The sequence below is a fragment of the Vreelandella venusta genome (genome assembly GCF_044809155.1).
Classification (GTDB): Bacteria; Pseudomonadota; Gammaproteobacteria; order Pseudomonadales; family Halomonadaceae; genus Vreelandella; species Vreelandella venusta_B.
Genome location: NZ_CP085241.1, coordinates 691,248 through 806,590, shown reverse-complemented (window position 1 = coordinate 806,590; position 115,343 = coordinate 691,248). Strand labels below are relative to the sequence as shown.

Here is a 115,343-nt window from a genome sequence, read left to right as displayed (position 1 = left end):
ACCGATTTTGAGCATAAAGAAGGGCGGCTGGAATTTGAAGGTATTCATCATGTTGGCATTGTCGAAAACACCGCCACGATCGGTTTCACGACCCGTCGTGAAGGCTATGACACCAACAGAGTGCAAGCGAGTCAGAGAAACGCTATTGACCCCGAACAACCTGTGTTTACACCCGTGCCAGACCTGGGGCATTACAACAGCCGTATCGAATGGACAATCGAAGAGCGCGGAACGTATTTTCAAAACACCGCAAAAGTGGGCAATAAACTTAGCCTCTTTGGCGGTTTAAGGCATACCGATGTAGAGACAGAGTTCAATGACGGAGGCGGTAAGGACAATGCGCTGAATTACTCCCTGGGCGCTATTTTTAATCAGAATGCCTGGTTTAATCCGTTCCTTAGTTATTCCACCTCATTGACTCCGCAGGTGGGAACGCTGATATCCGGCGAGCCGGTGCCCTTTTCGGAAGGTAATCAGATCGAAGCGGGGATTAAGAGCGAATGGTGGGATGACAGCCTCGCAACCACCTTATCGTTGTTCCGCGTTGAGCAATCTAACCAAGTGGAATCAGACTCGAACGACCGCTCGCTTTCGATCGTGACAGGCGACCAAAGAGTCCGTGGGGTCGAATTAGAAGCCGTTGGTCAGTTAACCGAACGCCTGACGGCAACTGGCGGCTACAGTTACCTAGACGCCGAGTACACGACCTCGTTGCTGTATGAAGGTAACACCCCCACGAATGTTCCTGAGCATAAGGTGTCAGGCCTGCTAAATTACCACGTTCCTTCGGCATTCGGTCTCTGGGATATCGGCCTTGGCGTGGTTCACGCAGCAGGCCGTGCTGGCGATGCTGAGAACACATTTAACCTACCTGATTACACCCGCGTGGATGCAAGCCTTGGCTGGCAGCAAGATGGCTTAGCCCTCCAATTAGCCGTAGAGAACCTAGCAGACGAGGAGTACGTGTCTGGGTCCAGCGGTGTCTTCGTCAATCAAGGCTTGCCTAGGTCGGTTTATCTACGTGCAAATCTCTCTTTTTAACCCACGAGCGGACGCTCCCTTTGTACTCTCCTCAACAGCAATATAGGTGTATTTAAACGATGAAAAGCACGCCCCTCAACCATATTTTTGTTCAAAATGTTTACACAAGCTTCCATCAGCGCTTTCATAAAAAGGCGGTGCTATTAATGGCAGCTTTACTGTTTTCACTTCCGGCAATGTCGGCCCAGCCTGGCCCCGATGGCAATCAAGGCCACCTTAACCGCTTGCTGCACAACCCTGTCGTTGTTCAGCATCTAGGGTTATCCGGTGACGAGGCTGACGCCGCTCAGGCAGTGTCTAACGAGGTGGTCGAAGCGCATCGCGAAGACTTTGAACAGGCACTGGCACCGGCAACAAAATCAGACAGAGTGCCTCTCGTGGCCCAGGTGTTTGTATCAGTGAACGAGGATACCTTTGCAGCACTTGAAAGTATTCTTAGCGACGAGCAGCGCCAGCGATTAAAACAGATCGAAATTCAAACCTTCGGCGTTAGAGCATTGACGCGTCCTGCCATTGCTCAGCAGTTAAATCTCGAACCATCGCAAATAACAGGGCTAAGAGACATCAGCAGCGATGCAGGAAGCCAGCTATCAACTTTAAAACAATCCATGGACTTAACATCTTCGGAAAAAAATGTTCAAGCACAAACAATACGGTTAGCTGCAATGCGTGAAGCACGTCATCTTCTTACCGAAGAGCAGTGGGTATCGTGGGAGTTGCTAACGGGTGCAGATTTCGCAATTTAACCAGGTGAGATAGGGCGTAAGTACGCCTGAGGCACACTAAAATAAGAATAAACAAACGCCAAGGCTATTCAGATGCCTTGGCGTTTTGATTTATTGCTTAGCGTAATTTTTATCCCAACTGGAACGGATACACCGGCCCAATCTGCAGGAGCTGAGTCAGCTCGTCCAGCGCGGTGAGCACTTCGGTGGCGAGTTGGGGGTCGGCGAGGTCTTCACTGGCGAGGCGGTCGCGGTAGTGGCGGTTCACCCAGGTGGTGAGGTCGCTATAAAGTGCCTCGTTGAGCAGTACGCGGCCGGTAAGCGCAGCGCGCTCGGCTTCCGACAGCACCACCCGCAGGCGCAGGCAGGCGGGGCCGCCGCCGTTGCGCATGCTTTGCTTCACGTCTTTGACGATTACTTCGCCAATGGGGTTATTGCCCGCCAGGATGAAATTCTGAATCGTGTTCCAAACGGCTTCGCGCTCTTGGCACTCGCTGGGCACCACCAGAGTCATGGTGCCATCCGGGTTGGAGAGTAGCTGGGAGTTGAACAGGTACGACGCCACCGCGTCTTCCATGCTCACCGCTTCTACCGGCACCCGCACGGGAATCAGCGGCGTGCTCATTTTGGCGCGCAGCTCGTTCAGCGTGCGCTCTTCATCGAGAAACGCCATTTCGTGGTAGAGCAGCACCGGGCCGTTACCCACGGCAATCACGTCGTTGTGGAACACCCCGGCGTCGATGGCCTCCGGGTGCTGTTGGGCGAAGACGGTTTGCGCCTCACTCAGCCCGTGCTGGCGGGCCACCGCTTGGCTGGCTTCCAAAGTTTGGCGGGCGGGATAGCGCTTGGGTTCGCGCCCACTGCTATTCGCGTCGCCAAACGCTTGACGGCCGTAAACGAAGAGATGAACGCCTGGCTCACCGTATTCGCCGCACAGACGGGTGTGGTTGGCCGCCCCTTCATCGGAAAATGCGGGCGTGGCGGGCAGCACCGGGTGATGGGCAAAGCGCTGCTCATCGCGGAAAATCGCTTGCAGCACCCGGCCTGTGGTTTTCGGTTCCAGATAGCGGTGAAAGCTGGATTGCAGGTTGGCGGGGGTAAAGTGCACTCGACCATCCGGTGCATCGACGCTAGGCGTAATGGTGCCTGCGTTAGCCGTCCACATGCTGGAGGCTGAACATACCGCCCGCAGCAGCTGCGGCGCTTGCTTCGCGGCTTGGGCGAGGATCTCGCTGTTGCTGCCGCTAAAGCCTAACGCTCGCAGCGCGCCCAAATCCGGGCGCTGCTGGGGAGGCAAAACGCCCTGGGCATAGCCTGCGTCCATCAGCGACTTCATCTTCGCCAGCCCCTGTAGCGCCCCCTCTTTGGGGTTGGAGACCAAACCGCCGTGACTCATGGAGGCCACGTTGCCGTGGGCAAGCCCAGAATAGTTGTGGGTGAGTCCTACCAAGCCATCGAAGTTGACTTCGCGAATGCTGTTGACGCTCATAAATTGACTCCCGGCGGCAGGGTTTCGGGCATTTCTAGGCTATCGGCTTCCATGGAAGCGACCGGGTAGGCGCAGTAATCCGCCGCGTAGTAGGCGCTGGGGCGGTGGTTGCCGCTGTCGCCTACGCCGCCGAAGGGCGCATCGCCAGAGGCTCCGGTGGTCTGGCGGTTCCAGTTCACAATGCCTGCGCGAATACGCAGCAGGAAGTCGTCCCAGTCCGCCTGCTCGCCACCGATCAACCCGGCAGAAAGGCCATAGCGGGTGTCGTTGGCAAGGGCCAGCGCCTCATCCCAATCTGCGTAGCGGTGGATTTTCAGCAGCGGGCCGAAGTGCTCCTCGTCGGGCACGTCCAGGCCCGTCACGTCGATCAGCGCGGGGCTGAGCAGGCTGGTGTTCTCTTTGAGGCGCTGCATACGATTAATCACCGTGCCGCCCATGGCTTCCAGTTCGTCCTGGGCGTTGAGCAGGCCATCAGCGGCAGCAACGCTCACTAGGCCGCCATAAAACGGCGCGGGTTCTTCATCGAACTGCCCTGCCACGTGCAGCTTGGTAATCGCATCGGAAAGCGCATCGATCAGTCGGTCGCCCGCTTCACCTTTAGGCACCATTAAGCGGCGTGCACAGGTGCAGCGCTGCCCGCCAGAGAGAAACGCCGACTGCAGAATCGTCAGCACCGCTGCGCGCTCATCATCCACATCCTTCACCACCAGCGGGTTATTGCCGCCTAGCTCCAGCGCGAGGATTTTATCTAACTGACCGGCAAACTGCTGCTGTAACAGCCCGCCCACCTTGGCGCTGCCGGTAAACAGCAGGCCATCGATACCAGGATGAGCGGAGAGCGCCTGACCGACCGCGACACCGCCCTGCACCAGGTTGATCACCCCAGCAGGTAAGCCCGCCTCTACCCAGCACTGCAGGGTTAAATCGGCGGTCAGTGGGGTTTGGTCGCTGGGTTTGAACACCACGGTGTTACCCGCCAGCAGCGCAGGCACCATATGACCGTTGGGCAGGTGGCCGGGGAAGTTGTAGGGGCCGAATACCGCCATCACGCCGTGGGGGCGGTGGCGCAGTACCGCTTTAGCACTGCCGACCTCTTTTTCGCGCTCCCCGGTGCGCTCGTGGTAGGCCTTAATAGAGAGCGCCACCTTACCTACCATCGCGCCAGCTTCGGTGCGTGCTTCCCATAGCGGCTTGCCGGTTTCAGAGGCAATGGCAATGGCTAGATCTTCCTGACGCGCCTTGAGCACGTCCACAAACCGTTCTACCAGCGCTTGGCGTTCAGCAAAGGAGTTGCGCGCCCAGCGGGGAAATGCCGCACGCGCTGCGTCAACCGCCGCGCCTACCTGGCGGCTAGAGGCCGCTGCGCCTTGCCATAGCAGCGCTCCCGCCACGGGGTCGTGCTTGGTCAAGGCGTCGGCGTCGCCGACGACCCAGGCACCGTTGATCAGTTGCTGCTGCTGGGCGTGCATGTTCTGGGTGTGCATCGTGCTCTCCTTCACTGAGCCTGCGTGTCTGTTCTGTCGAGTCGTTTTGTTAGCGAGCCGGGCGTTAGGTTTCCAGTAGGCGAACGGTATCGCCGCTAGATACCCCTAGCCGTTCGGCTTCTTCGGGGGTGAGCACTATCGTGCTGGCATCGGCGGGCGCGCGACCTATCCAGCTAGCAGTAAAGCTGAGCATATGGGTAGATGCCGCCAGCCAGCGGCTAACGCTCTCTTGCGTTGCGTTGGGTGAGACTTCCACCTGATAAAGCTGCGAGTTGCGAATCGCCCGCACGTCATCGATGTAGGCTTCCACCGTGGGGCCACCATCGAAGATGTCGATGTAGCCTTCCCAGCGCAGCCCCTCTTTTTTGAGCATTTCAAGCGCCGGGCGGGTGTGTCGGTGCACCTGGCCAATACACGCCCGCGCCTCTTCCGACATAAACGTGGTGTAGATCGGGAACTTGGGCATCAGCTCGCCGATAAAGCTCTTCTGGCCCAGGCCGGTTAAGCGGTCGGCTTCATTGAAGTCCATGGGAAAGAAGTGCTTACCCAGGCTTTCCCAGAAGGGGCTGATGTTGTTTTCATCAAACACGCCGCGCATTTCGGCCAGAACTTTCTGCGGAAAGCGGTCGCGAAACTGAGCAATAAACAGCCAGCGCGCCTTGGAGAGCAGCGCCCCGTTGCGCAGGTGTTTGTTGGCCTCGCCGCGATATTCTGGGCGCAAAAACAGCGAACACACCTCGGCGTCGCCGGTATGATCGGAGCTTAAAAACAGCGTATCGATGGTGCGATGTAGATCAAGCTGTACCGAGGAGTGCGCCAGCGTGCCGAGCCGGTAGTTATAGAACGGCACTTCGCGCCCTACTTGGCCCTCAATGGCGCAGCAGCCTGCTAGCTCCCCGTTGGTTTCATCTTCAAGAACGAAGAAATAAAGACGATCGTCTACAGGGGTGCGTTCTTCGAACGCGCGAGCGGCGGATTCAATTTTACCGGCCAGGAACTCACGATTATCCGGCAGCGAGGTAAACCCCACGCCTGCCTGCTGCGCAAGCGCCTGGAGCCCATCCAGATCATCACGGGCAATGGGTCGAATGCGCATTACATCTCTCCTTCATCGAGCGCATCGTCCGCGCTTGGCAGGGTTAGCGGCGCGGCCAGCACTGCGCGGCCCTCTTCCACCCCCAAACGCGCTGCATGCTGCGGGGTGAGCATCAGCTGCCCCGTGGGCGAAAGCGCATAGCGCGCCACAATACAGCGGAAATCGCCCAGCGTTTGATTGGCAATCATCGCCGGTTCAGCATCTGGAAGCGCGTGCTCAGGGCGCACGCGCACCGGGTGCCAAGCGGCATTGCGGAACGTTTCCAGGCGCTCGCGCTCAGCTTTGACAATGGGGCCTGCATCGAAAATATCCACGTGCCGCGAACGTACGAAGCCTTCGGCCAGCATTTCGGCCAGCGCTTCTTCATGGGCCGGATGCTCACGACCAATAGCGGCGCGGGCCTGGGGTGTTAACAGCGGTAAGTAGAGCGGGAACTGCGGCATCACTTCGGCAATAAAGCTCTTTGAACGCACCCCCGCAATGTGATTCATCTCCTGGAAGCTGCGGGCAAAAAAGTGGCGCCCCACGCTCTCCCAAAAAGGGGATTCATTATGGCTATCCAAATAGCCGGGAAAGGCGACCGCCAAAATCCGCGAGAAGCGCTCCGGGTACTGGGCGATAAACATCAGCCGCGCCCGGCGCAGCAGGCTCTCCGCGCTGGTGCCTTTATAGCGCGGGTTGAGCGACAGCGCGCAGAGCAGCGTGGCATCCGAAGCTTCATGAGAGAGCGCCAGCGTTTGCACCTCGCGGCGCACATTGAGCTGCTGGGAGGCGTGAATCAGCGTCTCTTGGCGGTAGGTGTAGTAGGCTTCGGCAGCCCCCGCCTGGGCGCGAATCGTGGCCGTGCCCAGCACCTCGTTGCGGCTATCATCTGCCAGCACGAACATATAATGCTCGTTGCCAGGGAATTCGATATCGCTTGAGAACGCTTCCCGGGAGCGCATAATGCGCTCCTCAAGGCGTTCGCGATTGGCTGGCAGGTTGGTAAGTCGTGGCACCGCGTGCTCTGCCAGTTGCTCTAAGGCGGGAAGGTCAGCCAGCGTGACCGGACGGATTACCAACATGTTTAACGCTCCCTCTTTTTTATCTTGCTGCCTGCTCATGCGCTGGCAACAAGTCGCTCGATGGCACGTTCAAGGCGCGCCATGCCTTCGGCGATATCTTCCTCGGGAATCACCAGCGAGGGCGCCATGCGCAGCACGTTGGGGCCAGCAATCAGCGCCATTACGCCCTCTTCAATGGCCAGCGGCAGAATATCCTTGGCGCGGCCTTCGAAAGCATCTGACATCTGCGCGCCCATCAACATGCCCATGCCACGGATCTCTTTGAAGACGCCGTACTTGCGGTTGATGGTTTCCAGGTGCTCGCGGAACAAGTCGTGACGATGCTTCACACCCTGTAGCACCTCAGGCGTATCGATGAACTCAACCGCCGCCAGCGCTACCGCGGATGCCAGCGCATTGCCGCCATAGGTAGAACCGTGGGTGCCGATGGCCAGGGATTTGGCAATAGCATCGGTGGTTAGCGTGGCACCAATCGGGAAGCCGCCGCCCAGGGATTTAGCGCTGGTGAGAATATCCGGGGTGATGCCGAAGTTTTTATAGGCGTACAGCTCGCCGCTGCGGCCAACGCCGGTTTGCACTTCATCGAAAATCAGCAGCGCGTTGTGCTCGTCACACAGATCGCGCAGGCCCTGCAGGAATTCCTGGGTGGCGGGGACGATGCCGCCCTCGCCCTGCATCGGCTCAACCATAATGGCGCAGGTGTCGTCGCCCACTAGCTTGCGTACGCTCTCCAGGTCGTTGAAATTGGCATGCAGAATGCCGCCCGGCACCGGGCCAAAGCCTTGGGAGTACTTGGGCTGGCCGCCTACGCTCACGGTAAAGAAGGTGCGGCCATGGAACGACTGGTAGAACGAGATGATTTTATCTTTATACTCGCCGTGGTGGTCGACCGCCCAGCGGCGGGCCAGCTTCAGCGCGGCTTCGTTAGCTTCGCCGCCGGAGGAGCATAAAAAGACTTTATCGGCGAAGGTGCGCTCGGTAAGGGTTTTGGCCAGTTTGAGCGCCGGCTCGTTGGTAAACACGTTAGAGAGATGCCAAAGCTTTTCGCCCTGCTCTTTTAACGCATTGACCAGCACCGGATGGCAGTGACCCAGGGAGTTCACCGCGATGCCGCCAGCGAAATCGATGTACTCACGGCCCTCTTGGTCCCATAAGCGGCTGCCCTCGCCTCGCACCGGAATAATCTGCTGCGGCGCGTAGTTGGGCGCCATGTAATGGTCGAAATCTTGACGGTTCGGGGTGTGGCTCATGGGACAGTACCTCCAGTGGAGTAAGCGATGAATTCAGTATACGGGGCGCGGTGGGCGCCCTGCTTTCAGTATTGGGACGGTAAATTATGAAAAGCTGCGCTTAACCCAACCGCTCTTCTCGCGGCGTAATGCCAAAGTGGTTGCGGTAAGCGGTGGAAAAGTGCGCGCCAGAGGAGAACCCGGTCATCAGTGCAATATCCCCCACCGGCCGGTCGCTCTCTCTTAGCTGCTTGCGGGCATCCTGCAGGCGCAAATCCAGGTAGTAGCGGCTGGGCACCGCCTGAAGATATTTCTTGAACAAGCGCTCTAGCTGACGGCGTGAAATACCTAGATGTTCGGCGAGTTCAAGCGTCGAGAGCGGCTCTTCGATATTGCTTTCCATTAGCGTGACCGCATCCACCAAGCTTTGGGGCGCGTGGCCCAAGCGGTTGCGCAGCGGCACGTGCTGACGCTCGTCGGCTAGGCGAATACGGTCACAGACAAACTGCTCGGAGACCTGCTCAGCCAAACGCGGGCCGTGATGCTTGCCAATCAGCGTGAGCATCATATCCATCGCGGCAGTGCCGCCCGCACAGGTTAGGCGGTCGCGATCGATCTCGAAGAGCTGCTGAGAGAGCGTGACTTGGGGGTAGGCTTGGGCAAAGGCGTCAAAACGTTGCCAAGGCAAGGTGGCGCGGTAGCCCTCCAGTAAGCCGCAGCGGGCGAGCACCTCAGTGCCCCCAGCCAAGCCGCCAAAGGCCACACCTCGCCCCTGATGGCTACGCAGCCACTCATTAAGCTTCGCGGGCAGTGCGTAGGGCAGCGGCGTGGGCGCGCATACCAGCAGTAGATCCAGCGGGCCAAGGGGCGCCCCCAGCGCGTGCTGCGCGATGAGTGGAAGCTGCGCACCGCTGCGCACCGGCTCGTCATCCAGGCTGAGAGTCACCGTTTGGTACAGCATTTGGCCACTTAGCTGGTTGGCCATTTGCAGCGGCTCCATAGCGCTCGCGTGCGCCAATAGCGAAAACCCTGGCAGCAGCACAAAGGCCACCCGCCTGCGGTGGCTTGGAGGTGGCGTTAACGTACTGGAATGCATGTGAATTCGCTGTGCTGCCTGTTGCGCTGCATGAAAACCGTCCGCTGGCTAACTGGGTCGACTGTAATGGTTACATCTTACCCAATTGTGCCCTTTAAGGCAGCGCTACGGTGTTTTAAACAAAAACAGGGCGCATAAATGCAAATTGCCGGGCAAAAGCCCGGCAAGCGATTTTGTACAGCAAAAGAGAGATCGTTCGTTAGCCGCCGCTATTCCCTGCACCAAGAATCAGAAACCCGGCAACCACTACCCCTAGCACGATAATAATTAAGGGCAGGAGCTTATGAAGGCCTTTAGGCGGCTTCTTGGCCTCCGGCTGGCGCTGAGGTTCGGCACTCTCAAAGTCTTCAGGTATACGCTGATTTATGACGTGCTCTTTCTCCTCTTCTTGGGTCTTGCTTTCCCTAGTATCCATAAACGCCTCCTGTTACTGCGGCAGAAAAGGTGAGTACGAGTTCTTGTTGCTAGCGCTACTGTCTCACCACTTATAAGCTAATGACATCGAACGCAACGTCTGGGTTCACATCCGCATCATAGTCCACGTCATTACGCTCAAAGCCAAATAGCTTTAAAAACTCGTGCTTGTAACCAGCATAGTCGGTAATTTCAAACAGGTTCTCTGTTGTGACGGTTGGCCACAGGTCTTGGCAGGCTTGCTGGACATCGTCACGCAACTCCCAATCGTCCAGGCGTAGGCGGCCTTGGTCGTCGGTCGCCATCTCGCCGGGCTGGCCAGAGTAGAGACACTCGCCGAACAGGCGGTTCAACTGATCAATCGTGCCTTCGTGCAAGCCCTGCTCTTTCATGATGCGGTAAACCATGGCGATATAAAGCGGCATCACCGGAATCGCCGCGCTGGCCTGGGTCACTACGGATTTCAGCACCGCTACGTTGGCACCACCACCGCTCGCTTTCAGCTTGGCATCGATGGCTGCCGCCGCGCGATCCAAGTCCTCTTTGGCTTTACCCAGCGCGCCGTGCCAGTAAATCGGCCAGGTAATCTCGGTGCCGATGTAGCTAAACGCCACGCTGCGTGCGCCTTTCGCCAGCACGCCCGCGTCAGCCAGCGCACTCATCCAAAGCTCCCAATCTTCGCCGCCCATCACAGTGATGGTGTCGTCGATCTCTTGCTGAGTCGCCGGTTCCACTTCGGCTTCGATGATGGCGTCTTTGTTGGTATCAATGGCCGTGGCGCGGTAGGTCTCACCAATCGGCTTTAGGCTAGAGCGTTTGACTTCACCGGTATCGGGCAGCTTACGCACGGGGGATGCCAGTGAGTAAACCACGAGATCAATCTCACCCATGTCCTGCTTAATCAGCTCAATGGCTTTTTCCCGCGCTTCATGGGAGAACGCATCGCCATTGATGGACTTACTGTACAGGCCTTCTTGCTTGGCAAATTTGTCGAAGGCAGCGCTGTTATACCAACCTGCCGTGCCGGTTTTTGTCTCACTGCTGGGCTTTTCAAAGAAGACGCCCAAGGTGTCGGCACCGTAACCAAAGGCAGCGGTAATGCGGGCCGCTAAACCGTAGCCGCTAGATGCGCCAATCACTAAGACCTTCTTGGGGCCCTGGCTTTTGTCCAGCCCGCGAGCACGCGTTGCTTCGATCTGTTCAAGAACGTTTTTTTCGCAGCCTACAGGGTGGGTGGTGGTGCAGATAAAGCCACGCACTTTCGGTTTAATGATCACATTGGACCCCTTTTCAGATGATTATTGCATTCGGCACGGCAGTGCCGAGTTACCAATGGAGGTATTCTAGCGGTCTCGGCGCGCCCTGTCCGCTCTTGAGCTTCTTCGCCATTCGCGGCAGGATAGCGTCCTGCCTACCACTTGCCGACGAGACCTTTGATGAATGCACAGCAGCTAGTCGATGAGCGAGGCGATCTGTGGCTTGCACTCGCCCCCCTCTGGCTTGACCGCGAGCCGAGCGAGCGCGATTACGCCCACATGATTGATGTGATACAGCAACATGATATGTCACTGGAAGAGCTTGAGTGGATGTTCCGCTTAGAAATGGCCCCGGTCATGTCTCGGCATCAGCTATCGGTTGCCAGTGAGTGGCGTAAGTTTGATGACTACAAGCTGATGAAGCAGTTGGTAAATCACAACATGAAGTTGAAAGGGTGGAGACGCAAAAGCTGGGCACTCTTTTCAGGCCTGACGACCATGATGGTTCGACATCGCTGGACCGAGCTAATGCAGCGCCTTATGGTCGCGCGCGGAAACGTATAGCCGATAACGGCATTACTCTTTATCTAGCGCAGCCTCCAAGGCTAACCGTAGCGGCAGGCCATGGTCTTTAGGCCCAAATCGGGCTATCACTTGGCCGTCTCGCCCTACTAAAAATTTTGTGAAGTTCCATTTGACTAGTTTAGTGCCCATCACGCCTGGCGCCTGCTGCTTCAAAAGCACAAATAACGGGTGGGCATCGCGGCCATTAACGTCCACTTTCTCCATTAATGGAAAACTCACGCCATACTCTTGCTCGCCGAAGGCACAAAATGCTTCAGCACTTTCGGGGGCCTGCCTACCAAACTGGTTACAAGGAAACCCCAGCACCGTAAAGCCACGATCGCGATACCGGCTATAAAGCCCCTCCAACTCTTTTAACTGCGGCGTAAAGCCACATTTGCTAGCAACATTGACCACCAGCAATACCTGTCCACGCAGGGCGCGCAAGTTGAACGGCTCGCCTTGGTGGGTATAGCAATCTTGATCATAAATCGTCATCGCAAGGCCCCTACTTGCCTTCGCTAGCATTGTGTCACCATGCCACGACAGATGCGGTTACACCAGCGCTGGTTAACTGATTGGCCCCAAAACAACGCGAAGCGCCAGCGCGATTAACAGCACCCCTGTGGCTCGGTTAACCCAGTGCGCATGACGCTGCAGCCACGGCAATACGCTGGAATGGGAAAGACCCAGCGCCACCAGCACGTACCAGCCGCCATCAATGACCATAGCGGTAACGACAATAATCGTTTTTGCCAGGATGCTCATCTCGGGCGTCACAAATTGGCTCAACAGCGCCACAAAGAAAATAATCAGTTTAGGATTACCGAGCGCTACCAACACTGCCTCTTTGGCTGCCTGACGCGTTGTGGTTTTAACAGCGCTTGGTGATAACGCACCCGCCCTGCCTGCTCTTAGTGCTTTAACCCCCAGCCAAGCCAAATACGCTGCGCCAAGCCAAGTAACCACCTGAAATAGCTGCGGATGGCGAACAATCAGCGCACCTAGCCCCCACACCGTAAGCAGCGCATAAAAACCGACCCCTAACGCATGAAAGATACCCGCGGTCATCCCAGGCAAACGCCCGCCCCCTAGGGTGTGGCGCAATACCAACGCCAGGCTCGGCCCCGGCGACATAGCCCCCATAGCGCAAATCGCAGCCAGCGATAGCCAGAGTGACAGTGGCATGTTATCTCTCCGTACAATCAGTCATTAAGAAAACGTTAGTATACGCTAGCCCAATCAGCCGCTAGTGAATAAATGCAGACACTTAAATAACGCTGTTAGCATGGTACGCTGTTGGGTAAAATTTCTCCTTTTTTGAATCAAGGTGACGCCTGCACACAGGCGATTCATGGCTAATAAAGGACTTCAACATGGGTAGGGCGTTTCAAAACCGTAAGGAATCCATGGCCAAAACGGCCGCTGCGAAAACCAAGGTTTACAGCAAGTACGGACGTGAGATTTACGTTTGTGCCAAAGCGGGCGGTACCGACCCTAACGGCAACCTCGCACTACGCGGTTTGATGGAGCGCGCCAAGAAAGACCAAGTGCCGTCTCACGTGATTGATAAAGCGCTGGATAAAGCCAGCGGCGCAGGCGGCGAAGACTTCTCTCCGGCGCGTTATGAGGGGTTTGGCCCCGGCAACGCCATGGTGATTGTTGACTGCTTAACCGACAACCCTAACCGCACCTTTGGCGATGTGCGCGGCTGCTTTACCAAAACGAAAAGCAAAATTGGTACGCCGGGCAGCGTGAGCCACATGTTCGACCACTGCGCAATTTTCTCCTTTAGCGGCAGCGATGAAGAAGCCGTTTTAGAAGCGCTGATGGAAGCTGATGTGGATGTCACCGACATTGAGCAGGAAGAAGGCCGCATCACGGTGTTTGCGCCGCACACTGATTACGCCAAAGCGAAGCAAGCGTTGTTAGATGCCTTTGGTGAGATCGACTTTGAGGTCGACGAAATTCAGTTCCTGCCGCAAACCACCACGCCGATTGAAGGCGATGATGTGGCGATGTTTGAAAAGTTTCTGGGCATGCTGGAAGAGCTCGACGATGTGCAGAACGTCTTCCACAGCGCGGAGTTCCCCGAAGAGAGCGCCTAAACGGCTAGTCGCTTAGCGCATCCTTCGGCACAAAAATCCACCCTTCCGCCGCTGGCATCTCTGCTGGCGGCCAGGCGATATGCTCAGGCGCATGCTCAAGGCTCCAGGCCAGCAGCGCACAAAAGCAGGCGTCCTGGCTATCCTGCTGTTTCGACGTTGGCTGTTGCAGCATGGAGACGTACGCCTCAGGCAGGCGCACTTTCCCTTGCAGCGTAGCAATCGCCGCCGAGCGTTTGGCGGGCGACGGGTAGCCCTCGACGGCTAACAGTTCTCCCTGCGCACTCGCCCACTGGCCGCAGCGTACGCTATGAGGCGCAAAGCGCGCCAAAAGGTGCATGCCTTTGGTGGCTTGGCTGCCAATCATGTCTTTGATCGGAGAGAGAGGCGTGACGCCTCGGGCAAATAGCCAGCGCTCCGTTTGACGATAGAGGTAAGGGTTCTCTTGCGAGCGACCCAGGGCATCGACGGGTTCACCACGAGCAAGCGCCAACAGCGCTTGGGGGAGCGCTAACGGCGTATCGATTGCCATCACTACCCGTTCGTAGCCACTGGCCGTGTAGTCGCAAAGCGCCAGCAGGCGATTCAACAGATTGCGGCTGGAGCTTGCCTCATTCAGCGTCAGGCGCAGGTTGCCGCGCCACGGCGCGCCCACCATAGTCAGCGATTCATCCAACACCACCAGCGCATCGCGGCTGGTAGGGTTGCTATCACAATTCCAGCCGCCTACATCCCAGCCGACATAAAGCGTTGGTCCTAACGTCATCGGTTGGCTTCGCTCTGTGAATCTAATACCGCATCAGGGGGCAGTAGCGCTGGCTTAATGCCCATATCGCTCAGTACCTGTTTACCTCGCACGGTAAGGTCGGTAATGAATAAAAACTGTTGCCGTGGGTCTACCGGGTAGGCGCGAATGCGATAGTGAGTGCCCCACGGTTTCTCTTCTGCTACGACAATAATGGGTCGGTCAAACTTGAGATAGGCGCTGGTAAGTGCCACATCACGTAGCGTTTTGCGTACGCGCTCCGCCTCATGCTCTGGATGTAAGTAAAAGTGCGTAACGCACTGCAAGCTGGTGCCGCCGTTATTCGCATTGTGAATCGCTGAGTCCCACAGCTTGAGGTGGGGCACCGCGACCATATCATCATCAGGCGTTTGGATATCCACGGTGCGCATTCCAACGTGCTTTACCTCGCCATACGTCCCCTCAATACTTACCCAGTCCCCCGGCCGATAAGGCAGTTCCACTGCTGAGACCACCCCAGCGATCAGGCTACTCACGTAGTCTTTTAGGGCAAAACCGATCGCCAAACCAAGCGCCCCCAACAGCGTCACCATATTGCGCATTGATGGCTCGATAACAACAGGCACGGCAATGACGAGTGCGGTAATTAAAATAAGCAGCCGTGTGAGCGGCACAAGCGCAAACACGCGAAACCGCAGCTGACCATGCAGCCGATTAGCTAGCCAGTTCAGGCCATGCTGGCTCGCAATAATCAACAGCACCATACTGGCCAGCGTGACGCCGAGAATGATGAGCGCTTGGCTATCGATATCGTTAAACAGTCTGGTGTACTGCTCGTTATCGTCCATTTGCCCTCCTAAAGCGCATCCACTAGGTAGTTGCGGGATTCCAACAGCTGTCGCACGCTGGCGTAGCTTAATGGCGCCACTTGCCAGCGCCCTTGATGACACACGAGCAGCCCCTTACGCGCCAGCGATAGCCGCGCATTCAACACTTCATGATGGGAAAAAGGGAGTACATCCCCCAGCGCCTGATCTTCCAGCCCGCCATGAATCAAGAGCGCGTGCAGCAGCAGCGTCGCTAGATCTCCAGTCTCCGCCGGCAGCTCCGCTTCCGCCAAGGCGTCCATTAGCCACAGCTCTTCAGACGGCGCAACATTTGGCGACTGGTTTTGAGACTGCATTGAATCGCTGCTTTCAGCAGGCTCACGCAGCCGCTCCCGCCAGTAGTGCCACGCGATGCCTAAATGACCACGGCAGTGGGCCGCTAGGCGCTGCAGCTCTTTATGCACCGTTTTACGCCCGTTTTCGGCGTTATCGTCAGCGTCATTTTCAAGAATAGGGTTACCGGTACGCGTGCTGTACACCGTGGGGTAGCCACCGCCATCCGCCAAGTGCGCAAAGTAATAAGCGAGCTGTTGGCCCTCTACTGCCTGAAGCGTTAAAGCAGGCGCGCCATCCAGGCCTATCGCCTGCTGCAAATAGGCGTATGTCCAACTGTCACAGCCAATGACCCCACGTCCCATGCGCCCGCTTAACGCACGCTCCAGTAGCGCACGCACCCCTTGCAAGCCTTGGGTATGGCGCAAAAAACAGCGCTCCAAGGCCGGCAGCGCCCAGCGGTGCTGGTTTTCACAACGCGCTAACCATTCAAGGGTGCCTTCTGAAAGCTCCTGGTAGGTAGGGGACGCCAAGCAGCTCACCCCCTGCTGCTCAGCCCAATCCTTCACAACGGCGCTATGCCCGCCATACGGTGGAGTAATAAAAAACACCACCGGCTCTTCGTTAAGGCCCTGCTGGAGAAGCACCTGCGCCAATGCCCTCGCCCCAGGCGTCCAGTCTACGTCGGGCACGAGATGAGCCAGCCTTACTTCTGGCAGGGCGCGCAGTTCGCTCTCTTGTTTCGCTTTATGCTCGGCGGCCTCTCGGCCCACTAGCCAACGGGTTGCCGCTAGCCAGCTGCGCCGCCACTGGCTAGCCTGGGTGTGCTCGGGCGTCACAAACCCCGTTAGCTCAACCACCTCCCATAATACGGGAGCCTCTTTGCTGGAGCGCTGCACCATAAGGCTACCTTCGGCTAAATAAGAAAATAAAGATTAGCACGCCAACCGGTGTACGGCCGCGTAATAAGAACGTGATGCCTAAAATGAAGTGGCTAGAAATATCTACTAAGCTGGTAACTACTTAATGTGAATATGATGCGCAGGAGACATAGATGAGCGTAGTAAACGTGACCACGGAAGAGTTACACGAGAAGCTTTCAAAGTGCATTGCTGGCGAGCGGGTATTAATCGACCACGACGGTAACCGGCTAAGCGCGCGCATTCAGCATGTGGGGTTCACCGGCGTCAAAGTCATCCCTGAAACGGATATCAAAAATAGCACTCGCGAACCCGGCGATGTCGAGGGTACCACGGTTCCTTATGAAGACATCTGGGAGTTGGAGGTAAAAGGAGTGGTATACAGCCGGCTACACGAACAGGCCTAGTGGGCTTAAACGCTTCTTAACAGTAACTGCAGATAACCAACAAAGGACAGAGTGCGTATAGACCATAGAGAATACCGGGCTAGCGGCTCTGCGCCATCGCCACACGCTCAAGGACCAGGGTTTCGCGGTGAATGGAGAGGCCCATGGAGGATGGTCGGCGTGCAATAACGCTGCGATTGTGACGTAGCGCTTCTTCAACGGATACCCACTTCGCCGCCATGCCATTGGCCGTTTCGTAATCTTCCATTTTCGCTTCCCCCAGCGCAGTGCCAATTTGGCAGGTAAACCAGTGGGACGTTTGAAACATCACGTCCCACTGCTTTTTCCAAGTAGGGGTGTATTCCGTTACGTAGCCAAAATGTGAGGTGACGTTAATCTCCTTGGCGCCGGTCTCTTCAGACAGCTCACGGCGCAGGCCCACTTCAGGGCTTTCGCCTGCGTCAATACCGCCGCCTGGAAAGCTAAAGTCGTCGTAGCGTTCGGTATAAAGCAGCAAAATCTGACCATCACGCATGACGATCGCGCGGGCGGCTTCGCGTGTTAATACGCGCATTTGCTCTAACACAAGCGGCGCGGGCAGTGCCTCATGAACAAGATGGGCAATGTGCTGCATGAACTTTCCTGGCAAATAAAAGCGGCCATTCTACGCAAATGGCCGCTTTAGTTCACGCGCTCGATTACTGGCGTTAAGCGCTAATTCAAGTGCCTAAAACGTGAGGCAGATTTTGCCAAAGTGCTTGCCAGATTCTTGGTGGCGGAAAGCGTCAGCAATGTCATGGAGCGCAAACTCACGGTCAATAATCGGCCGCAGGTTGGATGCTTCGATGGCGCGAATCATCTCGACTTGATGACGGCGACTGCCCACGATTAGCCCCTGCAGCTTAGCTTGTTTAGCCATCAGCTTGGCAGTAGGAATCTCGCCTTCACGACCGGTGAGCACACCAATCAGCGAAATATGCCCACCAATTTTTATCGCATCAATGGACTGCGGCAGCGTGCCAGGGCCGCCTACTTCAACCACATGATCCACGCCTTCACCGTTGGTGAGCGCTTTCACCGCCTTACCCCAGTCCGGCGTCTCTTTATAGTTGATCGTGTGCTCGGCACCCAACTCACGCAGCCGCTCAAGCTTTTCATTAGACGAGGACGTTGCAATCACCCGAGCCCCCATCATCTTGGCAAACTGCAGCGCAAAGATGGAGACACCGCCAGTGCCTAATACCAACACCGTATCACCTGCTTTTATACCGCCATCTACGACCAGCGCACGCCATGCGGTTAGCCCTGCGGTGGTGAGCGTTGCAGACTCCGCATGGCTGTAGCCTTCTGGTTGATGGGTAAAGGACGTCGCGGGCGCCACTACCTGCTCACGGGCGTAGCCGTCAACGCCATCCCCTGGTGTGGTCGTGAAATCGCCGACTCGCGCAGGGCCTTCCAGCCAGTCGGGAAAGAAAGTAGACACCACCGCATCGCCAACGGCGAACTCGCTCACACCTGCACCGATAGCTTCCACGATGCCTGCCCCATCCGACATAGGGATGCGGCCATCGTCGGTGGGAATCATGCCCGCGACCACCGCGTAATCGTGGAAGTTCAGCGAACTCGCATGCAGGCGTACTTTAATTTCGCCGGGGCCAGGTTCGCCTGGTGCGGCGAGATCAACCACGTTTAATTTATCTAAACCGCCGGGGTGTTGAAGCTGAATGGCTTGCATTGCTTTGCCTCCTGTAAAACGCGCTCGGTTACGTCGAGCTGTAAACGACCAGTCTACTATTAAGTGAGGGTAGTGCAATCACGTTCAAGCCCCTTTAAAACAGACTAGTCTAGGTCGTGCCCTAAAAAACCACCGGACTGGCGCTGCCAGAGGCTCGCATAAATGCCATTTTGCGCGAGTAGCTCCTGGTGGGTGCCGCTCTCCACCATGCGCCCTTCATCCACCACAATCAAACGGTCCAGCATGGCAATCGTCGAAAGCCGGTGGGCAATCGCAATCACCGTTTTGCCTTCCATCAACGCATCCAGCTGCTCTTGAATGGCGGCTTCCACTTCGGAATCCAGCGCGGACGTGGCTTCATCCAGCACCAAAATGGGCGCGTTTTTAAGCAGCACCCGGGCAATTGCAATGCGTTGACGTTGCCCACCGGAGAGCTTGACGCCGCGCTCACCCACATGGGCATCCAGTCCGCGACGGCCTTTGGGGTCGACTAAATCATTGATGAACGTATCCGCGTGGGCACGGCGTACCGCCTGCCATACGTCATCATCGCTGGCATGGGGGCTGCCGTAGCGGATGTTATCCCGCAGCGAGCGGTGCAGTAGCGAGGTATCTTGAGTGACCATGCCAATTTGGTGGCGTAGCGAGGTTTGGGTGACATCGGCAATATTCTGCCCGTCGATTAAAATTCGCCCGCCCTGCAGGTCGTAAAAGCGCAGCAGCAGATTTGCCAGAGTGGACTTGCCTGCCCCTGAACGGCCAATCAGGCCGATTTTCTCGCCGGGCTTGATGGTTAAGCTCAGCCCGTCAAAGACGTTTTTGCTCTCCCCTTTCGCCTGGGCATACTGAAAGCGCAGCGCATCAAACACAATCTCGCCGCTGGGCACGGCAAGCGCTTTGGCACCATGGGCATCTTTGATAGTTGGCTCTTGGGCGATGGTGTTCATGCCATCCTGCACCGTGCCAATATTTTCAAACAGCCCGGCGACTTCCCATAAAATCCAGTCGGACATAAAGCGAATGCGCATTACCAGCGCAATGGCGATGGCCAGCACACCTAGCGAAATGGCGTCCAGGTACCAGGCGCTGATTGCCATGCCAGCGGTGCCCACTAGCAGCAGCGTATTCAGCAGCGTTAAACAGACGCTCATCACCGTCACCAAACGCATCTGACGGTGCACGGTGACCATAAAGCCCTCCATGGCGTCTTTCGCGTAGCGTTGTTCGCGCTCGGTATCGGCAAAGAGTTTGATGGTTTGGATATTGCTATAGCTATCCACTACGCGACCTGTCATCTGGGCACGGGCATCGGCTTGGGCCATGGAAACATCCCGCAGGCGCGGGACGAAAAAACGCATAATGCCTAAATAGCCCATAAGCCATAGGCCAAGGGGCAGCAGCAGCCACGGGTCGGCACGGCCCAATAAAATCGCTGCGCCGGTAAAATAGACAACGGCATAGACCATCAGGTCCATTACTTTGGTGACGGTTTCCCGGATCGCCAGCGCCGTTTGCATGACTTTTTGCGACACCCGCCCGGCAAACTCATCCTGATAAAACGCAAGGCTTTGGCTGAGCATGTGACGGTGGGAAAGCCAGCGACCAATCATGGGGTAGTTGCCAAAAATCGTCTGGTGGGTGACCAGCGACTGCATTAACACCAGCAGCGGCAAGCCCACTATCACCAATAAGCCGACTCCCGACAGCCAAAGGCCGTGGCTTTGCCAAAAGCTTTCCCGCTCCACGTTGCCCAACCAGTCGACCAACTCCCCCATATAGCTGAAGAAAACCACCTCTGCAGCAGAAACCAGCGCCGTCAACAACGATACCGCCAGCAGCCAAGGCCATACCGGGCGTGAGAAGTGCCAAATAAACGGCAATAACCCTTTCGGCGGTGTGGTGACCTCATCTTCCGGGTAGGGGTTTACTCGCCCCTCAAAGTAACGGAACAATGGCGTAAGCATACGAGACAGCATGAGAGGTCCTTGCGTGAGGTGCGATGACTCGCATGCTGCCACCGGTGGCAGCACGCGTAATTCGCCTATGCGCGGTATTGATGGGGAGGCTTAATAAGGCTGGGGCGGTTCGTCATCATCGCCATCGTCACGCATGCGCGCCTGGCGTTCAGCCTCTTCCTCTTTAGCGTCGTCGATCACTTCCATCAGCTCATCGACGTTGGCAATGTGAGTATCAGCATCGAAGTGGCCGGTGAGCTTACTATCCGGGTGCAGCTCACCGGTTTCATATAGCGCCCACATCTCTCGGCCATATTCGGTCGTGAGCAGCTCGGGTGCATACTGGCCGAAGTAATTGCGCATGTTATCCACATCGCGATACAGCATAGCGGCGGCGCTGTTGTTGCCTGCGGCGTCGACGGCCTGGGGCAGATCAATAATCACCGGGCCAGAGGCATCGACCAGCACGTTGAATTCTGACAAGTCGCCGTGGATCAAACCCGCGCACAGCATCTTAACCACGTCTTGAATCACTTTGGCGTAGTAAGTTTCGGCCTGCTCAGGTGTAAGTGTCACTTCATCTAAGCGCGGCGCGACGTTACCTTCGGCGTCGCTGATCATCTCCATCAGCAGTACGCCGTCCACAAAGCCATGAGGCTCGGGGACGCGAACGCCTGCGGAGGCAAGCCGATAGAGCGCGTCCACTTCGGCATTTAGCCACGCCTGCTCCTGCTCTTTTTGGCCATAGCGGGTTTTTTTAGCCATGGCCCGGGCACGGCGGCTGTTACGCTCTTTACGCCCCTCTTGATACTGCACCGCTTGTTTAAAGCTGCGCTGTTTGGCCTCTTTGAACACTTTGGCACAGCGGATATCCTCGCCACAGCGCACCACGTAAACCTGTGCTTCTTTACCACTCATTAACTGAACCAACACCTCATCGATCATGCCATCATCGACCAAGGGTTGTAATCGCTTAGGGATTTTCATGGTTAGCTGCGTCGGCTCCTCTTTGGTACGCGTTCAATAACGGATACGGCGAACACGGAAAGCACGCCCTTTTAATTTGTCACGTTCAAGCTTCGCTTGGGCTTTTTGAACAACGCTATGCTCTACCGCAACATAGGCGCTGCGAGCCAGCACTTTAATTTTACCGACCTGATCACCACGCAGCCCGCCTTCACTGGTCAGCGCTCCCAGGATATCCCCCGGGCGCAGCTTGTCTTTTTTACCGCCTGCAAGTTGCAGCGTGGCCATGGGTGGCTCAAACGGCACAGCATTCGACGGTTTAGGCAGTGGTTCTGTGGCAATCGGCTGCTCTAGCAAGCCTTCCAGCCGCTCTAGCCGATAATGCTCTTTAGGGGTTACCAAGGTACAGGCAACGCCGCTAGCGCCCGCGCGCCCGGTGCGCCCTACCCGGTGCACGTGAACATCCAGCTCACGGGCAATTTGATAGTTGAACACAGCGTCTAGCTGGGCAATGTCCAAACCGCGAGCAGCAACATCGGTGGCCACCAGAATCGATGCGCTCTGGTTGGCAAACAGAATCAAACGGCGGTCACGATCTTTTTGCTCTAGATCGCCGTTAAGCGCCACGGCGCTAAATCCCGCATCGGTGAGCTGCTCTGCCACCGCCTGGGTTTCCCGCTTGGTGTTGCAAAACACCACGCTGGTCGCCGGCCGATAGACCAGCAGCAGCTGCTGAAGCGCGGCAAAACGCGCCTCTTCGTTAGCGACGTCGTAAAAGTGCTGATCAATGGTAGTGGCATCGTGAAGCTCGGCCACTTTGACAGTGACCGGATCGCGCATTACGCCGCGGGTCATGGTGGCAAGGCCGCCCGATGACTGCTCATCTGGGAAGGTCGCGCTAAACAGCAGCGTTTGGCGGTCTGCGGGCGTGTCGGCAATGATATCGTCTATGGTCGCCTGGAAGCCCATATCCAGCATACGGTCAGCTTCATCCAGCACCAAAGTGGTTAGAGAGCCAAGCGTTAGCGAGCCTTTGCGTAGATGCTCGTCGATGCGCCCGGGGGTGCCCACCACGATATGCGCGCCGTGCTCAAGCGAAGCCAGCTGCGGCCCAAATGGCGCCCCCCCGCAAAGGGTAAGCACCTTAACGTTGGGCAACCCTCTCGCCAATCGGCGCAGTTCTTCAGCCACTTGGTCGGCTAGCTCCCGGGTGGGGCACAGCACCAAGCCTTGAACGGCAAATGCTTCTACACGAAGCGTGGCCAGCAGCGCCAGGCCAAACGCGGCAGTCTTCCCAGAGCCGGTTTTGGCTTGGGCCAGTACGTCGCGCCCTGCCAGCATCGGCGGCAGGCTTTGGGCCTGAACCGGCGTCATTTCATGGTAGCCAAGGGAGTCTAGATTCGATAACAGCGCAGATGAGAGCGCAAGCGATGCAAAAGAGGTGTCGGACACAAAAAATTCCTGAAGGGGCTATTCAGCCCAGCAAACCGATAATGTAAAGCACCATACCAGAAAGCGCTTTCCACTGCCTTGCTGTATGGGGTGAGGGTAAGAGCAATCGCTACCGCCAACGCTCAGATCGCCAGCACCGCAAAACGCCCATGGCTCAGTGACGCCAAGTCGCTGGGAGAAAGCTCAATCTCTAGCCCCCGCCGTCCAGCGCTAACGTAGAGCGTGGAAAACTGTTGCGCTGAAGCGTCAATATAGGTCGGCAGGCGCTTTTTCTGCCCCAAGGGGCTAACACCGCCCAGCACATAGCCAGTGGTGCGTTCAACCTCTGCGGGATCAGCCATGGCTGCCTTCTTCGCCCCGGCGGCTTTCGCAATCTGCTTAAGCCCTAGCTGACCCTTCACCGGCACAATGCCTACCGCCAGCTGTTTACCATCCAACTTCACCACAAGCGTTTTAAAGACCTGCTCAACTGCGACACCCAGCTTTTCAGCCGCTTCTAGCCCATACGACGCGGCAGCGGCGTCGTGCGGGTACTCATGAAGGTGGAACACAATACCTGCGTGCTTTGCGCTATTAATCGCCGGAGTCATGAAGTTCTCGTCAGTTAACGTTACTGGCTATGGTGGAAAGGCCCGCCTGCGAAAAAAGATATGATAAAACATAAACGACCGCGCCCGCATGTTAAGCGGGCGCGGTCGTTGCGTACGTAGCAGCTAGATCATTACGGACAACGTTCTTAAGGGCACGGTTCTTAAGGACAGGGTACTACGCGGCGTAGCGTGTCTTTGGCCCATAGCGTTTGGCCATCCGGCGTGCGGCCATGCTCGTTCCAACGCTCGGTGGTTTCGAGGCAGAAAGAGCCGGCATCATCGGTACGCGGATTAGCACTGATAGGGCGTTCGCCACCAATACGCATCACATCCGGATTTTCAGTGGTGTAGCGCGGGGCAACGGTAGAACTTGCGCAGCCAGCAACCAAAGCGGTTACCAGCAGCACGGGCAAACAGCGGCGCAGAGGCATGTTTTGAAACCCTCAACATAGCGATAGTGGGCCGACACAATTTGTCGGTAGCGCTGAATATCACTGCCTCTGAGCCTACGTCAATATTTATTCGAACAAGCACATTATGTCACTAGCGTAATACTGGTCACCGGGCGTAAATTGCGCAGCCTGCAGTGCTGCTCAACGCTTTCAACAATCTCTTCGGCATCGTCGATTTGCTGCTTATCCAGCTGAATATCGACCATTAAGAAACTGCCTACCTGGGCTAAACGCACATCATCATCGGCGATATCGAAGTCGGCTACTTGTTGCACCATCTCTTGGCGTACGCTGCCCACCGGCTCACCAAACATTAGCTCGCGCAGCGCACCGCGCACCATGCGGATAGGCATCGGTAAAAAGTAGCCTGCAATGATCAACACCATGACGGGGTCGGCAAAGCGCGCATAGCCTGCCCACGGGGTTAATGTTAGCCCCCAGGTAAGCGCAAACCCAAGCATCACTGCAGCACTTAGCCAGGTGTCCATTTGCCACTGACGCAGCTCAGCGGCTAATAACGACGAACGGGCAATGCGCGCGTAGCGGTTTAACCACCACCACGTAAGCAAACAGCCGGTCACGTTCACCACTCCAAACATCAGCGCCAAATCCAGGGTAACCAATCGCCCACCTTGGGCAAGGCTCCATAGGGCCGACACCAGCGAAAACACGCACACCAGCGCAATCACCACGCCTTTGAGCAGCACGGCTAATGGCTCTACTGTTAGCCGCCCAAAGGGGTAGTGATCATCCGCGGGTTTACGTGCCTGCTGTAGCGCAAACAGCGAAAGCGACGCCAGCACTAAACTTAATAGCGAATAGCCGCTATCAAATAAAATTGTGATCGATCCGCTAGCAAGGCCAAGTGCCAGCCCTGTAAAAGCAAACAGACTGGCCGATATGGCGGAAAATCTGAGCGCACGGCGCTCGGCGACAAAGGGGGACACGCTTTTACTCCTGATGGTTAAGGTAAACTTGCGCCATCATAATCATTACACTACTCGCTATCTAATCGCTCAGTGCTAAAAATACTGGCGCTCAACGGGAGCTTTCGTAATGCGTGCAGAACAGGTCGAAGCCTTTATAGAAGTGACGGAGCACGGCTCTTTTGCAGCGGCAGCAAGGCACACGGGCATAAAGCGCAGCACGCTCAGCGCCGCCGTAAATGCGCTGGAAGATAGCCTGGGGGTCGTGCTGTTTGAGCGCACGGGCAACAGCCTACAGCTCTCGGCGGTGGGCGAAAGCGTACTGCCCGACTGTTACCGACTGCTAACCAGCGCCAGCCGGATCAAAAAGCACTGCCAGCAGCACATGCAGGGGGTGGAAAGCCAGCTGTGTATCGCCAGGGATGACGCCTTGCCGGAAGCGTTTTGGCGCCAGGTAATGCATGAACTAAAGCAGCGCTATCCGCTTACGGCTATCTCGGTCTATCTATTACCCCCCCAGGAGCACCCACAGTTTGTGCTGCGGCAAACGGTGGATATTGCTTTTGGCCTGTATACCGCTGAAGGCGCCGCCATTAATGCCGCCAATCTGGCGCCGGTGAGTATGTGTTTAGTGGCCGCACCCACTCACCCGTTAAGCCGTCTATTAAGCGTTAACCGCGATGACCTCGCCCAATATACCCAGGTATGCCTAACTTACGACCAGGGGGATAAGCTGGTCAGCGAAGCCTTGTTTTCCACCAACTACCTGGGGCTCACCATGTTTGAGGTAATACGCGATGCAGCCATTAACGGTACGGGCTGGGCGCTACTGCCCTACCCCCTGGTGAAAGAAGCGCTCGAAGAGCAGCGGCTTTGCGCGCTAAACCACGACCTCGCCCTGGAGAGCCATTACTACCGCTACGTGGAGGGTGAAAACCTGGGCGTGGTGGCCACAGCGCTCCTCAATAGCGTGACGCGCTTTTTAGGTACTACCCGATGATAGAGGTTTCACAACTGCCACGCTGAAGCGTTGAAATTTACCAGTGGCGAAAATCACCAATGCCTTCCACTCTGTGAAAAAGCGCTAAATAAGGAGTATCAGGACACGCTAGAGAACTAACACTTGGGCAGTGTCATCTAAGCGTAAAGTAGCTCTGCCAGTGTCGATGTTGCCGTCAACTAAGGAGTAGTTTCCACGATGGTAAGACTCGATAAAAAAGCCACTAGGCTCTATGTCCTAGACACGAACGTCCTTATCCACGACCCCGCAGCGCTTTATCATTTTGATGAGCACGACGTGGTGATTCCCATGACGGTGCTTGAGGAGCTAGACAAGCACAAAAACGGGGCGCGTGAGATCGCCCGCACGGCGCGGCAAATCAGTCGCACGCTTTCTGACCTTACCAGCCAAGTCACCTTTGATGAGATACAAAAAGGCATACCCATCCCGCGTATCAGCGGTGAATCTGGCCGCCTGCGCTTTTTGTGTTACAACGACTTAAAGCCTTTTGATGCGTTAGACGACAGTCCAGATAACCGAATTTTGGCGGAAACTTGCCGGCTGCGGGATGAGCGCCCCGATGCCTCCGTCATACTAATCACCAAAGATATTAATCTACGCGTTAAAGCCGCCGCGCTTAAAGTGCCGGTGGAAGACTATCTAAACGACCGCGCTTTTTCCGATAGCGATGCCATGATTGAAGGCGCCCAGGTATACGCATCGGCAGGCCAGGATGGTGCGACGCTGTGGGAAGCGCTAAATGTGGATGTGACCGTCGAGCGGGTCGACCACCACACGTTCTACCTACTTAATGGCAATATGCCCCGCCACTGGCATGTGGGAATGCTGGTATCAGATAGTGAAAACGGCGCTGAGTTCGAAGCCATTGTGCGCGAACTCTCCCCCGTATCGGCACGCTTGCAGCTGCTGACTAACTACCGCCACCATGCTGGAGTTTGGGGCGTTCACGCCCATGATAGCCGCCAAAATTTCACACTTAACCTATTGATGGACCCAGACATCGACCTTGTTACCATTGCCGGTAATGCAGGTACCGGTAAAACCTTCATGACACTGGCTGCGGCTTTCCAGCAAACCCTAGACGCCAAGCAGTTTGAGCGCATCGTGTTTACCCGTGCGCCTATCCCCATGGGCGAAGACATCGGCTTTTTACCGGGCACTGAAGAGGAGAAAATGTCACCGTGGATGGGGGCTTTCCACGACAACATGGATAACTTACTGCGCAATGAAGAGGGCGAATCCAGTTGGGATAATGGCGCCACACGGCAGTTGATCGGCTCACGGGTGCAAATCCGCTCGCCCAGCTTTATGCGTGGACGCACTCTCAACGACACCTTTTTGATTATCGACGAAGCACAGAACTTCACTCCTAAACAGCTAAAATCGCTGGTCACACGGGCGGGCCGCAATACGAAAATTGTTTGCCTGGGTAACGTTGGCCAAATCGACACCCCTTACCTAACCGCCAATACCTGCGGCATGGCTGCCGTGGTCGAGCGTTTTAGGGATTGGCCCCATGCAGGGCATATCACCTTGAAAAGCGTTGAGCGCTCACGGCTGGCACTCGCAGCGGAAGAGCTGTTATAGCGCCAACCCCCAAGAGCCTTCACTAACCTAACTGGTTAACTACAGTTTCAGATCGGCCCACTGTGCAATGTGCTTCAGCACAGTGGGCTGTTTCTTGGCTGCATATTTAGCGATCAACGGTATCCGATGGGTCGCCTTTCCAAGGGTTTTCAACGCCTACGGTATCAGCGGCAAAGGCATTACGCTCACCTAACGGCCTCGGCTTTCCTACCGTGGTGTCGTTGTAGGTTTGGCGCTCCATCTCACAATTTAGCTCCGCACCAAATAGCACTATAAATGCCGATAGCCAAAACCAGAGCATTAACGCCACAACGGCCCCGATAGAGCCGTACAACTCGCTAAAGGTAGAAAAGTAGCGCACGTAAAGAGATAACCCACCAGAGCCTAATAACCACATGACAGTGGCAAACAGCGTACCGTAGCTTAACCAGCGCCACTGCGCAGCGCGTCGGTAAGGCGCGTAACGATAAAGTAAGGCAATAAGCACGCTCATCAGCAACAGAAGCGCAGGCCAACGCAACCACTTCAAAACACTGTCTACCGGTGGTTCAATCATCAGCGTATCGACGACAATCGGCACAATAGCAATAAAGCCCAATGACACTAGCGTCATGGTGAGCAAACCCAACGTCAGTGACAGCAGCACCACACCGCGCAACAGCAGCGGACGCTTTTCGTTTTCCCCATACACGACGTTTAAGCCAACCACCAGCACGGAAACACTTTTAGAAGCAATAAACAGTGCTATTAAAAGCACGACTAGCGCTGTCATCAGATTGCCAGCTTCCGTGCTTTCCACGACGTCTTGAGCCTGCTGATCAATCAAGTTCGCCGCATCTGGGGGCATAAAGCGGCTAATTTCGTAAAGCTGCCGTCCTGCCTCAGCAGGATCAAACAGCAGCCCCCCTAGGGAAATAATCGCTGCAATCGTAGGAAAAAGCGCCAACAGCGCATAAAAGGCGATACCAGCCGCGTACATCGTAATGCGATCGCGCCGCGCTGCCCGTAGAACGCGCCAAACAATATCGTACCAACCCATACGCGGAATATCGTCAGGCACTGTCGCTTTTCGGCCACGCCAGTGAGTGTTCACTCTCTCTTTATCGCTCATCGCAGCCCCTCCCACAGTAGCAGAAGTGCCAGCACCACAGCGAACGCCATCATCAAACCGCTGCCATGGTGCCGCATCCACGCCTCGCTAGATAAAAGCCGTGTTAGCCGCCCCATAGCGAACTGCTCGAAGGCCAACGCCGCATTAACGCTTGCTCCTTTTATCTTTTGGCATTTGTGTGCCACGGCGCTTGCCACCTCCACAGCGTTTATGGCCACTACGCTATAAAGCCACCATAAATCGCCTGCAGGCGGTCTCTTGGCACTCAGGTGCCGCAGCCAATACATGCTGATTACCACCAGCAGCACACCCACTGGAAATGGCCATACAATTCCCAACCACTCACCTACCGGCGGCAGCACAACACTGCCCTCAGGCAGCGGAAGCCATAGCGGGGTCGTAAGCCCGGCAATGACCGCGACAAGCCATGCTCCCGGCTGGAAGGCATCGCTGCCCCCCAAGTGGCGCTGCTGCCATTGGCGCCATACACAGACACTCACTAGCGCGGCTGTGCCTATCGCCGCCCAGGTTAGCAGCATAATTAAGAGCGTATGCTCCATCTCGTAAAGGGCGTGTTTAACCCCCCACTTGCTGATCATCCCCGCTGCTAGCGCACCGGTTAACGACACCCCAGGCAGCGCGATGAGCGCAAACAGCAGAGGCAGCGGCCAACGGGGCATGTGCTCGCTAATACTGGTTCCCATAAATAGCGCCCCCTTTACCAGCGCATGATGAGCCGCGAACAGCACCAAGCCAGGAAGCAACAGCGGCCACACCCCGGGCGCAACAAGCCCCATCGCTACCATGGCGGTTAACATGCCCATCTGGCTAATACTGGAGTAGGCTAACACGGCCTTAGGATGGTGCTGCCACACGCCATAAAACGCCGCACCAAACGCCGCGGCCAAGCCTGCTACCAGTATCCAGCGACCCAGTTGAATCAACTCAGGGGAAAGTCCATCAAAACCTAACGGCAGTACGTTTAACCAGCCTAATAGGCCCGCTTTTATCATGGCGCCGCTCAGCACCGCACTTGCTGGGGCTGGAGCAACCGGGTGGGCTAACGGCAGCCACACATGCAGGCCAATAACCCCCGCCTTTACGCCAAACCCAAGCCATAGCAGCAGCGCCATAAGGGCGCCCTGGTCGGCTTCGGCAATACCTTCCCGAACCCCTTGAAGTGACAGGGTTTCCGCAGTGCCTGCCGCCCACAGAAAACCGCCAAGGATTAACCCTTCGCCAACCACGGCCAAGATTAAATACGCCTTGGCCCCCAACCGCGCTTCCTGGCTGCCGCTGTGCACCACAAGAGCGTAAGCGGCAAATGTCATTAACGCGAAGCCAAGGTAAAAGCTGGCAATGTCCTGGGCAATAATCAGAAGAACGTTGCCCAAAAACGTCAGCGGCCAAAGCAGCGCCAGGCGCATCAAACGGCGCTCGGCAGCATGGTCTCCCGCATGAGCCTTCGCCTGTTCGGCGGCGAAATACCCTCGCCCATGCACCGCGGCCAAGCTCCAAAGTAGCGTCGTAAACGCAAGCCACGGACGACTGAGCGCATTCAATTCCCAATCACCACCCAGCATCCAGGCCTCAACTATCCATTGCACCTCACCCGCATAGGCCAGCAGGAACGCAGGCCAGGAAGCCGTAATCCACACCCATGTGAAATAGCGCCGCGCGGCCACTGGGGTGCGATAGCCCTGCCACACCACATTACCTGCAACACAAAGCGGCCACAGCAGTGCCGCCAGTAAGAGCAGTGTCATCATGGCAGATACTCCCCGACCGCAACCCGCGTTGCCCAGTCCAGCGGGCTAAACGGCAATCCTGCCAGCAGCCCTGCCCCCATGCTTACCACGGCGGTAAACACCGCAGGCCATAGCAACCAGCCATGGGTTTCCAGGCGACCAAGGCGCTGCTCCTTTGGCCACTCCCCGCAACCATGGGCAGGTCCCTCGCGGAACCACAAACGGTGCAAAATCGGCAGGAAATAAATCGCATTCAAGGTACTGCTCACTACTAGCACTGCCACCACCCAGTTCATCTGCGCTTGTATCGCACCTACCCCCAGGTACCACTTGGTGATAAACCCGGCCACCGGAGGCAGCCCGATCATCCCCAGCGCCCCCACAGAAAACGCGAGGCTGGTAAGCGGCATACGTTTGCCAGCGCCGTCCATTTCATCTATGCGGTGAATACCTAGCTCCTCGGCGTAAATCCCTGCACAGAAGAACAGCGTTACTTTCATCAGCCCCTGATGAAGGAGGTGGGCAAGCGCACCAATGGTGCCAAACGGGCCGAATAGGCTAACCCCCAGCACGACATAGGAGACTTGGCTAATAGTTGAAAACGCCAAACGGGGTTTAAGCTCTTGCTGCGCAATCGCCAGTAGCGAGCCATAAATAATGGTGATCGACGCAGCTACTGCCAGCACCGTGGTCACGCCTAGCTCGACGCTCAGCTCGATTCCGTAAAGGTCGTAGATAATCCGCATGATGCCAAAAGCACCGGCTTTCACGACCGCCACCGCGTGCAACAAGGCACTGACTGGCGCAGGCGCTACCATTGCCCTGGGCAGCCAACCATGGAGTGGCACCATCGCTGCCTTTACAGCTAGCCCGCCCACCAGCAGCGCAAATATCAGCGTTAGCTGCCCACGGTGATCGTTAAGATAGGGTGATAGGCCGCGCTCTGAGGCAAACGAGTGGTCGCCTGTTAAGCTGTAAAGTATTACGACGCCCAACAGCAGCACTACCCCGCCGGTTAGCGTGTAGCGCAAATAAACCCGCCCCGCCGCTAACGCTTTAGCAGTGCCCGCATGAACCACCAGCGGATACGTAGACAGCGTCAGCGTTTCGTAGAAAATTAAAAAGGTGAACAGGTTGCCCGCTAGGGCGATCCCCAACGTACTGGCCACACACAGGCTGAAGAAACCAAAAAAACGCTTGAGATTCGCCCCACCTTCCAAGTAGCCAATGGCGTAAATGGTGGTACATAACCACAAAAGCGACGACAGGCCAGCAAACATAACGCCCAAGGCATCGGCGCGAAGCACAAAATCAATACCGCCGATAATCTGAAAACTAAAGGTGTCCTGGTAGCCCTGGGAAACGCGTCCAACCATTAACGCCACAAGGACAAGTTTACTAACGGCAGCCACTAGATTGAGGCTGATGCGCAGCCGCCGCGCTTCCTCGGGCAAAAGAAAGATCACCACCGCTGCAATAATGGAGGTCGCCAACGTCGTCAGAGGAAGCCATGCCGCGTTCATAGGCCACCTTCATGTAACAGCGACAGCGGTAGATGGGCCAGCAACCCCAACGCAAAGGCTGCCAACGCTAGCGCCAGCGCTACGATCTCCATACTCGGCGCCAACGGATGGTAACGGTGCCTTGGGGCCGTTTCATCAAAAGAGTAGCGGAAAACACGAAAGATGTAGGCCGCTGATAACAGTGTACCGACCAAGAGCGCGGCAACAGCAACCCACTGCTGGGTGATTACCATCGCCTGTAGTAGCAGCCACTTAGCCGTAAAGCCTGCACTGGGCGGCAAGCCCATCAGCGTCACTGACGCAATGCCGAATACCAATAACGACAGCGGTAAACGGCGGCTAGTACCCGCCAGCCCCTTCAGCGAGCTTTCACCCGTGGCGAGAACTAAATTACCTGCGGCCATAAACATTGCGGCTTTCGCCAGCGCGTGGCCCATCAGCTGTAACCAAAATCCATCCCAGGCCAACGACTTGGGCAACGGTGAAATATCGGGTCCGATCAGCAGAGGAAAAGCCACCATTAAATAACCCAGCTGTGCCACCGTTGAAGAGGCTACCAGGGTTTTAAGCGACGCCGCCCGCCATGCCACAAGGCCACCCCACACAATGGCCAGCATGCCTAACCAAGCGATAAAGCGCGGGGCAAATACCGCATCGGGAAGCAGAATACTCCACAGCATAATTAAGATAAATAGCGAGGCTTTTACCACCAATGCCGCATGCACTGCGCTGACCGGCGTCCACGCGTTTTCATGCACCGGCGTTAACCAACCATGCAGGGGAAACAGCGCTGCCTTTAGCGCAAGGCCCGCGCCTATAAGCGCAGCGGCTATCCAAGCAACCGGGCCTGGCTCTACCACGTCTGCTAGTACCCGTAGATCAAGCTCTCCCCAATACCCCAGCACCAGGGCAACGCCCAGCAGATACGCCAATGACCCAACCAGTGCCAGCAACAGATAGCGCATGCCCGCCAGTAGCGCTGCAGGTTTACCCGATAAAAGCAGCATGCCTACCGCAGCTAATCCCATTAGTTCGAGAGCGGCGTAAAGCGTTAGGAGATCCGCCGCCAGCCATATGAGTGAAAGCGCACTGATTAAAACGCCCATCAACGGCCACAGCCAACGCACCTGCGTGCCGGGATTGGTTAAACGCACGTGCCCCGGGGTATATAGCGCTGCCGCCGCTCCCACCCACTGGGTCACCAACAGCATTAAAACGCTGACACCGCCCAGGCGGAGAGACACTGTGACGCCCGCCACCTGCCACTGCCAACGCAACAGCCCTGACTGCTGGTAATCCACCGTTAACAGGGCGCCCGCCAAGAGTATTGGCACGCAGGCAAGGCCAATAGGTAACGCTCGACGGGGGGAGACCAGTGCGCCCAGCAGGCCAAAAAGAATGGGCAGCGCCAGCGCGGCGGCCAGCGCCCAGTGCGTCAGTAGAAGGGGTTCGAACGTCGCTTCTGTCAGGCCAAATCGCCACTTCATTGGGCTTTCTCCTTGGCCTTACTGTCGTGACCCAAAGCACTCTCGCCTCCAAGCAGAAAGAGATGACGAATCAACAGCGCCCCCAGCAATGAGCCTAGCCAAGCAATCATCAAGCCAACGCTCACTAATGCCTGCGCACCTTCCACAGTGCCAGCCATACCGGCGAGCAGAAGAAACACTCCGGAGCCAAGAATATTAAAGGCGAGCAAGCGGCGCAGCAGATGGCGATGCAGAGCAAACGCACCCATCGCCGTTGCCGCGATAAATATCGCGGCTAGCACAAGGGGATGTTCGGTTGGGGAGTAGGCCATTACCGGCATTACATAGCGGATTGCGCCGCCCATCATTAAGCACCATGCCAGCGCTAACAGCGCCCGCGCTGCGCCATGCTGCCAAATGCCCTGTAAGTTGTCGTAATAGGAGACACGCCTACCGTGGGCGGAAGGGTCGCCATCAGAAGGGAATACCCTTAACGCATAAAAAAAGCTGGCGCCTGTTAGCAGCGCCCCCAATAGCAGCTCAGCTAACGCCAGCCAAGGGGCGCCCAACCACCACCACGCCAAGGTCATGAGCAGCGCAAAGAGAACAAACAGGCTGCTAGCCCGTAACAGATGGCGATCAAACAGGCAGGCCAGTGCGACTACACATAAGCAGAGCGCTAACCCTCCTTCTAATAACGTAGAGGAAGCTATCATGCGCCTTCGCTAATCCCTTGCTTCGGCTTTTGAGATAATTACTTTGCCTGCCTTTTAGGCACTTGTCGACGCAGCCCTAGGCTAAACGCTCGCTCAGCCAGCGGCCAATATCCCCAACCTGCTGGGGGCAAAGCGCATGCGCCATTGGATACTGACGATAATTAACCTCATAGCCCAGGGTCTTTAAACGCTCGACACCGCTGCGGCCCAAGGTTTCAGGCACGATGGGGTCGAAGTTGCCGTGATGTACCTCAATCGGCACCTGACGGTTCGCATCGGCAGGCTCGATGCTATCGGCGGTGGCAAAGTAGGTCGACATCGCTAGCAAGCCGCCTAATGGCTGCGGGAAAGAGAGCGCGGCCTGGTAAGCAACAGCCCCACCCTGTGAGAAACCCGCCACAATAATGCGCTGGCTATCAATGCCTTGGTCGATCTGCTCTTGAATCAGTGCCTGAATCCGCTCAGCAGATTTCATCAGCTGGCCTTCGTCTACGCGGCGCCCTAAATCCATGGCCAGAATGTCATACCAAGCGGGCATCACCATACCGCCATTAATGGTCACTGGCAGGCGCGGCGCATGGGGCATAATAAAGCGCACATGCGCATCGTCAGGTAGCGTAAGCGCGGGAACCAGCGGCTCAAAATCGTGCCCATCGGCACCTAAGCCATGAATGATAAACACACACGCATCGGCGGGTTGACCATTTTTCGGTTCAATAATCAGTTCGCCTGGGGCTGTCATGGGGTTAATTCCTTGCTGAATTTAAAAGCGCCACCCTAGCGCAAAGTAGCGTTAACAGCGAGACATTGTCCGCTTAAAACGGCCAAACCAGCGGAATAAGCGTCAACGCAATGGCACCAGTAAGGACGTTTAAACCACCGCCTACACGTAAAAAATCGCTTATTCGATAACCACCAGGGCCATGCACCATTAAGTTAGTTTGATAGCCAATCGGGGTTAGAAAGCTCGCCGAAGCCGCAAACATAACCGCCACCACATAGGGCATTGGGTTAACCCCCAGGCTTTCGGCGGCGGCCATCACCACCGGGAAAATAATCACTGCGGCGGCATTATTGGTGACTAACTCCGTGAGCAGCGCCACCACGCAGTAAGTACCAATAAGCAAAAGCAGCGGGCTACCCGCGACCAGCGAAAGAGCGCCTCCCGCAATTTCATCGGCGGCACCGGAGCTTTGTAGCGCGGCCCCCACGCCAAAAGAGGCGGCAATGGTCAGCAGCACCTGAGTATCCAATCCCCGCTTAGCAGCCCCCACGGTGCAGCAGCCGGTTAACAGCGCCAGCGCAGCCCCAAGCATCGCGGCATTGAGCATACTCAACACCCCAAAGGCAGCCAGCAGCACAGCGCCTAGCAAAATGGCCCAGGCCAGCGGGGCTTTTTCATGAACCGGGCGCGCTGCGCCGTTCAGCTCGCTGATCAGCAGGAAGTCTTTCGACTGACGGTGGCGCTCAATAAACGGCGGGCGCGCTTCCAGCAGCAGCACATCAGCAGGCTGCAAGCGCACCTGCCCTAGATTCCCCGTCACCCGTTCACCGCTGCGGCAAACGGCCAGCACAGCAGCGCCGTATAGCGTTCTAAAACGTCCATCGCGAATGCGCTGGCCGATAAATTGGCACTGATTGGAAACCACCGCCTCTACCAGCCGGCGCTCCTTAAACTCTTTCTCCAAGCTGGAAGCGCCATCGTGAGAAGGAATTAAACCGCGTATCTGCTGTAGCTCAACGGCGGCATCGGAGGTGCCTACAAACACTAACCGATCCCCTCCCTTCAGCTGTTCCCCTGGACCCACTACGCTGACCACGTTACCGGCACGCTCTATCTCGACCAGAAACAGCTCCTGCAGATGACGCAGCCCCGCCTCCTCCACAGTGCGGTCAACCAAGACACCGGCAGGGTCAACCTCCATCTCAATGGTGAACTCGCGGGGATTAGCAAAGGCTTTTGCCATGCCTTCTCGGGAAGGCAGAAGACGCGGCCCCAGCAGAATCAGGTAAGTAAGCCCAACCACCGCCACAGGAATGCCAACCCAAGCCAAATCAAACAGCCCCATGGCGAAATCAGGATAGCGCTCGACCAGTAGCCCATGCACCACCAGGTTCGTACTGGTGCCAAACAGGGTGATGGTGCCGCCCAGAATAGACGCGAAGCTCAGCGGCATCAAAAGCCGCTGTGGAGAGAGCCGTAGCCGACGACTCCAGCTCATCACCGCAGGAATATAGGTAGCGACGACGGGGGTGTTATTAAGAAAACCGCTCAGTGATGCCACCGGCAGCAGCAGCCTTACCAGCGCACCCCGCTCGCCTTTAGGGCGGCCCAGCACATAGCGAATAATAAGATCGATGCCGCCGGTTTCACGAATACTGGCGACCAGTACGTACATAAACGCCACGGTAAACAGGCCGCTGTTTGAAAAACCACCCAGTGCCTGCTGGGGGTCAATCACCCCCAGCGTCATTAACACCACCACCGCCCCCATTAAAATAATATCGGGGCCAAGACGTGTTAGCGCCATCAAAGGGAAGATAGTCAGCACTATCCCAATAGCAATCCAAGCATCCAGCGACATAACCCCACGTCCTTAAAAGAAAACTTTATAAAAAGGCTTAACAAAAAAGCATGGGAGCATTGTGACGCTAATCATATATTCTAAAAAGTTATTTTTAGAAACAGGGTAAGATCAAAAAAGAATATGGCGTGTGAGGTGTGAGGTGTGAGGTGTGAAACAGAATAGACGGGCATAGAAACAAAAAACCCCGCTCGAAAGCGGGGTTTTTGGGCAAGCTAACCTTAAGGGCTAGTTGCAAACATCATAGGATCTAATTATAGAACTTTGATGTTAGAAGCCTGAAGGCCTTTCTTACCCTGGGTGACGTCGAAGGAAACCTTCTGGCCGTCTTGCAGAGTTTTGAAGCCGTCAGCTTGAATTTCGGAGAAGTGCGCGAACAGGTCGTCGCCATTGTCGTCCGGAGAAATGAAGCCGAAGCCTTTAGTGTCGTTAAACCACTTAACGGTACCAGTTGCCATGATCGAAATCCTCGATAAAGCGAATTATAAAGCCGGGGTAATACCCGAGTTGCAGTGGGTAGAACAAGAAACTTTCACCAGACTCACGCTTGGGCGTTCGATACTGCTGACAACGTTCGACTTGCTAACCAACTGCATTCAGCATGCGCTTAACTTAGCCGCACGTCAACACTATGATGGAAAAAAATGACATTGCAATTATTTTTCTTCCAAAATCCATCCGGCCGCCTTTTCTGCAATCATTAACGTCGGCGAATTGGTATTCCCGCTGGTGATCGTCGGCATGATACTGGCATCTACCACGCGTAACCCATTGACGCCCCTGACCCGAAGTTTTGAGTCAACAACCGCCATCGGATCATCGTCACGGCCCATCTTCGCGGTGCCTACCGGATGGAAAATCGTCGTACCAATATCGCCCGCCAACGTCGCCAACGCTTCGTCGCTCTGATACTCAAGCCCTGGCTTAAACTCTTCTGGCTGATACTTAGCAAATGCCTGCTGCTCGGCAATACGCCGCGTGACCCGCAGTGAGTCCGCCGCGACCTTACGATCCTCTTCCGTGCTCAGGTAGTTAGGCTCGATGGCCGGTGCCGTTTGTGGATTACGGCTTTTAATCTGCACGCGGCCGCGGCTGGTGGGGTTGAGATTACAAACACTGGCGGTAATCGCAGGGAAGTTATGCAACGGTTGACCAAACGCATCCAGGCTTAACGGCTGAACGTGATACTCAATATTCGCGTGCTGATACGCCTCAGAGCTGCGCGTAAAGATACACAGCTGTGACGGCGCCATGCTCATCGGCCCCGTACGCTTAAGCACATACTCCACGCCAATCTTTGCTTTACCTAGCAGCGTGCTGGCCATGGTATTGAGCGTTTTCGCCCCTTTCACCTTATACACAGAGCGAATCTGCAGGTGATCCTGCAGGTTTTCGCCCACGCCGGGCAGCGCTTCTACTACCTCTATACCGTGGCGTTTCAGCAGCTCGGGCGCGCCAATCCCGGAAAGCTGCAATATCTGCGGCGAGCCGATGGCCCCCGCACTCAGCACCACCTCTTTATTGACCGACACCTTGAGCGTTTTTCCCTCGCGTAGAAGCTCTGCAGCCACGCAGTGCGGCATGCCCTCTTGGTGCTCAAACAGCAGGCGATTGACGTGGGTAGAGTGCCAAACCGTCAGGTTAGTGCGCTGCTTAATCGGCCGTAAAAATGCCTTGGAAGTATTCCAACGCCAGCCGCTTCGCTGGTTAACCTCGAAGTAGTTAACGCCTTCATTGTCGCCGCGGTTGAAATCGTCAGTGCGCGGAATACCGGCTTGAACCGCCGCTTCGGCGAAGTCATCCAGTACCTCCCAACTCAAACGCTGCTTTTCGATTCGCCACTCGCCACCATGACCGTGGTAACGACGGTGCTCAGCATCGCCGTCACCACCATCATCCAGCCGGTGATGGTCTTCGTGCTTCATGAAGTCTGGCAAGCAGTTATCCCAGCGCCAGGCGTCATCGCCGGTCAGTTCAGCCCAGTGGTCGTAATCCCTCGCCTGGCCGCGCAGGTAAAGCATACCGTTAATACTGGAACAGCCGCCCAAGGTTTTGCCGCGGGGATAGATCAGTGAGCGGCCGTTAAGCCCCTTGTCAGGCTCAGTGCGAAACAGCCAGTCAGTCCGCGGGTTATTGATACAGTAGAGATACCCCACCGGAATATGAATCCAGTGGTAGTTGTCCGGCCTGCCCGCTTCAACCAGCAGCACCCTGTTATTCGGATTGGCGCTTAGTCGATTGGCCAGCAGGCACCCTGCGGTGCCTGCGCCGATCACGATGTAATCAAAATTGTTATTAGCAGCATCTGACATGTGCTGGCTCCCGTAACGTGGTGGCGTTACTTCGCCGTGGGCATCACGAATTCAGCACCCGCGTCGATGGAGTCTGACCAGCGCTGCATGATGGATTTCTGTTTGGTATAGAAGCGCACGCCCTCTTCTCCGTAAGCGTGGGTATCGCCGAACAGTGACCGCTTCCAGCCGCCAAAGCCGTGCCACGCCATCGGTACGGGAATCGGCACGTTGATGCCTACCATGCCCACCTGAATACGGCGGCCAAATTCACGGGCAACGCTGCCACTTTCAGTAAAGCAGCTGACCCCGTTGCCAAACTCATGGTCGTTGATCAGTTGGATGGCAGTGGCAACATCCGGCACTCGCACACATGCCAAGACAGGGCCGAAGATCTCCTCTTTATAGATCGTCATCTCCGGCGTCACGTTGTCAAACAGCGTGCCGCCCATCCAGAAACCTTCCCCACAGCCGTCGCCGGTCTGTCCAGCATCAAACGCGCGGCCATCGACAACTAGCTCGGCGCCTTCGGCCACGCCTTTTTCGATATAGCCGGTAATCCGCTGATGCGCCTGCTGAGTCACAATCGGACCCATTTCCGCATCCAGCTGCATGCCGTCTTTTACTTTCAGCGCTTTCGCCCGTTCGGTGAGCATTGGTATGATTTTATCGGCTACATCGCCCACCAGCACGGCCACGCTGATCGCCATACAGCGTTCGCCCGCACTGCCGTAGGCGGCGCCAATGAGCGCATCCACCGCTTTATCCAGGTTGGCATCGGGCATCACCACCATGTGGTTTTTAGCCCCACCCAGCGCCTGTACGCGCTTGCCGTGCTTCGCACCGCGTTCGTAAATCAGGTTAGCAATCGGCGTGGAACCCACAAACGACAGCGCTTTAACATCCGGATGGTCAATCAGCGCTTCTACGCTATCTTTATCGCCCTGCACCACGTTAAACACACCATCGGGCAGGCCCGCTTGTTTAAGCAAATCGGCCATCATTAATGACGCGCTAGGGTCGAGGGGGCTGGGTTTTAAGATAAACGTATTACCCGCCGCAATGGCGATGGGGAACATCCACATCGGCACCATGACAGGGAAATTGAACGGCGTAATGCCCGCAACCACGCCCAGCGGCTGGCGCAGCGTCCAGTTGTCGATGCCGGTGCTGACCTGCTCGGTGTAGTCGCCTTTCAGCAGCTGAGGAATACCGCAGGCGAATTCAACAATATCGATTCCCCTGGCAACCTCACCCTGGGCATCGGTGAACACCTTGCCGTGCTCTTTGGTAATTGCCTCGGCCAGCTCATCTTTATGAGCGTTTAATAGCTCCAAAAACTTAAACAGCACCCGGGCGCGACGTATGGGCGGGGTATCCGCCCAAGCGGGAAAAGCAGCCTGCGCAGACTGCACAGCGGAGTCCACATCCGCCTGGGAGGCCAGCGCTACCTGCCCCGTGACCTTGCCGGTAGCAGGATTAAAGACGTCTTGGGTATTCGGCGAACTGCCGGCGCTTACCTGGCCATTGATGAAATGTTGAATCGCTGTTGTTGTCATGGGGCTACCTTTATAACGAGAACTTAAGTGATCAGTGGTAACCCAACAGCCTACCGCGCTTTACAGGGCGATCAATTGAGAAATTTTAAACCCAGATATAAGCTATTCTAATAACACACCGCTGTTTAGGAGCCGTTCCATGCAGGAGTACGCAGCGCTACGCGCCTTTGTCACCGTTGCACGTACGGGCAGCGTGTCACGGGCGGCCGAGCAGCTTCACCTCACACAGCCCGCTGTCAGCTTGAAATTAAAGCAACTGCAGCAGCACCTGGGGCTCACGCTGTTTACCCGCCGCCCGCAAGGGCTAACGCTCACTGCCGATGGATATGCGCTGCTGCCCGCCGCTGAAAATGCCCTGGCCAGCGCACTGGCCTTTGAGCAGAGCGCCAGCGCTTTACACAGCACGCTGCGCGGCAAACTTCGCATTGGCACCATTGTCGACCCCGAGTTTATTCGTTTAGGCGACTTCCTTAGCCGCTTGATGGCTCGCGCCCCGCAGCTGGAAACGGAGTTGCACCACGGAATGAGCGGAAGCGTATTGGGTAGTGTGGAGCAGGGCGAACTGGATGTAGGCTTTTTTCTCGCCCCGCCTGGGGAAGGCACTGGCAACAGCGCACTGGCATGGCGAGAGCTGACCCACTTTCACTACCACGTAGTGGCCCCGCCGGGCTGGGAAGCTAAGCTGGCGGATACCCGCTGGGACGTGTTGGCACAGCTACCCTGGATAGTCACACCCCCCGTTTCAGCCCATCACCGGCTGCTAAACCGCGCGTTGGCCGAGAGCGGCGCTACGCCTAACCGCGTCGCCCAGGTCGACCAAGAAGCCTGCATGCTGGATTTAGTGCGCGCAGGCGTGGGGCTTAGCTTAGCGCGGGATGCGCTGGCCATGGCCGAACGTCAGGAGAGCGGCTTGGCTGTCGCCGATAACGTCCGCCTGCCCTGCGCCCTTAGTTTGATATGGCGTAACGATCGCGCGACAGAAGCCACTATTAAAGCAGCGCTAGATACGCTGGATACCGTGTGGCCCCACCGGCCAGGTTAGACACTTAATGTACGCTGCTGCCGTTTTATGTATACGTTATTGGAACCTAGCGTCGTTCGCCGACTCCTACTCAGCAATGACTTTTTCTGTATATAGGAGCGCTACTTATGTCTCGTTTTGCCCACCTTCGCCCCTTGGCGCTTTGCGCACTGGCAGCCGCTAGCGCTACCGGCGTCTCGGCTTATGCCCAGGAACAATCCCCTGCATCGGCCACATTTGCGGGCGGGTGTTTTTGGTGCATGGAGCCTCCCTACGATAAACAGCCGGGCGTCAGCGCCACTATTTCAGGCTATATGGGCGGCGAGCTTGAGAACCCTACCTACGAGCAGGTGTCTCGCGGTGGTACCGGTCATATAGAAGTCGTACAAATCGAGTACGACGAAAGCCAGATTAGCTACGAACAGCTTCTGGAGGTTTTCTGGCGCAATATAGATCCCTTCGCCGTCAACCGTCAGTTTTGCGATGTCGGTGACCATTATCGCTCAGCTATCTTCTACAGCGACGATGAACAGCGGCAATTAGCGGAAGCCTCAAAAGCCGAGATGGAAGCTAGGTTTGATCAAGAGATCACGACCGATATCTTACCCGCTGCCGAGTTTTGGGAAGCCGAAGAGTACCACCAGAATTATTATGAAAAAAACCCACTCCGCTATCGCTTCTATCGTTTGAGCTGCGGCCGTGATGACCGCCTAGAAGAAGTATGGGGCGCGGAGGCCGGCGGCCCAACCTTCGAATAATCCACCACTGCACGCCATAAAACGTCAGGCTGTTAATACGCCTTGGCGTTTCTATGGAACGATTTATGTTCCACCTTGCCTCATCGATAGCTTTACGTAATGGCCAATCACTGATTTGGGCAAAACGCCATTTCTCTACTAAGGTAAAAGGCCAGCACAAATAGACCAGTCGGCTAAAAGGCTGCTCTATCTAATTAAACGCCCCGTTGATCTAAAGATAGGAGATCTTATGAGCAACACGATCAAGACAGTAAACCCGACCACCGGCGAAACGCTGGAGACCTATACGCTGATGGATGAGCGTAAGGCCAAGCAAATCGTTGAAGCCAGTCACGAGGCGTTTTTAGATTGGCGGCTAAAGTCGCTTGAACACCGCGCCAACGTAGTGAAAGCCATTGGCGAAGCGATGAGTGCGCACAAAGAAGCGCTTACCGACCTAATGGTCAAAGAGATGGGTAAGCTGCCATCGCAAGCGCGCCAAGAAGTAGATCTTTGCGTCGGCATTTGCAATTACACCGCCGAACACGGCCCTACCAAGCTTGCCGATGAAGAGCGCAAACCCAGCAACGGCGAGCGCGGCATTGTTACCTATTCCCCCATGGGCGTGATTTACGGCATTCAGCCGTGGAACTTCCCTGCTTACCAAGTCGTGCGCTACTCGATTGCCAATATTATGGCGGGCAACAGCGTGCTGCTGAAACACGCTGAAAACGTGACGGGCAGCGGTCTGCTGCTGGAAAAAATTTATCGCGAAGCGGGCCTGCCGGAAAACGTCTTCCGCACGCTAGTAATTTCACACGATGTTTCCGACACCGTGATCGCCCATAACGCCGTGCGTGGCGTGACCCTTACCGGCAGCGACGGCGCTGGCCGCAAGGTGGCCGCCAAAGCCGCCGAACATCTGAAAAAGACAGTACTAGAGCTGGGCTCCAACGATGCCTACCTGGTGCTGGACGATGCCGACTTAGACATAGCGATAGACACCTGCGTAAAGGGGCGCGTGTATAACGGTGGCCAAACCTGCGTGGCAGCTAAGCGTTTTGTGGTTACCGAGAAAAACTACGAAGCGTTTAAAGAGCGCTACGTGGCGCGCATGAAAGACTTGAAAGCAGGTGACCCCTCTCACAAAGAGAGCGACCTTGGCCCTATGGCCCGCGTCGACCTGCGCGATGGCCTTCACAAGCAGGTGGAAGAGAGCGTACGCAAAGGCGCGAAAATCCTCTGCGGCGGCGAAAAACCAGAAGGTGAAGGGGCATTCTACCCGGTCACCGTGCTGGATAACGTCACCCCCGGACAGCCTGCCTACGACGATGAGCTGTTTGGCCCGGTGGCCGCGCTAATCCGCGCCAAAGATGATGAAGACGCTATGCGCATTGCCAACGACAGCCGCTACGGCTTAGGTGGCGGTATAATCTCCAAAGACATCAAGCGTGCTACCGAGCTTGCCAGCCAGTATTTCGATACCGGCATGGTGTTTATCAACGGCTTTGGTGTCGCAACGCCCGAAATGCCCTTTGGCGGCGTGAAAGACTCAGGCTATGGTCGTGAGCACGGCGGCTTTGGGATGCTTGAGTTTGTGAACATCAAGTCGGTTATTGTTGTGCAAAGCTAATATCACCACGCCTACCGCCCAGCGATAGGCTGAAAGAACGTCAGCCACAAAAATGCCGCAGTGTCGCTTTCACGACCTGCGGCATTTTTTGTGGGCAGCGTTTTTATGAATGGCGTTAGGCTATTTGCCGCTGCCGACGCTGCCAGAGCGTCACAATCAGTGCAATCACCAGCCAGCTTACCAGCGCGGCAATCACATCATCCAGGACAATGCCCAACCCGCCGGTCACATACTCCGCCACATGAATGGGCGGTGGTTTTAAGGCATCAAAAAAGCGGTAGACGCCAAATGCCAAGGCTAATATCAACGGATGCCGAGCGGCTTTAAGCCCCAGCACCACCAGCGGAAAGGCAACATACTCATCGGCGACGATGCTGCCATGGTCTAAGCCATCGTAGTGCCACGCCGCCATGTGGCACACCGGCACCGCCGCTACTAGCAGTAGTGCCATGATGCCAGCTTGTTGTCCCACCGGACGACCTAACAGCCACCACGCAAGCGGCACGCCGAGCAGCGCACCCACGGTGCCCGGCGCAATAGGTGCCAGCCCCAGCCCAAAGCTGGTGGCTAGCCAAAAATTAAGCGTATCGAGCATCAACCTGCCTGCTGTGCCTGACGCTCAAGCTCAGCCGCCATGTCTGGCGTCAGGTTCAAGGCGCTGGCGAGTTGGTCCAACCATGCCCGCTCCATGGGGTTCTGGTCATCAATCACCGCCACGCTAATCAGATACATCTCACGAGCCGCCTGAGGGGAGTCCGCTTCGCGGGCGAGCGCCTGGGCATCCAGCGGCGCGTTGAGCTGCTGCTCCACCCAGCGATGCATCTCTTGGTCAGCGCCGAGGGCATCGATTTGATCGGTAATCAGCGCCTGCTCCTGTTCATCGATATGACCATCGGCCCGGGCAGCCATAATCATCGCTTGCAGCAGCTCTAAGCTGCGGCGCTCTTGATACTCACCGCTGAGCACCTCGACGCGCTCACCTTCAGCAGACGAAGCCTCAGCCCCTTTCTTATCCTGGGCGCTTTGCCATGCTTTCCAAGCCAACGCACCTACACCGGCAATGGCGCCATACTTAAGTGCTTTACCGCCCATGCTACGGCCACGCTTGGAGCCAACCAGCAGCCCCATAGCGCCTCCGCCTAACAGGCTCTTCATATCAAAACCGCTGGCGCTGGAGCCGCCTTGACGCGAATTCTGGCCGCCGCTGTTATCGCCGCCTAACTGACGTGATAAACCATCAATAACGCCCTTTACATCAAAACCGCTGCCGCTGCTTCCACTACGGTTGCTGCTGCTAGCTTGGTTCATCAGCTGCTGTAAAATTTTGCTTGCGTTCATCCTTGCACTCCTACGTAGACATTACGTCTGGATCTCGCTAGACGATTCACTCACGTTATAAAACATGCTGTATGAACGCAGCATGAATTAACGCCGCCCCAGGGATTAAAGCAGCGCACCCTTCACTTCCACCGAGCTACCCAGTCGGCTGGCGCGCACGTCAACACGGACAGGCATTTGCTCCTTGAGTTCGCTGACATGAGAGATGATCCCAATCATTCGCCCGCCCATTTGTAGCTCACTGAGCATAGCGATGGCTTGGTCTAAGGCATCCTGATCAAGGCTACCAAAGCCCTCATCAATAAATAGCGTATCCAACTGAATACCCCCTGCATAGGCCTGCACCACGTCAGAAAGCCCCAACGCCAACGACAGCGCCGCCATAAACGACTCCCCGCCGGAAAGCGTTGCCACCGGGCGACTCTTACCGGTGTAGGTATCGGCCACGTCCAGTTCCAACCCCGACGCTTTATTGCCTTTGGACGGGTCTTCGCGACGCACTAACTGATAGCGTCCGCGGCTCATGCGTAGCAGCCGCTCTGAGGCCTGTATCAGCACATCGTCCAGCAGCACGCCTAGCACAAACCGCTGCAGGCTAATCCGGTGACCGGTACGCCCGTTGGCGACTTCACTCAACGTGCCCCACAGCGTGTACTGCTCCTCCAGTGCGGCTTCTGCACGGCGGGCATCCGCCAGGCGCTGCTGGGTGTCGGTGAGCTGATTAACGCGTGCCGCCAAGCGCTGATACGTTTGGCGGCACGCCTCCTCGTGGGCTTTAGTCGCTTCGGCGTTGGCGTTGAGAGCGGCAACATCGGGGAGTGTCTTGCCTTCCAGCAGCGGCTCGCTGGCCTCCAGCTGCCCTTCTAGCTTTGCCAACTCCTGCTGAAAGCGCGCGACGCTCTCGCTCAGGCGCCGCTGATCCGGCCCTTCTAAGCGGGCAGCGTTGAACGCTTGCTCATCGCTAAACGGGCTGGCCTGCAGCGCGGCTTGCCACTCGCTTTGGGCAGTTTCCAAGGCGCACTGCGCCTCAATCTGGCGCTGGGCGCTCTCGGTTAGCGTGGTTTGTGCTTGGGTTAGCGCCGTTTGAGCGGCTTGGGCCTGGGTATGGGCGGCGTTCCACGTCCGCTCGCAGGTGTCCATCTCGCGTTTTACGCTGGCCAGCGACGCTTTCAAAGCATCCAGCGAGGTGGCTTCGCCTAACTGCTGGCGCAGTTGCTGGCACTGCTCGTCTAGGTGGCCGGCCTGCTGCTCCAGGCGCTGGGCGGTTTGCTGAGCGTTCACCCAGGCTTGGCGGGCACGCTCGTGGGCGTCTCGCGCCTGCTTCACCGCCTGTTGCGTCACCAGCGCCTGGGCAGGAGTGGCAGGCGCTGGGTGCTCACGGCTGCCACACACCGGGCAGGGTTGGTCGTTTTCCAACTGCTGAGCAAGCAGCGCTGCCTGGCCCTGGTGCCAGCGCACCTCCTGCTCAATGGCGTACTGCTCTTGCTGCTGGGCAGCACGCTGCTTTTGCTCAGCCGATTCAAGGGCTTGAGCCGCCTGACTGGCGAGCGCTTGGTGCTGCTCTTCGCGCGTGGCAAGCTCCTGACGCGTAGCAATCGACTGCTCCAACTCATAGGCTTGGCGCTGCAGCGCGGGCAGTTTGGCATGCTGGGCATTGGCCTCCTCTAGCGCCGCTTGCGCCTGCTGGTGGTCGGCCTGTCGGGGGGCAATGGCCTGCTCGGCGGCGTGGCGATGTTGCTGGGCTGAGGCAGCGTTTTTCTGGGCACCTTGCAGCGTGTAGAACAGCGTTGCCAGCGGCTGGGTTTGCTCGTGTTGGCGAAGCTGCTCTTGGGCCTGCTGCACCGCGGGCTGCTGCTCTAGCAGGGCCGCTTTAGCGCTGACCAGCACGGCATGCTGTTCAAACTGGCGGGCAAGTGCCCTGCCCGCTTGGGCAGCGGCCACCGCCTGCTCGCGCTGCTCGCTGGCGCTGACGACGTCACGCTTGGCGTTTTCGTAACCAGGCGCCAGCTCAGCGAGCGCGTCGTTAAGGGCGGCTTCGCTCTCAACATCGCTGGCCGCGAGCATCCCCTGCACCCGCTGACGATGATCATTCACCGCTCGCTCTATTTGATTCGCCTGGGTACGCAGGCGCTCTTCAATGCGCTGAAAAATCTGGGTTTGAAACAGCTGAGAAAAAATTTTCTCGCGGTCCTTCGATTCTGCTAACAGCAGCTCACGAAACTTCCCCTGGGGCAGCACCATCACTTGGCGAAACTGGTTAGCATCCAGGCCAATTAAAGCGTGCAGCTGGCTGTTGGCATCGGTGACCTTACGCGCCACCAGGCACTCCTCTTTTTCACCTTCTGGGGTCAGCCGCCACAGCTGGGCTTCGGCGTTTTGCGTGGTAGTGCCCTCCCCCGTGGCTTTAGGGCGCTCCTGCTGCGGCACCCGACGCACTCGGTAAGCACAATCGCGCAGACGAAAATCCAGGGTCACTTCGGTGAGCAGGTTTGGGTTCGCCTGATCGCAGCGCATTTGGCCAGCATCGCGCTCGTTGCCGGTGGTTTGGCCGTAAAGAGCAAAGCAGATGGCATCGAGGATTGAGCTTTTACCGGCACCCGTGGGGCCGTTAATCAGAAATAGCGGGCTTTTACCCAGCGCCGTAAAGTCGATGGTCTCTGTACCCGCAAAGGGGCCAAATGCCTGCATGGTAAGCGTTAGCGGCGTCATGGCTGGCCCTCCTGCTCGCGGCTCAGAGTGGTGATGAGTTCGCGCATGGCACTGGCCTGCTCATCACTCATGGCGTCTCCGCTGGTTTGGGTAAAGAAATCGCTAAACATGTCCAGCGCGCTGAACGTGAGCCGCTCGCGGTCTAGCTGCTGACGCCCTTGGGCTTCCAACATGCCGGGCTTCTCTAAATGCAGCACGTTAGGGTAAACCTCGCGCAGCTTGCCCATGGGGTCAAGAATCGCATGACGGTCGGTCAAACGAACGAGTAGATAGTCATCGGCCTGGGTATCGGCTCTGCCCAGCGCCAGCAGCTCAGCCAGTTCGCCTTCCAGCACGCGCACATGTCGCTTGGGCAGCAGCGGGCGGTGTGCAATCTGGCTCACGCCCTCGGGGCCAATATCCACCAGCGTGACGCCTTTACGCTGGTTAGCCTCTGAGAAGCTGTATTTCAGCAGCGAGCCGCTGTAGCGAATATGCTCGCCGCCGCGATACTGCGGCCCGTGAAGGTGGCCAAGCGCCACGTAGTCAAAGTCCTGCATCGGCTCCCACGCCACGCTTTCCGCCCCACCTAACGTGAGCGGGCGTTCGGAATCGCTGGCACTGCCGCCATCCACAAAGCAGTGGCTCATCAGCACCGTGGGGCGGCCTGCTTGGCGCTGGGCGTTGATACGTTCAACCAAGTAGCGATGGGCGCCGTCAAAGTCGCGCACGTCTACGCCAAACTCACTGCGCACATACTCTGGGTCGGCGTAGGGAATGCCGAATACATCCACCTCTGCCCCGTTAATCGACAGCGTCACCGGGTGCTCGCAAACGGATAGATCAGACAAAATATGCAAACCAGCCTGGCGCAGGTGGCGTGCGCCGAAACCAAGGCGCTCAGCGCCGTCGTGGTTGCCAGAAATCATAATCACCGGCAAGCCGCGCTTTTCACACAGTTCGCCAAGTACAGCATCCAGTAGCGTTACGGCGGCGGCGGGCGGCACCGAACGGTCGTAAATATCCCCGGCGATCAGCACGGCGTCCACCGCCTCGCAGTCAACAATCTCCAGCAGCTGATTTAGCACATGGCGCTGGTCGTCCAGCAGTGAGAGGTTGTGAAACAGCCGCCCCAGGTGCCAATCGGCGGTATGTAGTAGACGCATGACAGGCTCAAGATGAAAAATGATGCCTCATCATAACAATGCCACCCACCCTCTACCCAACAAAAACCCCGCACGGTGGCGGGGTAATCTCTACATTCTATGGGGGCGTTAGTTTCGGAAGGCATCTGGATAGGTGGTTAAATCGATTCCCCACAGCAGGGGCAACAAGAAATACACCGACGCGACAATCAGCAGCAGCGCGAAAATATTCAGCCAGAACCCATTGCGCACCATTTCGATAATTTTGATCTTACCGGTCGCAAAAATAATCGCGTTCGGCGGCGTTCCCACCGGCAGCATAAAGGCGCAGTTGGCTGCCATGGCCGCCGGAACCATGAGCACGAACGGATGAATATCCAGCGCCAGCGCCAGCGACGCCAGCACCGGAAGGATCATTGTGGCGGTGGCGGTGTTTGAGGTAATTTCAGTCAAGAACAGCACCATGCCCGCAGCTAACAGAATCACCAGCAAGAAGTTAACCCCTTCCAGCACGCTCATCTGACCACCGATCCACGCCGCTAAGCCAGAGGAGCCAAAACCAGCAGCAATCGCCAAACCACCACCAAACAGTAGCAAGATGCCCCACGGCACGTCTTTCGCCACATCCCACCCCAGCAAGCAGCCACCTTTATTAGGCGATGGGATTAAAAACAGCAGGATCGCCGCAAAAATAGCGATCATAGTGTCGTTAATTCCGGGAATCGCGAGTATCTGCCCCTGCCACAAGAACGAGCGGGTAATCCAGAAAAACGCTGCAAATAGGAAAACCCCCAACACCGCTTTCTCTTCAAACGTGATGCTACCCAGCGCTTCCTTCTCCTTAGCAATGAGCGCTTTGCCCCCTGGGAGGTTGGTGAATTTAATCGGGTAAATAAAGCGCGTCAGCATCACCCAGCCAATAAAGAGCAGCACCACCACAACCGGGAACGCAAACATCATCCAGCTGGCAAAGGTGATCTCAACGCCAAACAGCTCATTCACAATGGCTGCCAGGATGATATTGGGCGGCGTACCAATCAGGGTACCTAAGCCACCGATGGTGCCGCCGTAGCCGACGCCAAAAATCAGCGCTTTACTGAATTTATCGATGTCTTCGCTGTGGTCTCCCCCGCTTTTACTCAGCTCCTGGGTGACTTGATACACAATCGCGGTGCCGATAGGCAGCATCATCATGACCGACGCGGTATTGGAGACCCACATCGATAGAAAGCCGGTGGCCGCCATAAAGCCGAACACAATGCTGTTAATGCTCGTACCCAGCAGCGAAATAATGGTGAGGGCGATACGCTTGTGCAGGTCCCACTTCTCCATGGCCAGGGCAATCATAAAACCGCCGAGGAAAAGGAAGATAATCGGATTGCCGTAAGCCGCCGTGACGGCACTGCTCTCCAGCGCCCCTGTAATCGGCAATAAAACAATGGGCAACAGCGATGTCACCGGAATGGGGATCGCTTCGGTTATCCACCAAACGGCGACCCACAGCGTGGTGGCAAGCACCATGCGGCCTTCAAAGCTTAGGTCTGCAGGGTGGAAAAACAGCACGACAAAGGCAAACAGCATCGGCCCTAGCAGCAAACCCACTTTTTGAGCGGTGTTATAGGCGGGTGGGCGTGGCGGCTTGTCGCCACTGCTCTGCCGTTTTTCTGAAGAACCTAGAGAGGCGCTCCCTTTCCCCGTGGTTGGCAACGCGCACATCAGGAGGTTTTTGACTTGGTCATGGGAGTGCCAAAGCGACTCCCACAGTGTCATCGTGGCAGTTCTGCGCATTTTCAAAGTACCGCTCGCAGTCAGGTGATCGAAAGGGCGCTTCGCTCAGCAAACCCTTATGGCGTATTCAAACCAGCCTAGCCGGCTTTTGGGTGCCCTTTATTCACGCAAGCCACGTATTAGTCCAGTTAATTAGTGGTAATTACAACCAAAGTCTAAATACTTTAGTTGTATTCGATAGCGCCCACTCCCCTTGCATGACATGTCAGGCTGATCACGGTAGGTTAGAGCCATTTTCCAAGGAGGTACTCACGTGCTCGACCGCTTTACTATGCCGTTAACCCACCGACCGCTTGCCCGCCTCGCTCGGCATCTCCATAACTGGAAGGTCTCCCCTGACCAAGTCACATTAGTCGCTTTTTTGGTGGGGATGAGCGCGCTCCCGCTGTTAGCCTTTGAATATTACGCCTGGGCACTGATGGCAGTTTTACTCAACCGCCTGGGTGATGGACTGGATGGCGCCCTTGCCCGGCTAAGCGGCCAGCAGAGCGATGCGGGTGGGTTTATCGATATCGGGTTGGATTTTGTCTTTTATGCAGCGGTCGTACTGGGGTTCGCGCTGGCGAATCCTGCACAAAATGCGCTAGCCGCAGCAGTGTTACTGTTCGCTTTTATTGGCACAGGTACCTCGTTTTTAGCCTTTGCTATCGCGGCGAAAGCACGCAACGTCGAACGGCCAAACTTTCCACAAAAGGCGTTTTACTATTTAGAGGGATTAACCGAAGGCACAGAAACCGTTATCGCGTTAGTGCTCTTCTGCTTATTTCCTGAGTATTTTCCATGGCTCGCGGGCCTGTTTGCCGCCGCTTGTATGATAACGACGGCCACACGGCTATGGGGAGGCTACTGGACCCTACGCTAGCGGCACGGTCGCTTATTAAGTTCTCTTATTAAGGCCACTGGTTAAGGCGACGCACGTAATGTGCGTTATCGAACCGACAAAGACCTGCGTTAAGCACATCTTCCTGGAAAGAAGCATTGTTTTGCGAGACAAACATCGCACCTTAACCAGGACCTATCCCGTGGCTCTTTTTACCCAGACGCTTTTTTTTCGTGGTGTGCATCAATACCATGCCTCTGCTGCTCTTTGGAGCTCAACGTCTCCGGTACGCGAAGAGTTGTTTAGTACAGAACGGCTTGAACAGCATGCCGGCAGTTTAGCACTGGCACAAACGGTCACAGAGCACCCACCTAAAGTGATGTCGCTAACACGGCGACTCAACGATAATGCCAGCGTATTACTGGCCGCTTATCGCGCGTGCGGCGTAACGTTGGCAGAGGGTAGAGATATCGTTCCTGCCGCCGCCTGGTTACTGGATAATTATCATCTTATCGAAGCGCAGATTCGGGAAATTCGCGGCGATCTTCCGCCCGGTTACTACCGACAGCTGCCCAAACTTTCAGAAGGCCCCTTTGCAGGCTATCCACGCGTCTTTGGTCTTGCATGGGCATTTATTGCGCATACCGACAGCAATATAGAGCTCACTAACTTACGCACCTTTATTAACGCTTATCAGCGTGAACAGCCATTAACGATTGGAGAGTTATGGGCGGTTGCTATAACGCTTCGTATTGTATTAGTTGAAAACTTACGCCGTCTTGCCGATCAAATCATTACTGAGCAAACGGCGCGCGATACGGCAGATACACTCGCCGCTAAATGGATTGCTACGAAGAGCGACTTACAAACCAGAGGCGGCTCACCAAAGAACGATACAACCGACTATGAGTTTCCCTCCTTTACGCCTCAAACAGCACCGCTATCAGCGCCTTTTATAGCACAATTGGCGAAACGTTTACGCGGCGTTAATCCCCATACCAATGCACTGGCCTGCTGGCTGTTTGAGCAGCTTAATCGCCAGGGCGAATCGATTGATGATGTTGTGCAACGTACCCAGCAGCGCCAAGGGGCGGCGAACGTTACCGTGCGCAACATCATTACCAGTATGCGCTTTATCTCCAGCACCGATTGGGCTGAGCTGCTCGAAAGTGTCAGTTTAGTAGACGCAAAACTACGCCAACACAGCCGCTTTGCGCAGTACGATTTCTCAACACGCAACCAGTATCGTATTGCAGTGGAGGAACTGGCCCGTGGCTCAGCCTATAACGAACGGGAAGTGGTGGATCATGCGTTAACGCTGTCAAGAGAAGCATTGCCGTTTACCGATGATGCCCATGAGGCAGCACGCGTCAAAGACCCCGGTTATTTTTTAGTGGCGGCGGGTAGGCCTACGCTAGAAAAACGCCTTAACTTTCGCCCGCCCTTGAAACGGCGTTTTCGTCAGCTGTTGGTGCACAATGGCATCCATGGCTATGTCCTGATGCTGACAGCGACGTCAATCGCTTTAATGGTGTTGGCTGGGTGGCTGCTGTTATCAATGCATTCAGGCGAGGTGTCGTCACTTTGGTTAGTGTTACTAGCAGCCCTCGGCGTACTGCCCACGGTTGAGGTCGCAACATCTATCGTCAATCGTTTCGTTATTTATAATATCGGCGCTCAGCCGCTGCCTAGTCTGGATCTCTCCAAAGGTGTTCCCCCCGCTCTTCGTACGCTGGTGGCCATGCCAACGCTATTGACCAATGAAGCCGACCTGCAGGAGCAGCTTGACCGTCTTGAGGTGCATCACTTGAGTAGCGGTGGCGGCGCCCTTAGCTATGCACTGTTAACGGATGGCGTGGATGCCCAGCAGGCAGAAACAGCCACCGATGAGGCCCTGTTAAGCATTTGTGAAAAACGCATCGAGGCATTGAATAAGCGCTACGCGACGTCCAGCCATGAAAAGCGCTTCTTCTTACTGCACCGCAACCGTGTCTACAACGCAAGTGAACACTGCTGGATGGGATGGGAACGCAAGCGTGGCAAGCTTCATGAGCTCAACAAGCTGTTGCGTGGCGCCACCGATACGACCTTCAGGGCTCCACCTTGTCTGCCAAAAAATGTGCACTATATCCTTACTTTGGACGCCGACACCCGACTGCCACGAGGTGCGGCTAGCAAGCTGGTCGGCAAAATAGCCCACCCGCTCAACCATCCTCGATTTGATACGCAGCAAAAGCGGGTCGTGGAAGGCTATGCAATTTTGCAACCGCGCGTCACGCAATCGATGCCAACAGGCGAAAGAGGCTCTACCTATCAGCGGCTGTGCGCTTCGCCAGGGGGCCTAGACCCCTATGCCGCCGCTATGTCAGATCTTTACCAAGACCTCGTGGGCGATGGCTCGTTTGCAGGCAAAGGCATCTACCACATTGATACCTTTGAAGCATCACTTGCGGGCCGCATCGCAGAAAACAGCCTGCTAAGCCACGATATGTTTGAGGGCATTTTTGCCCGTGCAGGGTTGGCATCAGACGTTGAAGTCATTGAAGACTTTCCTGACCGCTATGATGTGGCCGCTAAACGCCAACATCGCTGGGTACGAGGCGATTGGCAGTTACTCCCTTGGCTATTAACAGCCTCGTTACCGCCTTCAGGGCGCTTGAAAATACTCGGCAATCTGCGCCGATCGCTGCTCCCCCCTTTACTGTTAGCCTGCCTTGCCGTGAGCTGGCAGCTGCCGCCCATGATGGCCCTGGTCAGCAGTTTCATGGTTATTATGGTGGTTAGCATACCGGTCTTACTGTCGTTAATAACGTCGTTTGCTCCCCTGCGCGCTGGCGTCAACCTTCGTTACCATTTCCAACAGTGGTGGGATGAACTAACGCTGGGATTGAAACAAATTTTGCTGCAGCTGATGTTTCTCCCTGACCAAGCGTGGCGGATGCTAGATGCCATTGTTAGCACTCTGACACGTGTTTTTATCACTCACCGTCATTTACTAGAGTGGACATCGTCTGCCCAGACAATGAAATGCCCACACCTCACCGTTTGGGGATTTTATTGGCACATGGCACCCGGCACGTTACTTGGCGTAGCCATTGCCCTCAGTGCGTTATGGTTTAACAGCAGCGTTTGGCTAGTGGTCTTGCCGATCGCACTGCTATGGATAGCCGCGCCGGTGCTGGCAACGTGGTTAAGCAGTACGATAAGTATTGCGAACCAACCGTTAATAGCAGAAGAAACCGCCCGTGAGTTTCGGCTAATTGCGCGTAGAACCTGGCGTTACTTCGAAACCTTTGTAACTGCATCGACTAACCAACTGCCGCCAGACAATTTTCAGGAAGAGCCACAGCCGGTTGTCGCCCAGCGAACGTCACCGACCAATATGGGCCTCTACCTGCTGTCGATATTGGCGGCGCGTGATTTCGGCTGGATCGGCAATCTCAACGCGCTAAGCCGTATCGAAACAACGCTTGCCGTGATGCATACCCTGCCCCGCTATCGTGGCCACTTCTTTAACTGGTATGCCATCGATGATCTGCGTCCGCTCAACCCCAGATATGTGTCTACTGTCGATAGCGGCAACCTGGCTGGCCATCTCATTACCCTCGCCAACGCATTGGAAACCTGGCAGGACACCGCATTTCAACCTGATCCTCGCCAAGCACTGGCCGATACATTGGCGCTGGCATTCGAAGCACTTAAATTTGCAGAGCTTAAATTTGAAGAACTTGAATTTGAAGAACCTAAGCGCGCCTCCCAAGCAGCAGCCCCCCCTTCACCCTTTCACCAGCTTAGCGAGCCGCTTGAGAAAGTTGCCACTCTATTAAGTGAAAGCCAAACGTCATCGTTAGACTTGGAAACCCTTACCAAGCACACACAACAAGCGCTTAACCTAGCTTGCGACCTGTTTAATGACCATCACGACCGCGATAGTGAAGATGGCGAGGATGTGGTTTTTTGGGTGACAGCCCTGCATAAAACGGCGGTTCAGCATAACGATGACCACAAACACAACACCCTCGCCAACGCTTATGTAGAGCGGCTTCAGCAGCTGGCCTGTAAAGCGCGACGGCTTGCCCTCAGTATGGATTTTGCGTTTCTGCTAAACCCTGAGCGGCAGTTACTGTCGATTGGCTTCTCGCTGGATGATGTCAGCCTGGATACCAGCTGTTATGACCTGCTGGCTTCAGAAGCACGGCTGGCCAGCCTGTTTGCCATCGCCAAAGGTGATATACCCACGCGCCACTGGTTCCGATTAGGGCGCGCCGCCACCCCTTTAAAACAGGGTGCGGCGATGATTTCCTGGTCAGGCTCCATGTTTGAATACCTGATGCCGTCGCTAATCATGCGCGCACCCGCTGGCAGCCTGTTGGAGCAAACGAACCGCCTAGTCGTTAAACGCCAGGAGACATACGCCGCCCAGTTTTCAGCCCCTTGGGGCATTTCGGAGTCGGGGTATAACGCACGAGACATAGAACATACTTATCAGTACTCCAATTTTGGGGTGCCTGGCTTAGGGCTGAAGCGCGGTCTATCGGCCGATTTAGTGATCGCGCCATACGCAACGGGGCTGGCGGCAATGGTCGACCCGGAAGGGGCCTTCAAAAATTATCGCCACCTTGCAGAAATGGGCGCGCTAGGGCGCTATGGCTACTACGAAGCGCTAGACCTGACCCGCTCGCGGCTCCCCAAAGGCGTCAAGCTGGTGATTGTGCGCAGCTACATGGCACACCACCAGGGCATGACTATCGTCGCCATCGCTAACACGCTCCACCGTGGGCAGATGCGGGCACGCTTCCATCGCGAGCCGATCATTCAAGCGAGCGAGCTATTGCTGCAAGAGCGGATTCCACGGGATGTGGCGATTGCTTACCCCCGCGCGGAAGAGGTGAAATCAACGGCTAGCCAAACCGTCAACGACGCACAAACCGTGCGCAAACTATCAACCGACGTTAACGGCCCTCCGGTGACTCACCTGCTCTCAAACGGCAACTACTCCGTCATGCTGACCGCAACAGGGGGCGGCTACAGCCGGTGGCACACGCTTGCCATCACTCGCTGGCAACCAGATTCCACTCGCGATCACTGGGGCAGCATTATTTTTCTCCGCGATACGCGGCGCCCAAGCGTTTGGAGTGCAACAGGACACCCCCTGGCATCACATACCGGCACTAATGACGACGACAACCACGTGCTGTTTGCTGAAGATTCTGCCCGCTATGTTCATCGGCACGAATCTATTGCCAGTCACTTGGATATCCTGGTGTCTGGGGAAGATGACAGCGAAGTACGCCTGCTAACGCTCACCAACAGCGGACGCCAAACCTGCGACATTGATGTGACGACCTATGCAGAATTAGTGCTCACCACGCCGAGTACCGATAACGCCCACCCGAGCTTTGCCAAAATGTTCGTGGTCACTGAGTACCTCCCCGCCTTTAATGCCCTTGTGGCGACTCGGCGGCGGCGGGACCCCAGCGAAGCGCACGTTTGGGTAGCTCAGTTCGCCGTCGTGGAAGGTGATACCGTTGGAGCGTTCCAATACGAGACCGACCGCGAGCAATTTATTGGCCGTGGCCACCATATCTCCACCGCGACGGCACTGGCAGAGGGCCAGCATTTATCGGGCACGGTAGGCAGCGTCATTGACCCCATTTTTGCATCGCGCTACTGCCTGCGGATCGCGCCAGGCAAAGCCGCCCGCATCGCTTACTGGACGGTTGTTGCCGGCTCACGCGAAGCGCTTATGGATCTCATTGATAAACATCATGACGTTAGCGCCTTTGAGCGCGCAAAAATGCTCGCCTGGACGCAAGCACAGGTACAGCTACGCCATTTGGGCACCCAGCCTGAGGTGGCTGCCGACTTTCAGCGGCTAGCGGCCCCACTGCTCTATCCCGACGCACGCTTTAGAGCACCCCAGAGTGCAATTCAAAGCGGCGCCGCTCAACAGTCGCTGCTGTGGCAACACGGGATCTCCGGCGATTTACCCATCGTATTGCTGCGGATCGAATCCACTGACGACTTGCCACAATTGCATCAATTACTTCGCGCCCATGAGTATTGGCGCATGAAACGTCTTGAAGTCGATGTCGTCGTCATCAATGAGCGTGCGTCCTCTTACATTCAAGATCTACAGCAAGCCATTGAAGCCACCATTCTCAGCAGCCAGGCAAGACCTCGACTTCACAGTGGCTACGCCCAAGGAACGGTCTATGCCTTACGCGCCGACCTAACGAGCGCCCAGTCACGCGCTCAGCTTCAATCGATTGCGCGCGTGGTGCTCATCGCGCACCGTGGGTCCATTGCCGATCAGCTGTCGATAATGCTGTCTCGACAGAGCGCCACGAAGTCTCTACCGGCTGTTACCAAACGTGCTCTCCCCAGACAGTTGATGGTTAAGCCCCCCACGTCTGCCCCGCTTAAGCGGCCTACACTGGAGTTTTTTAATGGTTGGGGCGGGTTTGCAAAGCAAGGGCGAGAGTACGTCATCCTTCTAGAAGCGGGCAGCTCAACGCCAGCGCCGTGGATTAATGTTATTGCCAATCAACAGTTCGGGTTTCAAGTCTCGGCAGAGGGCGCTGGCTACCTGTGGGCAGACAGCAGCCGAGAAAACCAGCTGACGCCGTGGAGCAATGACCCCGTTATTGACCCAAGCGGAGATGCTGTTTATGTCCGAGATGAAGAGACGTTCGAGCTTTATACGGCAACGGCAAGCCCGATTCGTGATTCAGGCCGCTACGTTGCGCGTCATGGCTTTGGCTATAGCCAATTTGAACACCAGCATGACGAGCTTAGCTTAGAACTGTTGCACTTTGTGCCGCTGGATGCCCCGGTGCGCATTTCGCGGTTGCGACTGACAAACCATGCAAACCGGACGCGCAAACTCTCGGTGACCGCTTATGCAGAGTGGGTATTGGGCACGTCGCGCAGCGCATCAGCGCCCTTTCTTATCACGTCGCAAGCAACACAAAGCGGTGCGCTGTTGGTTACCAACCCATGGAATGCTGCTTTCCCAGGCCGCGTGGCGTTTCTCGATATTGGCGAACCACCCACGCAATGGACAGGCAGCCGCAGCGAGTTTATCGGATATGGCAAAAGCCTGGCCGAACCGGCAGGGTTGCGGTGTAAAACGCCGCTTTCCGGCACGCTAGGCGCGGGGCTAGACCCCTGCGCCGCGCTTCAGCGTCCCGTGACGCTAGGCCCAGGAGAAACAGCCGACATTATCGTACTGCTTGGACAGGGGCGCTCCAATGACGACGTGGCCGACCTGATTGCCCGTTTTCGTGATGCAGACATAGCTACCGAGCTTACCCACATTCATGACCATTGGAATACGCAGCTCAATGCCATACAGGTCAAAACCCCCGACCGTGCCATGGACATCATGTTAAACGGCTGGCTGCTGTATCAAACCATCGCCTGCCGTTTAACGGCTCGCTCAGCGTTTTACCAGGCCAGCGGCGCCTATGGCTTCCGCGATCAGCTGCAAGATTGCATGGCACTAACGTTTAGCAACCCCGCTACAACGCGCCAGCATTTACTACGCGCGGCCTCACGCCAATTCCCTGAAGGCGATGTACAGCACTGGTGGTTGCCCCATTCTGGACAAGGCGTGCGCACGCGTATCTCTGACGACCGGGTTTGGTTGGCATACGCCTGCGCGCGTTATATCGCCACAACTCAGGACATAACGGTGCTTGATGAGCCAGTGAGCTTTCTAGATGGGGCGCTGCTGTCGTCGCATGAGCACGAGCACTTTTTCCAGCCAACCACCTCACTGGAAACCGCCCCACTGTTTGAACACTGCGCACGTGGGCTAGAGATCACCCTTTCGCAACTGGGTGAACATGGTTTGCCGCTGATAGGCGGCGGGGATTGGAATGACGGCATGAACCGCGTAGGCGCCGAAGGAAAGGGAGAGAGCGTATGGCTAGGCTGGCTGCTGTTGAAAACACTTCATCAATTTGCGCCAATTGCCGAGCAGCGCGAAGCCCAAGCCTGCCACTCAGATGATCCTCAACGCGCCGCTCGTTGGTATGAACATGCTCAGGCGCTACGCATAGCAATTGAACACAGCGCTTGGGATGGCGAGTGGTATCGCCGAGCGACTTACGACAACGGCAGCTGGCTGGGTAGCCAACAAAGCGATGCGTGCCAGATTGATTCCATCGCCCAATCTTGGGCGGTGCTTTCCGGCGCCAGCGACCCTCAGCGGTCGACGCTTGCGATGCACTCCCTGGAGCGCGAACTCATTCTGCATGACCCGCAGTTAGCACTGCTCTTTTGGCCTCCCTTTGATCACCCGACGCAGGACCCCGGCTATATAAGCGGCTATCCGCCTGGAATGCGCGAAAATGGCGGGCAGTATAGCCATGCTTCAATGTGGGCCATTTTAGCCTTTACCCAACTGGGTGAAGGCGACAAAGCGCATCAGCTGCTAACACTGCTTAACCCCATCAACCATGCCACTACCACGGAAGCGGCTGCCCGCTATCGCGTTGAGCCTTATGTGGTGGCCGCTGATGTGTATTCTGTGGCGCCCCATGTGGGCCGGGGTGGCTGGACATGGTACACCGGCGCTGCTGGCTGGATGTACCAAGCCGGTTTAGAGGGTATTTTAGGCATTCGCCGGGAAGCTAAAGAGCTGGTGGTTTTTCCCTGCCTGCCAGCAAGCTGGCCGCATTTTACGGCAGATATTACCCTTGACCAGTCGCGCTATCATATCAAGGTGATCAACCCGCAGGCTCCTTCGGCGGCGTTAAGCCAGCGTCTCTCAGGCCAGCCCCTCCTAAGCCAAGCCCTCACTGCAACACTGGATGGCGTTGCCTTAGCGGAAACGCAGATGGGCATGCCGATCAGGGTGCCGCTAGATAGTCAGCAGCATCAACTAGAGATAGTGATCCGGCGGTGCGCCGCTGCACAGTAAAGAGACGCTGACAATGACCATACGATGACTGTTTATTGAATATCTTGTATAACTTTTATGGCTCTGCTTCTTGAGTCAGCAGGTAGCAAAGTAAGCCACCACGCTACCCGCGTTCTACGATGCACGCGGGGTTTTTAGTTCACATTAATTTTTTGCAACATTGCTGATTTGCGATTGAATCTCTCGAAACAGTGTATTAGCCTCGAGAGGTACAAGAGGCGTACAAAAGAGCGCCGACTGTCGACGGTACAAAGCACCGTGTTTTAAGCATTAGCATCTGTAACTATTAGCATTCACAAGGAAAAGTGGCATGCCAACTATTGATTTAAAAGATATTTCTCAACAAGGCCTGCAACTGGCTATTCAAGAAATCAGGGAAGAAATGTTTGATACCCCTGCCTGCGATCACACCATCGCCAAACTGCTGAGCCACTGTGGCCAGTTTGAAGCCGCGGAACGACACATCGATGAAATGCTGCTGAAATGGGGGACATCCCCTGACGTGGTTCGCCTTACCGAGCAGGCCTATATCACCATGATGACGTGCCGCGCCAATAATACCGAGTCAGCCTCCACTACTGTGACAAGCCATCACTCCCGTGCCGACGTTGCCTCTCAACTCTCTGCTATTGCCTAACGGCATTGCACCATTAGACATTTCACCGTTAACTATAATAGTGGAGTGAATTGGATAGCGGCGTGAATTGAACAAAACGGCTTGCCCCCATAAAGCATCAACAGCGAGGTCGATGCCAGCACTGGCAAGCCGTTTGAAGTGTTTAGTCTAGGTCGTCAAGCGTTACCACTACGTCCTGAGTTGAGACGTCAACCTCCCAAAAGGTGTAGCTGTCGTTGTCTTCATCGACGACGCGAATATCGAAGATGGGGCTGCTATACCCCGTAATCGTCACCCGCTGCGTATCACCATCCACCAGAACGTCATTGCCGAGCACATCCTCTTCCCAGCTTTGCGAATCTGCCGGGCTTACGTACATGTAGTACAGGGTATAGCCCGTGCGGTTAGTGATATCTACGTAGTAGTCGGCCGCCATAACCAGCGATGAGCTACACACCATCAGCAGTGCAGCGAATAACACTTTAATGCGCATTGATACATTCCTTATTCTTTTTCTTCTCTGAGAGAAGCTGTCGATTGCATGAGATGTGCCGCTAAGCGTAAACCTAGCGACTGACGCAGTATATCGCCCACTGCTCATTTAAGTGAGCACCTTCACAGAGTTTTTAGCACGCCTCCCCGCGCTCATCCCGCAACTGGTAGAATACCGCCCCTTTCAGGCATGCCCACGCACCGTTTCCCCTTCTACTACCTGAGAGCCGCGCAATGATCGCCACCTTCAACACCGTGTTTCAGCCACTTTTCCGGCTGGGCCTTATCCCGCAGATTTTAATTGGCATTGTGGCCGGGGTTTGCGTCGCCCTTTTCGCACCCGATATGGCAGGCAATGTGGCGCTGCTTGGCCAGCTATTTATTGCCGCGCTGCAAGCGGTTGCCCCCATTTTGGTGTTTGTGCTGGTTGCTGCAGCCATCGCTGCGCACAAAAAGGGCCAACCCACGCATATTCGTCCCGTGCTTCTACTCTATGTCGTCGGTACATTAATTGCGGCGCTCATTGCAGTGGCGGCCAGTTTTCTGTTCCCCACCGAACTGTCGCTAAATGCGGGGCAAATCGACGGCAACCCGCCCGGGGATATTTTTAGCGTTCTAAGAGACCTGTTATTAAATGCGGTAGCCAACCCGATAAGTGCGCTAATGGAAGCCAACTTTATCGCTATTCTGGCCTGGGCCATTGGCCTTGGTTTAACGCTGCGCCAAGCCAGCGATACCACCCGCCAAGCGTTAAGCGATTTATCCACGGCTGTCACCCGTATTGTCACCCTAGTGATTCGCTTAGCCCCTATTGGCATCTTTGGCTTAGTCGCGGGAACCTTGGCAGAATCAGGAGTCGCTGCACTGCTGAACTACGCTCAGCTGCTGGGTGTTATTGTGGGCTGTATGCTGTTTGTGGCGCTTGTTAGCAATCCATTGCTGGTTTACTTCACTACCCGTCAGAACCCTTATCCGCTGGTGTTTACCTGCCTGCGCGGCAGTGCTATCACGGCGTTTTTCACCCGCAGCTCAGCAGCGAATATCCCTGTTAATTTAGAGCTTTGCCGCCGTTTAAAGCTTGACCCTGACACCTACTCTATTTCCATTCCGCTGGGTGCCACCGTCAATATGTGCGGCGCCGCCATCACCATAACGGTGATTACCTTGGCGACTGCCCATACGCTAGGCATTACCGTCGACTTCCCCACCGCCTTGCTGCTTTGCGTGGTATCGGCACTGGCCGCCTGCGGGGTTTCAGGCGTCGCCGGTGGCTCGCTGATGCTGATTCCCATGGCTGCTAACCTGTTTGGCATTCCTACGGACGTCGCCATGCAGGCGGTGGCCATTGGCTTTGTGATTAGCGTGGTACAGGACGCGACCGAAACCGCGCTTAACTCCTCAACGGATGTGCTATTCACAGCGGCGGCCTGCCAGGCAAACGAGACGACGCGCACTTAACCTATTCAGCGGGGGAGCCGCTGCGTGATGGAGCGCTCCCCACTTCAGCATTACCTCGTTGCTGGCATTAACCCTTTGCTGGCTTAAAAAGCCCCACCAGCCGCAGGCGTTCCTCCTCTTCATAAAAGCTTGGGTCGTCAAAGAGATCGCGCTGCGTATCATCAAAGATCATTTCCAGTGCCTCTGCACTACTTTGTACCATTGGCTCAAAGTGGGCGGTATGCGTCACCAGGGCTGACACATGGCGGCGACGGTAAAGCGCGTAAATACCTAATACGGTAAACACGCTGGCGATATAAATGGGTAAGCCGTGACTTCCTACAACCGTCATCAGCGACCCCGCTGCAATAGGTGCCACGGCACAGCCCGCGCCGTGCATCACCAACATATCCGCCGAGCCGGAGACAATTTCATCCGGATGCAGCTGGTCAATCAGCTGGGCGACCGCCAACGGGTAGAGCGAAAACGCCAAACCACCCCAAATAAAATAGAGCACCAGCAGTGCTTCCTGGCTAGGTGCAAACGGCATGCCTGCGGCGCTTAGCGCCGCAAGAAATACCACCCAGGTCATGACTCTGGGGCGGTCATGAGTGTCTGAAAAACGCCCAATCGGGATCTGCAGCAGGGCACCCCCGATAATCGCCACGCTCATAACCAGCCCCACGCCGCTAATATCAAACCCAAGCTGTGTGGCGTACACCGGAGTCATTGACCAAAACGCCCCCATGGCTAAACCGGATAAGGCGGCAGAGGCGACCGCCAGCGGCGCAAAGCCTAATAGCGCCCGCAGACTGCTTTTGGGTCGCTCGGGAATTTTAGGCTGAACCCGGCGGGTCATGGTGATGGGTAACAGCGCCCAGCTGATTAAAATGGCGATCACCACAAACAGCAAAAACCCGTGTGGCGACGCAAGCCGCAGCAGCTGCTGTGCCGTAGCGAGCGCCCCCAGGTTAACCACCATATACACCGCGAAAATACGCCCCCGCTCGTGACTAGCGGCTTGGCTGTTCAACCAACTCTCAATCACGGTAATCAAGGTGATAAACGAAAGCCCGTAAACCACCCGCAAGGGCAGCCACACCCACGGGTTGATAAACACAAGGTGCAGCAGTGCCACCGAAGCGCAAATAGAGGCGCAGAACCCAAAGGTGCGAATGTGCCCCATCCGCCGAATTAAGCGCCCGCTTACCCAGGTGCCACAAATGAAGCCGACAAAGTAGCCGGACATAATCATCCCCAGCACCGCGCTGGAGAAGCCCTCCCCTGTACCACGCAGTGTTAGCAGCGTATTCAGCAGGCCATTGCCCAGCAGCAACAGCGCCACGCTCCATAAAATCGATTTAACCGGTTTAAGCATTGCCAACGAACGCATTGCGCTTCCCCATCGCAAACACCTAGAGAGGAAGATGCATAAAGGGTGCCAGCCAGCGGCGCCAAAACAATCGTTGACAGGCTAACGTTCCTTATATAGAACGTTCTATACAAAGAACAATATGCAAAGAACAATTCATACAAAGAACAACGAGACATCGCCATGGATGAGTACTCGCTTAACACCCTAGGCCAGCACTTACAGTCACTCCGCCAAGCGCGAGGCTGGTCGCTCTCTTACCTAGCTAATGCGGCGGGAATTGCCAAATCCAATTTAAGCCGTTTAGAGCAAGGCAACGGCAACCCCACACTAGACACCCTTTGGCGGCTAGCCGTACAGCTCAATGTACCCTTTGGCACGCTGGTAGCGCCCATCACGATGCCCCTTGGGGAAGACGGCGTTCAGGTTCAGCTGATTGACCAGGGAAAAGGCTCGCCACAGGTTGATGCCTACTGGATGCGCTGCGCGCCGCACACCCTGCGCCATGCGGAAGCCCACACGCCAGGCACCCAGGAAACCTTGACGCTGATTAGCGGCTGGTTAGAAGCCGGCCCAGAAGGTGCTGCCACGGCACTTGCCCCCGGTGAAAGCGTGACCTTTCCTGCCGACGAGCCACACCTTTACCGCACCCATGACGGCGAGGCCACCATGCTACTCACCGTGACCTACGGCACACAGAGGAAAACGCCATGAGCGAGCTAACGCATCACTCTCCTGGGCGAAGCGCCCTACAAGGCGTGCGGGAAGCCATTCCGCTGCTGGGCGGCTATATTCCGGTGGCGCTGTCGTTTGGTTTAGTCGCCAGCCAAGCGGGCTTTAGCACCCTGGAAGCAGCCGCGATCTCGCTGCTGATCTACGCCGGTGCCTCGCAGTTTCTGTTTGTGGGCATGATTGCCACCGGCGCGCCGCTGTGGCTGGTGGTGGCCTTAACCCTGCTGATCAACGTGCGCCACGTGGTGTATGGCCCTAACCTTGCCCACCTGCTGCCGCGCAGCCGCCACTGGCCCTGGTTAATGCACGGCCTGACCGACCAAGTATTTGCGCTCGCGCTCACCCGGCTTCCCCAACTACCCGAAGCCAAGCGCTTCTGCTGGTTTGTAGGGGCATCGCTTTTTGTCTGGGCGGCATGGGTCGTGTTTACGATGGTAGGTGCCACCGCCGGTGAAGCGTTTACCGCCCGCTGGCCGCTGCTCGGTGAGATTATGCCCTTTGCGCTACCTGCCCTGTTTCTCACGATGGTAGCCCCGCGCTTTACCGATAAACGCTGGGCCGCGGCCATGGGGATGACCATTGCAGCCGCGCTTGGGCTAACGCTTGTAGGCGGCAGCAACGTGGCTATTCCGCTGGGCGCCGCCTGCGGCGCGCTGTGCTTTTACACCGTGAAATTTCAAAAAGGGAGGCGCCCACAATGAGTACCGGACTCTGGCTCGCCGTACTGATATGTGCCTTCGGCACGCTGCTGATGCGCGTCGTGCCGTTCTTGTGGATGCAACGCCGCTTGGGCAGCGATACCGATATGAGCGCCATGCCCCAGTGGCTGGGCATTCTTGGCCCGCTGATGATTGCTGGGGTGTTGGGGGTTTCCATTGTGCCGGTCAACCCCAGCGCCATTTCATGGGTCGCTACCGTTATCGGGCTAAGCGCCACCTTACTCACATGGTGGCGGCTACGCTCATTAGGCTGGCCGGTAGCGGCGGGGGTAGCGGTGTTTGGAATAGTAGAGGTGGGGGTAGCGCTCATATAACCGCTATCAACATTAACGCTAATGGGCAGCCGATCGCTCTGGATGGGCAAGCCTCAACAGGCATCAAACTACCGATACATAGATGCTTTGCAGCAGCGCATTATCATAACGTTCCAAACGTTACTTCAGCCACTTAGCGTGGCCTCACCTGTACTGTTCGTGCCTAAGGGAGTAGGGTAGCCATCCGGATCGCCCCTCCCTGCGCTTTATTCCAGCTCACTGCGTGCGTTAATCCGACCCCTTCTATTTAAGGCGTTTCCAACGCCTGACACGTGCACGACCAGGCTGCCAACCGCAGTCACATCTCGCTACAGACATAACTAGAAAGATGATCTGTTTTTGCTTACGTCCTCTGGCGCCACTCCGTCCATGGAGCTCTGGTTGCTATTTAGGATGCTAAGGCTGCAAAGCCTACGGGTATTCAATGAACGAAGAAAATTTCTATCAATTCTCGACCGTGACTGTCCTCGCTTTGCTGGTGTTTTTTTACGGCGGCACATACCTGCTGACCCTGCTGATTAAAAAGAAAAAGGAAAATACTGACGCCTTTATGGTGTCCAATCATCAGATCGGCTTTGGCCTAGGCGCTGCCAGCATGACCGCCACCTGGATATGGGCAGCCTCGTTCTACGGCGCCGCCACGTCAGGTTATACCTACGGCATTTCCGGCCCGTTGCATTATGGGCTGTGGGGCGCGCTGATGATTCTGTTCATCTACCCCTTTGGCCGTCGCTTTCGCAAACTAGCGCCCAACGCCCACACCCTGGGTGAGCTTATTCATGCTCGCCATGGCTCTTCCAGCCAGCTGATTCTTGCCTCTTCTAACATTCTGGGCAGCATCATCAGCCTGATGGTTAACTTCACGGCTTCCGGCGCGTTGGTCTCGGTACTTTCGCCCCTCTCCTTCCAGGCCGGGGTAATCATCGCGGGGGTCGGGGTGCTCTGCTATACGCTATGGTCGGGCTTCCGCGCCTCGGTGCTGACTGATTTTGCTCAGCTCATGGCCATGATGGCCGTGGCTATTCTGATTATTCCAGCGGTGATGTTCGCCCTCGGCGGCCCGCAAACGCTATCGGATGGCATGAGTTTCCTCACGCCGGAGCAGGCAAATCTGTTCTCGATGGACGCTATCCTTAATCAAGGCGCGCCCTTCTTTGTGGCGGTGCTAGCCTACGCGATTGGTAACCAGACTATCTCCCAGCGGCTATTCGCCGTGCGTGAAGACCATATCAAGCCGACCTTTATTACCGCGACCATTGGTTACGGTGCGATTGTTATTGGTTTGGGCATGATTGGTTTGATGGCGCTGATGACCGGTATGGAGCCCATCGGTGGCGACATGAACAACCTGATACCGCAAATGGTGTCGATGTACCTCTCGCCGGTGTTTATCGCGCTGTTCTTTATTCTGGTAATTGGCTCGCTCTCCTCTACCGCCGACTCGGATCTTTCCGCCATGTCAGCGATTGTGATGGCCGATGTGTACGGTAAGAACATCGCCAAAAACAAACCCGACCCGACCAAAATGCTGTTTATCGGCAGGCTGACCATGATCGTCGCAACGCTGATCGGGGTGATTCTCGCCAGCTTCTCGATGGATATTCTGATCATGCTGGTCTTTGTGGGCGCACTCTGGGGCGCGATTGTGTTCCCGGTTATCGCCAGCTGCTTCTGGGATCGAGTGACTAATACGGCCTTCACCTCAGCGGTTATCGCGGGCCTAGTGATGTTCTGCGTCGCACGCTTTGAATTGCTGCCCTTGGTCGGCGTCGTCGGCGGACTATTCGAATTACTCGCCGCCGTGGGCGGTGGCGTGGTGCTTGGCCTGATGGCCTTCGGATTCTGCGGACGCCGGGTAGGTTTGGTGTTCGGCACACTCTGCGCCATCGTGCTGGCCTACTTCAGCGTTGGCTTCCTGCGGGGCTACACGGTGCTGCTGGCTTCACTGATGGCCTACGGCGTTAGCACCATTGTCTGCATCGCGGTCAGCCTGATGAGTTCGAGCAAGTTCGACTTCTCGCAGATTGATCAGAAAGTGATCAACTACGACCCGGCCAAACCGGCTACTTAGAGCTAAGTCTTTTAAAATAAGCCTTTTCAAATAAGCCGAAATCACTCCACCTGCTGGTGCGCCGAAACGCACCAGCTAGCGAATAGGAAAGCACATGCAAACCTTTATATTGGCGTTATATGTACTGATCTGGCCGTTGATATCACTCGCCATCTTCGCGGTCATCGGCATCGCTACCGTGAAAGACATACGCGTGGCTAAGCGCGAGAAGCGCGAGCTGGTGTAAGCGCCACTCGGTTAACTAATCAGCCAACTAGGGCTGTTGTTTAAGGGCGCATTTTAGGGCTGGGCCTTCTCCATCAAATACTCCGCCACCGCCTGATAGGCGGGCAGCGATGTTGGGTCGTTAGCGGCATTGGCCGCCACCGGGTGCGAGGCAAAGCGCACAATCACCATCTCGGCGGTGGGGTCGATGTAGATGGTTTGCCCATGCACCCCACGCGCCGCGAAGGCGCCATGTTCGTTATGCAGCGACCACCACATACCGCGGTAGCTGCCACCGGGTAAATAGCGGTAGCCTGCCTGTGCAAACGCCTGCCTATCGCCGCCTTGGCGAATGCGCTCCACCGCCGCCGCTGGAAATAGCCGCTCGCCGTTCATCTCGCCTTCGTTTAACACCAGCTGGCCGACTCTGGCCAAGTCACGCAGGCCCGCGCTAAGCCCGCCGCCTGCAAACGGCGTACCGATAGAATCGACGGTAAAGTAGCCATCCTGCTCTGCGCCCATGCGCTGCCAGATGCGCGACGACAACAGCGATGCCACCGACTCGCCGGTTGTGCGCGCAATCACCCACCCCAACGCATCGGTGTTGATGGTTTTATAGCCAAACGCCTGCCCATGCTCACCTTCCGGCTGTACGGTGGCCAAATATTCATAGTAGGTGCGCGGCCCGGTGTAATCATCTGGCTTAGGCAGCGGGCTTGCCGCCGCGTTATACGCCCAAATTTCTGCGTTGGGGTCGCTGTACTCCTCACTAAACGCAAGCCCCGTGGTCATTTCCAGAAGTTGCTGCACCGTGGCATTGCCAAAGGCGCTCTCCGCTAGCTCGGGGATAATCTCCCCTACCAGCGCCTGCTCATCCAGCACGCCTTCCGCCACCAAAATTTCACCCAGCAGGCCGGTCATGGATTTAGTGACCGACATGGCCCCGTGCTGACCCGCCTCATCCAGGCAGCCGGAGTAGGTTTCATACACTACCTGCCCCTGGTGCAAAATCAGCACGCCATCGGTGTAGTTTTCGTTCAGCGCAGCCTGCCAAGTCATTGGCTCGCTACCATCAATCGGTGTGAACGTCACATCGTTAATCGCATCGTCCAGCGCGTAGTTAAACGGCACCGGCGCGCCTAACCCACGGCTGACCTGCTTGGTAGGCAACAGCTCGCGAAAGTGGCACACCGTCCAGCGCATTTTGGGAAAACTGAAGTAGTTGGAATCCGGCTGGCCGATGATGCGCTCTGGTTCCGGCGGAAAGCCCTGCATCCAACCCAGTTGCCTAGGGTCAGAGTCTTCGGCACTCAGCACCTCCGCCTGCGCCCCCTGGGCAAGCACGGCTGAAACGCACAGTACCGCGGGCAGCGCCGAGCGCATAGAACAACAATACCTTGGCATGATTCACTCCTTGATCAACTGCCCGGTACAGCACCGAACAGGCATGCTCCTCAGTATAGCGAGAAGCGCTGCGTTTATTGCTGGCCTTGTAGGGTTTGTTGAATCACCTCACCTAGAGACGCAATCGCCGCATTGCGCGCTTCAAACGACGCCTCGGTTTCGGTGATATAAAACACTACAACCGTGGGTGCTTGCTCAGGCGGCCAAATAATCGCGGTAATTGAGCGAGAGCCGTAACCGCCCGCCCCGGTTCTGTCTGCAATTATCCAGTCTGGCATAGCAGCACGAAACAGCCCATCAGCCACGGCGTTGCCCTTCATCCAGTCTTGCAACTGCTGCCGAGATTCGGGTGTAAGCACATCGCCCAGCACCAATGTTTCCAGCGTGGCCAGCATCGCGTTAGGTGTGGTGGTGTCCCGCTCATCCCCTGGCGTAGCCTCGTTTAGCTCGGTCTCATAGCGATCTAGGCGGGTGGTGCGGTCATCCATGCTACGCGCAAACGCCGTGATGGCCTCCGGCCCGCCTAGCGCCTCAAGCACTAAGTTAGCGGCGGTGTTATCGCTGGTGCTCATGGTAGCGTCACACAGTTCAAACAGCGTCATCGGCTGGTGGCCCGCGACCTGCTCGGTGACCGGCGAGTAAGTCACTAACTCTGACGCTTCAAAACTAATCTCGGTATCCAGCGCTAACTGCCCTTCCTCTACCTGCGCCAGCAGTGCGCCGCAGGCCAGGGTTTTAAAGGTACTGGACATCGCAAAGCGCTCATCCGCGTTCACTTCCCAACGCTGGCCCGTGGCTAAATCATGAGCAGCAAAGCCTATACGCGCTTCTAAGGTTTGCTCGATGCGCTCAAGCTCGGCAGTAATGCTATCTTCCTGCGCCATCACAGACGCTGTTACCAACAGCAGGCACACTGAAAGCGCAGCCCGCACCCAGCGTGATTGGGGGAGAGTCATTGTATGTATTCCTAAGCAGTGAGGGTTAACGATATCGCTGAGTTTAGCAGGCACATCCCTGCAGGCATAAAGGCAGGCGACGTTCGATAAGAATCCTCTAAGATTGACCCGCAACGGCAATTTCAGCGAGCATTCAAAACAGTCTCACCACAGGAGAAAGACATGCAGACGATTGAGCTAGGCGGTGTAAGCGTACCCCGTATCGGCCAGGGCACGTGGTATATGGGCGAGGATGCCGGGCAGCGCCAAGCGGAGGTTAGGGCGCTGCGTGCAGGCCTGGACCTGGGCATGACGCTGATTGATACCGCCGAGATGTATGCCGAGGGCGGCGCTGAAGAGGTGGTTGGCCAAGCGATCCGCGAGCGGCGCGATGAGGTGTATCTGGTCAGCAAGGTTTACCCCCACAACGCCAGCGCCAAGGGTGTTCAAGCCGCCTGCGAGCGCAGCCTGCGCCGATTGGGCACCGACACGATTGATCTCTACCTCCTGCACTGGCGCGGCCAATACCCACTGAGCGAAACCGTGGAAGCGTTTGAGCGGCTGCGCGAGCAGGGCAAGATTCTGCGCTGGGGCGTGTCGAACTTTGACGTTGACGACCTAACCGAGCTAGACGCACCTGCGTGTACCACCAATCAGGTGCTCTACAACCCCGAAGCACGCGGCATTGAGTACGACCTGCTACCCTGGCAGGCACAGCACAACATGCCGCTGATGGCCTACTGCCCCATCGGGCAAGGCGGCGCGCTGCTGCATAACGCCGCCCTACAACGCATCGCCGACAAACACAGCGCCACCCCCGCGCAAGTGGCGCTTGCCTGGGCACTGCGCCACCCCGGTGTGATTGCTATTCCTAAAGCCGTGAACCTGGATCACCTCAAACAGAACGCTGAGGCCGATAACGTCAGGCTCGACGAAGAGGATTTGGCACAGATCAACGCCGCCTACGCGCCGCCAACACGTAAGCAGGGCTTAATGATGGTGTGAGTAAGCGGTCATCAACGGCCCGCTCAGGAGCACTCTTATGGATGCCATCAGCTACACCGCCGCTAGAACCCAACTAGCAAAAATCATGGAGCAGGTCTGTGAAGACCACTCCCCAGTGATCATTACCCGGAATAAATCTCCATCCGTGGCCATGATCTCTCTGGAAGACTACGAGGCACTGCAAGAAACCGCTTACCTTCTACGCGTACCAAAAAACGCACGGCGCTTGCTGGAATCCGTTGTCGAGCTGGAACAGGGCGGTGGTCGAGAAAAGACACGTCTTGAGTGAAGTTCATACTCTCCGCAAACGCCTGTGTAGATTATCTGCAAGAGCAGAAAACCGACAAAAGGCTCTGCACCGAATCAACAAGCTAATCAAAGAGACCAAGCGAGAGCCATTTGAAGGGGTCGGCAAACCAGAACCCCTCAAGCACAGCCTCGCGGGTTATTGGTCTCGGCGAATCAACGAAGAACACCGCATCGTCTACAAGGTCACGGACGACGCTTTGCTTATTGCTCAGCTTCGGTATCACTACTGATTTAACACTATGTTTAGCTGCACGTAAGCACAACAATTCTTGAAAACTTTGCCAGGACTTACTGCTAGTTATTCGCAAGCACCCGCTTGTCGTGCCCCGTAGGTGGCTTGGCTCTCCGTGTACCCATCGCCAACACTGGATGAAAGTTGCGCAATAAGACCTTGGCAAGAGAAGCCCATTATATTGAGGTACTGTTGCGCAGATTTCGCCGCTTGTTTGTTCCAATCAATATCAAGACTATCCACTGCTACGGTAGCATCGGCAATCTCATAACCATCGCCAAAGTCTGACGAGAGCTGCTGAATAAGTCCGCTCCGGGAGAAACCCTGCATGCTGAGATACAAATTCGCAGATCTCACGGCATTACTCTGAGGCCCCGTAAGGCTTTCCGCCCATGTAGGCGTGGCAACAAACAACACGACAATGATCGCTAATTTAAAAAAACTCATTGTAATCCCTCAAAATTCTTATCCAAAATTAATTTCAAATAACGATCAAGCTAGCCAACTTACTCGAAGCTATACCTAAGATAACCGTTAGCAAAGCTCCAGAAAAAAACTCGAACATCCTTCCTTTCTTATTGGCATTAAAATTGCTTATTAATTTCATATCTCCTCTATTTAACTGTATATATGAAGCTGGCATATATCTATCAATAGAGTTTTCAATCAATTTACCTGCGATCCCGGCAAACGTAATCAAAATATACAAACCAGCTAAAAACAAACTAAACATTTTTAACACATAAGCAACATCCATCACTGAAGCTTCGACACCATCTATATATTCCATTGTAAAAAAAAGAGTAGATACAGCGACTAGTGGGCCAAAAAGTCGAGGAAACAGAAAAGAATATTTTTTCAAAAATGTTATTGCTTTGGGCTCTGAATTTGTCTCACAACCTCTTATCCATTCATCGAACGCCTCTACAAAACCTCTTGCTATAACATAATCAGCATAATCAACCTTTATCTCCGCGACATCACCAGCCATGGCTGCAAGTACATGGGCAGGAATAAAAGGAGGAGCATCTTCTTTAAGCTTTTTTATTAAAGCCACTCTTGATGCTAGTCTAACTGTCACAATATATTCTTGAGGATTCTTTAAACCAGCAACAATTATTGAGAAATTATACTTAACTACTACATTAACCGTAGGGTTTGAAGAACTCGAATTATATGATAAAAATCTTTCAAAAGAAGTAAATTGCTCTTTTCTATCTTGCTCATGAAAAACGGATATAGTTTCATTCCTCGCGATGACATTATGAACATCACACAGCTGTGTAATTTTATAATGCAACTGCTCTATTTCTTCTATTCCAATTAAAATGTCTTCATCGTAGGTTTTTTTTATCTGTTCAGTCCTACCAGTTATTTTGTGATAAATATCTTGATATACCTTCATAGGTATAACTGAGGAGCCTTGACCATCCCCCACTTGCACCGTAGAGGAATTATCATCAGTATGTTGAATTATTTCGCTCACTTGACGTTCCTTAAGTCTTGAGGATTGACTATTTCAAATAATATTGTGAACTCGTAAAAACCAGTTTCTCATGAATCAATAAATGCAACTCTATCCGACTCCCCACCTTAAGACAAAGCCTAATTCGGCATTTATCATCTATCCCTTGCATCTCCCCCATCCGCAGCCTAGACTCCGCTAACTAACTGCTTGACGGGGTGCCGGTGAAATCCGGCTGAGATGGCGCAGGGCGTATCTGCTTGATACTGCCAAAGCGCTGGTCCCGCTGAACCTGATCCGGCTAATGCGCTGCTCCTATGATGAGCGCGCGGGTACCGGCGTAGGGATCAAGCGATGGCCTTGGCTAGCTTTCACGATCGCACGCCACCTTCCACGCCATCTCCTCGATCTCCGCCCGCCCTCCGGATCACCACTACCGGAGGCATCATGGGCTACCGCTTTACTGATCTCACCACCGCTTGCCAGGAAGACTGGCGCGCCTATATTGAGCACGATTTTGTGCGCCAGCTGGGCAACGCCACGCTGCCTGAAGCGTCGTTTCGCCACTACCTGAAGCAGGATTACCTGTTTTTAATTCACTTCGCCCGCGCCTACGCGCTGGCCGCTTACAAAAGCCCCACCCTGGCGGATTTGCGCCAAGCCCATGAAGGTTTAAAAGCCATTGTGGACGTGGAGCTGGGCCTGCACGTGGGCTTTTGCCAGGAATGGGGCATTAGCGAAGAAGAGCTTGCCGAGCTGCCCGAAGCTCGCGCAACGCTGGCCTACACCCGCTACGTGCTGGATACCGGCAACCGGGGTGATTTGCTCGATCTACACGTGGCGCTGGCCCCCTGCCTCGTGGGCTACGGCGAAATCGCCAATTGGCTGAACGCCCAGCCAACCACCCTGCGCGGCGCGCAAAACCCGTTTGATGCCTGGATTGCCATGTACGAAGGTGAGGAGTTTCAGGCGGCCATGCAGGCGGAGCTTGCGTGGCTCGATGCCCGCCTTTCTGACGTCACCCCCGCCCGTTTTGCCGAATTAAGCAAGATTTTCCGCGATGCCACGCGCCTGGAAATCGACTTCTGGCAGATGGGCCTGGAACTTAGCGAATAAGCCCCACACGCATCACTCAACAACACCAAAAACACCAAAAACACCAAAAACACCAAAAACACCAAAAACACCAAAAACAAAGGAATACCACCGAAATGACTAAGACCGTTAAGAGTAAAACCAGCCACTTTTTAGCCGAAACCGCCCAGGTAGATGCGGCCGCTATTCAGCCGCTGCCCGCCTCGCGCAAGGTGTACGTGGAAGGCTCGCGGCCGGATATCCGCGTGCCGTTTCGGGAAATCACCCTCTCGCCCACCAAAACCAGCAGCATCGATGAACAGAACCCGCCGCTGCTGGTGTACGACACCTCCGGCCCTTACACCGACCCAGACGCCAACAACGATTTACGCAAAGGCCTGCCTGCCCTTCGCCGCGCCTGGATTGAAGAGCGCGATGACACCGAGTTTTTAGACGGCCCCACCAGTGAGTACGGTAAGCGCCGCGCCAACGACCCGACCCTTGCCCAGCTGCGTTTTGACCTAACCCGAACCCCGCGCCGGGCAAAGCCAGGAAAGAACGTTACCCAGCTGCACTACGCCCGCCAGGGCATTATTACGCCGGAAATGGAGTTTATTGCTATCCGCGAAAACCAGCGCCGCCAAGCGTTGGGCACGGCGGAAGTTGAGCGCATTCTGGGCCATCAGCATGCGGGCCAGAGTTTTGGTGCCGGCCTGCCCAAAGAGATCACCCCGGAGTTTGTGCGCGATGAAGTGGCCCGTGGCCGGGCGATTATTCCCAATAACATCAACCACCCTGAATCCGAGCCAATGATTATTGGCCGTAACTTCCTGGTGAAGATTAACGGCAACCTGGGTAACTCAGCGGTGACGTCTTCGATTGAAGAAGAAGTCGACAAGATGACCTGGGGTATCCGCTGGGGCTCAGACACCATCATGGACTTATCAACCGGCCAGAACATCCATGAAACCCGCGAGTGGATCATCCGCAACTCGCCGGTGCCGATTGGTACGGTGCCGATTTATCAGGCACTTGAGAAAGTGAATGGCGTTGCCGAAGACCTGACCTGGGAGGTCTTCCGCGACACGCTGATTGAGCAGGCCGAACAGGGCGTGGATTACTTCACCATTCACGCCGGCGTGCTGCTGCGCTATGTGCCGCTGACCGCCAACCGCGTCACCGGCATTGTTAGCCGTGGCGGCTCGATTATGGCGAAGTGGTGTTTGTACCATCACCAGGAAAGCTTCCTGTACACCCACTTCGAAGAGATCTGCGAGATCTGCAAGCAGTACGACGTGGCGTTTTCGCTGGGTGACGGTCTGCGCCCCGGCTCGATTGCCGATGCCAACGATGAAGCACAGTTCGCTGAACTCGAAACCCTGGGCGAGCTGACAAAAATCGCCTGGAAGCACGATGTTCAAGTGATGATCGAAGGCCCCGGCCATGTGCCCATGCACTTGATCAAAGAGAACATGGATAAGCAGCTTGAAGCCTGCCACGAAGCGCCTTTCTATACCCTCGGCCCGCTCACTACCGATATCGCCCCCGGTTACGACCACATTACCTCCGGCATTGGCGCGGCGATGATTGGTTGGTTTGGCTGTGCGATGCTCTGCTACGTGACGCCGAAAGAGCACCTGGGCCTGCCGAATAAAGACGACGTAAAAACCGGCATCATCACCTACAAAATTGCCGCCCACGCGGCGGATTTAGCCAAAGGCCACCCAGCCGCTCAGCGCCGTGATAACGCGCTCTCCAAGGCGCGCTTTGAATTCCGCTGGGAAGACCAGTTCAACCTGGGGCTAGACCCAGACACCGCCCGTGAATACCACGATGAAACCCTGCCGAAGGATTCTGCCAAGGTGGCGCACTTCTGCTCGATGTGCGGGCCGAAGTTCTGCTCCATGAAGATCAGCCAGGAAGTGCGCGACACCTACCGAGATCGCACGCCAGAAAATGCCGCCGAGAGCGATGCGGAAGCGGTGAAACGCGGTATGCAGGAGCAGGCGGAGAAGTTCCGCCAGGAAGGCAGCGAGCTATACCAGGAGGTGTAGCCCGCCACCTACGGCGCTAGGCAGTGCTTAGCGCCACTTTTAGTACGCCATCGCGCTGGTGGGAGAACAGATCGTAGGCTTCAACGATATCCTCCAGCGCGTAGCGGTGGGTCACCATAGGGCCAAGATCCAAGCGCCCAGCGGCGATGATGCTCATCAGTCTGCGCATGCGCTCTTTGCCGCCCGGGCACAGTGAAGTAATGATCTTGTGATCCCCCAGCCCTGCACAGAAAGCGCCCAGCGGAATGGTCAGGTCTTCAGAATAAACGCCAAGGCTGGATAAAGTTCCGCCAGGTTTTAGCACCCGCAAGGCAGACTCAAAGGTTTGCTGCAGGCCGAGTGCCTCAATAGCAACATCCACACCGCGCCCGCCGGTCAGCTTAAGAATTTCTTCCACCACATCAACCTTGCGGAAATCCAGCGTGATATCCGCGCCCATCTGCTTGGCGATGGTTAGCCGCTCATCCACACCGTCTACCGCGATAATCATGCCTGCCCCCCGCAGCCGTGCGCCTGCGGTGGCGCATAGCCCAATGGGGCCTTGGGCAAACACCACCACGGTGTCGCCAATGTTAATGCCTGCCTTTTCGGCACCGGCAAAGCCGGTGGACATAATGTCGGGGCACATCAGAACCTGTTCGTCGGTTAGGCTATCGGGCACCGGCGAGAGGTTGGCCTGGGCATCGGGCACCAGCAAATATTCCGCCTGGGCGCCATCAATGGTGTTGCCAAAGCGCCAGCCGCCCATCGGCTTATAGCCGTGGCTGTGGTGGCCGCCATCTTGTGAGGAGCAACCATCCTGGCAGGCATAAGAGGTAAAGCTGGGGCAGATCGCACCGGCAATCACCCGCTGGCCTTCCTGATAGCCTTTAACGTTGGCGCCGAGTTTTTCGATCACGCCGACCGGTTCGTGGCCAATGGTTAGGCCCCGCTCTACCGGGTATTCGCCTTTTAAGATGTGTACATCGGTGCCGCAAATTGTTGTGGTGGTCACCCGCATTAAGGCATCGTTGGGGCCGATGTCGGGGATAGGTTTGTCGTCAATCTCGATACGGCCTGGCTCAATAAAAATAGCGGCTTTCATCATGGTAGGCATGGGACGGCTCCTATTTAGTGAATTGTTTCACGTTGCTAACGGCCAACCGGACTAAGGACGGCAATTGATATGGAGCAATAAGGGACACCGTAGATATATATAGACTTGAATAGCATTCACCGCGCTATCTTATTTATATCGAGTGCGTTGCTAATCGCTATTTTCACTCTATAGGTACCTCCCATGTCGACACTGCCGTTCAAACCCTGGTCGACCGCCATTGCGGTGGCTATATCACTGTTTATTTGGCTGATTATTCCCTTGCCTGAAGGCCTCACCGCCAATGCGTGGCTGATGCTGGCGATTTTTGTAGGCACGATTGTTGCCATTATCGGCAAGGCCATGCCGATTGGGGCGATTTCGGTCATTGCGATTTCAATTGTGGCGGCCAGCGGCGTGACAGGTGATACACCCGGCGCCGCTATCAGTGTGGCGTTAAGCAGTTACGCTAATCCGCTTATTTGGTTAATCGCTATCGCCATCATGATTTCCCGTGGGCTGATTAAAACAGGCCTAGGGGCGCGCATTGGCTACTATTTCATCTCTATCTTCGGTAAGCGAACATTGGGAATTGGCTATGGCCTGGCGTTTTCAGAGCTTTCAATTGCACCGGTCACGCCCAGTAATACCGCCCGTGGCGGCGGTATCATCCACCCTATTATGCGCTCGATCGCCCACAGCTTTGATTCACACCCCGAGGACAACACCTCTGGCAAAATCGGCAAATATCTCGCCCTGGTGAATTACCACAGCAACCCAATCACGTCGGCCATGTTCATCACGGCTACCGCCCCTAATCCATTAACCGTGCAACTGATCGCCTCCGCTACCGGCGCGGAAATACAGCTCAGCTGGCTAACCTGGGCGGTGGCCATGCTGCTGCCGGGGTTGGTCGCTATCCTGGCCATGCCCTACATTCTGTACCTGCTTTACCCACCGGAAATTAAAGAAACGCCGAATGCCACACAGCTGGCGCGGGACAAGCTGGCCGAGCTAGGCAAAATAAGCCGTAACGAAGGCATCATGCTGTTTGTTTTTCTGGTGCTGCTGCTACTTTGGGCGGATATCCCGGCCATCTTTTTCGGTGACGCCGCCACCCTTAATACCACGACGACGGCGTTTATCGGCCTTTCCCTGCTGCTGCTCACCGGGGTATTAACCTGGGAAGACGTACTAAAAGAGAAAAATGCCTGGGATACGCTGCTGTGGTTTGGCGCCCTCATTATGATGGCCAGCCAGCTTAACGAAACAGGGCTGATTACCTGGTTTTCCACCAACATGCAGAGCTGGATTACCATGATGGGCATTGGCTGGGCAGGCGCCTCTGCCCTTCTGGTTCTCACCTTTCTTTACACTCACTACTTTTTTGCCAGTACCACGGCGCATATCACCGCCATGATGGCGGCTTTTCTGACCGTTGGTTTAAGCCTTGGCGCGCCCCCTATGCCCTTTGTGTTAATCATGGCGGCCACTTCTTCCATCATGATGACCCTGACCCACTACGCCACGGGCACATCACCCGTGATTTTTGGCTCGGGTTACTTAACGCTAGGGGAGTGGTGGAAAGCAGGCTTTATTATGAGCGTGGTGAATCTGTTTATTTGGGTAGTGGTAGGCGGCTTATGGTGGAAAGTGTTGGGCCATTATTAGCGTTAACCTTGCAGCGAAAGCGTGCTTGTTTAATCCATTGCTTTTCTCCTTCTCATCAACGCGCACAGGGGCCATTGGCCCCTGTATTAATATCCGCACAATCGTCTGTTGAACGTTATTTCTTTTTCATTTTGTCTTTGGCTGCACCTTGACCTTTTTGCAGTTCACCCTTCACCTGCTGAGCTTTACCCTTGGCTTCGGTTTTACTGATACCGGTGGCTTTGCCCGCTGCTTCTTTTACTTTACCGGCGGCTTTGTTAGCGCCCCCTTTTACTTTATCGTCTTTGCCACTTGCCATGACGCACACCTCTAATCCGTTAGTAGGAAAGTAGCCGCACGCCAAGTAAGTACTTACTTCAACGCGGGCTACTTCTCAGCGTAGCCCTTTGTTGAAAATTTGCTCATATTTTGAAAAGTAGGTTTTTAAAATCACAAAAAACCCCACTGCTTTGAAGCCGTGGGGTTTTCATTACACGAGTAAGACCTAACTAACTTGCACGTTTGCTTAGAAACGGTAGCGAAGGCCGATGCTAGCCGCATCAAAGGTATATGCCGACTTATCTAAATAGCGCATGTAATCGGCGCCAGCAGAAAGGTTGGGTGTTATGTCCATTTCAGCACCAGCACCATAGGAGAAACCGCTTTCACGATCATCGCTGATCTCCACTTCACTGAAACCGGCTAGACCATACAAGCGTACTTCCGGGGCAACCGGGATAATGCCTTTTGCATAGGCGCCGGCTAAATAATCGAGTTCAGCCCCATCGTCGGAACCTCCGCTACCTAGGTGTCCTTCAAGTGCAAAGTAATCATTAAATTGGGCACCACCGCGCAAGCGAAGACCTACATCGTCTCGGGAGGAGCCTTGGTCAGGGTCTAGGCTCCAAAACATAGCATCGCCGCCCACATAGCCTTGAGGGTATTGAAAAGATTGCTGGGCTTGGGCGGTTGCCGCGAACGTACCTGCACCAACCAAAAGCGCTGCGGAGGTGAGCGATAACATGGTCATCTTCATAGGATAAGCCTCAGTTAAAAAACAGTGTTTCCTTACGCTTTTAAGTTTGGATCAACCCTACCAAGAACGCAATTCGACGCTTTAGCTTGCATCTAATTTCCTTTTTTCCTCCTCACTGGTTAACGGCCACGGGAAAGGCTGAGCACGATAATTCCCCCTACCACTACAGCGCCGCCCATTAACTGGCTGGGGCTAAGCATTTGACCAAGCACGAGATAACCGATTAATAGCGAGGCGACCGGCTCGAAATTCATCACCGGGGCGTTGCGGGCCATATCCAGCCGGGGTACGAAAATAAACAGCACTGAGAACGCCGTACCGTATAGAAGCGCTAAAAACGTTAACCCCATCCACCCGGTGCTGTTTTCAGGCAGGCTCATTCCCCCGGGCACAACTCCCAGCACCCCACCGATGACCATCGCCGTAAACACCGTTTGCATGGTTAACAGGCTGCGTAAGGTGCTGCCAACCCCTGCCAAGCGGTGCTCGGTGACCCACAGCGCGCAGGCAAACGCCAAGGCCGCGCTTAACCCAAAACCGATACCCGCCAGCCACCCTGGCCCCATGGCATCGGCGTCTGCTATCCAACTAGGAATATCCAGCACCACCAATAGGCCAATCAGAATAGTGCCCATAATCATGCAGCTGCGCAGCGAAGGCCGCCTGCCCCCCAACGCCCAGCTGAGTAGCGCCAGTTGAATCGGGAAGGTATTCACCAGCAGCAGCGCAATTACCACCGGCAGCCGCGCCACCGCTGAATAGAGGCTGACGCTTTGGATAGCGATTAATAACCCCACCCCTAACTGCCAGGGCCAAGTACCCGGCGGTAGCCAAAGTCGCTTTTTTTGAGCGATGACCAACGCCAGCAGAATGAGGCAGGCCACCCCCGAACGCGTAAGCACGGCCAGCAGCAGGCCAGTGCCATTATCAAACGCCAAACGTGCCGAAACATGGTTAGCGGCAAACATGGTGGCAACGGTCATCATCAGCAAAATGGCGAGATGCCGGGGGAGTAGCATGGGGGGTGTGATAGAAGACATAGCAGCAAAGCGGCTCATGGTAGGTATGATGAAAAGTAGCTAACCGACATTTTACATAGAAGGCTAACGAAATACCGCGCTAATATCCTGCAGCGCAGCATGTTAAACTAAGGTCTACCCCCACTTTACGCTAACTACTTCACAAAGGTTGTTATGAACGCACCGGTGCTGGTTATAAACTGCGGCTCATCATCTATTAAATACGCGTTGATTGATTCCGACCCACAGGCGCCACGCTTGGCCGGTTTAGCGGAGCGTTTAGGCAGTGAAGACGCACGCATAAAAGGCAAAAACAGCGCCGGTGAGAGCTTTACCCAATCGCTGCCCAATGCTGACCATGAAGAAGCCCTAAACGCTATTTTAAAGCGTCTGGAAGGCCGCGTTCCCGGCGCCGTGGGGCATCGCATTGTGCATGGGGGCGAACACTTTACCCAAGCAGCGCTCATTGATGACAGCGTTATTGACGCGATCAACGCGACATCAGCGCTGGCACCACTGCACAACCCGGCTAACTTGGCCGGCATTGCTGCCACGCAAAAAGTATTCCCTGAGCTGCCCCAGGTGGCGGTGTTTGATACCGCGTTTCATCAAACGCTGCCGCCCCGCGCCTACCGTTATGCGCTGCCTGAAGCGCTCTACACTGAGCATAGCATTCGCCGTTACGGTTTCCACGGCACCAGCCACGCCTTCGTTAGTCAGCGCGCAGCCGAGCTGAGTCGCCGTGGCGCGGGCGGCTGGCTAACCGCCCACCTGGGCAACGGCTGCTCCACCAGCGCGGTGTGGCATAACCAAAGCCTGGATACCAGCATGGGCCTAACCCCGCTGGAGGGTTTGGTGATGGGCACCCGAAGCGGCGATGTTGACCCTAGCCTGCATGCGCACCTGCACCGCCAGCTGGGCTGGTCGCTGGAGGATATCGACAGCGTGCTCAATAAACAGAGCGGGCTGTTAGGCCTTTCTGGCCTTACCAACGACATGCGGGAAATTGAAGACCAAGCATTGGCCGGGCATAGCGGTGCCCAACTAGCGCTGGATGTCTTCTGCTACCGGGTTGCCAAATCGCTGGCGGCGCTCTCCTGCGCCCTGCCCACCCTTGACGGCCTGATCTTTACCGGCGGCATTGGCGAAAACTCGCCCATCGTGCGTCGTAACGTGCTCGCTCTGCTGCCCCACTTTGGTTTCAGCCTGGATGAAGCGGCCAACGAAGCCATCATTCGCGGCAAAGAGGGCACGCTGGATAGCGCTGGCCACCGCGGCCCGGAGGTGTGGGTCATCCCCACCGATGAAGAGGGCCGTATCGCCATGGAAACTCGCCAACGCGTGGAGACCCCTGAATGAACAGTATGCCTGACCAACCCCAAGCGATCTTATTAGTGCCCACAAGCGTAGGCGCTGGGCTGACTTCGGCCTGTTTGGGCTTAATTCAAGCGCTGGATACCATTGGCCTAAAAGCCGGTTTTTTAAAGCCGTTTATGCAGAACGAATTAAACGGCCCTGGGCTTGATCGCTCCACGGCGCTGGTATCGCGCACGCTGAATCAGCGCCCGCCGTCGCCTATTTCCCAGGCACGCCTGGAGCGTTTGCTACGTGATGACCATACCGATGAGCTGATGGAAAACGTGGTCGAGCTTTACGAGCAAGTTACCCAGCAGGCTTACCGGGATGGCAGCGCACTGGATCTTGTGGTGGTCGAGGGGGTCGTGCCCACCCAGCACACGACCTACGCTACCCAGACCAACGCGCAGCTAGCCGATGCGCTTAACGCGCGGATCATACTGGTCGGCACCGGCGATTTAAACGAGCCCCAGCGGCTTGCCGAAGAGCTGGATATGCACGCCCGCAGCTTTGGCGGGGTCAGCTCTAGCCGCACCTTGGGCGGCATTTTAATGCGCATGAAAAACCTGCCCTACGGCCAGGAAGACGACCTTTCTGCCGCGCCGGGCACCATGAAACCGCAGCTGGAAGAGCCGGTGCTCAACGAGCTGCGCCGCTACTCGCCCGCGCTGGCCACCGACAGTTTCCATCTAATTGGTGTCGTGCCCTACAGCAAAACCCTAAGTGCGCCGCGCACGTTAGATGTAGCACGGGCCTTAAACGCAAAAATGCTCAATGAAGGCGAAGCAGCCAGTCGGCGTGTTCTATCGACCAGCCTCTGCGCCCGCAGCGCAGCCAATGCACTGCATATTTTCAAACCCGGCAGCTTGGTCGTAGCCTCAGGCGACCGTGATGATGTGGTGCTGGCCTCGGCCCTCGCGACCATGAACGGCACCCAGCTAGCGGGCGTTTTGCTTACCAACGGTTTTATGCCTAACGACAACATGATTGAAATGTGTCGCCCAGCGCTTAAAACCGGCCTGCCGGTACTCGCGGTTGAAACCGACAGTCTCACTACCGCGCAAAATCTGAGCCAGCTCAGCCGTGAAATCCCCATGGACGATTTCGAACGCGCCGAGCAGGTAGCACGCTACGTGGCCGCCCATCTGGATTTAGAGTGGCTGAAAGCCAAGCTCAGCCGGGGCTATACCCGCCGCCTCTCGCCTTCTGCTTTTCGTCATCAGTTGGTTAAACGCGCTCAGCAGGCTAAAAAGCGCATTGTACTGCCCGAAGGCGATGAACCACGCACCATCGAAGCGGCCATCATCTGCCAACGTCGAGGCATTGCTGACTGTGTATTACTAGGCAGGCGTGACGATATTGAAGGCGTTGCGCGCAATCGCGGCCTGACGCTACCCGACGCGCTAACGATTATCGACCCAGAAAGCAGCCGGGCGAACTATATCAGCCCGATGGTAGAGCGCCGCCGTGGCAAGCTCAACGACATTACCGCAGAGGCCCAGCTGCAGGATAACGTGGTGCTGGGCACCATGATGCTGCAGCTTGATGAAGTGGATGGGCTGGTGTCTGGCGCGGTACATACCACCGCCAATACGGTTCGCCCTGCCTTTCAGTTGATCAAAACCGCCCCTGAATATAAGCAGGTCTCGTCGATCTTCTTCATGCTGCTGCCGGAGCAGGTAGTGGTGTACGGCGACTGTGCGGTCAACCCAGACCCTGATGCCGAAACCCTGGCCGAAATCGCCCTGCAGAGCGCGCGTTCTGCTGAAGCCTTTGGCATCGAGCCACGCGTGGCGATGATCAGCTACTCCACCGGCGACTCCGGCACCGGCGCCGATGTGGATAAAGTGCGTGAAGCCACTCGCATTGCCAAAGAGCGGGCGCCGCACCTTGCCATCGACGGCCCGCTGCAGTACGACGCCGCCGCCATTGAGAGCGTTGGCAAGCAGAAAGCCCCGGACTCCCCGGTGGCAGGCCGTGCCACTGTATTTGTTTTCCCCGACCTCAACACCGGCAACACCACCTACAAAGCGGTACAGCGTAGTGCCCGAGTGGTGAGCGTTGGGCCGATGCTGCAGGGTTTGAACAAGCCGGTAAACGATCTTTCCCGCGGTGCTTTGGTGGACGATATTGTTTACACCATTGCCCTAACCGCCATGCAGGCCAGCCAACGGGAAAGCTAACATATCGCTGCCAACCAAAAAGGCCCCGATCACATTCGGGGCCTTTTCGTTATACGCCGGTTAGCTAACGCAGTAGACTTACACCCACATAGGTACCATGGCTTCAAGCACCATCACCAAGCTCATCGCGGTAATGGTGAGGATGGAGACGCCAAAAATCTTTTTGGCCCACCGCACATCATCCTCTAAGCGAAAGCCACACAGCGCTAGGTAAAGCCAGTAACCGCCCATTGCCAATGCAACGAGGAGGTACCCGGTACCTGCCTGGCTTGCTAGCACAAGGGCCAGTGAGGCAGGAATAAACGCAATAATGTAGCCAAGAATATGGTGCTTTGCCCGCTTAATACCGTGAACCACTGGCAGTACCGGAATGGATGCCCGTTGATAATCCGCATAGCGGAAAATCGCAATGGCGTAAGAGTGAGGCATTTGCCACAAGCAGAAAATAATCAGCAGCATGAGTGCGCCGCTGTCGAACTGCCCGGTGACGGCACAGTAGCCAACGACTGGCGGCATGGCCCCAGAAAGGCTGCCCACTAAGGTGCCGTACTCAGAGTGGCGCTTCATATAGAGGCTATACACCCCGACATAAACGCCCCAGCCAATCACCGCCAGCGCAACGGCTAACCCGTTGGTTCCTAGCGCTAAACAGACTACCCCCGCCACCCCCAGCAGCGCCGAAATCCCCAGCGCCTGAGTGATCGAGATGCGCCCTTTCGCCAAGGGGCGGTGGCGCGTGCGTGCCATCAGCGCATCAATATCGCGGTCGATAACGTTATTGCACGCGCAGCCCGAGGCAATAATCAGGGCAATACCCACGATGACCGAGGTAAACGTGACCCAATCAAACGCCCCTTGGGCCGCTAGAAAATACCCACCTACGGTGGCAATCAAGTTACCACCGATAATTCCAGGCTTGGTGAGCGCCAGCAAATCGCGCCAGCGGCTGGGATGACTTTTTAATCGACCATCATGTTGAGATACCGATGCTGCATGTTCCATAGGCGAGCCCTTACCACCAGGACGACAATCGTCAGTATTAAAACGAAGACATCAAGCCTTAGCTTGCGCCTGCTTTGTTGTTCTTATACGTATGCTTTTACGTGCGTGGCGGATGCCGACATCACATACCGCACTGCACGCTGGCGATGACAACCACACCCGTGGAGCTGACACTGCCCTGTCGTTTATCAAGGCCGCAAATGAAATCACGGTTAGCACTAAACATAGCAGAAGAGTGGCAATATAGAATTTAACGCTACCGAAAATAGGGCTAGATAACGGTACTTACTGCCACTCCCTCAAGGGTTGCGGCGCGCTCATCGTCGGTCACCACGCTGTCGAAATCGGATAACGCGGCGAAATAAGCAGGCCGCACGATTCCAAATTTACTCGCATCCACCACGAGAATTCTCTGCATCGCGGTGGCAATGGCGGCTTGTTTTGGAGCGACTTCGTGGAAATGAAAACAGCTGACTCCCCGCTCGTAATCCACCCCCGCCGCGGAAATAAGCGCCTTATTAATCCCCAGCCGTTCGATGGCAGCCCTCATGCCGTCGCTGCCAAACGACTGCGATGAAGCATAAAACAGCCCGCCTAAGAGCACTAACCGCACGTTAGGCAGTGCGGCGACAGCGTTAGCCACGTTAAGGGCATACGTCACCACGGTGAGTTCGCGGAAATGACTTAGCTGACTCAGCAATGGAATGAGCGTTGAACCACAGTCAATGAATAGCGTATCGCCGTCGTCAATAAAGCTGGCAACGCGCTGGCATAAACGGTGCTTAATCTGATAGTGGCTCGCCTGCTGCTCGGTAAGGTCGTAAACCGGCGCTACTCCCGGGTAGCTCGCCATCACTAGCCGCCCCCCTAACAGGCTAATGGGCGAGGGCTGGGTTGTCAGGTCGCGACGAATGGTCATTTCGGAAACGCCACACAGCTCGGCAGCCTCACGAAGATGCAGGGTTCCCCCGCTGACCAGCGCCTCTTGTAGCACCGCCAAGCGCTGTGCGCTCCGGTCATTCATGGCAGGCATCTCCTTTTGATTCATTTTTATTGCCGTTAGGCTCTACTGGGCTATCTATGCTGGGCTAGGCCCTCACTTATTTCTACTGCAATGCACTACTCCCCCCGCACATGGTGTGCATATCACATTTAAACAGCGTTGATGTGACAATACTTGCAAATCAACGTTAAAAAAATAACACTCAATGTTATAATTTTAACATCAACGCCAGCCCACACGACTCATAACGTCGGTAAGCCAACCGCCCTGGCACCGAGATACAACCCTGTTGAGGCTTCCATGACTGCTCTAACTCACGCTCGTTCTTCTTCGTTCGTCACGCTTGGCGCTGGCGTCTTACTGACCAGTGCTGCGCTGGCAACGCCGGCCATTGCCGACGATGCCACGCCGCAACCCCTTGATCGTCTCTGGTCGTTTGCCAACGTCTCTGTGAACTACCTGGACTGGTCAAACGGCACCGAAGCGCGCACTGCTAACAACGCAGCCAAAAGCGACTTCACGTTTGTTGAAATCGAAGGCGGGGTCGGCTTTAGCTGGGGTGAATTCTACGGCTTCTTCGATTTCGAGAACCCCACCAACGATCAGTTCGACCAATCCAGCGGTGGTAAAGACAATTTCCGCACCGCCGGCAAAGTGACGTCGCATATTTATTTGGGCGACAGCCCACTATCAATCTACGCGCATCTTTACGACTTCCGCGACTACGGGTTCAACGCTCGCGAGCAGGATCAAATTCTCGGCCTTGGCTACCGCACGACGTTCGATAACGGCCTATGGTTCAAACCGTTTATTGGTGCAGCGCGCGTACAGAGCGACGGCTACACCGGCATGAATGGCTATATGGCCGGCTGGGTTGCGGGCTACGACTTTACCGCCCTGAACCAGAACTTCAGCGTCACCAACTGGCACGAGCAGACCTTTGGCCGCGATGATGAGTATCTGGAACAGAACTACGTGGGCGATAAAGCGGGCAGTGTGGGCACTAACGGCGCGCTTAGCCTGTGGTGGCACCCTTCCGACTTAATTACCACGGGCGTGCAGTATCGCTACTCAGACAATAAGCTGGGTACACCGAACGCTTATCAAAACGCGATGATTTACTCAGTAAAGCTAAACTTACTGTAATCACCCCACTTCATACGCTCGGAAGGTACCCATATGACCCTCATCATGAGCTTGGTAGGTATGGTTACGCTGGTAACCATCGCAATACTCTTCTCTTACGACCGCAAATCGATTCGGCTGCGCACCGTGCTAGGTGCGTTTGCTATCCAAGCGAGCATCGGTGCGTTTGTGCTGTACGTTCCCTTCGGCCAAGCGGTGCTGCAAGCTATCTCGTCTGGCGTTAGCCAAGTGCTCGTTTATGCCAATGACGGGATCGGCTTTCTATTTGGCGGCTTAGCCGATGTGGAGAACGTCGGTTTTGTGTTCGCGATTAAAGTGTTGCCCGTGATTATCTTTTTCTCGTCGCTTATCGCGGTCCTTTATTACATCGGCATTATGCAGTGGGTTATTCGGATTTTAGGCGGCGCGCTGCAAAAAGCCCTGGGCACCTCGCGCACTGAATCGCTTTCGGCGACGGCGAACATCTTCGTTGGCCAAACCGAGGCTCCGCTGGTGGTACGCCCGTTTATTGCCCGCATGACCCCTTCACAGCTGTTCGCAGTGATGTGTGGCGGCTTAGCGTCGGTGGCCGGTTCCGTACTGGCGGGCTATGCCGCGCTGGGCATTCCCATGGAGTACTTGGTAGCAGCCTCCTTTATGGCGGCTCCGGGTGGCCTCTTATTTGCCAAGCTGATTATGCCGGAAACCCAGGATGCGACCGACAGCGACAGCGTTTCAAAAGTGGAAGAAGAGCTGAAAGAGCAGGACGACAAACCGGCTAACGTACTCGACGCGGCAGCAGCAGGCGCTACATCAGGCATGAAGCTCGCCGCCAACGTCGGTGCTATGCTGCTCGCGTTCATCGCGCTTATCGCCTTGATTAACGGGATTTTAGGCGGCGTTGGCGGCTGGTTTGGCTTTGACGCGTTAAGTCTTGAGTTGATCCTTGGCTGGGTGTTTGCTCCGTTGGCCTTCCTGCTCGGCGTACCCTGGGAAGAAGCCACCCTGGCAGGCTCGTTTATCGGCCAGAAGCTGGTGGTCAACGAGTTTGTGGCCTTTATCAACTTGGCGCCCTATATCGACGGGGAGCAGGTCGTCGCCGCCACGGGTCAGATGATGACGCCTCACACCATGGCGATTCTCTCGTTTGCCCTGTGCGGTTTTGCCAACCTCTCATCGATCGCTATTTTGCTGGGCGGCTTAGGCAGCATTGCCCCGACTCGTCGCAAAGAGATTGCCCGTTTTGGCGTGAAGGCCGTCCTGGCAGGCACACTCTCTAACTTGATGTCTGCTTCAATTGCCGGTTTCTTCCTGGCCTTGAGCAGCATGACCGCTTAATGCAGCAAGCACGACACCATACAACGGGCGCTGCTATTTTATGCAGTGCCCGTTTTGTCTTTTACTAATTTGCGAGATTTCCATGACTGCGACTGCTCCTTCCCAGCTCACCCAAGCTCAACTTACTCAGGCTGCCCGCCAAGCACTCACCCTCATGGATTTGACCAGCCTGAACGATAGCGATACCGACAGCACGATTGAAGCGCTTTGCCAACAGGTGAAAACCCCCTTTGGCAACCCAGCAGCGGTGTGCGTTTTCCCCCAGTTTGTCGTCACTGCGCAGCGGGCACTCACTGCTCACAAGCTCAACGAGCACGTTAAAATTGCTACGGTAACCAACTTTCCTCACGGCGGCGACGACATCATGGGCGCTGCCCGTGAAACTCGTGATGCCGTCGCCTCCGGTGCCCATGAAGTCGACGTGGTGTTCCCCTACCGCACGCTGATGGCCGGTGACGAAGAGACGGGCCTTGAGCTGGTGGAAATGTGTAAAGCCGCCTGCGCCGGTCAAGCACGCTTAAAAGTCATCATTGAATCCGGCGAACTCAAAACGCCTGCGCTTATCAAACGTGCTAGCGAGCTGGCCATTGAAGGTGGCGCCGACTTTATCAAAACCTCCACCGGCAAAGTGCCGGTGAACGCCACCCTGGAAGCCGCCGAAATTATGCTCAATGCCATCAAAGCCAGCGGTAAGGATGTCGGCTTTAAGGCAGCTGGTGGTGTTCGCACTGCAGAAGAGGCAGCGGAATATCTGACGCTGGCCGCCAATATTATGGGCCCACAGTGGGTCACGCCCGAGCACTTCCGGTTCGGCGCATCCAGCCTGCTGGCTAACCTGTTGAACACGCTAAACGGCAATGCTGATGCCGTGACGAATGGAGGCTACTAAATGCCGTCGAACGCTTCTCACCACTCCCTGCTCCCCCAAGAACTGATTCGCCTGAAGCGCGACGGCCAGCCGCTGCCCGCTGAAGAGATCAAAGCCTTCGTACAGGGCATCGCCGACGACCGCATCAGCGACGCACAGATTGGCGCCTTCACCATGTCGGTGTTTTTAAACGGCATGAGCCGCGAAGAAGTCGTGGCGCTGACCACCGCCACGCGGGACTCCGGCCACGTGATGCAGTGGGATTCGCTCAACCTGCCCGGCCCGATTGTGGACAAACACTCCACCGGCGGCGTAGGTGACTTGGTATCGCTGGTACTCGGCCCGTGGGTCGCCGCCTGCGGCGCGTTTGTACCGATGATTTCTGGCCGTGGCCTGGGCCACACCGGCGGCACGCTGGATAAGCTGGAATCGATTCCCGGCTACGACCCCTACCCCGCGCCCGAGCGCTTCAGCGATGTCGTAAAATCCACCGGCGTGGCGATCATCGGCCAAACCGGCAACCTCGCCCCAGCGGATAAACGCATCTACGGCGTGCGTGACGTGACCGCCACCGTGGAATCCATTCCGCTGATTACCGCTTCCATCCTGGGTAAAAAGCTGGCCTCTGGCCTGGACGCCCTGGTCATGGACGTTAAAGTCGGCAGCGGCGCATTCATGCCCACCCCGGAAAAATCCCGCGAGCTGGCGAAAAGTATCGCCAACGTCGCCACCCAAGCAGGCACACCCACCACTGCGCTGCTCACCGATATGAGCCAGCCGCTGGCTCCGTGTGCCGGTAACGCGGTAGAGATCGTCGAAACCCTGGCGCTGCTGCGCGGCGAGCGCGCCAACAGCCGCGTGATGCAGGTCACCCGTGAACTCGCCGTTGAGATGCTGATTGCGGGCAAGCTGGTGGCCAACCGCCAAGAAGCCCTCACCAAGCTGGATAAAGCGCTCACCTCTGGCGCGGCGGCGGAAGTCTTCGCCCGCATGGTGCGCGAACTGGGCGGCCCCGCCGACTTTATGGAGCGCTCGGACAGCTACTTGGCCACCGCCCCGGTGATTCAAGCGGTGTACCCCGAGCAGAACGGCATCGTGCAGCGCTTCGATACCCGCGCCGTGGGCATGAGCGTGGTAGAGCTGGGCGGCGGCCGCCTGCGTAACGACGCCAGCGTCGATCACAGCGTTGGCTTTAGCGATATCGTCGAAATCGGCGACCGCGTGGATAGCCAGCGCCCGCTAGCCATCGTTCACGCCCGCACCGAAGAGGCCGCCGCCCGCGCCGCCGCCCAGCTACGTGCGGCGGTCACCATCGGTGATGGTGAAGCCACCGCCGACACACTGCTGCAAGAGACCTTCCGAGGAGAAGCCTAATGCGCCGTGCCGTTGTTTTAGTACTCGACTCTTTTGGAATCGGTAGCGCGCCGGACGCCGCGACCTTTGGCGACCAGGGTGCCGACACCCTGGGCCACATCGCCGCCGCCTGCGCCCGTGGCGAGGCGGATACCGCCGAGCGTTCCGGCCCGTTGACGCTGCCCAATATGGCCGCACTCGGCCTGTTCCACGCCCACCGGGATGCCACCGGTAGCGTGGCGGAAGGCGTCAACCTGCCCGAGCAGTTGAAAGGCGCTTACGCCCACGCGAAAGAGATCTCCAGCGGTAAAGACACCCCTTCCGGCCACTGGGAAATTGCCGGTGTGCCGGTGCGCTTTGACTGGGGCTACTTTCTCGACAAAACCAACAGTTTCCCCCTGGAGCTGCTCGACGACATCGTTCAGGAAGCGGATTTAACGGGCGTGATCGGCAACTGCCACGCCTCGGGCACCGAGATTATTGCCCGCCTGGGCGAAGAGCATATCGCCACCGGCAAACCGATTGTGTATACCTCAGCGGACTCCGTGTTCCAGATTGCGGCCCACGAAGAGCACTTTGGCCTAGAGCGCCTCTACGCGCTGTGTGAAACCGTGCGCGAACTGCTGGAGCCTTACAACATTGGCCGCGTCATCGCCCGCCCGTTTATCGGCGACGACCGCGAAAGCTTTGCCCGCACCGGCAACCGTCGCGACTACAGCGTTGAGCCGCCAAGCCCCACCGTGCTGCAAAAGCTCGCCAATGCCGGTGGTGAAGTGGTGTCGATTGGCAAGATCGCCGACATCTACGCCCACTGCGGCATTACCCACAAGGTCAAAGCCAGCGGCCACGACGCGCTAATGGACGCCACCCTGGCGGAAGTCGCGCGCACCGCCAACGAGACCAGCGACCGCCCGACCATGATCATGACCAACTTCGTGGATTTCGATTCGGTCTACGGCCACCGCCGGGACGTGCCGGGCTACGCTGCGGCCCTTGAGCACTTTGACGCCCGCCTGCCGGAGCTGTTGGCTGCCCTTAACGACGACGACCTGCTGCTGCTCACCGCCGATCACGGCTGCGACCCTAGTTGGGAAGGCACCGAGCACACCCGCGAGTACGTGCCGATCATGGTACGCGGCGCCGGTTTCGCCCCCGGCCCGCTGGGCGAGCGCGGCACCTTCGCCGACATTGGCCAAACCCTAGCGGCGTTCTTCGCCGTAGACGCCATGGCCGATGGCGAAAGCTTTTTACCGAACGCGGCGTAAAGGCCGATCACCCATTATTCGCACGCTAATGTGCACAGCCAGAATCAACCCGTAGCGGGGGTCTTTCGCCAGGGCCGGAAAGTGTTCCCAACAATTCCGGCATTTCCGCCATCCATGGCGGTCAGATGGCGAAAGTAGCGCCCATGGAAGGGTTTACAGCGCCCCCGCCTAGGGTTGTTCTGGCTACTAATTTTTGTAGAGGAGTGTCTAATGGCTACCCCACATATCAATGCCGAGAAGGGCGATTTCGCTGATACCGTACTGATGCCCGGCGACCCGCTGCGCGCCAAGTACATCGCCGATACCTACCTTGAGAACGTGCGCCAAGTGAACGACGTGCGCAGCATGTTCGGCTACACCGGCACTTACAAAGGTCGCGAGATCTCCGTGATGGGCCACGGTATGGGCATCCCCTCCGTCTCGATTTATGCCAAAGAGCTGATTACCGATTACGGCGTCAAGTCGATCATTCGCGTCGGCTCCTGCGGCGCGGTACGCGACGATGTGAACGTGCGCGACGTGGTGATTGGCATGGGTGCCTGCACCGATTCCAAAGTGAACCGCATGCGCTTTAACGACCACGACTTCGCCGCCATCGCCGACTTCGAGCTGACCAGCCACGCCGTCGCCGCCGCCAAAGCGCAGAACGTCGCCGTGAAAGTGGGCAACATCTTCTCAGCGGACCTGTTCTACAACCCGCAAACCGACATGGCCGAGCTGATGAAGCGCTACGGCATCGTCGGCGTCGAGATGGAAGCCGCTGGCCTGTACGGTGTAGCCGCCGAGTTCGGCGCTCGCGCACTGACCATCTGCACCGTGTCTGACCACATTCTGAAAGGCGACTCGCTCTCCAGTGCCGACCGTCAAACCACCTTCAACGACATGATGGTGATTGCGCTCGACACCGTGCTGCGCGACGACGCTGCCAACGCTTAACCGCTTGGAATCAAACGCCCACTGAGAGGATAACGCCATGAGCCAAGCGGATCAGGCACTGGTCGACACGCTGTTAACCACCCTAGGCAACGCCTACGCGCCCTACTCTAATCACCCCGTTGCGGCGGTGATGGAGTGCCCAGACGGCCAGCAGTTTGCCGGTAGCAACGTGGAAGTGGCCCACTACAAAGGGCTATGCGCCGAAGCCTCAGCCATTTCCGCGATGGTCACCGCTGGTCAGCGCAAGCTTGCCAAGGTATACGTCATGGGCCCTGGCGAGCATCTCTGCACGCCCTGCGGCGACTGCCGCCAGCGCATCCGCGAATTCGCCACCCCCAGCACGCAGATCATGGTGCTCTCCAAGCAGGGTGAAGTGCTAAAAACCTACACCATGGAGCAGCTACTGCCCGATGCCTTTGGCCCAGAGCAGTTGCCGGGGCGTTAATTCGCTCGTGCTATAAAAAGCCCGCGGCACGATGTGCCGCGGGCTTTTACTTTGTATAAAAACATCTTTTATGCGCTAGCCATGGCGACCCGCGTGCTTAAAAATAACCCGCCCCTCTGGGCATCATGCCAAGGTTATTTTCGACCTTGGTAACGCCCGATACGTTTTCTGCGGCAACGGTGACCGCCTGCTTCTGCTCAACGGATTCCACCAGCCCCCAAATTTCCACCGCGCCGCCGTCCACAATCAGGCTGATGCTTTCGACATGCACCCCGGTGTTTTGCTCTACCTCTTTTAAAATCGCGTCGCGAATCTTGCGGTCATCCGTCGGCGACTCTGTAGGCGCAACGGCTGCATTGGCAATGCCCTGTAGTAAATTAGCACGGCTTACAATGCCAACGAGTTTACCCTCTCTTACCACCGGCACCCGCTTGATATGGTGTTTTTCCAACAGTCGAGCAATGGTATGAAGCGGCGTGTTCTCTTCGACGGTGAGCGGGTCCGGCGTCATCACTTCCCGCGCTTTTCGACCGTGAGATTTCACATACTCTCCTGGGTCTTTGCCACCGGTAAAGAGCGACAGCCACCAAGAGCGCCCTTGGCGTTCATCACCTTTGACCCGGCGCATAAGGTCACCTTCACTGACAATACCCAGCACACGGCGCTCATCGTCCACCACCGGCACTGCGCTGATCCGATGCTCAAGTAGCAGCTGTGCAATTTCCCGCACTTCTGTATCAGGGCCTACGCTGATGACTTTAGGCGTCATAATGTCGATAGCTTGCATGATGCATCCCCTTGAGACTGATTCTAATAGCTGACCTTCACAACCCATGTTGGGGCGTTGCACATGGATGGTAAGTTCAGTTTGAGCGATTGTTCTTTGAGCCTAGCTCGCTGCCAGTGATTTATCTATGCTCGCGCGCGATCGCCAAGGCTCTTATGATCTAGCTCAGTTTATGGGCTACTTTCCTCGGGACTGCTCTCAGCAACTTTCTCCACATCCACAATGCCTGAGCGACTGACCACCACCTTCCAACGTGCAAGATAGGGGGTTTCCTCACTGCCGGTTTCACGTATCACCAAATTGAACAAATGCCGGCGCTCCACGCTTTCCCTCACCGATTGGCCATCTTTCAGGCGGTAAATATGGTGTTTCTCTTTGCTCATTAAGCGAATCAGCATGGAAAAGTCGACATGCAGCGTTTCACGAGTGTGCTCGTAACCACTTAAAAAGCGGGTGGGTGACATACGTGAACTCGACCGATAGTGCATGACCACTTCTTCACGCTGCGCCACCGTGCGGCGGCGCATTTTTTGGATGTCGCTATCCAGCGCCGCGTAACGCTTATAGTCAAACCACTCTAGCTGCCGCCCGACCAGTGCATTGCGGGTGGGGTCGATGTACTGTCGCCGCCACTTGGGGCGCCCGCGGCGAAGCCAGCGCCATAGCGTATTACGCAGATCGTCCTTAAACACTTCCCGCATGGCATACAGTAGCGCCATGGCCAGCACAAATAGCGCGGTTATATCACCTACCACATTCCTCAAGTGGAGCACGCCCAGCGATACAAAGGCCATCACGACCGCCGTGGCCAAGGCTTTGACGGCTTTTTGTTCGCCACCGCCTAGCTCTATTGCGCTCTGTTTTAACGTAATGGGGTACTCAATCAGACGCCGCAGTAACCGCATCTTGTTAGACATGCGTGTGGGGTCATCCATGACCCGCTGGGCGTTGTACTCTTGTTCACGGCGGTACTCCTCCTCTCGGCGACACACCGTAATGAAACGCCGCTTGATATCGCTAAACCCTTTGCCGCGGGGCATATGTGCCACCAGCGCCAGCAGCTGCTGCTCTGTAAACCAGGAAAGATAGTTGTCGATATTAGCAAAGTACTTATAAAGCCGTTCATCGCTTGGGGGGTTACGCCTTAAACGCTTTAAAATGCCCTCGCTTAAATCGCTCATGTCCGCAAACTGCTGGCGCAGCGCTTCTTCAGACTCACTAGTCTCGCCCTCCCCTTTACGCTCATCACTTCGGGCATGGCGAAACTTTCGCGCGCTCACGAGCATTGTCTGAGTGGTGCGCTCCAATGCCACCACATACTGGTAGGCATACAGGCTCAAACTTAAGCGATACGAGTCACTGCCTAACTGATTGCGGCTTGCTAAGCGGCTGTGCACTAGGGGTAAATGGTATTTATCGCTGTAATAGGTACGTGAGACGTAAATAGCGCCATGGTAAAACGCCTCTTCAGAGATCACGTGGGTACTTAGGCCTAGCTCGCCCGGCACAAATAGGTAGACATCGAGCGTATGCGAGGTCTCTTCCTTGAGCTGGCGCGAGAGCCGCAGCTGAAAGCTGTTTTTACGCTCAACATGGATCACCTAACCAATCTCCTACTTCATTGCGTAACGCGATGATATACCATGGCTAAAAATAATCATGGTGGCACGCGTTCATGCAGCTACGGTTTAATTTCTTCGCTTTGGAGCTAGGCAATGTCCATTGCCCGTTTCTCAACCTTTGAGCTGCTACTGCTAAAAAGCCGCAGCCAAGTGGATACGGCAACCCTGCTACTGCTGGCCTGGGTGCTGGTACATCGTCAGCATGTTTCTGAAGGGCAGCGGCGCCGCCGCTTGGCCCAGGTGACCGCACAGTTTCGCCACGGCCATGAGTTGGGGCCCATCATGGGCATTGCCCACAGCCAAGACCTGCAGGCGATTCAGCTCGCCGCCGAGGTAGTTCGCAAAGAGTGCTCTAAGGAGCGTAGCCTAAGCGTTATTCATCAGGCTATTACCGTGGCCACCGACGACGGGGACATTTCCCTGGCGAATCACTACATCCTGCGTTTCCTCGCCGACCTGTTAGACGTAACGCCCGGTACGCTTAGTACGCTGTTTCAAGAGCTCACCGGTAAGCCGCTACGCGCACCGGAAGACCCAAGCCGGGACGCCTACTGGCAGCAGCACGACCCAGAGTACCACGCCCGCCAGGCCCAAGAAGCCCAGGCAGCCGAGCAGCAAGCGAAAGATGCTGAAGCCAAAGCGGAGCAACGCCAGCAGGCAAAAACCGAAAAACAGCAGGAGAAGCAGCGTCAGCAAGCGCAAGCGCGTAACGCTAAAGAGCGTGCGCAGCGAGAGAAGGAGAAGAGTCGCCGGGAAAAAGCCCAACAGGAAAAGGCGCGAAGAGAACAGGCCCAACGAGAGCAGGCTCGCCGGGAACGCTGGCAGCAAGAGCAAGCACGTCAGGAAGAGGATCGTCGCCAACAGCGTCAGCGTTCAAGCAGCGCGCCACCGCCTGACCGCAAAACCCGCGCCTTGGCGGTGTTAGGCTTAACGCCCGGCGCTAGCCGTACCGATGTGCGCCAAGCCTATCGACGTATGGCGCAGCTGCATCACCCGGATCGTTTCTATTCTGAGAGCGAGCACCAAGTTGCCCTGGCATCGGCACGCTTTCAACGCATAAAAAGCGCCTATGATTATTTAATGCAAACCTACTAAGCCGCCCGCTACACTAAGACATCTTAATAACGTCATAGCCTGCGAGTATTCACCACGTTATGCGCGATTTGTATCAACGACTAGCCCTCTCGCCCAGCGCAAATGAAGCTGACATTAACAGTGCGGTGGCCCGCTGCCCCAATAGCGCACTTCGCCAGGATGCCAAGGCCGTATTGGCGATCGCTGAGCGCCGCGATGCCTACGACGCGCTCCACGATACGGTAAGCGATATTGGCCGTTTACGGGCTCGCTTAGGCTTAACCCATGGTGCGCATTGGCAGGGCGATGTTGCCAATGACTTTTCGCTGCCGCCGGACAACGCGATCTCCCGCCATGATGAGCTGGTCGACCGCGTAAGCCTTGCTGTTTCGCTTTATAACCGTTGGCGGCGTTGGCGAGGCCCCTGGTTACTCATGCTCACATTCGCCATTGGCGCGGGCATAGGTTTAGCCCTTGGGTACGCCTTGAGCCTGGGGCTTGCCCTGGGGTAGTTCACCCTCACGCTCAAGGGCATCGCGACGCTTTTCGGAGGTTGTCGGGCGTGGCGCTGGCTTCGGGGGTGCTGGCTTCTTATGCGCATCCTCATCCTCATGGCCCGACTCGTCAATGGAGAAGTCGCTTCCGTCACGAGAGGCATCACGGGCATCTGAACGCGCCTCCATGCTAACGCTAAGCCGCGGTACGCCCAGATCCATTTCCTGCGCTTCCATACGCTGCTTGAGCAGCAGATTAAACGCCCTAGACACATCCCACTGCATTTCAGGCGCGGTACGAAAACGCATGCGTAAAATCGGGCAGCCATCTTCAAACCCCTGCACGCCCTGCATCTCCAGCGGCGACCAGATATAGTGGCGCATCATCGGGTCTTTGCGCAGCTCCTGCGCGGTCTCTTGCATCAGCGTAATCGCATCGTCAATCTTCATATCGTAGGGGATACGAATCCGCATTAACGCAATGCCAAACTGGCGCGACATGTTGTGGATCGACTCAATACGGCTGAAGGTAATGATATGCACGACGCCATCCAAATCGCGCAGCTTAACGGTGCGCAACGTTAAGCCCTCTACGGTACCCATATGGCCATTGATCTGCACAAAGTCATCAACCGCTAGCGAGTCTTCAATCAGGATAAAGATCCCGGTGATTAAGTCCTGCACCAGCGTTTGGGCACCAAAGCCAATCGCCAGACCAATGACACCGGCACCCGCCAGCAGCGGCGTGACGTTCACGCCTAGATTGGCCAGCCCCGCAATCACCGCAATGATCAAAATGGTGACAAAAATCACGTTGCGGATCATCGGCGTGATGGTTTGCGCACGCGCCTGATTCACCCGGCGCCCGCGGGAGCGCGCCGAAGAGGTCAGCGCACGCTGAATCGCCGTATCGGCAAAAATCCACACCAGCCACGCCAGCAGCACGGTCGAGCCTAAGCTGATCAGCGCTTGCCCAATGCGAGCGCTGGCCACCGCTTGCTGGCCCAGGCCGAACAGTGACCCTCCCCAAACTTGCATCGAAAGCTCGGCAAACACCATCCAGGTACAAATATGCGCCAGCACGAACCCGAACCGCTCTAAGCGTTTACGGTATTGGCTGTAGCGATGCCGATGGCGCCGCTTGCCCATGCGCTCGGCCTGGCGGCGCAGTAGCCCTGTTGCCACTAGCGTCAGCACCAGCAAGCTGGCCGAGATAATGGAGCGGGCCAGCGCCGTGCCCACATCGCCAACGGTAATGAAGATCGCTAACAGCGAGCCGCCAACCATTAAAAGCGCCGGGATATGCCACAGCCCTCCCAAGGTACGCACCATCTCCACCGCGGCACTGGCATCGCGGCGCTGCTTGTAGGGACGGTTACAAATCAGATGGCGGATAGGACGCTTGAAGCGGAAAATAAACCGCGCTGAGAGCAGTGCCGCCAGCATATTGGCCAGCACTGATACTAAACCTGAAAGCTCCGCGCCTAGCAGGTCCACTAAGCGTGTTGAGTTGACGGCATCGCCCAGCGCTATTAAAGCACCAATCACAAACAGCCCGCGCAGCGCCTGCTGCTGAAGCAGCTGCACCGCGGTAAAACGGTGCCCGCGGCTGAAGAAGGCAATCACTGTTTCAAATACCACCGAGAGCGCCCGACCACACAGACAAATATAAGCGATCACCAACACCGCTGTTCGGCCCGAACTGGAAGGCAGCAATTGCCCAATGCCCAAGGTAATTGCAAACGCCAATGTCCAGGGCAGCATGCGGCGCAAGAAGTGCACCACCAATAGCCAGGCTTTTGGGTCGCGGGGCAAGTCCAGCGGCCACTCGCGCCGGGTGGCAACCAACCGGCCTACCGCTATCATGACCGTCAGTAATACGCTCCAGATGAAGGCTAATACCGCTCCATCGGCCACCGCACGAACGGCTTCCCCCTGCCCGGCTCCGTCATTCAAGGCTCGTAAATCAGCGGCCCCCTGTACGAGCTGTCGCGACCACTCATCAATGGGCGAGTTACCTGCCTGCGCCTGCTCGCCAAGATCTGACAACGTATCGGCAAGCGCGCCCAGTAGCCCCTGACGCACCACGCCATCATCGTCGGCAGCCTCCGTGCTAACCTGCAGCTCACGCAGCGAATCCAGCAGCTCATTGCGCCGCTCCTCACTCTCAAGCATCGAGATAACGTCATTCAGCGAGCCTTGAAAATCATCGCTGCTAACGTTTGGCTCTTCGCTTGCGTCGTTTCCACCGACTAGGCTGGGCAGTGAAACACTCTGTGCTTGAGCCTGCGCCATTACCCCTAGCAGGGCGGTGATAATGACGCCCATCATCAGCTTGATTATCCAGTGCTGTCGCACGCTTCACTCCTGTAATGGACTGGCTTAACACACCGATTGCACAACACTTGCCTGACTGAATACGCTCAGCCTCAACGCGTGACTATGATAGGCTGAGTGCTTAAACGTTCACCTCAAGGATAGCGAGATGACGCTGCAAGCTCCCCCTCACCGTTTAAATAGTAACGGGCAAACGAGGCGTGTTGGCGTAGAAGTTGAATTTGCCGGACTACCGCCTCGCGACACTGCCGCTCTGGTGCGTGACTTATTTGGTGGTGAGCTTAACGTGGTAAGTCCCCACCGGCTACTGGTAGAAGACACGCAATGGGGCGAGTTTGGCATCGAACTAGACACGCAATACGCACACCCCGACAAAGCGCTGCTGGAAGAGCACCACGAAAACGACAGCGAATGGGCGCGCCAGCAACACCAGCGGCGGGTGGAGTTCCATCAAAAGGCCCGGGAACTAATTGGCGATATGGTGACCGGCGTAGTGCCCACTGAAATTGTATGCCCACCGATTCCTTGGGATGAGCTTGAAACATTAGACGCGCTCTTCCAGACCTTGCGCGATAGGGGGGCCAAGGGGACCGATGCGAGCCTACTGTATGGGTTCGGACTGCACCTCAACCCTGAGGTAGAACGCTTTGATGTTGATTATCTGCTCAGTATGCTGCGCGCATACTTACTTCTGGCTGGTTGGCTGCGCGATGAAATCAAGGTGGACATTACCCGTGAGGTGCTTCCCCACGCGAACCCGTTTCCCAAAGAGTACGCACTGAAGGTTCTCGACTTTAACTATCAACCTGATCTGGAAAGCTTTATTGCTGATTATCTACACTACAATCCCACTCGCAATCGTGAGCTAGACCTACTACCGCTCTTCGCGTTCCTGCGTCCCGAGTATCCTCACGAACTGTTCCATACCTCCCTCATCAAACCCCGCCCTACGTTTCACTACCGGCTGCCCAATGCACAGCTTTCTCAACCCGGTTGGGGCTCGGTAATGGAGTGGAACCGCTGGGTGGAGGTTGAAAAGTTGGCCGCCGATGCCAGTGCCTTACGAGCACGCTGCGATGAGTATGTTGCCTACCACAACCGCCCTTTGCTCGCGCGGCTTAAAGAAAGGCTGATGCAGCTACTCGGTCGTCGCTAACCCACTGCAATGTGAGCTTTGTCAGAATGTCTCGACCGCTGATTGGAATTACCTCGTCGGATCATAAAAGCCAGCTAGCCTTTTTGTTTGACTGGTTTGCCGTGTGGCGACACGGTGGCAAGCCCCTGCGTCTATCGCCTTCTCGCCCGCTGCCCGACCATTTGGACGGTTTAATTATTGGCGGCGGCGACGATATTCAGGCCCACTTATACGGCGGTGAGGTGCAGCTAGACGTGCGCCTGGACCCCGCGCGGGACGCGCTAGAACTCAGTCTGCTGGATCGCTTCATCCCAAAGGATACGCCGGTACTGGGTATCTGCCGAGGCGCACAGTTAATCAATGTGCACTTAGGCGGCACCCTCGACCCCGATATCTATACGACCCACGAAGGCTTGAAACGGCGTCGAACGGTACTGCCCCGTAAGACGGTAGATATTGTTGGTGCGAGCCAACTCCATAGGCTGCTTGGGGTAACGTGGTGCCGAGTGAACAGCTTGCACCATCAAGCGGTGAATAAAGCGGGCAAAGGGATCAATATTGTCGCCCGCGACAGGGATGGGCTAGTACAGGGTATTGAGTCAACAGAACACGCGTTTTTGATTGGCGTGCAATGGCACCCAGAGTGGCTGGTATTTAACCGCCCCCAGCAGCGTTTAATTAATGCGCTGGTGGAGGCCGCTAAAAAGAGCCGCGTTACGTAGCCAGCCTAACCTGCCGCTAACCTGTTAGCGGCTCAATGCCGCCAGCGCCGCCTCGTAATCTGGCTCGTTTTTCAACTCGCTGACCAGCTCACTGTGCAGCACGCGGTTATCCGCATCCAGCACAACCACCGCCCGGGCACACAGCCCTTCCATTGCGCTGTTACACAGCGCCACGCCCCAGGCTTCCTGAAACTCCCGATGGCGGAACGTGGAGAGCGTCTCGACGTTATCCAACCCTTCGGCCCCGCAGAAGCGCTTAGCGGCAAACGGCAGGTCTGCTGACACCACCAAGACAATGGTGTCATCAAGGCTAGAGGCCAGCTCGTTAAATCGCCGGGTCGACATCGCGCAGGTGGGTGTATCAACACTGGGGATAATATTCAGCACCTTACGCTTACCCTGGTAAGTGGCCAGGGTGACATCTTCCAGGTCGCTGTTAGTTAGCGTCATCTCGGGAGCGGTTTGGCCAACGGCAGGCAGCGTACCGGCCACATCCATCGGCGCGCCTGCGCGGGTAATCTGTTGCATATCAAGCTCCTAATCTATGGTAAAACAGTCACAGTGTGAGACGTTCCAGCTTACAGTGGAACGACCTGGTTAGACTATCTTTCCTCAGCCGCGACACGATAACGAGAACGCAATGGCCTCTTTAGTCATTATTAAAACCGGCGACGCTTTCCCTGAAGTGGTCGACCAGCACGGTGATTTCGAACAGCTGTTTATCCAACACCTAAGCGATGCGCTGCCCGCGCACTTAACCCTAAGCGTGTGGGACGCCCGCCTAACCGCCACGCCTCCCGATGACACCGTAGGCGCTGTGATCACCGGATCGCACAGCATGGTGAGCGAACAGCCGCCGTGGAGCGAAGCTCTCAAACCCTGGTTACAGCAGGCGTTAGCCGATGATCTGCCGCTGCTGGGCGTTTGCTACGGCCATCAGCTCATGGCCGCGGCCTTTGGCGGCATGAGCGACTACCACCCCGCCGGGCGAGAATCAGGCACGCGCACGGTGCGCTTAACTCAGGCGGGTCAGCAAGACGCACTTTTTAGCCAGTTACCAGGGCAGTTTTCCGCGCATCTCACGCACGCTCAATCAGTAATGCAGCTGCCACCCAACACCACGGTATTGGCACATAACAGCCACGATGCCCATCAAGCGCTGCGCTACGGGCCGCGTCAGTGGAGCGTGCAGTTTCACCCGGAGTTTTCGCCCCCTGTGATGCGCGCTTACATTGAGCGCCAGCGGGCCGCCCTGCGCGACCAGGGCGACGACCCGGACCAACTGCTGAGCGAGATTGCTGAAACCCCAGAGGCCACCCGCCTGCTACAGCGTTTTATCGGCTTTATTTGACGCTTTTTTGATCTCGCCGTGATGCCAGCCGATCTGCCAAACGGGTCGGCTCGGGCAGTTTGGTACGTCCAAGGCAGCGCATGACCCACACAAGCGACGTTTCCAGCGTTAGCCGGTGCCCGGGCGATACGAAGACCGGCTTCACATTCGGGCGTGAGCGCAGCACGGCACCGATCACCTCCTGCCCTGCCATAAGCGGCACCCAGTCGCCTCGCGCCTCACCCACCTCTGCATGCTTGCCGGTTAACCGGGACTTAGCGATACCGATGGTGGGTAGATCCAGCCATAACCCTAAATGCGCGGCTACGCCAAGCCGCCGGGGGTGAGCAATGCCCTGACCGTCCACCATCACCAGCTGCGGCGTGGTGGCGAGCTTGGCAAAGGCACCTAACGCAGCGGGAATTTCACGAAATGAGAGCAGCCCGGGAATATAGGGCATCCGGGTGGGTTCACGGTGCACCACTTGCTCGACAACGGGCAGCTGTGGGGCCTTTTCTGGCGACCACTTCACCACCACCACTGCCGCCCGCGTAATCGCGCCGCCCTGTTCAAAGCCAATATCCACCCCCGCAATATGCGTCACCGGGTCGATGCGGTCGTCGAGTTCTAACTGTTTGGCTAGTTGACTCTGCAGGGCAATGGCCTGCTTGGGGGATAGATTCCATTCATGCAGCGCGGCGTCCATGCGTACTCCTTGTGTCACGCAGTGAGAGGCGTTTAGCGTAGCCAAAAAAAATCCCCCTACGCCAGTAGGCACAGGGCCAGTGGCATAGGGGGATGGACGTGACTCACACGTTGGGCGATGTTATACGCCCAGCATGGAGTTACGCACGTTCGCGGCGGCGAACCGGTGCGTCGCCATCATCACGGCGGCGGCGTGGCGCGCGCTCAGGAGCGCTATCTTCACTAATTTCTAGCGGGCGGCCAGCAACACGTGCACGTGCCATTTTCGCCAGAATCGTGGAAGGCAGGCCGCTTGGCAGCTCAACGACGGAGAACGCATTACGGATATCGATACGGCCAATACGGGCACCTTCAATACCGCCTTCGTTCGCCAGCGCGCCAACCAGTTGGCCCGGCTTCACGCCATCTTTATGGCCAACGGAAACGCGGTAGCGGGTCATGCCTTCGCTAGGCGCGCTTGAGCGTTCGCGACGAGCGCCAGCCGGCTTGCCCGGTGCGCCATCACGCATAGGCTTCTCTTTGCGCGGTGCTTGCAGACGACCAATCGGTGCTTCATCAGCACGGGCCATCGCAGCAAAGGCGCAGGCCAGCTCAACCGCGTCGTGGCCTTCTTCAACCAAGCGCTCAACAAGCGCACGCTGCTCTTCAGCACCTTTGGTCAGCGCAGCCACAACGCGATGATGGAATACTTCATCACGGTGAGCACGGATAGCCGCTTCGTCAGGCAGCGGCATTTCGGTCATTTTCTGACCGGTTGCCTGCTCCATCCAGCCCACTTTACGGCCTTCACGGAAGCCAGCGAACGTAATCGCGATGCCGCTACGGCCCGCACGACCGGTACGTCCGATACGGTGCGTGTAGGCTTCCGCATCTTGGGGCAGGTCGTAGTTGATGACGTGGGTAATACGCGGCACGTCAAGACCACGAGCAGCAACGTCGGTCGCAATCAGCACGTCGACTTTGCCACGCTTCAAGCGGGTAATGGTGCGCTCGCGCAGGCTCTGATCTAGATCACCGGACAGGCCAGCGGCGTTCACGCCACGAGCAGTCAGCTGCTCAACCAGCGTGGTACAGGCAGCACGGGTACGAACGAAGACGATCGCGGCATCTACCGGCTCAACTTCAAGAATACGTGCCACTGCTTCTAACTTAGCGCCACCATCAACGCGCACAATGCGCTGCTCGATGTTTTCGCCAGTAGTGGTGCGCGACTCAATCGCAACTTTTACCGGGTTAACCAAATAGCGGTTAACAATGCGCTCAATTTCAGTCGGCAATGTTGCCGAGAAGAACACACGCTGAGCCTCTTTCGGGGTATCGGCAACCACGCGTTTTACGTCGTCGATAAAGCCCATGCGTAACATTTCATCGGCTTCGTCCAGCACCAGTGCTGACAAGCCGTCTAGCTTCAGGCTGCCACGATCAAGGTGATCGATAATACGGCCCGGTGTACCCACAATCACTTGGGCGCCGCGTTTCAGCGCACCTAACTGTTCACGGTACTCTTGACCACCACACAGGATCGCTACTTCAAGACCCTTAAGGTTTTGGCCATATTTACTAAACGAAGCCGCCACCTGCTGTGCGAGTTCGCGGGTCGGCGCCATCACCAATACTTGTGGCTCACGGCGAGTCAGTTCTAAACGCGATAACAGTGGCAATGCAAACGCAGCGGTTTTACCGGTACCGGTTTGTGCTTGGCCCAGCATATCGCGGCCTTCCAGCAACGCAGGAATAGTCTGCGCCTGGATGGGCGAAGGAATTTCGTAGCCTTGTGCTTCAACAGCAGAGAGAACGGCAGGCAACAGAGCAAGATCGCCGAAGCTCGGCGAAGCGACAGAAGTCGAGGTCATTAATCACACCTTGGTAGGCCGGCTGAACCGGCAAAAAACATCGTAAGCGTCCCTGACTCTGTTTTATGCAACGCGTAACAGTGCGCAGCAAAAGAACAAGGCTCCGCGTAAGCGGATATCGTCATCAGTGGAGTCGGAGACGCCGGTCGCACCTAGCATCCGGCTAGCAAACACCGCTTCAGCGGGCTAACCGTTGTGGCGACCTTCTGCGCCGATTTCACCCGTTTGGTGAAATACTGGAGGCGCGCCATCTTCACAGCAATGAACATCTGCTATCAGCAAAATGTTCCCGCAAGCGTTATTACGCATAAATTAAAACTACGTAAGTTCACGCTTATCGTCATGATGGAGGGGTCAACACATGCGAGGAAGGCGCATGCTAACACTGCTAATAGCCCATGACTAGTTTTTTTACATCCACTTTTCTTGGAAGCAGTGATTGAAAATTGAAAACAGTGATTGAGAACGAGACTTGCACATATACGCTGTTCGTCTAACCTTAGGAATGCCTAATGATGTTCACTAACTTCAAGGAGTGATGATATGAACTGGGATCAAATCGAAGGCAATTGGAAAGAGATGAAAGGAAAAGCGCGTGCTAGCTGGGGTGAGTTAACCGATGATGAGCTTACCCAAATTGGCGGCAAAAAGGATCAACTTGTCGGCAAGCTTCAGCAAAAATACGGCTTAGAACGGGAAGAAGCCGAGCGGCGCGCCGACGACTGGGCAAACGGCATTTAATAGGCGGTACTCTTCTCACGCTTTATCTGCCTCAACCGTTACATTACTTATCAATGTTACCTGTCTATAGCTACACGGAGAGATGCTATGCGCAAGTCAATGCTTACTACTGCTATCAGTACCGCCCTTTTAGGCAGTCTTGCCTTTGGTGTTCATGCATCAACTGAACCGCAGGGTATGTACTCTGCTGATGATATCCTGGATGCAGACGTATTTTTCGTTGGCGGCTCTGGCGAAGAGATCGGCGAAGTCGACGATATTCTTTTTGATGAAGAGATGCGCATTTCGGCACTGGTGATTGAAAGTGGCGCAGTACTTGGGCTGGGCGGTCGTGAAATTGTGATTAACACCGACCAGTTCACGCTTGAAACCCATACCGAGAGCGATGGTGATACCGAACACCGCATCATGCTCGACGCTTCCCAGGAAGAAATAGAAACATTCCCTACCTATGATCGTGATTGGTGGGAGCAAACGAAAAGCAATGCACGCGATGCATGGCAAACGACCAAAGAAGGCGCTCAGAGTGCCTGGCAGTCTACTCGCGAAGCCGTTAACGACAACGAGTAAACCGACAACGTATTTCGCTTAACTTGGCGTTAAACGAACTGCCCAATGAACGAAAGGGCCATCCAACTACTGGATGGCCCTATTTATTTTTGCCACACCTCTAAACGCTACCGTTCACGACGACGAATACCCTGCCCTGATAAACGCTCCCGATCATGGGGGAGTTCGAAATCCAAATGCGGGCCAGCAGGCACGATGCGCGTTGGGTTGATATTGCCGTGACTATAATAATAGTGGCGTTTGATATGATCCATATTGACCGTTTCTGCTACCCCCGGCCATTGGTAAAGCTCACGCACATAGTTAGCTAAGTTGGGATAATCTTCAATGCGCTTGAAGTTGCACTTAAAATGACCGTAATACACGGCATCAAAACGGATCAGAGTGGTGAAAAGACGAATATCAGCTTCGGTCAGCCACTCACCGGCGAGATAGCGATGTTCGCTCAGCCGTTTTTCAACGCGTTCCAGGGCTTCAAACAGCGCACGCACGTGTTTTTCATACACGCCCTGCTCCGTTGCAAACCCCGACTTATACACACCGTTATTAATATGATCGTAAACATCGTCATTGACCTCATCAATAACGCTGCGAAGGTCTTCCGGGTAAAAATCTAAATCGTTGCCGGTTAGCTCATCAAACCCACGGTTAAGCATGCGCAACAAATCGGCCGATTCGTTATTGACGATCGCACTGCGCTTTTTATCCCACAACACCGGCACAGTGACACGCCCGGTATAGGTAGGGTCCGTCAGCGTATAAAGCTGATGATGGTATTCTGCGTTATTAACCGGGTCGCCGCTGGCGCCCTCGTCTTGATGGTACGTCCAGCCTTTATCGAGCATTAATGGGCTGACATGAGAAACACCGATCACATCTTCCAGGCCTTTCAGCTTACGCATAATTAGCGTGCGGTGTGCCCATGGGCAAGCCAACGACACATAAAGATGGTAACGGTCTGGCTCCGCTGGATAGCTCTGCCCAGAGCCCTCTGGGCTGCTTCCTACCCAGTCGCGCAGTTGAGCCGATTCGCGAACAAATTCGCCGCCGTGCTTTTTTGTGTCGTACCACTGATCGACCCATTCGCCGTTAACAAGTAGTCCCATCGGGGCTCTCCTAAATGAACGTAAAATCACTAAAACTTACGTTCAGCATACGCTTGCCCCCCGGATGCTCAAGCGGATGTTTTACGGTGTTTCATTCGAGGGAATCGAATCATCGGAGCACTCCTCGGCAACCGCCTGCCTCAGCGCTTGCGCCATTGCATGAGCGGCCGGCCCGGCCCGATCCCGGTCACGAAAAATGAGCTGTACCGGCACTTCACGAATGCTACCTGCAGCCAGTGGTAGCGGTTTTAGCTTCCCACTTTTTAGATCATCGACGATGCGCGTTTCAGGCATCCAGGCAAAACCCAATCCTCGCTTGAGCATATCCAGCGAGGTATTAATGTGGCTCACCGTCCAGCGCTGTTCTGCCTTTAACCACCCGGCGTTAGCTGACTGGCGCAGCGCCGAGTCACGCACCACCAGCTGTCGATACTGAGACAAATCGCGTAAATCCAGCGAGCGCCCCAGCTGATGAAGGGGATGCCTTGGATGCGCCACGGCCACAAAACGCATGAATGCCAACGGCTCCCCTAAAAACCCCTGGGCGTCGATGCCTGACACAACCAAGTCAGCGCGGCCGTCGTAGAGCATTTCGATGCCGCCATTGAGAACGCTCTCATGGAGCTGAACCCGAACCTGAGGATAGGTTTCTGAAAAACGCTCAAGCGCTTTGGCTTGGGCAGCCGCTGGAAAAATCTGGTCAATCGCGACGACGACCTCGGCTTCCAGGCCGGCCGCTAATCGCGAGGCTACATCCTCAAGCGTGTCAGCACTTTCGATCAACTGGCGCGCACGGCGCAACAGTAATTCACCCGCCTCCGTGAGGCGCACCTGCCTGCCCACAGGTTCTAACACCTGGACACCCAACTGCTCTTCTAATTTATGAACCGCATGGTTAAGCGTAGAAGGGCTTTTATGGACGGCTTCTGCCGCACGCGCGAACCCTCCGTGATCAACCACGGCGGCTAGCATCTGCCATTGTGCAAGTGTTACCCGAGACATTTCGATTTCCTCGACGCTAAACAGCGAAATAACCCGCTTCATCTTCGAAAAAACCACACTAGAATGCCAGGAAATGAAAAAAAGTACCTGCTTGAAAAAAATTATTGCTCATCGGCTAATTAACAGAAGAGATAACAAAGATGAGAGGCACTCGACGTATGTCTACCCGCTAACACCGGTTTAATCAGCAGGCTCATTAGAAAAAAGACTGTTTGATGTGCCTGCTAATTTGTTACTTTTGTTAGCAAACAGTGTTCAAAAATCGTAATATTTGCTTAATACCTCTGCATTTTGCCGGAAGTATATTTTGTGGATGGATATACAGTCTATGCACTCCATCGTCGTTGGGGTATGGTTCCTGGGCTTATTCACATTTATGTTACTTTTTTTACACGAATCTGGTGGTCCATTTACCCATGTTGCGAATCCTTCATTCGCTGCCCCGCACGCATAAATTATTACTGTTACCCGTGGCCACAATGGTCACTGTGCTGGGCACACAAAAGCTAGTAACGACTTACCACGACTTAAACCAGCCTCATACCCCACTGGAGAGCGTGTTAGTACCGCTTCCCAGTGGTTCTACGCCGGGCGTTCCATCGCTTCGCCAAGAACGCACCCCCGTTGCAGATGCGATTGATCGCGCCTCCCGCGCTATCGACGCGACCCGAGACCACATCCCGCTGAGCGACCTGACTGCCACGGAAATTATCGACCTTGATATGGAGCTGGACGTTATTGCCAGCGCCGATGCGTCGATGGCCAGCGAACGTCCTGAGGCAACACTAGATGACGGCGCTCTTCACATGGCCGTTGTGTTAGGCACGCTATCAAGTGGCATGCTCAATATCGACAATACACCCTCTGTCGACATCGCTGATGCTACTTCCTACGAAGATTACGGCATTGACCTGTTCGATGATATCTCGTTTCTTGAGCTTGAATTAGCGGCAGAAGAGCCCTTTGTGCCCGAGTGGAAAACGCACATTGTAGAGTCTGGCGAAACTTTCGCGGTACTTGCGCAAAATAAGCTAGGCCTTGGCTATAGCGAGGTGCTTGCTTTACTAGAAGACTTGCCCGACCCGCGCATGCTTACTCACTGGCGCGCAGGCAATAGCTTCGATTACCAGCTGGATGAAAACCAGCGTTTGCTTTCGCTGCGCATGATGAAAAACGCCCGCGACGGTGTTTTATTGGAGCGTGACGAAGATCAGTATGCTATTACCACTATAGAGCGCCAGGGTGAGCCTGTGCAGCGCCTCTATGCCGGTAGTGTCAGCGGCAGCTTTGCCCGCTCTGCGCAAGCAACCGGCTTGACGAGCAGCTCCGTTACCGAACTTACTCGCCTGCTTGAAAAGAAGCTCGATTTTCGTCGTGATAGCCGCCGTGGCGACCGCTTCCAGGTCCTGGTTGAGTCGGACATGATTGATGGGGAAACCCTCGACTCCCGCGTACTGGCCGTCAAGTATGACGGTGAGCGTATGGATCTAACCGTGGTGCGTAGCGCTACCGACAACAACTTTTACACCCCAGAGGGCAGCAGCTTAGATCCTGCTTTCGCCCGCTACCCGTTTGAAGGCAACTATCGCCTTAGCTCCAACTTTAATCCACGCCGTTTGCACCCGGTGACAGGGCGCGTTAGCCCTCACAATGGAACCGACTTCGCGATGCCAATTGGCACCCCGATTGTCGCGCCCGCCAATGGTCGGGTTGAACGCGTTGGCAACCACCACGCCGCCGGCCGCTACATCGTAGTACGCCATGACAACGGTTACCGAACGCGTTATTTGCACTTGTCGCGCCCGCTGGTTAGCCAAGGTGAGCGTGTAGAAATGGGTAAACGTATTGCGCTGTCTGGCAACACCGGACGTAGCACCGGCCCCCATTTACACTACGAAGTCATCGTCAACAACACGCCGGTTAACGCCATGAGCGTCGACCTGCCTGAAAACACCAGCCTAAGCGGTGACACGCTAATTGCTTTCCAGCGTCACGCGGAGCCGGTACTGGCCGCACTCGAAAGTGGCGAGACAGGCCCAGTTAACGTCGCCAGCTACCAGCGTGGTGAAGAGAGTAACCAGTAACGTTTAGTTTCCAGCACTCATCCGTGTACTTAGCCTATTACGCCGCCCCTTGGGGCGGCGTAATAGGTTGATGGCGATACAGCTGGTTTACGGCGCGTTAGCCGCTAAAACGTGGCTTTGAGCGTCTGTACGAGCTATATGGTTTTCGACAGCGCATTGAGTAACGGCGTATCGCGATGGTAAATATCATCGCGAAACTCCACTTCCCCCTGGGCATTTGGCCAAGCCGTAAGATAGTGCAACGCGACCGGAATACGCTGCGGTAGGCTGACATTTCGGTCACTGGCGCTGTTATTCATCAGAGAAGAGAGCTGGTGACGACTGCCGCTGTCCTGTAGCAACATTTGCGCAAACTCTACCACGCCCTCCACCCGTACACAGCCAGAGCTGAGCGCCCGGTGCTCACGCTGAAACAGGCCCCTTGCCGGTGTGTCATGCAGGTAAATCATGTCGTTGTTGGGAAAGCGCACCACAACACGCCCAAGAGGGTTAGACCGACCCGCCACTTGGCGCAACATAACGTTTCCTGGACGCTGCCAATCAATACTATCTGCGTCTAAGCGCTCACCCTCGGGGCTTAGTACCTGAATATTATGCTGTGCTAAATAGCTGGGGTCCTGCCGCACCCGTGGCAGAACGTCTTCACGCATAATGGTGGGTGGAATCGTCCAGCTAGGGTTAACCGTTAAATGGCTAATAGAGGAGTGAATAATGGGCGTTTCACGCCGTGGGGTTCCCACGACCACTCGCGCATCCCAATGCTCACCGTTAGGCCGGAGGTAGTGCAGCCGATAGCCAGCAATGTCTACCCACACCTGTGGCTCGGTTGTCAGGTTTGGCCCCAGCCAACGGGCTCGCTCTAAGTTAACCCGCAACTGATCAATCCGTGAGGCGACCGGCGTATTCAGCGCTAAGCGCGTTCGCTCGCCCACAACACCATCGTCTTGTAACTGGTGACGACGCTGAAAGCGCTTAACCGCACCTTCAAGTTCAGTATCAAAGTACAGAGGATCACTAACGGACGACTGCACCCCAATCATAGGGTACGCACTGCTGTCGGCCGCTAATAAGCGTGTATCCCCCCATAAGGCCAGCCGCTGGCGCAGCACGGTCACATCCCTTCCCGTGTCGCCAGGACGCAACGATGTCTCTCTTCCCGGCAAATAGGGGGCACTGCCTTGGGTTTCGAGGTAGCGGTAATGACCCAGCGCCTCACGTAGCTGAGCATAAGCGGGGGTTGTGGGGCGGGCTAAAGCGAAGGCACGCTCTAGATCACCGTCCTCAACCGCATGGACAACACGCAGCATGGAATAACGGTTTTCCGGACGCGGCAGTGTCCAGTTGGTGGCCATATCACGCGGGTCGACCTTGCCACGCCCAAGATGCTCCAACGCGAGCAGCAGTGCCTGGGTCGCCTTGAGATCAAACCGCGCCTGAGCGGTTGCTCCTGCTTGCTGACTAAGACGAAAATCGTCGAGCAGGGTATGCGCCGCGTAGTCGCTGGGGGTTAAGCCATCGCTTTCGAGGCCATTCAGCGCACCCACTAATGCTTCAACAGCCGCGCTTGTTTGCCACGCAGGCGCACCGTCCTTTTGCTGATAGAACGCGTCTACAGGTAAGCGGTGATTGGTTTCAGCTAGTTGCTGCGCCAATGCCTGCTGCAGAGGGGCATTACCCGACGCGGCATAAGCAGTGGTGAGCGATTGGGTCAGCGCCAAACATAGCGCTGCACCCATCGCCCATCGTCTTAGTCGCTGCTTCTCGTTCATCGCCCCTCCTTGCGTTACTATGCTGAATCGCTGTACCTATAGATCCCGGTCGGTACGCTTAACTTTATGATAGCTGCTTACGTGCATTCATCCCGTTATCTATTTCCAGGATTACACCCTATGTTACGTCATTCACGTTTTGCTACTACGCTGTTTTCCTTACCTGTTTTATTATTTAGCGTGCCACTCTATGCCACCAGCTTCTTTGCTCAGGTGGCATCGGCGCCCCCCCAAGGGGTCTCTACCCTACATCATCAGTTACTTCAGCTGGCTCCCTCCGCTACCCCAGAAGCCCTGCGTCTCGCGGCGCAAGCGCTTAGCTGCGCAGACCCTTCTGCCGAACGCTTAGCGGTGATTGACTACTCACTGCCCTCCACCGAACCACGCATGTGGGTCTTTGATTTGCACCGCCATACGCTGCTATTTGAAGAGTTAGTTTCTCATGGGCAAGGCTCAGGGGATGCGGTAGCAGACGTTTTTTCTAACACCCCAGAAAGCCACCAATCCAGCATTGGCCTCTTTCGCACCATGAACAGCTACTACGGCCGTAATGGGTACTCACTGCGTCTTGAAGGTCTGGAAGCCGACGTCAATCACCTCGCCTTTGAACGGGCAATTGTGATCCATGGCGCGGATTACGTCAGCGAGGATTTTATTGAGCAAACAGGCCGACTAGGCCGCAGCCACGGCTGCCCCGCCGTGCGCGAGGAGATCACCTACCCGCTCATCGACAGCCTAAAAGAGAGCCAGTATGTGTTCGCTTACTATCCTGACGAAGAGTGGCTTGCTACCTCTGCCTACCTTCGCTGCACTTCTGAGCAGTATCCGCAATTGGCGCAACGTTAATAACGGGTAAGATGCTGCAAACAGCTGAGCCACCGTTATAACGTCTACCACTATACAACCAAACGGCGTCTGAATTTGCTCATTAACGCCTGTTAAACCAAGCAAGCATGAAAACGCTCTGCAATACTTTGTGACAAAACAGCACAAACATATTTTTACTTTGCAGGTACGGTCATGTTTGCTTTTTTGCGCCCCTATCACACTATCCGTCAGTTAGAGCAGGAAGTTTCTGACCTTCAAGGGCAGTTGGATGCTGAAAGGGTATCCCAAAGCTGCCGCGCGCTCAGCCTGATGACACCGACCGAGTCGTTGAGCATGCTTCAAGCTAAAGGGGCAGATATGCTGGCCTCCATCAGCCAGGGCATGGAGACGCACGCGAGCCAACTAGCGGCAGAACGGGCCACGCTAGTCGATATGTTTACACGCTTACATCACGCCGAACACACCGCACAGATGCTGAAACAGCAGTGCGACCACCACGACACGCCTTCCTCTAACGCCCTTCCCCCTAAACCGGCGCT

The 115,343-nt window shown here is 56.1% G+C and carries 100 protein-coding genes, 1 pseudogene and 1 riboswitch (2 of these 102 cut by a window edge); of the genes and pseudogenes, 44 read left to right on the top strand and 57 right to left on the bottom strand.

Going from position 1 to position 115,343, the window contains the following annotated elements; translation table 11 throughout:
* Together LG301_RS03855 and LG301_RS03850 are read left to right on the top strand one after the other, a co-directional pair.
* Positions 1-1,041: the 3' portion of a TonB-dependent siderophore receptor gene (locus LG301_RS03855; RefSeq protein ID WP_404473600.1), read on the top strand. The gene continues 1,374 nt to the left of window position 1, outside the view; the window shows 1,041 of its 2,415 coding nt (coding positions 1,375-2,415); its start codon lies beyond the left edge, outside the window; its stop codon occupies positions 1,039-1,041.
* A gap of 59 nt (positions 1,042-1,100) precedes the next feature.
* Positions 1,101-1,787 (top strand): hypothetical protein, encoded by a 687-nt coding sequence (locus LG301_RS03850; protein WP_404473598.1) that lies wholly within the window; start codon positions 1,101-1,103, stop codon positions 1,785-1,787.
* 109 nt (positions 1,788-1,896) lie between these two features.
* On the opposite strand, the gene astB is transcribed toward LG301_RS03850, so the two are convergent.
* From astB to fabV, 8 genes are all read right to left on the bottom strand, one after another.
* Positions 1,897-3,255, bottom strand: a complete 1,359-nt coding sequence (gene astB, locus LG301_RS03845; RefSeq protein ID WP_404473596.1) for an N-succinylarginine dihydrolase — start codon at positions 3,253-3,255, stop codon at positions 1,897-1,899.
* Entirely contained in the window at positions 3,252-4,724 is a 1,473-nt protein-coding gene (gene astD / locus LG301_RS03840; RefSeq protein ID WP_404475162.1) for a succinylglutamate-semialdehyde dehydrogenase, read from the bottom strand. The genes astB and astD overlap by 4 nt, the downstream gene beginning before the upstream one ends.
* Before the next feature lie 79 nt (positions 4,725-4,803).
* Positions 4,804-5,835, bottom strand: coding sequence for an arginine N-succinyltransferase (astA, locus tag LG301_RS03835; protein ID WP_404473594.1), 1,032 nt, complete (start codon positions 5,833-5,835; stop codon positions 4,804-4,806).
* On the bottom strand, positions 5,835-6,899 hold the full coding sequence (locus tag LG301_RS03830; protein WP_404473592.1) for an arginine N-succinyltransferase: 1,065 nt from the start codon (positions 6,897-6,899) through the stop codon (positions 5,835-5,837). The genes astA and LG301_RS03830 overlap by 1 nt, the downstream gene beginning before the upstream one ends.
* Positions 6,900-6,934: 35 nt before the next feature.
* Complete coding sequence (locus LG301_RS03825) at positions 6,935-8,149, bottom strand: aspartate aminotransferase family protein (RefSeq protein ID WP_404473590.1); 1,215 nt, start codon at positions 8,147-8,149, stop codon at positions 6,935-6,937.
* A gap of 100 nt (positions 8,150-8,249) precedes the next feature.
* Positions 8,250-9,224 (bottom strand): GlxA family transcriptional regulator, encoded by a 975-nt coding sequence (locus tag LG301_RS03820; RefSeq protein ID WP_404473588.1) that lies wholly within the window; start codon positions 9,222-9,224, stop codon positions 8,250-8,252.
* Positions 9,225-9,423: 199 nt separating this feature from the next.
* Positions 9,424-9,639 (bottom strand): hypothetical protein, encoded by a 216-nt coding sequence (locus tag LG301_RS03815; protein WP_404473586.1) that lies wholly within the window; start codon positions 9,637-9,639, stop codon positions 9,424-9,426.
* A 70-nt stretch (positions 9,640-9,709) separates the two neighbouring features.
* Entirely contained in the window at positions 9,710-10,915 is a 1,206-nt protein-coding gene (gene fabV, locus LG301_RS03810) for an enoyl-ACP reductase FabV (protein WP_404473584.1), read from the bottom strand.
* Between the two features lie 159 nt (positions 10,916-11,074).
* On the opposite strand from fabV, the gene LG301_RS03805 reads away from it, so the two are divergent.
* Entirely contained in the window at positions 11,075-11,458 is a 384-nt protein-coding gene (locus tag LG301_RS03805; protein WP_404473582.1) for a hypothetical protein, read from the top strand.
* Positions 11,459-11,470: 12 nt separating this feature from the next.
* On the opposite strand, the gene LG301_RS03800 is transcribed toward LG301_RS03805, so the two are convergent.
* On the bottom strand, positions 11,471-11,956 hold the full coding sequence (locus tag LG301_RS03800; protein ID WP_404473579.1) for a glutathione peroxidase: 486 nt from the start codon (positions 11,954-11,956) through the stop codon (positions 11,471-11,473).
* Positions 11,957-12,028: 72 nt separating this feature from the next.
* Positions 12,029-12,646 (bottom strand): LysE family translocator, encoded by a 618-nt coding sequence (locus LG301_RS03795; RefSeq protein WP_404473577.1) that lies wholly within the window; start codon positions 12,644-12,646, stop codon positions 12,029-12,031.
* A 188-nt stretch (positions 12,647-12,834) separates the two neighbouring features.
* Here LG301_RS03795 and LG301_RS03790 point away from each other — a divergent pair, with 188 nt between their 5' ends.
* Entirely contained in the window at positions 12,835-13,566 is a 732-nt protein-coding gene (locus LG301_RS03790; protein ID WP_404473575.1) for a YebC/PmpR family DNA-binding transcriptional regulator, read from the top strand.
* 4 nt (positions 13,567-13,570) lie between these two features.
* Here LG301_RS03790 and LG301_RS03785 read toward each other — a convergent pair whose 3' ends face one another.
* From LG301_RS03785 to LG301_RS03775, 3 genes are read right to left on the bottom strand one after another with little or no spacing between them, the layout of a single operon-like run.
* Entirely contained in the window at positions 13,571-14,329 is a 759-nt protein-coding gene (locus tag LG301_RS03785) for a DUF429 domain-containing protein (protein WP_404473573.1), read from the bottom strand.
* On the bottom strand, positions 14,326-15,156 hold the full coding sequence (locus LG301_RS03780) for a mechanosensitive ion channel family protein (RefSeq protein WP_404473571.1): 831 nt from the start codon (positions 15,154-15,156) through the stop codon (positions 14,326-14,328). Before LG301_RS03780 ends, LG301_RS03785 begins: the two co-directional genes overlap by 4 nt.
* Positions 15,157-15,164: 8 nt before the next feature.
* Positions 15,165-16,370, bottom strand: coding sequence for a hypothetical protein (locus tag LG301_RS03775; protein WP_404473569.1), 1,206 nt, complete (start codon positions 16,368-16,370; stop codon positions 15,165-15,167).
* Positions 16,371-16,522: 152 nt separating this feature from the next.
* Here LG301_RS03775 and LG301_RS03770 point away from each other — a divergent pair, with 152 nt between their 5' ends.
* Positions 16,523-16,795 (top strand): hypothetical protein, encoded by a 273-nt coding sequence (locus LG301_RS03770; protein ID WP_404473567.1) that lies wholly within the window; start codon positions 16,523-16,525, stop codon positions 16,793-16,795.
* A gap of 79 nt (positions 16,796-16,874) precedes the next feature.
* Here LG301_RS03770 and LG301_RS03765 read toward each other — a convergent pair whose 3' ends face one another.
* The 8 genes from LG301_RS03765 to LG301_RS03730 all read right to left on the bottom strand — a co-directional run bounded on the left by LG301_RS03765 (position 16,875) and on the right by LG301_RS03730 (position 24,871).
* The gene (locus LG301_RS03765; RefSeq protein WP_404473565.1) at positions 16,875-17,408 is read right to left on the bottom strand and encodes an NUDIX domain-containing protein; all 534 of its coding nucleotides are present in this window, start codon (positions 17,406-17,408) and stop codon (positions 16,875-16,877) included.
* Between the two features lie 93 nt (positions 17,409-17,501).
* Positions 17,502-18,509, bottom strand: coding sequence for an NAD(P)-dependent alcohol dehydrogenase (locus tag LG301_RS03760; protein WP_404473563.1), 1,008 nt, complete (start codon positions 18,507-18,509; stop codon positions 17,502-17,504).
* Between the two features lie 104 nt (positions 18,510-18,613).
* On the bottom strand, positions 18,614-20,485 hold the full coding sequence (locus LG301_RS03755; protein WP_404473562.1) for an ABC transporter ATP-binding protein: 1,872 nt from the start codon (positions 20,483-20,485) through the stop codon (positions 18,614-18,616).
* A 90-nt stretch (positions 20,486-20,575) separates the two neighbouring features.
* The gene (locus tag LG301_RS03750; RefSeq protein WP_404473560.1) at positions 20,576-21,451 is read right to left on the bottom strand and encodes a PA4780 family RIO1-like protein kinase; all 876 of its coding nucleotides are present in this window, start codon (positions 21,449-21,451) and stop codon (positions 20,576-20,578) included.
* A gap of 33 nt (positions 21,452-21,484) precedes the next feature.
* Positions 21,485-22,882, bottom strand: a complete 1,398-nt coding sequence (dbpA, locus tag LG301_RS03745) for an ATP-dependent RNA helicase DbpA (RefSeq protein ID WP_404473558.1) — start codon at positions 22,880-22,882, stop codon at positions 21,485-21,487.
* Between the two features lie 122 nt (positions 22,883-23,004).
* Entirely contained in the window at positions 23,005-23,472 is a 468-nt protein-coding gene (ybaK, locus tag LG301_RS03740) for a Cys-tRNA(Pro) deacylase (RefSeq protein WP_404473557.1), read from the bottom strand.
* A gap of 161 nt (positions 23,473-23,633) precedes the next feature.
* Positions 23,634-23,903: a hypothetical protein gene (locus LG301_RS03735; protein WP_058576862.1), complete on the bottom strand. Its 270-nt coding sequence runs from the start codon at positions 23,901-23,903 to the stop codon at positions 23,634-23,636.
* Between the two features lie 104 nt (positions 23,904-24,007).
* A complete protein-coding gene (locus tag LG301_RS03730; RefSeq protein WP_404473556.1) occupies positions 24,008-24,871 on the bottom strand; it encodes a cation diffusion facilitator family transporter in 864 nt (287 codons plus the stop codon).
* Positions 24,872-24,980: 109 nt separating this feature from the next.
* Here LG301_RS03730 and LG301_RS03725 point away from each other — a divergent pair, with 109 nt between their 5' ends.
* Together LG301_RS03725 and LG301_RS03720 are read left to right on the top strand one after the other, a co-directional pair.
* Positions 24,981-25,850 (top strand): LysR family transcriptional regulator, encoded by an 870-nt coding sequence (locus LG301_RS03725; RefSeq protein WP_404473553.1) that lies wholly within the window; start codon positions 24,981-24,983, stop codon positions 25,848-25,850.
* Positions 25,851-26,048: 198 nt separating this feature from the next.
* Complete coding sequence (locus tag LG301_RS03720) at positions 26,049-27,458, top strand: PhoH family protein (RefSeq protein WP_404473552.1); 1,410 nt, start codon at positions 26,049-26,051, stop codon at positions 27,456-27,458.
* 106 nt (positions 27,459-27,564) lie between these two features.
* Here LG301_RS03720 and LG301_RS03715 read toward each other — a convergent pair whose 3' ends face one another.
* From LG301_RS03715 to LG301_RS03670, 10 genes are all read right to left on the bottom strand, one after another.
* Entirely contained in the window at positions 27,565-28,569 is a 1,005-nt protein-coding gene (locus tag LG301_RS03715; protein WP_404473550.1) for a YihY/virulence factor BrkB family protein, read from the bottom strand.
* Positions 28,566-30,338, bottom strand: a complete 1,773-nt coding sequence (locus LG301_RS03710) for a complex I subunit 5 family protein (protein ID WP_404473549.1) — start codon at positions 30,336-30,338, stop codon at positions 28,566-28,568. The genes LG301_RS03715 and LG301_RS03710 overlap by 4 nt, the downstream gene beginning before the upstream one ends.
* The gene (locus tag LG301_RS03705) at positions 30,335-31,840 is read right to left on the bottom strand and encodes a proton-conducting transporter membrane subunit (RefSeq protein WP_404473547.1); all 1,506 of its coding nucleotides are present in this window, start codon (positions 31,838-31,840) and stop codon (positions 30,335-30,337) included. Before LG301_RS03705 ends, LG301_RS03710 begins: the two co-directional genes overlap by 4 nt.
* Positions 31,837-33,327, bottom strand: coding sequence for a complex I subunit 5 family protein (locus tag LG301_RS03700; protein ID WP_404473546.1), 1,491 nt, complete (start codon positions 33,325-33,327; stop codon positions 31,837-31,839). Before LG301_RS03700 ends, LG301_RS03705 begins: the two co-directional genes overlap by 4 nt.
* Positions 33,324-34,022, bottom strand: a complete 699-nt coding sequence (locus LG301_RS03695) for a hydrogenase subunit MbhD domain-containing protein (protein ID WP_404473544.1) — start codon at positions 34,020-34,022, stop codon at positions 33,324-33,326. The genes LG301_RS03700 and LG301_RS03695 overlap by 4 nt, the downstream gene beginning before the upstream one ends.
* Positions 34,023-34,098: 76 nt before the next feature.
* Positions 34,099-34,764 carry an alpha/beta hydrolase gene (locus LG301_RS03690; protein WP_404473542.1) on the bottom strand — a complete coding sequence of 222 codons (666 nt, stop codon included), beginning with the start codon at positions 34,762-34,764 and terminating at the stop codon, positions 34,099-34,101.
* A gap of 73 nt (positions 34,765-34,837) precedes the next feature.
* Entirely contained in the window at positions 34,838-36,607 is a 1,770-nt protein-coding gene (locus LG301_RS03685; protein ID WP_404473541.1) for an SLC13 family permease, read from the bottom strand.
* A 254-nt stretch (positions 36,608-36,861) separates the two neighbouring features.
* The gene (locus LG301_RS03680; RefSeq protein WP_009101184.1) at positions 36,862-37,065 is read right to left on the bottom strand and encodes a cold-shock protein; all 204 of its coding nucleotides are present in this window, start codon (positions 37,063-37,065) and stop codon (positions 36,862-36,864) included.
* Between the two features lie 198 nt (positions 37,066-37,263).
* The gene (locus LG301_RS03675; protein WP_404473539.1) at positions 37,264-38,919 is read right to left on the bottom strand and encodes a GMC family oxidoreductase; all 1,656 of its coding nucleotides are present in this window, start codon (positions 38,917-38,919) and stop codon (positions 37,264-37,266) included.
* Positions 38,920-38,945: 26 nt separating this feature from the next.
* The gene (locus tag LG301_RS03670; RefSeq protein WP_404473537.1) at positions 38,946-40,457 is read right to left on the bottom strand and encodes a CoA-acylating methylmalonate-semialdehyde dehydrogenase; all 1,512 of its coding nucleotides are present in this window, start codon (positions 40,455-40,457) and stop codon (positions 38,946-38,948) included.
* Between the two features lie 139 nt (positions 40,458-40,596).
* On the opposite strand from LG301_RS03670, the gene LG301_RS03665 reads away from it, so the two are divergent.
* From LG301_RS03665 to LG301_RS03655, 3 genes are all read left to right on the top strand, one after another.
* A complete protein-coding gene (locus LG301_RS03665; protein ID WP_404473536.1) occupies positions 40,597-41,499 on the top strand; it encodes a LysR family transcriptional regulator in 903 nt (300 codons plus the stop codon).
* 107 nt (positions 41,500-41,606) lie between these two features.
* On the top strand, positions 41,607-42,236 hold the full coding sequence (gene msrA / locus LG301_RS03660; protein ID WP_404473535.1) for a peptide-methionine (S)-S-oxide reductase MsrA: 630 nt from the start codon (positions 41,607-41,609) through the stop codon (positions 42,234-42,236).
* A gap of 229 nt (positions 42,237-42,465) precedes the next feature.
* Positions 42,466-43,848 carry an NAD-dependent succinate-semialdehyde dehydrogenase gene (locus LG301_RS03655; RefSeq protein ID WP_404473533.1) on the top strand — a complete coding sequence of 461 codons (1,383 nt, stop codon included), beginning with the start codon at positions 42,466-42,468 and terminating at the stop codon, positions 43,846-43,848.
* Positions 43,849-43,963: 115 nt separating this feature from the next.
* Here LG301_RS03655 and LG301_RS03650 read toward each other — a convergent pair whose 3' ends face one another.
* The 5 genes from LG301_RS03650 to LG301_RS03630 all read right to left on the bottom strand — a co-directional run bounded on the left by LG301_RS03650 (position 43,964) and on the right by LG301_RS03630 (position 50,789).
* Entirely contained in the window at positions 43,964-44,443 is a 480-nt protein-coding gene (locus LG301_RS03650; RefSeq protein WP_404473531.1) for a phosphatidylglycerophosphatase A, read from the bottom strand.
* Entirely contained in the window at positions 44,443-45,186 is a 744-nt protein-coding gene (locus LG301_RS03645) for a tellurite resistance TerB family protein (protein WP_404473529.1), read from the bottom strand. The genes LG301_RS03650 and LG301_RS03645 overlap by 1 nt, the downstream gene beginning before the upstream one ends.
* A 105-nt stretch (positions 45,187-45,291) precedes the next feature.
* Positions 45,292-47,895 carry an AAA family ATPase gene (locus LG301_RS03640; protein WP_404473527.1) on the bottom strand — a complete coding sequence of 868 codons (2,604 nt, stop codon included), beginning with the start codon at positions 47,893-47,895 and terminating at the stop codon, positions 45,292-45,294.
* Positions 47,892-49,040 (bottom strand): exonuclease SbcCD subunit D, encoded by a 1,149-nt coding sequence (locus LG301_RS03635; protein WP_404473525.1) that lies wholly within the window; start codon positions 49,038-49,040, stop codon positions 47,892-47,894. Before LG301_RS03635 ends, LG301_RS03640 begins: the two co-directional genes overlap by 4 nt.
* 108 nt (positions 49,041-49,148) lie before the next feature.
* Positions 49,149-50,789, bottom strand: a complete 1,641-nt coding sequence (locus LG301_RS03630) for an SLC13 family permease (RefSeq protein ID WP_404475160.1) — start codon at positions 50,787-50,789, stop codon at positions 49,149-49,151.
* A gap of 271 nt (positions 50,790-51,060) precedes the next feature.
* On the opposite strand from LG301_RS03630, the gene LG301_RS03625 reads away from it, so the two are divergent.
* From LG301_RS03625 to LG301_RS03615, 3 genes are all read left to right on the top strand, one after another.
* Positions 51,061-51,669: a CDP-alcohol phosphatidyltransferase family protein gene (locus tag LG301_RS03625; protein WP_404473524.1), complete on the top strand. Its 609-nt coding sequence runs from the start codon at positions 51,061-51,063 to the stop codon at positions 51,667-51,669.
* A gap of 160 nt (positions 51,670-51,829) precedes the next feature.
* Positions 51,830-60,556 (top strand): GH36-type glycosyl hydrolase domain-containing protein, encoded by an 8,727-nt coding sequence (locus LG301_RS03620; RefSeq protein ID WP_404473522.1) that lies wholly within the window; start codon positions 51,830-51,832, stop codon positions 60,554-60,556.
* A 310-nt stretch (positions 60,557-60,866) separates the two neighbouring features.
* On the top strand, positions 60,867-61,193 hold the full coding sequence (locus tag LG301_RS03615; RefSeq protein ID WP_404473520.1) for a hypothetical protein: 327 nt from the start codon (positions 60,867-60,869) through the stop codon (positions 61,191-61,193).
* Between the two features lie 142 nt (positions 61,194-61,335).
* On the opposite strand, the gene LG301_RS03610 is transcribed toward LG301_RS03615, so the two are convergent.
* The gene (locus tag LG301_RS03610; protein WP_404473518.1) at positions 61,336-61,665 is read right to left on the bottom strand and encodes a hypothetical protein; all 330 of its coding nucleotides are present in this window, start codon (positions 61,663-61,665) and stop codon (positions 61,336-61,338) included.
* 233 nt (positions 61,666-61,898) lie between these two features.
* Between LG301_RS03610 and sstT the strand changes: the two genes are divergently transcribed.
* Positions 61,899-63,122, top strand: a complete 1,224-nt coding sequence (gene sstT, locus LG301_RS03605; RefSeq protein ID WP_404473516.1) for a serine/threonine transporter SstT — start codon at positions 61,899-61,901, stop codon at positions 63,120-63,122.
* Positions 63,123-63,189: 67 nt separating this feature from the next.
* Here the strand turns inward: sstT and LG301_RS03600 are convergent, their stop codons facing one another.
* Positions 63,190-64,494 carry an MFS transporter gene (locus LG301_RS03600; protein ID WP_404473514.1) on the bottom strand — a complete coding sequence of 435 codons (1,305 nt, stop codon included), beginning with the start codon at positions 64,492-64,494 and terminating at the stop codon, positions 63,190-63,192.
* 162 nt (positions 64,495-64,656) lie between these two features.
* Between LG301_RS03600 and LG301_RS03595 the strand changes: the two genes are divergently transcribed.
* The 5 genes from LG301_RS03595 to LG301_RS03575 all read left to right on the top strand — a co-directional run bounded on the left by LG301_RS03595 (position 64,657) and on the right by LG301_RS03575 (position 68,535).
* Positions 64,657-65,187, top strand: a complete 531-nt coding sequence (locus LG301_RS03595) for a helix-turn-helix domain-containing protein (protein WP_404473513.1) — start codon at positions 64,657-64,659, stop codon at positions 65,185-65,187.
* Positions 65,184-65,906, top strand: coding sequence for an AzlC family ABC transporter permease (locus LG301_RS03590; protein WP_404473511.1), 723 nt, complete (start codon positions 65,184-65,186; stop codon positions 65,904-65,906). The genes LG301_RS03595 and LG301_RS03590 overlap by 4 nt, the downstream gene beginning before the upstream one ends.
* Positions 65,903-66,238, top strand: a complete 336-nt coding sequence (locus tag LG301_RS03585; protein WP_404473510.1) for an AzlD domain-containing protein — start codon at positions 65,903-65,905, stop codon at positions 66,236-66,238. Before LG301_RS03590 ends, LG301_RS03585 begins: the two co-directional genes overlap by 4 nt.
* A 424-nt stretch (positions 66,239-66,662) precedes the next feature.
* Positions 66,663-68,309, top strand: a complete 1,647-nt coding sequence (locus LG301_RS03580) for a sodium:solute symporter family protein (RefSeq protein WP_404473508.1) — start codon at positions 66,663-66,665, stop codon at positions 68,307-68,309.
* A 94-nt stretch (positions 68,310-68,403) separates the two neighbouring features.
* Positions 68,404-68,535 (top strand): putative transporter small subunit, encoded by a 132-nt coding sequence (locus LG301_RS03575; protein ID WP_210403928.1) that lies wholly within the window; start codon positions 68,404-68,406, stop codon positions 68,533-68,535.
* 53 nt (positions 68,536-68,588) lie between these two features.
* Here LG301_RS03575 and LG301_RS03570 read toward each other — a convergent pair whose 3' ends face one another.
* Both LG301_RS03570 and bla read right to left on the bottom strand, forming a co-directional pair.
* A complete protein-coding gene (locus LG301_RS03570; protein ID WP_404473506.1) occupies positions 68,589-69,917 on the bottom strand; it encodes a serine hydrolase domain-containing protein in 1,329 nt (442 codons plus the stop codon).
* A gap of 74 nt (positions 69,918-69,991) precedes the next feature.
* Positions 69,992-70,873: a class A beta-lactamase gene (gene bla, locus LG301_RS03565; RefSeq protein WP_404473504.1), complete on the bottom strand. Its 882-nt coding sequence runs from the start codon at positions 70,871-70,873 to the stop codon at positions 69,992-69,994.
* A 162-nt stretch (positions 70,874-71,035) separates the two neighbouring features.
* Between bla and LG301_RS03560 the strand changes: the two genes are divergently transcribed.
* From LG301_RS03560 to LG301_RS03550, 3 genes and pseudogenes are all read left to right on the top strand, one after another.
* Positions 71,036-71,857, top strand: coding sequence for an aldo/keto reductase (locus LG301_RS03560; RefSeq protein WP_404473503.1), 822 nt, complete (start codon positions 71,036-71,038; stop codon positions 71,855-71,857).
* A gap of 37 nt (positions 71,858-71,894) precedes the next feature.
* Positions 71,895-72,146 carry a type II toxin-antitoxin system Phd/YefM family antitoxin gene (locus tag LG301_RS03555; RefSeq protein WP_404473501.1) on the top strand — a complete coding sequence of 84 codons (252 nt, stop codon included), beginning with the start codon at positions 71,895-71,897 and terminating at the stop codon, positions 72,144-72,146.
* Positions 72,143-72,396, top strand: a pseudogene (locus LG301_RS03550) (Txe/YoeB family addiction module toxin). The gene LG301_RS03555 and the pseudogene LG301_RS03550 overlap by 4 nt, the downstream one beginning before the upstream one ends.
* 68 nt (positions 72,397-72,464) lie before the next feature.
* Here the strand turns inward: LG301_RS03550 and LG301_RS03545 are convergent.
* Both LG301_RS03545 and LG301_RS03540 read right to left on the bottom strand, forming a co-directional pair.
* Positions 72,465-72,845: an Ltp family lipoprotein gene (locus LG301_RS03545; RefSeq protein ID WP_404473499.1), complete on the bottom strand. Its 381-nt coding sequence runs from the start codon at positions 72,843-72,845 to the stop codon at positions 72,465-72,467.
* Positions 72,846-72,879: 34 nt separating this feature from the next.
* Positions 72,880-73,884 carry a hypothetical protein gene (locus tag LG301_RS03540; RefSeq protein ID WP_404473497.1) on the bottom strand — a complete coding sequence of 335 codons (1,005 nt, stop codon included), beginning with the start codon at positions 73,882-73,884 and terminating at the stop codon, positions 72,880-72,882.
* A gap of 183 nt (positions 73,885-74,067) precedes the next feature.
* Positions 74,068-74,227, top strand: a riboswitch (TPP riboswitch).
* 83 nt (positions 74,228-74,310) lie between these two features.
* Here LG301_RS03540 and tenA point away from each other — a divergent pair.
* A complete protein-coding gene (tenA, locus tag LG301_RS03535; protein ID WP_404475158.1) occupies positions 74,311-74,979 on the top strand; it encodes a thiaminase II in 669 nt (222 codons plus the stop codon).
* A 95-nt stretch (positions 74,980-75,074) separates the two neighbouring features.
* Positions 75,075-76,991, top strand: a complete 1,917-nt coding sequence (gene thiC, locus LG301_RS03530) for a phosphomethylpyrimidine synthase ThiC (protein WP_404473495.1) — start codon at positions 75,075-75,077, stop codon at positions 76,989-76,991.
* A gap of 16 nt (positions 76,992-77,007) precedes the next feature.
* Here thiC and LG301_RS03525 read toward each other — a convergent pair whose 3' ends face one another.
* Entirely contained in the window at positions 77,008-78,087 is a 1,080-nt protein-coding gene (locus LG301_RS03525; RefSeq protein WP_404473493.1) for an NAD(P)-dependent alcohol dehydrogenase, read from the bottom strand.
* 183 nt (positions 78,088-78,270) lie between these two features.
* Here LG301_RS03525 and LG301_RS03520 point away from each other — a divergent pair, with 183 nt between their 5' ends.
* Positions 78,271-79,737 (top strand): DASS family sodium-coupled anion symporter, encoded by a 1,467-nt coding sequence (locus LG301_RS03520; protein WP_404473491.1) that lies wholly within the window; start codon positions 78,271-78,273, stop codon positions 79,735-79,737.
* Positions 79,738-79,852: 115 nt separating this feature from the next.
* On the opposite strand, the gene LG301_RS03515 is transcribed toward LG301_RS03520, so the two are convergent.
* The 3 genes from LG301_RS03515 to LG301_RS03505 all read right to left on the bottom strand — a co-directional run bounded on the left by LG301_RS03515 (position 79,853) and on the right by LG301_RS03505 (position 81,792).
* Entirely contained in the window at positions 79,853-80,035 is a 183-nt protein-coding gene (locus LG301_RS03515; protein ID WP_404473489.1) for a CsbD family protein, read from the bottom strand.
* A gap of 207 nt (positions 80,036-80,242) precedes the next feature.
* A complete protein-coding gene (locus tag LG301_RS03510) occupies positions 80,243-80,752 on the bottom strand; it encodes a porin family protein (protein WP_404473487.1) in 510 nt (169 codons plus the stop codon).
* Between the two features lie 119 nt (positions 80,753-80,871).
* Positions 80,872-81,792 (bottom strand): EamA family transporter, encoded by a 921-nt coding sequence (locus tag LG301_RS03505; RefSeq protein ID WP_404473485.1) that lies wholly within the window; start codon positions 81,790-81,792, stop codon positions 80,872-80,874.
* 153 nt (positions 81,793-81,945) lie between these two features.
* Between LG301_RS03505 and LG301_RS03500 the strand changes: the two genes are divergently transcribed.
* Complete coding sequence (locus tag LG301_RS03500; RefSeq protein ID WP_404473483.1) at positions 81,946-83,130, top strand: acetate/propionate family kinase; 1,185 nt, start codon at positions 81,946-81,948, stop codon at positions 83,128-83,130.
* The gene (gene pta, locus LG301_RS03495; RefSeq protein WP_404473481.1) at positions 83,127-85,310 is read left to right on the top strand and encodes a phosphate acetyltransferase; all 2,184 of its coding nucleotides are present in this window, start codon (positions 83,127-83,129) and stop codon (positions 85,308-85,310) included. The genes LG301_RS03500 and pta overlap by 4 nt, the downstream gene beginning before the upstream one ends.
* 78 nt (positions 85,311-85,388) lie before the next feature.
* Here pta and cyoE read toward each other — a convergent pair whose 3' ends face one another.
* Both cyoE and LG301_RS03485 read right to left on the bottom strand, forming a co-directional pair.
* Positions 85,389-86,312, bottom strand: coding sequence for a heme o synthase (cyoE, locus tag LG301_RS03490; RefSeq protein ID WP_263065872.1), 924 nt, complete (start codon positions 86,310-86,312; stop codon positions 85,389-85,391).
* Positions 86,313-86,583: 271 nt separating this feature from the next.
* The gene (locus tag LG301_RS03485; protein WP_404473479.1) at positions 86,584-87,336 is read right to left on the bottom strand and encodes a DeoR family transcriptional regulator; all 753 of its coding nucleotides are present in this window, start codon (positions 87,334-87,336) and stop codon (positions 86,584-86,586) included.
* A gap of 279 nt (positions 87,337-87,615) precedes the next feature.
* Between LG301_RS03485 and LG301_RS03480 the strand changes: the two genes are divergently transcribed.
* The 7 genes from LG301_RS03480 to cdd all read left to right on the top strand — a co-directional run bounded on the left by LG301_RS03480 (position 87,616) and on the right by cdd (position 94,645).
* On the top strand, positions 87,616-88,461 hold the full coding sequence (locus LG301_RS03480; protein WP_404473477.1) for an outer membrane protein OmpK: 846 nt from the start codon (positions 87,616-87,618) through the stop codon (positions 88,459-88,461).
* A 33-nt stretch (positions 88,462-88,494) separates the two neighbouring features.
* Positions 88,495-89,778, top strand: a complete 1,284-nt coding sequence (locus LG301_RS03475) for a NupC/NupG family nucleoside CNT transporter (protein ID WP_404473475.1) — start codon at positions 88,495-88,497, stop codon at positions 89,776-89,778.
* Positions 89,779-89,860: 82 nt separating this feature from the next.
* Positions 89,861-90,667 (top strand): deoxyribose-phosphate aldolase, encoded by an 807-nt coding sequence (gene deoC, locus LG301_RS03470; RefSeq protein WP_404473473.1) that lies wholly within the window; start codon positions 89,861-89,863, stop codon positions 90,665-90,667.
* Positions 90,668-92,020, top strand: a complete 1,353-nt coding sequence (gene deoA / locus LG301_RS03465; protein ID WP_404473471.1) for a thymidine phosphorylase — start codon at positions 90,668-90,670, stop codon at positions 92,018-92,020.
* On the top strand, positions 92,020-93,264 hold the full coding sequence (locus LG301_RS03460; protein WP_404473469.1) for a phosphopentomutase: 1,245 nt from the start codon (positions 92,020-92,022) through the stop codon (positions 93,262-93,264). Before deoA ends, LG301_RS03460 begins: the two co-directional genes overlap by 1 nt.
* Positions 93,265-93,474: 210 nt before the next feature.
* The gene (gene deoD / locus LG301_RS03455) at positions 93,475-94,200 is read left to right on the top strand and encodes a purine-nucleoside phosphorylase (protein WP_404475157.1); all 726 of its coding nucleotides are present in this window, start codon (positions 93,475-93,477) and stop codon (positions 94,198-94,200) included.
* A gap of 37 nt (positions 94,201-94,237) precedes the next feature.
* Positions 94,238-94,645, top strand: coding sequence for a cytidine deaminase (gene cdd, locus LG301_RS03450; RefSeq protein WP_404473467.1), 408 nt, complete (start codon positions 94,238-94,240; stop codon positions 94,643-94,645).
* A 97-nt stretch (positions 94,646-94,742) separates the two neighbouring features.
* Here the strand turns inward: cdd and LG301_RS03445 are convergent, their stop codons facing one another.
* Together LG301_RS03445 and LG301_RS03440 are read right to left on the bottom strand one after the other, a co-directional pair.
* On the bottom strand, positions 94,743-95,432 hold the full coding sequence (locus LG301_RS03445) for a CBS domain-containing protein (protein WP_404473465.1): 690 nt from the start codon (positions 95,430-95,432) through the stop codon (positions 94,743-94,745).
* Between the two features lie 170 nt (positions 95,433-95,602).
* Entirely contained in the window at positions 95,603-97,033 is a 1,431-nt protein-coding gene (locus tag LG301_RS03440; protein WP_404473463.1) for a hypothetical protein, read from the bottom strand.
* 114 nt (positions 97,034-97,147) lie between these two features.
* Here LG301_RS03440 and LG301_RS03435 point away from each other — a divergent pair, with 114 nt between their 5' ends.
* Positions 97,148-98,149, top strand: a complete 1,002-nt coding sequence (locus tag LG301_RS03435) for a DnaJ domain-containing protein (RefSeq protein ID WP_404473461.1) — start codon at positions 97,148-97,150, stop codon at positions 98,147-98,149.
* 59 nt (positions 98,150-98,208) lie between these two features.
* Complete coding sequence (locus LG301_RS03430; protein WP_404473459.1) at positions 98,209-98,640, top strand: hypothetical protein; 432 nt, start codon at positions 98,209-98,211, stop codon at positions 98,638-98,640.
* Here LG301_RS03430 and LG301_RS03425 read toward each other — a convergent pair.
* On the bottom strand, positions 98,596-100,980 hold the full coding sequence (locus tag LG301_RS03425) for a mechanosensitive ion channel domain-containing protein (protein ID WP_404473457.1): 2,385 nt from the start codon (positions 100,978-100,980) through the stop codon (positions 98,596-98,598). The genes LG301_RS03430 and LG301_RS03425 overlap by 45 nt on opposite strands.
* A 127-nt stretch (positions 100,981-101,107) precedes the next feature.
* Here LG301_RS03425 and LG301_RS03420 point away from each other — a divergent pair, with 127 nt between their 5' ends.
* Together LG301_RS03420 and LG301_RS03415 are read left to right on the top strand one after the other, a co-directional pair.
* Positions 101,108-102,115 carry an amidoligase family protein gene (locus LG301_RS03420; protein ID WP_404473455.1) on the top strand — a complete coding sequence of 336 codons (1,008 nt, stop codon included), beginning with the start codon at positions 101,108-101,110 and terminating at the stop codon, positions 102,113-102,115.
* Between the two features lie 26 nt (positions 102,116-102,141).
* Positions 102,142-102,816 carry a gamma-glutamyl-gamma-aminobutyrate hydrolase family protein gene (locus LG301_RS03415; protein WP_404473453.1) on the top strand — a complete coding sequence of 225 codons (675 nt, stop codon included), beginning with the start codon at positions 102,142-102,144 and terminating at the stop codon, positions 102,814-102,816.
* A gap of 24 nt (positions 102,817-102,840) precedes the next feature.
* Here LG301_RS03415 and tpx read toward each other — a convergent pair whose 3' ends face one another.
* The gene (gene tpx, locus LG301_RS03410; RefSeq protein ID WP_404473451.1) at positions 102,841-103,344 is read right to left on the bottom strand and encodes a thiol peroxidase; all 504 of its coding nucleotides are present in this window, start codon (positions 103,342-103,344) and stop codon (positions 102,841-102,843) included.
* Positions 103,345-103,456: 112 nt separating this feature from the next.
* Between tpx and LG301_RS03405 the strand changes: the two genes are divergently transcribed.
* Entirely contained in the window at positions 103,457-104,167 is a 711-nt protein-coding gene (locus LG301_RS03405; protein ID WP_404473449.1) for a glutamine amidotransferase, read from the top strand.
* Here LG301_RS03405 and nfi read toward each other — a convergent pair.
* Positions 104,160-104,852, bottom strand: a complete 693-nt coding sequence (gene nfi, locus LG301_RS03400) for a deoxyribonuclease V (RefSeq protein ID WP_404473447.1) — start codon at positions 104,850-104,852, stop codon at positions 104,160-104,162. The two genes, LG301_RS03405 and nfi, sit on opposite strands and share 8 nt — an antisense overlap.
* A gap of 139 nt (positions 104,853-104,991) precedes the next feature.
* On the bottom strand, positions 104,992-106,704 hold the full coding sequence (locus LG301_RS03395; protein WP_404473445.1) for a DEAD/DEAH box helicase: 1,713 nt from the start codon (positions 106,702-106,704) through the stop codon (positions 104,992-104,994).
* A gap of 543 nt (positions 106,705-107,247) precedes the next feature.
* On the opposite strand from LG301_RS03395, the gene LG301_RS03390 reads away from it, so the two are divergent.
* A complete protein-coding gene (locus LG301_RS03390; RefSeq protein ID WP_404473443.1) occupies positions 107,248-107,445 on the top strand; it encodes a CsbD family protein in 198 nt (65 codons plus the stop codon).
* Positions 107,446-107,532: 87 nt separating this feature from the next.
* Positions 107,533-108,015 (top strand): PRC-barrel domain-containing protein, encoded by a 483-nt coding sequence (locus tag LG301_RS03385; RefSeq protein ID WP_404473441.1) that lies wholly within the window; start codon positions 107,533-107,535, stop codon positions 108,013-108,015.
* Positions 108,016-108,122: 107 nt separating this feature from the next.
* On the opposite strand, the gene LG301_RS03380 is transcribed toward LG301_RS03385, so the two are convergent.
* Both LG301_RS03380 and LG301_RS03375 read right to left on the bottom strand, forming a co-directional pair.
* Positions 108,123-109,121 (bottom strand): glutathione S-transferase family protein, encoded by a 999-nt coding sequence (locus tag LG301_RS03380; protein ID WP_404473439.1) that lies wholly within the window; start codon positions 109,119-109,121, stop codon positions 108,123-108,125.
* An 81-nt stretch (positions 109,122-109,202) separates the two neighbouring features.
* Positions 109,203-110,123, bottom strand: a complete 921-nt coding sequence (locus tag LG301_RS03375) for a LysR family transcriptional regulator (protein WP_263069698.1) — start codon at positions 110,121-110,123, stop codon at positions 109,203-109,205.
* Between the two features lie 416 nt (positions 110,124-110,539).
* Between LG301_RS03375 and LG301_RS03370 the strand changes: the two genes are divergently transcribed.
* A complete protein-coding gene (locus tag LG301_RS03370; RefSeq protein ID WP_404473437.1) occupies positions 110,540-112,207 on the top strand; it encodes a peptidoglycan DD-metalloendopeptidase family protein in 1,668 nt (555 codons plus the stop codon).
* 134 nt (positions 112,208-112,341) lie between these two features.
* Here LG301_RS03370 and LG301_RS03365 read toward each other — a convergent pair whose 3' ends face one another.
* Entirely contained in the window at positions 112,342-113,976 is a 1,635-nt protein-coding gene (locus tag LG301_RS03365; protein WP_404473435.1) for a murein L,D-transpeptidase, read from the bottom strand.
* A 120-nt stretch (positions 113,977-114,096) separates the two neighbouring features.
* On the opposite strand from LG301_RS03365, the gene LG301_RS03360 reads away from it, so the two are divergent.
* Together LG301_RS03360 and LG301_RS03355 are read left to right on the top strand one after the other, a co-directional pair.
* Positions 114,097-114,822, top strand: a complete 726-nt coding sequence (locus tag LG301_RS03360; RefSeq protein WP_404473433.1) for a murein L,D-transpeptidase catalytic domain family protein — start codon at positions 114,097-114,099, stop codon at positions 114,820-114,822.
* A 174-nt stretch (positions 114,823-114,996) separates the two neighbouring features.
* Positions 114,997-115,343, top strand: the beginning of a protein-coding gene (locus LG301_RS03355) for a CZB domain-containing protein (RefSeq protein WP_404473431.1). The gene runs 742 nt beyond the window's last position; only the first 347 of its 1,089 coding nucleotides appear in the window; it begins with the start codon at positions 114,997-114,999; the stop codon falls past the right edge of the window.

What these genes read in the sequence shown, in the direction of transcription:
- astD (WP_404475162.1), bottom strand. Translation starts at nt 4,724, where the DNA reads ATGCACGCCCAGCAGCAGCAACTGATCAACGGTGCCTGGGTCGTCGGC.
- cdd (WP_404473467.1), top strand. Translation starts at nt 94,238, where the DNA reads ATGAGCCAAGCGGATCAGGCACTGGTCGACACGCTGTTAACCACCCTA.
- LG301_RS03370 (WP_404473437.1), top strand. Translation starts at nt 110,540, where the DNA reads ATGTTGCGAATCCTTCATTCGCTGCCCCGCACGCATAAATTATTACTG.
- LG301_RS03670 (WP_404473537.1), bottom strand. Translation starts at nt 40,457, where the DNA reads ATGACAACAACAGCGATTCAACATTTCATCAATGGCCAGGTAAGCGCC.
- sstT (WP_404473516.1), top strand. Translation starts at nt 61,899, where the DNA reads ATGATCGCCACCTTCAACACCGTGTTTCAGCCACTTTTCCGGCTGGGC.
- LG301_RS03365 (WP_404473435.1), bottom strand. Translation starts at nt 113,976, where the DNA reads ATGAACGAGAAGCAGCGACTAAGACGATGGGCGATGGGTGCAGCGCTA.
- LG301_RS03815 (WP_404473586.1), bottom strand. Translation starts at nt 9,639, where the DNA reads ATGGATACTAGGGAAAGCAAGACCCAAGAAGAGGAGAAAGAGCACGTC.
- LG301_RS03655 (WP_404473533.1), top strand. Translation starts at nt 42,466, where the DNA reads ATGAGCAACACGATCAAGACAGTAAACCCGACCACCGGCGAAACGCTG.
- deoC (WP_404473473.1), top strand. Translation starts at nt 89,861, where the DNA reads ATGACTGCGACTGCTCCTTCCCAGCTCACCCAAGCTCAACTTACTCAG.
- LG301_RS03785 (WP_404473573.1), bottom strand. Translation starts at nt 14,329, where the DNA reads ATGACGTTAGGACCAACGCTTTATGTCGGCTGGGATGTAGGCGGCTGG.
- LG301_RS03800 (WP_404473579.1), bottom strand. Translation starts at nt 11,956, where the DNA reads ATGACGATTTATGATCAAGATTGCTATACCCACCAAGGCGAGCCGTTC.
- cyoE (WP_263065872.1), bottom strand. Translation starts at nt 86,312, where the DNA reads ATGGAACATGCAGCATCGGTATCTCAACATGATGGTCGATTAAAAAGT.
- deoA (WP_404473471.1), top strand. Translation starts at nt 90,668, where the DNA reads ATGCCGTCGAACGCTTCTCACCACTCCCTGCTCCCCCAAGAACTGATT.
- LG301_RS03555 (WP_404473501.1), top strand. Translation starts at nt 71,895, where the DNA reads ATGGATGCCATCAGCTACACCGCCGCTAGAACCCAACTAGCAAAAATC.
- LG301_RS03780 (WP_404473571.1), bottom strand. Translation starts at nt 15,156, where the DNA reads ATGGACGATAACGAGCAGTACACCAGACTGTTTAACGATATCGATAGC.
- astB (WP_404473596.1), bottom strand. Translation starts at nt 3,255, where the DNA reads ATGAGCGTCAACAGCATTCGCGAAGTCAACTTCGATGGCTTGGTAGGA.
- LG301_RS03830 (WP_404473592.1), bottom strand. Translation starts at nt 6,899, where the DNA reads ATGTTGGTAATCCGTCCGGTCACGCTGGCTGACCTTCCCGCCTTAGAG.
- LG301_RS03825 (WP_404473590.1), bottom strand. Translation starts at nt 8,149, where the DNA reads ATGAGCCACACCCCGAACCGTCAAGATTTCGACCATTACATGGCGCCC.
- LG301_RS03475 (WP_404473475.1), top strand. Translation starts at nt 88,495, where the DNA reads ATGACCCTCATCATGAGCTTGGTAGGTATGGTTACGCTGGTAACCATC.
- LG301_RS03380 (WP_404473439.1), bottom strand. Translation starts at nt 109,121, where the DNA reads ATGGGACTACTTGTTAACGGCGAATGGGTCGATCAGTGGTACGACACA.
- thiC (WP_404473495.1), top strand. Translation starts at nt 75,075, where the DNA reads ATGACTAAGACCGTTAAGAGTAAAACCAGCCACTTTTTAGCCGAAACC.
- LG301_RS03460 (WP_404473469.1), top strand. Translation starts at nt 92,020, where the DNA reads ATGCGCCGTGCCGTTGTTTTAGTACTCGACTCTTTTGGAATCGGTAGC.
- tenA (WP_404475158.1), top strand. Translation starts at nt 74,311, where the DNA reads ATGGGCTACCGCTTTACTGATCTCACCACCGCTTGCCAGGAAGACTGG.
- LG301_RS03805 (WP_404473582.1), top strand. Translation starts at nt 11,075, where the DNA reads ATGAATGCACAGCAGCTAGTCGATGAGCGAGGCGATCTGTGGCTTGCA.
- LG301_RS03500 (WP_404473483.1), top strand. Translation starts at nt 81,946, where the DNA reads ATGAACGCACCGGTGCTGGTTATAAACTGCGGCTCATCATCTATTAAA.
- LG301_RS03795 (WP_404473577.1), bottom strand. Translation starts at nt 12,646, where the DNA reads ATGCCACTGTCACTCTGGCTATCGCTGGCTGCGATTTGCGCTATGGGG.
- LG301_RS03595 (WP_404473513.1), top strand. Translation starts at nt 64,657, where the DNA reads ATGGATGAGTACTCGCTTAACACCCTAGGCCAGCACTTACAGTCACTC.
- LG301_RS03525 (WP_404473493.1), bottom strand. Translation starts at nt 78,087, where the DNA reads ATGCCTACCATGATGAAAGCCGCTATTTTTATTGAGCCAGGCCGTATC.
- LG301_RS03445 (WP_404473465.1), bottom strand. Translation starts at nt 95,432, where the DNA reads ATGCAAGCTATCGACATTATGACGCCTAAAGTCATCAGCGTAGGCCCT.
- LG301_RS03635 (WP_404473525.1), bottom strand. Translation starts at nt 49,040, where the DNA reads ATGCGTCTACTACATACCGCCGATTGGCACCTGGGGCGGCTGTTTCAC.
- LG301_RS03385 (WP_404473441.1), top strand. Translation starts at nt 107,533, where the DNA reads ATGCGCAAGTCAATGCTTACTACTGCTATCAGTACCGCCCTTTTAGGC.
- LG301_RS03570 (WP_404473506.1), bottom strand. Translation starts at nt 69,917, where the DNA reads ATGCCAAGGTATTGTTGTTCTATGCGCTCGGCGCTGCCCGCGGTACTG.
- LG301_RS03585 (WP_404473510.1), top strand. Translation starts at nt 65,903, where the DNA reads ATGAGTACCGGACTCTGGCTCGCCGTACTGATATGTGCCTTCGGCACG.
- LG301_RS03715 (WP_404473550.1), bottom strand. Translation starts at nt 28,569, where the DNA reads ATGAGCGATAAAGAGAGAGTGAACACTCACTGGCGTGGCCGAAAAGCG.
- astA (WP_404473594.1), bottom strand. Translation starts at nt 5,835, where the DNA reads ATGCGCATTCGACCCATTGCCCGTGATGATCTGGATGGGCTCCAGGCG.
- LG301_RS03505 (WP_404473485.1), bottom strand. Translation starts at nt 81,792, where the DNA reads ATGTCTTCTATCACACCCCCCATGCTACTCCCCCGGCATCTCGCCATT.
- LG301_RS03615 (WP_404473520.1), top strand. Translation starts at nt 60,867, where the DNA reads ATGCCAACTATTGATTTAAAAGATATTTCTCAACAAGGCCTGCAACTG.
- LG301_RS03515 (WP_404473489.1), bottom strand. Translation starts at nt 80,035, where the DNA reads ATGGCAAGTGGCAAAGACGATAAAGTAAAAGGGGGCGCTAACAAAGCC.
- LG301_RS03610 (WP_404473518.1), bottom strand. Translation starts at nt 61,665, where the DNA reads ATGCGCATTAAAGTGTTATTCGCTGCACTGCTGATGGTGTGTAGCTCA.
- LG301_RS03690 (WP_404473542.1), bottom strand. Translation starts at nt 34,764, where the DNA reads ATGACAGCCCCAGGCGAACTGATTATTGAACCGAAAAATGGTCAACCC.
- LG301_RS03435 (WP_404473461.1), top strand. Translation starts at nt 97,148, where the DNA reads ATGTCCATTGCCCGTTTCTCAACCTTTGAGCTGCTACTGCTAAAAAGC.
- LG301_RS03775 (WP_404473569.1), bottom strand. Translation starts at nt 16,370, where the DNA reads ATGGTGCAGCGCTCCAGCAAAGAGGCTCCCGTATTATGGGAGGTGGTT.
- LG301_RS03415 (WP_404473453.1), top strand. Translation starts at nt 102,142, where the DNA reads ATGTCTCGACCGCTGATTGGAATTACCTCGTCGGATCATAAAAGCCAG.
- LG301_RS03680 (WP_009101184.1), bottom strand. Translation starts at nt 37,065, where the DNA reads ATGGCAACTGGTACCGTTAAGTGGTTTAACGACACTAAAGGCTTCGGC.
- LG301_RS03675 (WP_404473539.1), bottom strand. Translation starts at nt 38,919, where the DNA reads ATGTCAGATGCTGCTAATAACAATTTTGATTACATCGTGATCGGCGCA.
- LG301_RS03765 (WP_404473565.1), bottom strand. Translation starts at nt 17,408, where the DNA reads ATGCAGCACATTGCCCATCTTGTTCATGAGGCACTGCCCGCGCCGCTT.
- LG301_RS03755 (WP_404473562.1), bottom strand. Translation starts at nt 20,485, where the DNA reads ATGCTGTCTCGTATGCTTACGCCATTGTTCCGTTACTTTGAGGGGCGA.
- LG301_RS03710 (WP_404473549.1), bottom strand. Translation starts at nt 30,338, where the DNA reads ATGATGACACTGCTCTTACTGGCGGCACTGCTGTGGCCGCTTTGTGTT.
- tpx (WP_404473451.1), bottom strand. Translation starts at nt 103,344, where the DNA reads ATGCAACAGATTACCCGCGCAGGCGCGCCGATGGATGTGGCCGGTACG.
- LG301_RS03735 (WP_058576862.1), bottom strand. Translation starts at nt 23,903, where the DNA reads ATGCCTCTGCGCCGCTGTTTGCCCGTGCTGCTGGTAACCGCTTTGGTT.
- pta (WP_404473481.1), top strand. Translation starts at nt 83,127, where the DNA reads ATGAACAGTATGCCTGACCAACCCCAAGCGATCTTATTAGTGCCCACA.
- bla (WP_404473504.1), bottom strand. Translation starts at nt 70,873, where the DNA reads ATGACTCTCCCCCAATCACGCTGGGTGCGGGCTGCGCTTTCAGTGTGC.
- LG301_RS03395 (WP_404473445.1), bottom strand. Translation starts at nt 106,704, where the DNA reads ATGACCTCGACTTCTGTCGCTTCGCCGAGCTTCGGCGATCTTGCTCTG.
- LG301_RS03760 (WP_404473563.1), bottom strand. Translation starts at nt 18,509, where the DNA reads ATGCAAGCCATTCAGCTTCAACACCCCGGCGGTTTAGATAAATTAAAC.
- LG301_RS03360 (WP_404473433.1), top strand. Translation starts at nt 114,097, where the DNA reads ATGTTACGTCATTCACGTTTTGCTACTACGCTGTTTTCCTTACCTGTT.
- LG301_RS03430 (WP_404473459.1), top strand. Translation starts at nt 98,209, where the DNA reads ATGCGCGATTTGTATCAACGACTAGCCCTCTCGCCCAGCGCAAATGAA.
- LG301_RS03420 (WP_404473455.1), top strand. Translation starts at nt 101,108, where the DNA reads ATGACGCTGCAAGCTCCCCCTCACCGTTTAAATAGTAACGGGCAAACG.
- LG301_RS03575 (WP_210403928.1), top strand. Translation starts at nt 68,404, where the DNA reads ATGCAAACCTTTATATTGGCGTTATATGTACTGATCTGGCCGTTGATA.
- ybaK (WP_404473557.1), bottom strand. Translation starts at nt 23,472, where the DNA reads ATGACTCCGGCGATTAATAGCGCAAAGCACGCAGGTATTGTGTTCCAC.
- LG301_RS03480 (WP_404473477.1), top strand. Translation starts at nt 87,616, where the DNA reads ATGACTGCTCTAACTCACGCTCGTTCTTCTTCGTTCGTCACGCTTGGC.
- LG301_RS03405 (WP_404473449.1), top strand. Translation starts at nt 103,457, where the DNA reads ATGGCCTCTTTAGTCATTATTAAAACCGGCGACGCTTTCCCTGAAGTG.
- LG301_RS03600 (WP_404473514.1), bottom strand. Translation starts at nt 64,494, where the DNA reads ATGCGTTCGTTGGCAATGCTTAAACCGGTTAAATCGATTTTATGGAGC.
- LG301_RS03750 (WP_404473560.1), bottom strand. Translation starts at nt 21,451, where the DNA reads ATGAAAATCCCTAAGCGATTACAACCCTTGGTCGATGATGGCATGATC.
- LG301_RS03390 (WP_404473443.1), top strand. Translation starts at nt 107,248, where the DNA reads ATGAACTGGGATCAAATCGAAGGCAATTGGAAAGAGATGAAAGGAAAA.
- LG301_RS03485 (WP_404473479.1), bottom strand. Translation starts at nt 87,336, where the DNA reads ATGAATGACCGGAGCGCACAGCGCTTGGCGGTGCTACAAGAGGCGCTG.
- LG301_RS03790 (WP_404473575.1), top strand. Translation starts at nt 12,835, where the DNA reads ATGGGTAGGGCGTTTCAAAACCGTAAGGAATCCATGGCCAAAACGGCC.
- LG301_RS03590 (WP_404473511.1), top strand. Translation starts at nt 65,184, where the DNA reads ATGAGCGAGCTAACGCATCACTCTCCTGGGCGAAGCGCCCTACAAGGC.
- msrA (WP_404473535.1), top strand. Translation starts at nt 41,607, where the DNA reads ATGTCTCGTTTTGCCCACCTTCGCCCCTTGGCGCTTTGCGCACTGGCA.
- LG301_RS03545 (WP_404473499.1), bottom strand. Translation starts at nt 72,845, where the DNA reads ATGAGTTTTTTTAAATTAGCGATCATTGTCGTGTTGTTTGTTGCCACG.
- LG301_RS03580 (WP_404473508.1), top strand. Translation starts at nt 66,663, where the DNA reads ATGAACGAAGAAAATTTCTATCAATTCTCGACCGTGACTGTCCTCGCT.
- LG301_RS03725 (WP_404473553.1), top strand. Translation starts at nt 24,981, where the DNA reads ATGCGTGCAGAACAGGTCGAAGCCTTTATAGAAGTGACGGAGCACGGC.
- LG301_RS03375 (WP_263069698.1), bottom strand. Translation starts at nt 110,123, where the DNA reads ATGTCTCGGGTAACACTTGCACAATGGCAGATGCTAGCCGCCGTGGTT.
- nfi (WP_404473447.1), bottom strand. Translation starts at nt 104,852, where the DNA reads ATGGACGCCGCGCTGCATGAATGGAATCTATCCCCCAAGCAGGCCATT.
- LG301_RS03720 (WP_404473552.1), top strand. Translation starts at nt 26,049, where the DNA reads ATGGTAAGACTCGATAAAAAAGCCACTAGGCTCTATGTCCTAGACACG.
- LG301_RS03820 (WP_404473588.1), bottom strand. Translation starts at nt 9,224, where the DNA reads ATGCATTCCAGTACGTTAACGCCACCTCCAAGCCACCGCAGGCGGGTG.
- LG301_RS03850 (WP_404473598.1), top strand. Translation starts at nt 1,101, where the DNA reads ATGAAAAGCACGCCCCTCAACCATATTTTTGTTCAAAATGTTTACACA.
- LG301_RS03685 (WP_404473541.1), bottom strand. Translation starts at nt 36,607, where the DNA reads ATGTCGCTGGATGCTTGGATTGCTATTGGGATAGTGCTGACTATCTTC.
- LG301_RS03640 (WP_404473527.1), bottom strand. Translation starts at nt 47,895, where the DNA reads ATGACGCCGCTAACGCTTACCATGCAGGCATTTGGCCCCTTTGCGGGT.
- deoD (WP_404475157.1), top strand. Translation starts at nt 93,475, where the DNA reads ATGGCTACCCCACATATCAATGCCGAGAAGGGCGATTTCGCTGATACC.
- LG301_RS03630 (WP_404475160.1), bottom strand. Translation starts at nt 50,789, where the DNA reads ATGACACTGTGGGAGTCGCTTTGGCACTCCCATGACCAAGTCAAAAAC.
- LG301_RS03695 (WP_404473544.1), bottom strand. Translation starts at nt 34,022, where the DNA reads ATGATAGCTTCCTCTACGTTATTAGAAGGAGGGTTAGCGCTCTGCTTA.
- LG301_RS03705 (WP_404473547.1), bottom strand. Translation starts at nt 31,840, where the DNA reads ATGAACGCGGCATGGCTTCCTCTGACGACGTTGGCGACCTCCATTATT.
- LG301_RS03560 (WP_404473503.1), top strand. Translation starts at nt 71,036, where the DNA reads ATGCAGACGATTGAGCTAGGCGGTGTAAGCGTACCCCGTATCGGCCAG.
- LG301_RS03520 (WP_404473491.1), top strand. Translation starts at nt 78,271, where the DNA reads ATGTCGACACTGCCGTTCAAACCCTGGTCGACCGCCATTGCGGTGGCT.
- LG301_RS03645 (WP_404473529.1), bottom strand. Translation starts at nt 45,186, where the DNA reads ATGAACGCAAGCAAAATTTTACAGCAGCTGATGAACCAAGCTAGCAGC.
- LG301_RS03650 (WP_404473531.1), bottom strand. Translation starts at nt 44,443, where the DNA reads ATGCTCGATACGCTTAATTTTTGGCTAGCCACCAGCTTTGGGCTGGGG.
- LG301_RS03700 (WP_404473546.1), bottom strand. Translation starts at nt 33,327, where the DNA reads ATGAAGTGGCGATTTGGCCTGACAGAAGCGACGTTCGAACCCCTTCTA.
- LG301_RS03665 (WP_404473536.1), top strand. Translation starts at nt 40,597, where the DNA reads ATGCAGGAGTACGCAGCGCTACGCGCCTTTGTCACCGTTGCACGTACG.
- LG301_RS03510 (WP_404473487.1), bottom strand. Translation starts at nt 80,752, where the DNA reads ATGAAGATGACCATGTTATCGCTCACCTCCGCAGCGCTTTTGGTTGGT.
- LG301_RS03770 (WP_404473567.1), top strand. Translation starts at nt 16,523, where the DNA reads ATGAGCGTAGTAAACGTGACCACGGAAGAGTTACACGAGAAGCTTTCA.